This is a genomic window from Streptomyces kunmingensis (genome assembly GCF_039533535.1).
Taxonomy (GTDB): Bacteria; Actinomycetota; Actinomycetes; order Streptomycetales; family Streptomycetaceae; genus Streptomyces; species Streptomyces kunmingensis.
Window position 1 is genome coordinate 436,853 of sequence record NZ_BAAATS010000005.1, and the last position, 113,989, is coordinate 550,841.

At 71.8% G+C, this 113,989-nt stretch carries 101 protein-coding genes and 1 riboswitch (1 of these 102 only partly in view); of the genes, 51 read left to right on the forward strand and 50 right to left on the reverse strand.

Annotated features, from left to right (window positions below):
* Positions 1–290: 290 nt before the first annotated feature.
* Both ABD366_RS07225 and ABD366_RS07230 read left to right on the forward strand, forming a co-directional pair.
* On the forward strand, positions 291–1,112 hold the full coding sequence (locus ABD366_RS07225) for a DUF1206 domain-containing protein (RefSeq protein ID WP_324770578.1): 822 nt from the start codon (positions 291–293) through the stop codon (positions 1,110–1,112).
* A gap of 203 nt (positions 1,113–1,315) precedes the next feature.
* A complete protein-coding gene (locus tag ABD366_RS07230; RefSeq protein ID WP_324770577.1) occupies positions 1,316–1,684 on the forward strand; it encodes a DoxX family protein in 369 nt (122 codons plus the stop codon).
* 46 nt (positions 1,685–1,730) lie between these two features.
* On the opposite strand, the gene ABD366_RS07235 is transcribed toward ABD366_RS07230, so the two are convergent.
* A complete protein-coding gene (locus tag ABD366_RS07235; RefSeq protein WP_324770576.1) occupies positions 1,731–2,624 on the reverse strand; it encodes a LysR family transcriptional regulator in 894 nt (297 codons plus the stop codon).
* A 145-nt stretch (positions 2,625–2,769) separates the two neighbouring features.
* Here ABD366_RS07235 and ABD366_RS07240 point away from each other — a divergent pair, with 145 nt between their 5' ends.
* A complete protein-coding gene (locus tag ABD366_RS07240) occupies positions 2,770–4,008 on the forward strand; it encodes an MFS transporter (protein ID WP_324770575.1) in 1,239 nt (412 codons plus the stop codon).
* Positions 4,009–4,021: 13 nt separating this feature from the next.
* Here the strand turns inward: ABD366_RS07240 and ABD366_RS07245 are convergent, their stop codons facing one another.
* The 4 genes from ABD366_RS07245 to ABD366_RS07260 form a co-directional block, all read right to left on the reverse strand.
* Positions 4,022–5,062 (reverse strand): LacI family DNA-binding transcriptional regulator, encoded by a 1,041-nt coding sequence (locus ABD366_RS07245; protein WP_324770574.1) that lies wholly within the window; start codon positions 5,060–5,062, stop codon positions 4,022–4,024.
* Positions 5,063–5,071: 9 nt separating this feature from the next.
* Entirely contained in the window at positions 5,072–7,570 is a 2,499-nt protein-coding gene (locus tag ABD366_RS07250) for a glycoside hydrolase family 3 C-terminal domain-containing protein (RefSeq protein ID WP_324770572.1), read from the reverse strand.
* Between the two features lie 75 nt (positions 7,571–7,645).
* Positions 7,646–9,406, reverse strand: a complete 1,761-nt coding sequence (locus tag ABD366_RS07255; protein ID WP_324770571.1) for a discoidin domain-containing protein — start codon at positions 9,404–9,406, stop codon at positions 7,646–7,648.
* A gap of 119 nt (positions 9,407–9,525) precedes the next feature.
* The gene (locus ABD366_RS07260) at positions 9,526–10,650 is read right to left on the reverse strand and encodes a DUF1996 domain-containing protein (RefSeq protein WP_324770570.1); all 1,125 of its coding nucleotides are present in this window, start codon (positions 10,648–10,650) and stop codon (positions 9,526–9,528) included.
* A gap of 331 nt (positions 10,651–10,981) precedes the next feature.
* On the opposite strand from ABD366_RS07260, the gene ABD366_RS07265 reads away from it, so the two are divergent.
* Positions 10,982–11,563, forward strand: coding sequence for a histidine phosphatase family protein (locus ABD366_RS07265; protein WP_324770569.1), 582 nt, complete (start codon positions 10,982–10,984; stop codon positions 11,561–11,563).
* A 257-nt stretch (positions 11,564–11,820) separates the two neighbouring features.
* Here the strand turns inward: ABD366_RS07265 and ABD366_RS07270 are convergent, their stop codons facing one another.
* From ABD366_RS07270 to ABD366_RS07315, 10 genes are all read right to left on the reverse strand, one after another.
* Positions 11,821–12,588 (reverse strand): CbtA family protein, encoded by a 768-nt coding sequence (locus ABD366_RS07270; protein ID WP_324770568.1) that lies wholly within the window; start codon positions 12,586–12,588, stop codon positions 11,821–11,823.
* A 22-nt stretch (positions 12,589–12,610) separates the two neighbouring features.
* On the reverse strand, positions 12,611–12,832 hold the full coding sequence (locus ABD366_RS07275; RefSeq protein WP_324770567.1) for a CbtB domain-containing protein: 222 nt from the start codon (positions 12,830–12,832) through the stop codon (positions 12,611–12,613).
* A gap of 229 nt (positions 12,833–13,061) precedes the next feature.
* Positions 13,062–14,120, reverse strand: coding sequence for an enoyl-CoA hydratase/isomerase family protein (locus ABD366_RS07280; RefSeq protein ID WP_324770565.1), 1,059 nt, complete (start codon positions 14,118–14,120; stop codon positions 13,062–13,064).
* Between the two features lie 150 nt (positions 14,121–14,270).
* Positions 14,271–14,690 carry a TOBE domain-containing protein gene (locus ABD366_RS07285; RefSeq protein ID WP_324770564.1) on the reverse strand — a complete coding sequence of 140 codons (420 nt, stop codon included), beginning with the start codon at positions 14,688–14,690 and terminating at the stop codon, positions 14,271–14,273.
* Between the two features lie 89 nt (positions 14,691–14,779).
* Positions 14,780–15,874, reverse strand: coding sequence for an ABC transporter ATP-binding protein (locus ABD366_RS07290; protein ID WP_324770563.1), 1,095 nt, complete (start codon positions 15,872–15,874; stop codon positions 14,780–14,782).
* Positions 15,871–16,722 (reverse strand): molybdate ABC transporter permease subunit, encoded by an 852-nt coding sequence (gene modB / locus ABD366_RS07295; protein WP_324770562.1) that lies wholly within the window; start codon positions 16,720–16,722, stop codon positions 15,871–15,873. The genes ABD366_RS07290 and modB overlap by 4 nt, the downstream gene beginning before the upstream one ends.
* Positions 16,719–17,546 carry a molybdate ABC transporter substrate-binding protein gene (modA, locus tag ABD366_RS07300; protein WP_324770586.1) on the reverse strand — a complete coding sequence of 276 codons (828 nt, stop codon included), beginning with the start codon at positions 17,544–17,546 and terminating at the stop codon, positions 16,719–16,721. The genes modB and modA overlap by 4 nt, the downstream gene beginning before the upstream one ends.
* Positions 17,547–17,859: 313 nt before the next feature.
* A complete protein-coding gene (locus tag ABD366_RS07305) occupies positions 17,860–18,255 on the reverse strand; it encodes a TOBE domain-containing protein (protein WP_324770560.1) in 396 nt (131 codons plus the stop codon).
* A gap of 58 nt (positions 18,256–18,313) precedes the next feature.
* On the reverse strand, positions 18,314–18,910 hold the full coding sequence (locus ABD366_RS07310) for a hypothetical protein (protein ID WP_324770559.1): 597 nt from the start codon (positions 18,908–18,910) through the stop codon (positions 18,314–18,316).
* Positions 18,911–18,987: 77 nt separating this feature from the next.
* The gene (locus ABD366_RS07315) at positions 18,988–20,082 is read right to left on the reverse strand and encodes a baeRF3 domain-containing protein (protein ID WP_324770557.1); all 1,095 of its coding nucleotides are present in this window, start codon (positions 20,080–20,082) and stop codon (positions 18,988–18,990) included.
* A gap of 154 nt (positions 20,083–20,236) precedes the next feature.
* Here ABD366_RS07315 and ABD366_RS07320 point away from each other — a divergent pair, with 154 nt between their 5' ends.
* The 5 genes from ABD366_RS07320 to ABD366_RS07340 all read left to right on the forward strand — a co-directional run bounded on the left by ABD366_RS07320 (position 20,237) and on the right by ABD366_RS07340 (position 26,198).
* Positions 20,237–21,679 carry a basic amino acid/polyamine antiporter gene (locus tag ABD366_RS07320; RefSeq protein ID WP_324770556.1) on the forward strand — a complete coding sequence of 481 codons (1,443 nt, stop codon included), beginning with the start codon at positions 20,237–20,239 and terminating at the stop codon, positions 21,677–21,679.
* A gap of 34 nt (positions 21,680–21,713) precedes the next feature.
* Positions 21,714–22,976 (forward strand): arginine deiminase, encoded by a 1,263-nt coding sequence (locus ABD366_RS07325; protein ID WP_324770554.1) that lies wholly within the window; start codon positions 21,714–21,716, stop codon positions 22,974–22,976.
* Positions 22,977–23,100: 124 nt separating this feature from the next.
* Positions 23,101–23,303, forward strand: a riboswitch (cobalamin riboswitch).
* Positions 23,304–23,338: 35 nt separating this feature from the next.
* Positions 23,339–24,403: an ABC transporter substrate-binding protein gene (locus ABD366_RS07330; protein ID WP_324770553.1), complete on the forward strand. Its 1,065-nt coding sequence runs from the start codon at positions 23,339–23,341 to the stop codon at positions 24,401–24,403.
* On the forward strand, positions 24,400–25,416 hold the full coding sequence (locus ABD366_RS07335; protein ID WP_324770551.1) for a FecCD family ABC transporter permease: 1,017 nt from the start codon (positions 24,400–24,402) through the stop codon (positions 25,414–25,416). Before ABD366_RS07330 ends, ABD366_RS07335 begins: the two co-directional genes overlap by 4 nt.
* Positions 25,413–26,198, forward strand: a complete 786-nt coding sequence (locus ABD366_RS07340; RefSeq protein ID WP_324770549.1) for an ABC transporter ATP-binding protein — start codon at positions 25,413–25,415, stop codon at positions 26,196–26,198. Before ABD366_RS07335 ends, ABD366_RS07340 begins: the two co-directional genes overlap by 4 nt.
* A 3-nt stretch (positions 26,199–26,201) precedes the next feature.
* On the opposite strand, the gene ABD366_RS07345 is transcribed toward ABD366_RS07340, so the two are convergent.
* On the reverse strand, positions 26,202–26,822 hold the full coding sequence (locus ABD366_RS07345) for an L-threonylcarbamoyladenylate synthase (protein ID WP_324770548.1): 621 nt from the start codon (positions 26,820–26,822) through the stop codon (positions 26,202–26,204).
* Positions 26,823–26,981: 159 nt separating this feature from the next.
* Here ABD366_RS07345 and ABD366_RS07350 point away from each other — a divergent pair, with 159 nt between their 5' ends.
* A complete protein-coding gene (locus ABD366_RS07350) occupies positions 26,982–28,133 on the forward strand; it encodes a hypothetical protein (protein ID WP_324770547.1) in 1,152 nt (383 codons plus the stop codon).
* Between the two features lie 24 nt (positions 28,134–28,157).
* On the opposite strand, the gene ABD366_RS07355 is transcribed toward ABD366_RS07350, so the two are convergent.
* The gene (locus tag ABD366_RS07355; RefSeq protein WP_324770546.1) at positions 28,158–28,520 is read right to left on the reverse strand and encodes a hypothetical protein; all 363 of its coding nucleotides are present in this window, start codon (positions 28,518–28,520) and stop codon (positions 28,158–28,160) included.
* A gap of 74 nt (positions 28,521–28,594) precedes the next feature.
* On the opposite strand from ABD366_RS07355, the gene ABD366_RS07360 reads away from it, so the two are divergent.
* Positions 28,595–28,951 carry a DUF779 domain-containing protein gene (locus tag ABD366_RS07360; protein ID WP_324770544.1) on the forward strand — a complete coding sequence of 119 codons (357 nt, stop codon included), beginning with the start codon at positions 28,595–28,597 and terminating at the stop codon, positions 28,949–28,951.
* A 44-nt stretch (positions 28,952–28,995) separates the two neighbouring features.
* A complete protein-coding gene (locus ABD366_RS07365; RefSeq protein WP_324770543.1) occupies positions 28,996–30,222 on the forward strand; it encodes a phosphodiester glycosidase family protein in 1,227 nt (408 codons plus the stop codon).
* A 220-nt stretch (positions 30,223–30,442) separates the two neighbouring features.
* Here ABD366_RS07365 and ABD366_RS07370 read toward each other — a convergent pair whose 3' ends face one another.
* The 7 genes from ABD366_RS07370 to ABD366_RS07400 form a co-directional block, all read right to left on the reverse strand.
* Positions 30,443–30,637 carry a hypothetical protein gene (locus ABD366_RS07370; RefSeq protein ID WP_324770542.1) on the reverse strand — a complete coding sequence of 65 codons (195 nt, stop codon included), beginning with the start codon at positions 30,635–30,637 and terminating at the stop codon, positions 30,443–30,445.
* A gap of 111 nt (positions 30,638–30,748) precedes the next feature.
* Positions 30,749–31,606: a phosphatidylinositol-specific phospholipase C/glycerophosphodiester phosphodiesterase family protein gene (locus tag ABD366_RS07375; RefSeq protein ID WP_324770541.1), complete on the reverse strand. Its 858-nt coding sequence runs from the start codon at positions 31,604–31,606 to the stop codon at positions 30,749–30,751.
* 165 nt (positions 31,607–31,771) lie between these two features.
* Complete coding sequence (locus ABD366_RS07380; RefSeq protein WP_324770539.1) at positions 31,772–32,146, reverse strand: VOC family protein; 375 nt, start codon at positions 32,144–32,146, stop codon at positions 31,772–31,774.
* A gap of 110 nt (positions 32,147–32,256) precedes the next feature.
* Positions 32,257–33,357, reverse strand: coding sequence for an acyl-CoA dehydrogenase family protein (locus tag ABD366_RS07385; protein ID WP_324770538.1), 1,101 nt, complete (start codon positions 33,355–33,357; stop codon positions 32,257–32,259).
* Positions 33,354–34,538: an acyl-CoA dehydrogenase family protein gene (locus ABD366_RS07390; protein WP_324770537.1), complete on the reverse strand. Its 1,185-nt coding sequence runs from the start codon at positions 34,536–34,538 to the stop codon at positions 33,354–33,356. Before ABD366_RS07390 ends, ABD366_RS07385 begins: the two co-directional genes overlap by 4 nt.
* Positions 34,535–35,521, reverse strand: coding sequence for an NADPH:quinone oxidoreductase family protein (locus ABD366_RS07395; protein ID WP_324770536.1), 987 nt, complete (start codon positions 35,519–35,521; stop codon positions 34,535–34,537). The genes ABD366_RS07390 and ABD366_RS07395 overlap by 4 nt, the downstream gene beginning before the upstream one ends.
* A 99-nt stretch (positions 35,522–35,620) precedes the next feature.
* The gene (locus tag ABD366_RS07400; protein WP_411293749.1) at positions 35,621–36,241 is read right to left on the reverse strand and encodes a helix-turn-helix domain-containing protein; all 621 of its coding nucleotides are present in this window, start codon (positions 36,239–36,241) and stop codon (positions 35,621–35,623) included.
* 106 nt (positions 36,242–36,347) lie between these two features.
* Between ABD366_RS07400 and ABD366_RS07405 the strand changes: the two genes are divergently transcribed.
* Positions 36,348–37,382, forward strand: coding sequence for an NAD(P)/FAD-dependent oxidoreductase (locus ABD366_RS07405; RefSeq protein WP_324770535.1), 1,035 nt, complete (start codon positions 36,348–36,350; stop codon positions 37,380–37,382).
* A 113-nt stretch (positions 37,383–37,495) separates the two neighbouring features.
* Positions 37,496–38,407, forward strand: a complete 912-nt coding sequence (locus ABD366_RS07410) for an SDR family oxidoreductase (RefSeq protein ID WP_324770534.1) — start codon at positions 37,496–37,498, stop codon at positions 38,405–38,407.
* Positions 38,408–38,481: 74 nt separating this feature from the next.
* Here the strand turns inward: ABD366_RS07410 and ABD366_RS07415 are convergent, their stop codons facing one another.
* Together ABD366_RS07415 and ABD366_RS07420 are read right to left on the reverse strand one after the other, a co-directional pair.
* Positions 38,482–38,913, reverse strand: a complete 432-nt coding sequence (locus tag ABD366_RS07415) for a PPOX class F420-dependent oxidoreductase (protein ID WP_324770533.1) — start codon at positions 38,911–38,913, stop codon at positions 38,482–38,484.
* Positions 38,914–39,053: 140 nt separating this feature from the next.
* Positions 39,054–39,893 carry an enoyl-CoA hydratase/isomerase family protein gene (locus ABD366_RS07420; RefSeq protein WP_324770532.1) on the reverse strand — a complete coding sequence of 280 codons (840 nt, stop codon included), beginning with the start codon at positions 39,891–39,893 and terminating at the stop codon, positions 39,054–39,056.
* 156 nt (positions 39,894–40,049) lie between these two features.
* On the opposite strand from ABD366_RS07420, the gene ABD366_RS07425 reads away from it, so the two are divergent.
* The gene (locus ABD366_RS07425; protein WP_324770531.1) at positions 40,050–40,643 is read left to right on the forward strand and encodes a TetR/AcrR family transcriptional regulator; all 594 of its coding nucleotides are present in this window, start codon (positions 40,050–40,052) and stop codon (positions 40,641–40,643) included.
* Entirely contained in the window at positions 40,640–42,034 is a 1,395-nt protein-coding gene (locus ABD366_RS07430) for an MFS transporter (protein ID WP_324770530.1), read from the forward strand. The genes ABD366_RS07425 and ABD366_RS07430 overlap by 4 nt, the downstream gene beginning before the upstream one ends.
* A gap of 89 nt (positions 42,035–42,123) precedes the next feature.
* On the opposite strand, the gene hemC is transcribed toward ABD366_RS07430, so the two are convergent.
* Positions 42,124–43,056 (reverse strand): hydroxymethylbilane synthase, encoded by a 933-nt coding sequence (gene hemC, locus ABD366_RS07435; protein ID WP_411293748.1) that lies wholly within the window; start codon positions 43,054–43,056, stop codon positions 42,124–42,126.
* A gap of 92 nt (positions 43,057–43,148) precedes the next feature.
* Here hemC and ABD366_RS07440 point away from each other — a divergent pair, with 92 nt between their 5' ends.
* Positions 43,149–43,691, forward strand: coding sequence for a hypothetical protein (locus ABD366_RS07440; RefSeq protein WP_324770529.1), 543 nt, complete (start codon positions 43,149–43,151; stop codon positions 43,689–43,691).
* 41 nt (positions 43,692–43,732) lie between these two features.
* Here the strand turns inward: ABD366_RS07440 and ABD366_RS07445 are convergent, their stop codons facing one another.
* The 8 genes from ABD366_RS07445 to ABD366_RS07480 form a co-directional block, all read right to left on the reverse strand.
* The gene (locus tag ABD366_RS07445) at positions 43,733–43,990 is read right to left on the reverse strand and encodes a hypothetical protein (RefSeq protein WP_324770528.1); all 258 of its coding nucleotides are present in this window, start codon (positions 43,988–43,990) and stop codon (positions 43,733–43,735) included.
* Positions 43,987–44,214 (reverse strand): hypothetical protein, encoded by a 228-nt coding sequence (locus tag ABD366_RS07450; RefSeq protein ID WP_324770526.1) that lies wholly within the window; start codon positions 44,212–44,214, stop codon positions 43,987–43,989. Before ABD366_RS07450 ends, ABD366_RS07445 begins: the two co-directional genes overlap by 4 nt.
* Positions 44,215–44,317: 103 nt before the next feature.
* The gene (locus ABD366_RS07455; RefSeq protein ID WP_324770525.1) at positions 44,318–45,073 is read right to left on the reverse strand and encodes a PIG-L deacetylase family protein; all 756 of its coding nucleotides are present in this window, start codon (positions 45,071–45,073) and stop codon (positions 44,318–44,320) included.
* Between the two features lie 251 nt (positions 45,074–45,324).
* Complete coding sequence (locus tag ABD366_RS07460) at positions 45,325–46,656, reverse strand: alpha/beta fold hydrolase (protein WP_324770524.1); 1,332 nt, start codon at positions 46,654–46,656, stop codon at positions 45,325–45,327.
* 69 nt (positions 46,657–46,725) lie between these two features.
* Positions 46,726–47,754: a LacI family DNA-binding transcriptional regulator gene (locus ABD366_RS07465; protein WP_324770523.1), complete on the reverse strand. Its 1,029-nt coding sequence runs from the start codon at positions 47,752–47,754 to the stop codon at positions 46,726–46,728.
* A gap of 70 nt (positions 47,755–47,824) precedes the next feature.
* Positions 47,825–51,028, reverse strand: coding sequence for a family 78 glycoside hydrolase catalytic domain (locus ABD366_RS07470; RefSeq protein WP_324770522.1), 3,204 nt, complete (start codon positions 51,026–51,028; stop codon positions 47,825–47,827).
* 31 nt (positions 51,029–51,059) lie between these two features.
* Positions 51,060–54,458 carry a glycosylhydrolase-like jelly roll fold domain-containing protein gene (locus ABD366_RS07475; RefSeq protein ID WP_324770520.1) on the reverse strand — a complete coding sequence of 1,133 codons (3,399 nt, stop codon included), beginning with the start codon at positions 54,456–54,458 and terminating at the stop codon, positions 51,060–51,062.
* 154 nt (positions 54,459–54,612) lie between these two features.
* Positions 54,613–57,198 carry a beta-L-arabinofuranosidase domain-containing protein gene (locus ABD366_RS07480; RefSeq protein WP_324770519.1) on the reverse strand — a complete coding sequence of 862 codons (2,586 nt, stop codon included), beginning with the start codon at positions 57,196–57,198 and terminating at the stop codon, positions 54,613–54,615.
* Positions 57,199–57,482: 284 nt separating this feature from the next.
* Here ABD366_RS07480 and ABD366_RS07485 point away from each other — a divergent pair, with 284 nt between their 5' ends.
* Positions 57,483–60,455, forward strand: coding sequence for a glycosyl hydrolase (locus ABD366_RS07485; protein ID WP_324770518.1), 2,973 nt, complete (start codon positions 57,483–57,485; stop codon positions 60,453–60,455).
* A 96-nt stretch (positions 60,456–60,551) separates the two neighbouring features.
* Positions 60,552–63,653, forward strand: coding sequence for a family 78 glycoside hydrolase catalytic domain (locus ABD366_RS07490; protein ID WP_324770517.1), 3,102 nt, complete (start codon positions 60,552–60,554; stop codon positions 63,651–63,653).
* 142 nt (positions 63,654–63,795) lie between these two features.
* On the opposite strand, the gene ABD366_RS07495 is transcribed toward ABD366_RS07490, so the two are convergent.
* From ABD366_RS07495 to ABD366_RS07520, 6 genes are all read right to left on the reverse strand, one after another.
* Positions 63,796–64,821 (reverse strand): LacI family DNA-binding transcriptional regulator, encoded by a 1,026-nt coding sequence (locus ABD366_RS07495; protein ID WP_324770515.1) that lies wholly within the window; start codon positions 64,819–64,821, stop codon positions 63,796–63,798.
* Complete coding sequence (locus ABD366_RS07500; protein WP_324770513.1) at positions 64,814–65,134, reverse strand: L-rhamnose mutarotase; 321 nt, start codon at positions 65,132–65,134, stop codon at positions 64,814–64,816. The genes ABD366_RS07495 and ABD366_RS07500 overlap by 8 nt, the downstream gene beginning before the upstream one ends.
* A gap of 31 nt (positions 65,135–65,165) precedes the next feature.
* Positions 65,166–66,257 carry a rhamnose ABC transporter substrate-binding protein gene (rhaS, locus tag ABD366_RS07505; protein ID WP_324770512.1) on the reverse strand — a complete coding sequence of 364 codons (1,092 nt, stop codon included), beginning with the start codon at positions 66,255–66,257 and terminating at the stop codon, positions 65,166–65,168.
* 51 nt (positions 66,258–66,308) lie between these two features.
* Positions 66,309–67,319, reverse strand: coding sequence for an ABC transporter permease (locus ABD366_RS07510; RefSeq protein WP_324770582.1), 1,011 nt, complete (start codon positions 67,317–67,319; stop codon positions 66,309–66,311).
* 16 nt (positions 67,320–67,335) lie between these two features.
* A complete protein-coding gene (locus ABD366_RS07515) occupies positions 67,336–68,391 on the reverse strand; it encodes an ABC transporter permease (RefSeq protein WP_324770511.1) in 1,056 nt (351 codons plus the stop codon).
* 109 nt (positions 68,392–68,500) lie between these two features.
* Positions 68,501–70,012, reverse strand: a complete 1,512-nt coding sequence (locus ABD366_RS07520; protein ID WP_324770510.1) for a sugar ABC transporter ATP-binding protein — start codon at positions 70,010–70,012, stop codon at positions 68,501–68,503.
* 388 nt (positions 70,013–70,400) lie between these two features.
* Here ABD366_RS07520 and rhaI point away from each other — a divergent pair, with 388 nt between their 5' ends.
* From rhaI to ABD366_RS07555, 7 genes are all read left to right on the forward strand, one after another.
* Complete coding sequence (gene rhaI / locus ABD366_RS07525; RefSeq protein WP_324770509.1) at positions 70,401–71,567, forward strand: L-rhamnose isomerase; 1,167 nt, start codon at positions 70,401–70,403, stop codon at positions 71,565–71,567.
* Positions 71,568–71,744: 177 nt separating this feature from the next.
* Complete coding sequence (locus ABD366_RS07530) at positions 71,745–73,784, forward strand: bifunctional aldolase/short-chain dehydrogenase (RefSeq protein WP_324770508.1); 2,040 nt, start codon at positions 71,745–71,747, stop codon at positions 73,782–73,784.
* Between the two features lie 305 nt (positions 73,785–74,089).
* Entirely contained in the window at positions 74,090–75,535 is a 1,446-nt protein-coding gene (locus ABD366_RS07535) for a rhamnulokinase (protein ID WP_344441313.1), read from the forward strand.
* 72 nt (positions 75,536–75,607) lie between these two features.
* Positions 75,608–76,381 carry a (Fe-S)-binding protein gene (locus ABD366_RS07540; protein ID WP_324770806.1) on the forward strand — a complete coding sequence of 258 codons (774 nt, stop codon included), beginning with the start codon at positions 75,608–75,610 and terminating at the stop codon, positions 76,379–76,381.
* Positions 76,378–77,865: a lactate utilization protein B gene (locus ABD366_RS07545; protein WP_344441315.1), complete on the forward strand. Its 1,488-nt coding sequence runs from the start codon at positions 76,378–76,380 to the stop codon at positions 77,863–77,865. Before ABD366_RS07540 ends, ABD366_RS07545 begins: the two co-directional genes overlap by 4 nt.
* Positions 77,862–78,509, forward strand: a complete 648-nt coding sequence (locus tag ABD366_RS07550) for a LutC/YkgG family protein (protein ID WP_324770797.1) — start codon at positions 77,862–77,864, stop codon at positions 78,507–78,509. The genes ABD366_RS07545 and ABD366_RS07550 overlap by 4 nt, the downstream gene beginning before the upstream one ends.
* A gap of 22 nt (positions 78,510–78,531) precedes the next feature.
* Complete coding sequence (locus tag ABD366_RS07555) at positions 78,532–79,695, forward strand: ABC transporter ATP-binding protein (RefSeq protein WP_324770798.1); 1,164 nt, start codon at positions 78,532–78,534, stop codon at positions 79,693–79,695.
* A gap of 43 nt (positions 79,696–79,738) precedes the next feature.
* Here the strand turns inward: ABD366_RS07555 and ABD366_RS07560 are convergent, their stop codons facing one another.
* The 4 genes from ABD366_RS07560 to ABD366_RS07575 all read right to left on the reverse strand — a co-directional run bounded on the left by ABD366_RS07560 (position 79,739) and on the right by ABD366_RS07575 (position 83,351).
* Positions 79,739–80,938, reverse strand: coding sequence for an NAD(P)/FAD-dependent oxidoreductase (locus ABD366_RS07560; RefSeq protein WP_344441318.1), 1,200 nt, complete (start codon positions 80,936–80,938; stop codon positions 79,739–79,741).
* A gap of 99 nt (positions 80,939–81,037) precedes the next feature.
* Positions 81,038–81,988: an ABC transporter substrate-binding protein gene (locus ABD366_RS07565; RefSeq protein WP_324776649.1), complete on the reverse strand. Its 951-nt coding sequence runs from the start codon at positions 81,986–81,988 to the stop codon at positions 81,038–81,040.
* Complete coding sequence (locus tag ABD366_RS07570; RefSeq protein ID WP_324776647.1) at positions 81,985–82,659, reverse strand: ABC transporter permease; 675 nt, start codon at positions 82,657–82,659, stop codon at positions 81,985–81,987. Before ABD366_RS07570 ends, ABD366_RS07565 begins: the two co-directional genes overlap by 4 nt.
* Positions 82,656–83,351 (reverse strand): ABC transporter permease, encoded by a 696-nt coding sequence (locus ABD366_RS07575; protein WP_411293899.1) that lies wholly within the window; start codon positions 83,349–83,351, stop codon positions 82,656–82,658. Before ABD366_RS07575 ends, ABD366_RS07570 begins: the two co-directional genes overlap by 4 nt.
* Before the next feature lie 153 nt (positions 83,352–83,504).
* Between ABD366_RS07575 and ABD366_RS07580 the strand changes: the two genes are divergently transcribed.
* A complete protein-coding gene (locus ABD366_RS07580) occupies positions 83,505–84,470 on the forward strand; it encodes a pirin family protein (RefSeq protein ID WP_324776645.1) in 966 nt (321 codons plus the stop codon).
* A 122-nt stretch (positions 84,471–84,592) separates the two neighbouring features.
* On the opposite strand, the gene ABD366_RS07585 is transcribed toward ABD366_RS07580, so the two are convergent.
* Positions 84,593–85,501, reverse strand: coding sequence for a LysR family transcriptional regulator (locus ABD366_RS07585; RefSeq protein WP_324776643.1), 909 nt, complete (start codon positions 85,499–85,501; stop codon positions 84,593–84,595).
* A 137-nt stretch (positions 85,502–85,638) separates the two neighbouring features.
* On the opposite strand from ABD366_RS07585, the gene ABD366_RS43445 reads away from it, so the two are divergent.
* The 6 genes from ABD366_RS43445 (at position 85,639) to ABD366_RS07610 (ending at position 91,254) form a co-directional block, all read left to right on the forward strand.
* On the forward strand, positions 85,639–85,722 hold the full coding sequence (locus ABD366_RS43445) for a putative leader peptide (RefSeq protein WP_361066375.1): 84 nt from the start codon (positions 85,639–85,641) through the stop codon (positions 85,720–85,722).
* Positions 85,723–85,878: 156 nt separating this feature from the next.
* Complete coding sequence (gene sfnG / locus ABD366_RS07590; RefSeq protein ID WP_324776641.1) at positions 85,879–86,994, forward strand: dimethylsulfone monooxygenase SfnG; 1,116 nt, start codon at positions 85,879–85,881, stop codon at positions 86,992–86,994.
* A 68-nt stretch (positions 86,995–87,062) separates the two neighbouring features.
* Positions 87,063–88,280 (forward strand): acyl-CoA dehydrogenase family protein, encoded by a 1,218-nt coding sequence (locus ABD366_RS07595; protein WP_324776638.1) that lies wholly within the window; start codon positions 87,063–87,065, stop codon positions 88,278–88,280.
* A 61-nt stretch (positions 88,281–88,341) separates the two neighbouring features.
* A complete protein-coding gene (ssuE, locus tag ABD366_RS07600) occupies positions 88,342–88,896 on the forward strand; it encodes an NADPH-dependent FMN reductase (protein ID WP_324776636.1) in 555 nt (184 codons plus the stop codon).
* 5 nt (positions 88,897–88,901) lie between these two features.
* Positions 88,902–90,086, forward strand: coding sequence for an SfnB family sulfur acquisition oxidoreductase (locus tag ABD366_RS07605; RefSeq protein WP_324776634.1), 1,185 nt, complete (start codon positions 88,902–88,904; stop codon positions 90,084–90,086).
* A 25-nt stretch (positions 90,087–90,111) separates the two neighbouring features.
* The gene (locus ABD366_RS07610; RefSeq protein WP_324776632.1) at positions 90,112–91,254 is read left to right on the forward strand and encodes an LLM class flavin-dependent oxidoreductase; all 1,143 of its coding nucleotides are present in this window, start codon (positions 90,112–90,114) and stop codon (positions 91,252–91,254) included.
* A 93-nt stretch (positions 91,255–91,347) separates the two neighbouring features.
* On the opposite strand, the gene ABD366_RS07615 is transcribed toward ABD366_RS07610, so the two are convergent.
* On the reverse strand, positions 91,348–93,309 hold the full coding sequence (locus ABD366_RS07615) for a P-loop ATPase, Sll1717 family (RefSeq protein WP_324776630.1): 1,962 nt from the start codon (positions 93,307–93,309) through the stop codon (positions 91,348–91,350).
* Positions 93,310–93,517: 208 nt separating this feature from the next.
* Here ABD366_RS07615 and ABD366_RS07620 point away from each other — a divergent pair, with 208 nt between their 5' ends.
* The 6 genes from ABD366_RS07620 (at position 93,518) to ABD366_RS07645 (ending at position 99,489) form a co-directional block, all read left to right on the forward strand.
* On the forward strand, positions 93,518–93,772 hold the full coding sequence (locus ABD366_RS07620) for a hypothetical protein (protein ID WP_411293896.1): 255 nt from the start codon (positions 93,518–93,520) through the stop codon (positions 93,770–93,772).
* Positions 93,772–96,066 (forward strand): heavy metal translocating P-type ATPase, encoded by a 2,295-nt coding sequence (locus ABD366_RS07625; protein WP_324776628.1) that lies wholly within the window; start codon positions 93,772–93,774, stop codon positions 96,064–96,066. The genes ABD366_RS07620 and ABD366_RS07625 overlap by 1 nt, the downstream gene beginning before the upstream one ends.
* A gap of 29 nt (positions 96,067–96,095) precedes the next feature.
* Positions 96,096–96,587 carry a copper chaperone PCu(A)C gene (locus ABD366_RS07630; protein WP_324776626.1) on the forward strand — a complete coding sequence of 164 codons (492 nt, stop codon included), beginning with the start codon at positions 96,096–96,098 and terminating at the stop codon, positions 96,585–96,587.
* A gap of 33 nt (positions 96,588–96,620) precedes the next feature.
* Positions 96,621–97,658: an ABC transporter substrate-binding protein gene (locus tag ABD366_RS07635; RefSeq protein WP_324776624.1), complete on the forward strand. Its 1,038-nt coding sequence runs from the start codon at positions 96,621–96,623 to the stop codon at positions 97,656–97,658.
* Between the two features lie 65 nt (positions 97,659–97,723).
* Positions 97,724–98,689: a FecCD family ABC transporter permease gene (locus ABD366_RS07640; protein WP_324776704.1), complete on the forward strand. Its 966-nt coding sequence runs from the start codon at positions 97,724–97,726 to the stop codon at positions 98,687–98,689.
* A 5-nt stretch (positions 98,690–98,694) separates the two neighbouring features.
* Positions 98,695–99,489 (forward strand): ABC transporter ATP-binding protein, encoded by a 795-nt coding sequence (locus tag ABD366_RS07645; protein ID WP_324776622.1) that lies wholly within the window; start codon positions 98,695–98,697, stop codon positions 99,487–99,489.
* Between the two features lie 17 nt (positions 99,490–99,506).
* On the opposite strand, the gene ABD366_RS07650 is transcribed toward ABD366_RS07645, so the two are convergent.
* The gene (locus tag ABD366_RS07650) at positions 99,507–99,914 is read right to left on the reverse strand and encodes a four-helix bundle copper-binding protein (RefSeq protein ID WP_324776620.1); all 408 of its coding nucleotides are present in this window, start codon (positions 99,912–99,914) and stop codon (positions 99,507–99,509) included.
* A gap of 165 nt (positions 99,915–100,079) precedes the next feature.
* Between ABD366_RS07650 and ABD366_RS07655 the strand changes: the two genes are divergently transcribed.
* Entirely contained in the window at positions 100,080–100,853 is a 774-nt protein-coding gene (locus ABD366_RS07655) for a hypothetical protein (RefSeq protein WP_324776617.1), read from the forward strand.
* 177 nt (positions 100,854–101,030) lie between these two features.
* A complete protein-coding gene (locus tag ABD366_RS07660) occupies positions 101,031–101,630 on the forward strand; it encodes a sigma-70 family RNA polymerase sigma factor (protein ID WP_324776615.1) in 600 nt (199 codons plus the stop codon).
* Positions 101,631–101,786: 156 nt separating this feature from the next.
* Here ABD366_RS07660 and tsaD read toward each other — a convergent pair whose 3' ends face one another.
* The gene (tsaD, locus tag ABD366_RS07665) at positions 101,787–102,857 is read right to left on the reverse strand and encodes a tRNA (adenosine(37)-N6)-threonylcarbamoyltransferase complex transferase subunit TsaD (protein WP_324776613.1); all 1,071 of its coding nucleotides are present in this window, start codon (positions 102,855–102,857) and stop codon (positions 101,787–101,789) included.
* A gap of 227 nt (positions 102,858–103,084) precedes the next feature.
* Here tsaD and ABD366_RS07670 point away from each other — a divergent pair, with 227 nt between their 5' ends.
* The 10 genes from ABD366_RS07670 to ABD366_RS07715 all read left to right on the forward strand — a co-directional run bounded on the left by ABD366_RS07670 (position 103,085) and on the right by ABD366_RS07715 (position 113,892).
* A complete protein-coding gene (locus ABD366_RS07670; RefSeq protein ID WP_324776611.1) occupies positions 103,085–103,849 on the forward strand; it encodes an SDR family NAD(P)-dependent oxidoreductase in 765 nt (254 codons plus the stop codon).
* An 846-nt stretch (positions 103,850–104,695) separates the two neighbouring features.
* On the forward strand, positions 104,696–105,592 hold the full coding sequence (locus ABD366_RS07675; RefSeq protein ID WP_324776610.1) for an RNA polymerase sigma-70 factor: 897 nt from the start codon (positions 104,696–104,698) through the stop codon (positions 105,590–105,592).
* Positions 105,593–105,776: 184 nt separating this feature from the next.
* Positions 105,777–106,274 (forward strand): organic hydroperoxide resistance protein, encoded by a 498-nt coding sequence (locus tag ABD366_RS07680; protein WP_411293895.1) that lies wholly within the window; start codon positions 105,777–105,779, stop codon positions 106,272–106,274.
* A gap of 287 nt (positions 106,275–106,561) precedes the next feature.
* Entirely contained in the window at positions 106,562–108,319 is a 1,758-nt protein-coding gene (locus tag ABD366_RS07685) for an L-aspartate oxidase (RefSeq protein ID WP_344441327.1), read from the forward strand.
* A 96-nt stretch (positions 108,320–108,415) separates the two neighbouring features.
* Positions 108,416–109,162 (forward strand): SDR family oxidoreductase, encoded by a 747-nt coding sequence (locus ABD366_RS07690; protein WP_324776606.1) that lies wholly within the window; start codon positions 108,416–108,418, stop codon positions 109,160–109,162.
* A gap of 129 nt (positions 109,163–109,291) precedes the next feature.
* Positions 109,292–109,504: a hypothetical protein gene (locus ABD366_RS07695; protein ID WP_324776604.1), complete on the forward strand. Its 213-nt coding sequence runs from the start codon at positions 109,292–109,294 to the stop codon at positions 109,502–109,504.
* Positions 109,505–109,645: 141 nt separating this feature from the next.
* On the forward strand, positions 109,646–110,551 hold the full coding sequence (locus ABD366_RS07700; RefSeq protein WP_324776602.1) for a sigma factor: 906 nt from the start codon (positions 109,646–109,648) through the stop codon (positions 110,549–110,551).
* A gap of 224 nt (positions 110,552–110,775) precedes the next feature.
* Entirely contained in the window at positions 110,776–111,693 is a 918-nt protein-coding gene (locus ABD366_RS07705; protein WP_324776600.1) for a sigma-70 family RNA polymerase sigma factor, read from the forward strand.
* A gap of 258 nt (positions 111,694–111,951) precedes the next feature.
* Entirely contained in the window at positions 111,952–112,485 is a 534-nt protein-coding gene (locus ABD366_RS07710) for a hypothetical protein (protein ID WP_324776598.1), read from the forward strand.
* 162 nt (positions 112,486–112,647) lie between these two features.
* The gene (locus ABD366_RS07715) at positions 112,648–113,892 is read left to right on the forward strand and encodes a globin domain-containing protein (protein WP_324776596.1); all 1,245 of its coding nucleotides are present in this window, start codon (positions 112,648–112,650) and stop codon (positions 113,890–113,892) included.
* 78 nt (positions 113,893–113,970) lie between these two features.
* On the opposite strand, the gene ABD366_RS07720 is transcribed toward ABD366_RS07715, so the two are convergent.
* Positions 113,971–113,989 carry the final stretch of a glycoside hydrolase family 2 TIM barrel-domain containing protein gene (locus ABD366_RS07720; protein WP_324776594.1) on the reverse strand. Its footprint extends 3,872 nt past the window's final position, so only the last 19 of its 3,891 coding nucleotides appear in the window; the start codon falls outside the window, past its right edge; its stop codon occupies positions 113,971–113,973.

Sequence of the window (113,989 nt, forward strand, 5' to 3'; positions counted from 1 at the left end):
ACGGGACCGGAGGCCGCCGGATCGCACTCCGGTCGAGCTATACGGATCCGCGGGTGCGCGGAAGGCAGGGCTCCTACGGTTGCGCCGCTACCGTAGGGGACTTCTGCTCAGCACGTCCATACTTTGTCATCAGTGAGTTCAAAGTCCCGCCGTGCGTCACTTCTCGCTCTCCGCGAACACTCCCTCCTCCCACCGCTCTGTTCCGCACGTCACCGCATGTAGCGGGCGAGCGGGGGAAGTTGTCGTCCCTGCGGCGGACCACGGGGGCGCCGACAGCACGAGGAGGGCATGTGAAAGCGATCAAGGGCAGGGCCAAGGCCCGTCAGGCAGCGAACAGTTCTGTCGTCGACACCGGCGCGCGCTGGGGCCTGGCCGCGCGCGGAGTGCTCTACCTGCTGATCGGGCTGCTCGCCCTGCGCGTCGCGTTCGGCGGCGAGAACCAGGAGGCGGACAGCAGCGGGGCGATCCGCGAACTGGCCCAGCAGCCGTTCGGCAAGGTCCTGGTGTGGGCCGTCGGCATCGGCCTGGTCGGCATGGCGCTGTGGCGGCTCAGCGAGGCGCTGTTCGGTTCGGCGGGCCCCGACGGCGACAAGCCGGGCAAGCGCGTGCTGTCGGCCGGGCGGTGTGTCTTCTACGGGTTCATGGCGTACTCCGTGCTGTCGTTCGCGGCCTCCGCCCGCAAGAACAAGGGCAGCGACGCGAAGTCGCAGGACTTCACGGCCCGGGCGCTCGACCTCCCGGCGGGGCGCTGGCTGGTCGGGATCGCCGGTCTGGTCGTCATAGGCATCGGCATCGGTGTCGGGGTGCGGGCCGCGCTGCGCAAGTACCACAAGCACCTCAAGAAGGCACAGATGTCGCGGCACGTACGCCGTGCGATCGACGTGCTGGGCGTCAGCGGCGGTGTGGCGCGCGGGCTGATCTACGCGGGCGCGGGTGTCTTCGTACTGCTCGCCGCCGCGCAGTACGACCCGGACGAGGCCAAGGGGGTGGACGGCACCCTGCGCGCCTTCGCCGGCACTCCGGCCGGGCCGTGGCTGCTGGCCCTGATCGCGTTCGGCCTGCTGCTGTTCGGCCTGTTCTCGTTCGCGCTCGCCCGCTATCGCCGGGTCTGAACAGCGGGGCGGGCGGCGCGGTCGGGCTGCCGCGCCGGGCGACACGACAGGTCGGCAGTCTGAACAGCGGGGCGGGCGGCGCGGTCGGGCTGCCGCGCCGGGCGGCACGACAGGTCGGCGCGGCAGGGCAGCCTCGACACCCTACTTACCAGTAAGTAAGATCGCGCGGCAGCTGTTCTCGTACCGCCCTTCGGGAGGCCCCCTTGCGCCGCGTCCGTTCGCCCCACGTCCTCGCCGGACTGCTGGCCGGTGCCGGGGTCACTCATTTCCTGGCGCCGAAGCCGTTCGACGCGATGGTGCCGCGGACGCTGCCGGGCTCACCGCGCGCCTGGACGTACGCGAGTGGCGCGGTGGAGCTGGCACTGGCGGCCGGAGTCGCCCTGCCCCGCACACGGGAGCGGGCGGCGACGGCCGCCGCCGCGTTCTTCGTCGCCGTCGCCCCGGCCAACGTGAAGATGGCGCTGGACTGGCGCGACCACCCGGCTCCGCTGCGGCGCGCCGCGCTGGCCCGGGTGCCGCTCCAGGTGCCGCTGGTGCTGTGGGCACGGAAGGTCGCGCGCGACGCGGGGTGAGCGGCGTTCGGGCCCGGTCGCGCGGTGTGTGACGCGCGGGCCCGGTTCAGCCCGGCGGCGGCACGAACTCCCGCAGCAGGTCGGTCAGCGCGCGGGCCGCGGCACTCTTCGTACGGTCGGCCACAGCCGCCAGGGAGAGCGGCCAGTGCAGGTCGGCGCCGGTCACCGGGATCACCGCGAGGCCGTGCGTGGTGTCGGCTAGGAAGCGCGGCAGCAGCGCGATGCCGAGCCCCGCGCGCACATAGTCGGCGCTGGTGGCGATGTCGGTGATCTCGATGGTGACGTGGCGCGGCACCCCGGCTGCCGCGAAGGCCCGGTCGGCGACCGCCCGGTTGCCGTAGCCGACCGGGCAGTCGATGAAGCGCAGCCCGGACAGCTCTCCGATCCCCACATCCGAACGCCCGGCGAACGGGTGAGCGGGCGGCACGACCAGATACAGCGTCGAGCCGGTCAGCGGCAGCAGCTCGATCCCCGGCGGGCGCGGCCCCGGATGGGAGACGAAGGCCAGGTCGAGGCGGCGTTCGGTGAGCGCCTCCAAGTGCCCTTGCGAACCGGTGGGCGAGACGCTGATCTGCAACTGCACCTCGGGGTGGCGGCGGTGGAACTCCCCGAGCAGGGCGGGCAGGTCGATCAGCCGGATCGAGGTCAGCGTGCCCAGGCGCAGGGTGCCGCGCAGCCCGCCGCGCACCTCGGCGACGGCGTCCGCCGCGTCCCGGGCCGCGTCCAGCGCGATGCGGGCCCTGGGCAGCAGGGCTCGGCCCGCGTCGGTGAGCAGCACCCGCTTGGAGTTGCGGTCGAGGAGCCGGGCGTCGAGCTCGCGCTCCAGAGCCTTCACCGCGGCGGAGACCGCGGACTGGACGATGTGCAGCCGGGCCGCGGCGCGCGTGAAGTTCTGCTCCTCGGCCACGGCCACGAAGTACTCGAGATGTCGGAGCTCCACGCCTTGACTATCGCACAGACAGATCGTTGCCAGCTGGAAGATTCGTTGGACGCGATCGCCGAGGAAGCGCACATTGGGATCTGTCCGGCAGACCCGTCCAGTTGATCTGTCCGGCAGACGGATCCCTTTCGATCGGAGCAGTGCCATGACCACGTCGACCATCCCGCGCACCCGGTTCTCACCGGCGCCCACCGGTTCCGCGCGCCACGGCGTCGGATTCTGGGCGGTCGCCATGGCGTTCCTGGTCGCCATGGCGTTCTCGACCGTGCCCACCCCGCTGTATCCGCTGTACGAGGTCCGGGACGGGTTCTCCACGTTCATGGTCACGGTGGTCTTCGCCGTCTACTCGGTGGGCGTCATGGTCAGTCTCGTACTGGCCGGGCACGTCTCGGACTGGGTGGGCCGCCGCAGGATCCTGGTGGCCGCGCTCGCCCTGGAACTCGTCGCTGCCGTGCTCTTCCTGTCGACCGCTGCCCTGCCCATGCTGCTCGTGGCCCGCTTCGTCACCGGTCTCGGCGTCGGCATGCTGACCGCCACGGCCACGGCGCATCTGCACGAACTGCACGCCGCGCACCGGCCCGGTGCCTCCGCGCAGCGGTTCGAGATGGTCTCCACGGCGGCCAACATCGGCGGTCTGGGCCTCGGCCCGCTCGTCGCCGGCTTCCTCGCCCAGTACGTGGGGGCGCCGCTGCGGGTGCCCTACGCCGTCTTCGTGGTGCTGCTCGTGCTCGTCATGGCTGCCCTCGCACTCGCTCCCGAGACGGTCACGGAGCCGGCGGACCGGCCGCGCTACCGGCCGCAGCGGGTGAGCGCCGACCACGGGGACCGCGCCGGGTACATCGCCGCCGCCGCGGCCGCCTTCGCCTCCTTCTCGGTGTTCGGTTTGTTCACGTCCATCGCCGCCGGTTTCGTCGGGCACACGCTCGGCCACCCGTCGCGGGCCCTGGCCGGCGGCATCGTCTTCGCGGTGTTCGGCGGCGCGGCGCTCGCCCAGACGCTGACCCACCGGCTCACGCCCCGCGCGAAGATGACCGCGGGTCTGCTCGCCGAGGGCGCCGGATTCCTGACGCTCGTCGTCGGCATGCACACCGTGAACCTCGCCGCGTTCCTGACCGGCGGCGTCGTCGCGGGCGTCGGGGCGGGCCTGCTCTTCAAGGCCGCGGTGGGCCGGGTCGTCGCGATGGCCGCGCCCGCGCGCCGCAGCGAGGCCCTCGCCAGCCTGTTCCTCATCGCCTACGTGGGCCTGAGCGTCCCGGCGGTCGCCATCGGGGTGGCCACCCTGTCGCTCACCGCCACCGCCGCGATGACCTGGTTCGCCGGGCTGCTCCTGGTGCTGCTCTCCCTCGTGGCGCTCCTCGACCGCCGCTCCCCCGGCGGCCGTTGAGCCGGCCGCGTCCTCACGTGGACGCGCGGACCACCAGCTCGGGCTCGAAGATCAGCGACGTCGGTTCCGTGCGCTCGCCCTCGATGTGCTCCTGGAGGATGCGGGCCATGGCCCTGGCCATCTCCTCGACCGGCTGCCGGACCGTCGTCAGCGGCGGGGTGCAGGTGATCGCGACGCTGGAGTCGTCGAAGCCGACCACCGCGACGTCCTGCGGAACGCGCCGGCCCCGCTCCCGCAGCACCTGGCAGACGCCCTGCGCCATCGGGTCGTTGGCGGCGAACACGCCGTCCAGGTGGGGGTGGTCCTCCAGCAGCCTGACCATCGCGGCGGCGCCGCTGTCGAGCGTGAACCCGCCTTCCGCGATGGGGACATACGGCATTCCGGCTCGCTCCAGCGCGTCCCGGAACCCGGCGAGCCGCTGCTGTCCGGCCGGCAGGTCCAGGGGCCCGGTCACCGTCGCCAGGCGGCGCCGGCCGCGGTCCAGCAGATGCTGCGCGGCCATCCTGCCGCCCTCGCCGTGCGCCAGGTCCACGTAACTGACGGGGGCGGGCAGCGCGGGCCGCGCGAAGCACACGGCGGGCACCTGTTCCCGGGCGAGCAGCGGTGGCAGCGGGTCCTCGGCGTGGGTGGAGACGACGAGCGCGCCGTCGGCCCTGCCCTCGCGCAGATACGCCAGCACGTCGTCCCGGGCGGGCCCGGACTCGGCGAACATCAGGACCGGGTGCATGGAGCGAGTCCGCAGGAAGGCGACGACGCCGCTGACGATGCGGCCGAAGAAGGGGTCGGCGAACACCCGCGCCGCGAAGGCGTTCTGGGCGCTCTCGTCCTCCTCGCCCGCACCGGACACCACGAGGGCGATGGTCTCCGCACGCCGGGTGACCAGGGAACGGGCCGCCCTGTTGGGGGTGTAGCCGGTGCGCCTGATCGCCGCGCGCACCGTCTCGCGGATGGCGGGGTCCACGCTGGGGACCTCGTTGATCACCCGGGACACGGTCGCGCGTGAGACCCCCGCCTCACGCGCGACATCCTCCAGCGTCAGGGACTGTCGTTGCATGCGCGCAGCTTAATCGTGCCGGGTCACCGCGCATAGAGCGCTCTCTTGACCATGGCCGCCGCTCCTGCCGGCTTCGCGCACCTGTACCTCCACGGGTGCGGTGAGCGGGAGATCCCCGGCCGAGCGCCCCACGTGCACGGTGAACCGGCCTGGCTCAGCAGCCCAGTTGCCCTCCTCGACGCTCCAGTGCCGCAGCGAGCGGCCGTCCACCGTCACATCGGCGACTACTGTCTCGCCAGGTACCGCGCGTACGGCCGCGTAGCCGGCGAGCCAGCGCACCGGCCGTTCCACCTCCGAGTCCGGCCGGGACAGATACACCTGGACGATCTCGCGCCCGGCCCTCTCCCCCGTGTTGCGCATCCGCACCGTGACGGTGAACTCCCGTGCCGTGGAGACGATTTCGGGAACGTCGACACTCTCGTAGCGCCATGTCGTGTAGCCGAGGCCGTGGCCGAACCAGTAGGCGGGGGTGCGTCCGGCGCGCAGCCAGGCCCGGTGTCCGACGTGCAACCCTTCGTCGTACGCGAGCACGCCGTCGACGGGCCGGGTGGCGGTCACGGGGGCGTCGTCGAGGCGCCCGGCCCAGGTCGTCGGGAGCCTGCCGCCGGGTTCGACGAAGCCGAACAGGATGTCGGCGAGGGCCCCGCCCGCTTCCTGGCCCGGCAGCCAGGTGAGCAGGACCGCGCCGACCGAGGAGCGCCACGGCAGCTCGACCGGCCCCCCGGAGTTCACGACCACGACGGTACGGGGAGCGGCCGCGGCGACGGCCCGCACGAGGTCGTCCTGGTGCCCGGGCAGGGCGAGGGAGGTGCGGTCGTGGCCCTCCGCCTCGCTCCCGTCGGTGGTGCCCACGACGACGATCGCCACGTCGGCGGAGCGGGCCGCCGCGACGGCCTCGGCGAGTGCCGTGTCGACGGGCGGGGCGGGCGGGGCCGCTGTCAGGACGGTGGCGCGGCCGGTGTCGGGCGCGAGTTCGCGCCGCGCCACGACGAGTACGGGGGTCCCTGCGGTGAGGGTGTGGTGTGCCGTGGGGCCGGGCGGCTGTACGTGGACCACGGCCGGGTCGTCGGTGGCGCGGGGGAACGTGCCGTCGATCAGCCGGTGGCCGTCCACGAACAGGGACATCCGGCCGAACCCGCCGAGGCCGAACGACCATCGGCCACCGGTATCCGGCGTCAGCAGGGCACTGATCTCCACGGTGTGGGCGCCGTCGCGCAGCGCCGGTTCGAGCAGGCGGCCCGAGCGCCGGTGCTCGCCGTAGAGCTCGTCGCCGTCGGCGTCCAGCAGCCGCAGCAGGACGCCTGGCTCACCGGATCGCGGGTCCGTGCAGTTGCGGGGGTCCAGCGGGACGGGCGGGGCTCCGAGATCCGGGCCCGCGGCATGGACGACGCGGGCCCGGCCGCGCAGCCACTCCCGGATCCCGTCCAGCGGGGAGACGACGCGCTCGGGGAAGACCCCCGCGCTGCCGCCGCCCTGGACACGCGGCGCCACGGCGTGCGCGCCGATGACCGCGACCGTGCTCAACTCGGCGGCGCGCAAGGGGAGTACGCCGTCATTGTCCAGCAGCACCGTGCCGGCCGCGGCGGCGCGACGCAGCAACCGCCGGCCGAGCGAGGGGTCAGGGGCCGTACGCCGCAGCGAAGCGGGGCCCCCGTCCAGGGCGCCGACCCGCTGGGCCAGGAGCAGCAGTCGGCGTACCTTGTCGTCGATCGCGGCCTGTGGCACCTGCCCGGCGGCCAGCGCCTCGGCGAGCGCCTCGTCCCAGGGGCCGCCCGGTCCCGGCATCGCGAGGTCGAGGGCGGCGTTGGCCGTGTCCACCGCGGTGCGCAGGGCGCCCCAGTCGGAGAGGACGACGCCGTCGAAGCCCCACTCCTCCTTCAGGGGGCGGGCGAGCAGCGGGCTGGCGGTCAGGGTGGTGCCGTTGACGCGGTTGTACCCGGCCATCACCGCCCAGACGCCGGCGTCGACGGCCGCCTCGAAGGGGGCCAGGCAGACCTCGCGCAGGGTCCGCTCGTCGACCCGTACGTCCATGGTCAGCCGGCCCGTCTCCGAGTCGTTGGCCACGAAGTGTTTGGCGGTCGCCGCGACGCCCTGGCTCTGGAGGCCGCGGACGAGCGCGGCGCCGACGCGGCCCACGAGCCAGGGGTCCTCGGAGAAACACTCGAAGTGCCGCCCGGCGAGCGGCGAGCGGTGCAGGTTGAGGTTGGGGGCGAGGACGACCTGCACCCCTTTGCGGCGCGCTTCCTGGGCAAGCAACTCACCTACTTCTGCGACGAGTTGTTCGTCCCAGGACGCGGCGAGGGCCGAGGCGGACGGCAGCAGGACCGAGGTGATCCGCTCGTCCCAGGCCTCTCCCCGTACCCCCGCGGGCCCGTCCGAGGTCACCACCTCGGTCAGGCCCACGGCGGGTTCGGCGCGGGTGCGCCAGGTGGTCCCGCCCGTGAGCAGCCGTACCTTCTGCCGCGGACTCAGCTTCTCGGTCAGCCGGTCCGGCTCCTCGTCGGCCATGGCCCCCACCCTTTCCGTCCCCGCCCCAGAGCGCCGTAGAGCGCTCTCTCACAGTGTCGTTCTATCGGATACCGGTCAGTTGTAGATGCCGAACTCGTAGAGGGAGTAGCCGTATCCGGTTCCTCGGGCGGTGCCGTTGACGCGGACGTAACGGCCGGTGCCGTTCACGTCGAAGTCGTCGACGCCGCCGTTGCCGTCGGTGACCTGGCGGACGGTCGTCCAGTTCTGTCCGTCGTCCGAGGTCTGGATCGTGTACGCCTTCGCGTACGAGGTCTCCCAGTTGAGCTGGACGTGGTTGAACGAGCGGCGGGAGCCGAGGTCGACCTGGACCCACTGCGGGTCGCTCCAGTCACTGGCCCAGCGGGTGTCGTTCTTGCCGTCGACGGCCAGCGGCGCGGTGCACGGGCAGTCGCCGTAGTCGGTGGTCTGCTGCGAGGAGGCGGTGGCGGGCCTGTTCAGCGCGATGTTCGTCCCGGTGACGGGCGGCGGCACGACGCGCACCGAGCGGGTCTCGACGCCGACGTTGCCGTGGCCGTCGGTGGCCTTGACGTAGATCTTCCAGACACCGGGCTTGTCCGGCGCGGTCACCTTCAGGCGGCCCGAGCCCAGGTCGGTGGCCTGCATGGGGACGAGTTGCTTGCTCTGGTCGATGTAGTTGCTGTTGCTCAGGACCTGGTAGGAGAGCTGGTCACCGTTGGGGTCGGTGGCCTTGGTGGAGAGGATGAGGTCGCGTCCGGCGGGCACGTTCGTGGCGCCGCCCTCGATGTCCAGCTGCGAGATGACCGGCGGGGTGTTGTCCCGCGAGGTGTCGGCCCCGTAGGCCTTCTTCACGGCATAGTACGACAGCCGCTTCTCGCCGGCGGGCAGCAGGTTGAACCAGATGCCGCCGAAGTCGTACTCGGTGCCGTAGTGGAACATGGTGGCGCCCAGGGCGACTCCCTGATGCCCGGTGATGCAGTTCCACGCCTTGCCGTAGCCCTCGGCCTTGGCCTGGTCGGTGGGCTCCTGCGGTACGCCGTTCGCGTCGTCCGGCACCTCCCACTCCCCCGCGGGACCGGTCTCGGTGACGATGTACGGCTTGGTGTAACCACCCTGCTGCCAGGCGGACTTGATGTCGCAGACCGCGTTGTAGGAGTTGACGGCGTACAGGTCGAGGTCGGGCGCGTTCTTCTTGTAGTAGGGCCAGGCGCCGACCCACGCGTCGGTCGAGGTGACCGGGTGGTTCGGGTCGACGGCGTGGATCTTCTTGGTGATGTCGTTGACGAAGGTCGTGTAGGCGTTGCGCTGCTTCTCCAACTCGTCGCCGCTGTAGCAGTTCTGCAGCCCGAGAACGGATTCGTTGCCGACGTTCCACATCAGGACGCCCGGGTTGTCCTTGTACGTCTGCGCCCACTTGGGGAACTCGGCGAGCATCTGGTTCTTGTACGTGGTGTCCGTCAGGTAGTTCACACAGCCACCGCTGCCGGGGCCGCCGCCGGGCTGGAGCCAGAAGCCCGCGATGACCTTGATGCCGTGTGCGGCGGCCGAGTCGAGGAGGGGCTTGCTGCTCGCGTCGGTGCCCCAGGTGCGGATGGTGTTGACGCCCATGGACTTCAGATCGGGCAGGTACCGGTCGGCGTCGGCGACGGAGGGCCCCCAGGTCAGGCCCTTGACCTGATACGGCGCACCGTTGACCTGCAACTGCCAGTTGCCCTGCGAACCGGTCACCTTGACCACGTCGGCCGCGGCATGCGCGGCTTGGCCGGGCAGAGCGAGGAAACCGGCCGCCAGCACACCCGCGGTGAGGGGCGTGGCCAGTCGGTGCGTTCTCCGGTTGATGGTGCGGGTCCTGCGCATGGGGGTGCCTCCGGCGGGGGTCGGTGGGAGAAGCGGGGGGAGGGAAAGGAACGGTGGGGCCGAGGGAAGGGGCGACGGCCGGTCAGGGCGGCCGCCGCCCCGGGTGCCTGCCCGGTGGGTCAGGGCAGTTCGTAGCGGTCGTTGAGGACCGCGCCCTTCTCGGGGTGGTTCTGGTCGTAGCCGCGCGGGTCGCACTGGAGACCGCCGACGACGCAGTGGTCCACCATCGCCTTCAGCGTCCGGTCGTCCCAGGCGTTGAAGAAGTCGTAGTGGAAGGAGTAACTCGGGCCGCTGGACAGCCGCAGTTTCGACAGATCGCCGTTGACGGGGAACGCCATCTTGAACTCGATCATCGGCAGCGCGACGGGGTGGTCGGCCGGGCAGATGTTGTCGTTCGTGCCGTTCTTCACCACGGGATAGGCCATGTGGCCCTTGTGGTCAGGGGTGTCCAGATACTTCCCGTCCCAGCAACTCGGCGCCTGGAAGCGGATATTGACCTGGGTGGACGGGGTGGTGGGGCAGTCCTTGGGGAAGTCGACGTTGAAGAAGCTGTCGCCGCACTCCCAGCCCTCCACGAAGCCGGGGTGGTTGCGGAACTCCTGCGCGCTCTGCATCGGGCTGCCGACGACGAACCGCAGCCCCTTGGGGAAGGGACGCACGCTGGTGTAGTCGGTGACTCCGGCCTTGTAGTAGATGGTCTGCTCGCCGACGGGCAGCACCGGCTTGTCGCCGTTGAGCATCGTCGGCATCCAGTAGCCGGACCTGTCACCGGGGGCGAGGCACTTGGTGGAGCCCCGGTCGAGCGACTCGGTGGTGCTGTTCGCGTCGGTCGTGGTGTTGCCCATGAACGTGTGGTCGTGGGACTTGCCGGCCTGGCCCGGGTAGACGATGGGGTCGTCGGGCTTGGTGTGGGTGACGTAACAGTGCGCCTGGAACTCGTGGAAGTAGGCCTGCGGCGGCTGCTTCGTGGACGGTTCGACGCCCGTGACCGGCGGGTTCGCGGGAATGTAGCCGTCCGCGTCCGCGTCCTCCGCGGCGGGCACGGTGGACGCGGCCATCGTGTGGCCCTGGTGCGTGGAGGCGGCTGCGGACGACTGCTGAGGAGTCGACTGCTGTACGGGTGCCTCGGCGGCGCCTGCGGTGAGGGCCGCCCCGCCCACACCCAGCGTGGTCAGCACGAGTGCGCCGGATATCAGCAGCCCTGAGACGAGTTTCGATCTCCCTGCATGGAGACCTCCTGCCATGTCGGTACGACGTGTGGTGGGGGGTGGGCGGCGGCACAAGAGGGGCCGCCGCCCGTGGGACAGGTCGTGCGCGGTACCTGAGAGAGCGCTCTCTCGCCGGGGAGTGTTCTCGCTCTGACGGGACAGTGTCAAGAGAAAGTGAACGGCCTGTTTCACCAGGATTCACTGGGAGAGGGCGGACGCGGGCGCTTCAGGGGCGTCTTCCGGGTCGGTCAAGTGCCGTTACTGATAGAAGAGTTGACTGGTGAGAGAGCGCTCCCGCCCATCTCCGCGCCCGAACGGCGGCGCCTCGCGCACACGCCGAGGAGCCCGATCGCTAATCTCGGTTCTCATGAACCAGACCAGCCGCGTCCTCCTCGTGACGCCCGCCCTGAGCGTGGCGCAGCGCCGGGCCGCTTTCGACGACGGCAGCCCGCTCGGCCCCGTGGGCGTCTCGCAGGCCCGCGCGGCAGCCGGGTCGCTGCCCGCGGATGTCCGGGCGATGGTTTCGCCCAGCGTGCGGTGCGCGGAGACCGCCGGGGAGCTGGGACTCAAGGACGCCGGAACCCGCGCCGAACTGGCGGGGCTTGACGCGGGGAATTGGCGCGGCAGGACGCTTGAGGAGGTGGGCAAGGCGGAACCCGAGGCGCTGAGGCGTTGGCTCACCGAACCGGAGGCGGAAGCGCCCGGCGGGGAGTCGGTGGCGCAGGTGTGCGCGCGGGTCGCGCGGTGGCTGGAGGACCTGGAGCCCGGCGCGGGACGCCTCATCGCCGTGGTGGAACCGGACGTGGTGCGGGCCGCGGTCGTGCATGCGGTGGGGGCGCCGCCGGCCGCGTTCTGGCGGCTGGACGTGGCGCCGCTGACGGTCACGGAACTCAGCGGGCGCCTCGGCCGGTGGAACGCCGGGATCGGCCGTCCGCTGAGCGCGTCCTGAGTCCCACTTCTACGCCCTAACTCAGTTGCGCACAGCGCCAGTTGTGTCCTCGTAGGCGCGAGGGTCCGGCGTCGCCGACCGCACTCCCGCTGCGGTCGGCGACGCGTCCAGTGGCGTCCCGGCGGCGGCCGAACCGGGTCGACGCCCGGCCGCGTACCCCGCCTCGCCCGCGCCCGGAGCACGCCGCCCCGCCCGTGCTCCAACGACGCGAGAGGACCCTCGGACGGTTCCGCGGGCCCTCTCGTGCGACGGGTCGGTCACTGCCCGGCCGGTACCGCCCGACCGGATGCCACGACGGTCCGCGGTCGCAGCACCCGCTCGGCCAACTCGCCGAAGATCAGGCCGAATCCGCCCCACATGACGATCTGCATGGCGAGGGCGGAGAGCCTGAAGCGCCACAGCAGAGCGGCCGGGAAATGCTCCGGCACATCGTTGATCACCGGCAGGAACGCGAACGCGAGTCCGGTCGCGACGGCGAAGGCGAGCACCGCCACGACCGTGGCGTACCAGGTGCCGAGTCCGGGGGCGAGACGCTTGCCGAGGATCGTCGCGCCGACGGCGAGGAGCACGCTCAGCACCATCATCAGGAAGTACAGGATCGTCCGCTTGCCGATGGTGTCGGGGTTGCCGACGGCGGGCGGGTTGGCCGGATACTTCAGGAACGGGACGACGTACACGGCGAGCAGCGCGCAGACCGACAGCAGCAGCGCCGTGGCGCGCGGGCCGAAGCGGCCCACCCGGCCCAGGGCGAAGCAGTAGGCGAGTGCGGCGATGCCGCCGAAGGCGACCCCGTAGACGAGGACGCCGGTGGCGAGCCCGGCCGTGGACTGCAGGCTCCGCGTGACGAGTTCGACCTCCTCCCCGTCGCCGTGCGAGTGGCCGGCGTGGGCCGACTCCTCGAGACCGATCGCCTTGTCCACGTTCGGCTCACCGAGCCAGTAGGCGATGACCAGGGCAAGCACACCGGCGGCCAGACCGGCGAGCATGCCCCGGACGAGCAATCTACGTACAGTTGTTGAGTTCATGAGCTGTGCGGCGTCCCTCACGTCAGTGGCAGGGGAAGCCGAGCAGGTGGCGGGCGTCGTGCACCCACTCATGGACTCCCGCGCCGCTGAACACGGACGTGGCGCCCTGTTCCGCGCCGACGAAGTACAACAGGACCAGCATCAGGACGCCGAAGAAGGCCGCCCAGGGGGCGATCGCCTTCAACGGCAGAGTGGCGGGTACGGCAGGGGTCGTGGCTGACGGCTGGGCGACATGCTGCGCCATGGCAGGGCCTCCTCGGGAGTTCGCGTCCCATCTCGGTGGTGCACAGGACGACAGCCACGGGTCTGACTCACGAGCGGTCCTGGGACCGCCCGCACACAGTGGCGCGACCGTGCCGGATTTCCACCGGCTTCCGTCGTGCCGTCGTCGATACGCACTGAAGGTACCGCGTGTCGCGTGCATGGCCAAGGCAGTCGCGGGCGCGGTGACCTCGCACACGCCGCACGCGCGCTCACAACACGCTGGTGCCGAGCCCCAGTTCACGCTCCCCCAGCGATGCGAAGTGCCGCTCCACCTCGGCGTCGGTGACCTCGGCGAGGGTCCGCGGCGACCAGCGGGGCCTGCGGTCCTTGTCGATGACCTGGGCGCGCACCCCTTCGACGAAGTCCGGATTGTGCATCGCCGCGCAGGAGACGCGGTACTCCTGGTCGAGGACGCTCTCCAGGGAACCGAGTGCGCGGGCCCGGCGCACCGCGGCCAAGGTGACCTTCACGGCGGTGGGTGACTTGCCGAGCAGCGTCTCGGCCGTTTCCTTGGCCGCCGGGTCCCCGTGGTCGAAGAGCCGGCCGACGATCTCCTCGACCGTGTCGGCCGCGAAGCACGTGTCGGTCCAGGGGCGCTGGGCCGCCAGCTCTCCTTGTGGTGCGGGGTGCGCGTGGCGCGCGAGGGCGTCCTGGGCCGGCTCGGCCGCCAGGTCGGCGAGGAGGGCGGGCAGCGCCGCCGACGGTACGTAGTGGTCGGCGAGCCCGCACAGCAGCGCGTCACCGGCCCCGATGTGCTCGCCCGTGAGCGCGAGCCGGGTCCCGAGTTCGCCGGGGGCGCGCGCGAGCAGGAGGGTGCCGCCGACGTCGGGCACGAAGCCGATGCCGGTCTCCGGCATGGCGACCCGCGAACGTTCGGTGACGACGCGGACGCTGCCGTGCGCGGAGACGCCCACGCCGCCGCCCATCACGATGCCGTCCATCACGGCGACGTAGGGCTTGGGGTAGCGGGCGATACGGGCGTTGAGGTGGTACTCGGCGCGCCAGAAGTCGGCGGAGGCGGCGCCGTCGCCGTCCCGCGCGTCGTCGTGGACGGCGCGGATGTCGCCGCCCGCGCACAGGCCGCGCTCCCCCGCCCCGCTGAGGACGACGGTCCGCACGGTGTCGTCGTGCTCCCACTCGGTCAGCGCCCGGTCGATGCGGCGCACCATGTCGTGGTTGAGGGCGTTGAGTGCGCGCGGCCGGTTGAGGACGAGGTGGGCGGCCCGCCCTTCCCTGCGGACGAGGACGGGGGGTTCGGCGCCGGTCATCCGGGGGCCTCCGTCGGGGCAGGGGTCGCGAGGACGCGCATGATCTCGTCGTTTCCTTCCGGGCGAGGGCCCGCGGGGCCCGGACGATCTTCTCGGGATCATCCTCTCCGATCGCCCCGCGGGTCATGCGGCGGCCTGCCGGAGCCGGTGTCAGGCGGTGACGAGGGACACCTGGGTCGACTTCATGAGAGCGACGACGGAGGACCCCGCGCCCAGACCGAGGTCGGTGACCGCGTCCTTGGTGACGGCGGCGGTCAGTTCGCCGCCGTCGACGGCGATCCTGACGGTGGCCATGGCGCCGCCCGCGGTCACGTCGGTGACGGTGCCGGGCAGTTGGTTACGGATGGACAGGCCCTCCACCGGGGCGGTGGCCAGCGCCACCCCGGTGGACTTGACCAGGGCGCGGACCAGGGAGCCGTCGGCGAGGCCGAGGTCCTTGACGGACTCCCGGGTGACGGCGGCCGTGAGGTGCCGGCCGCTGTCGAGACGGACCTGGACCGTTGCCATCACCTCGCCGGACGTGATGGCGGTGACGGTTCCGGGCAGCTGGTTGCGGATGCTCAGGGTCATGACGGCGCACCCATCGAACAGAGTGTTTTGCCCGTTACGGGCCTGTTGCGGCTCACCGTAGCGCGAAGGGGGCGGCCTGCGGATCCGGTTCAGGCCGGGTAGGCGTGGGTCTGGGCCGCTTTGACGGTCGCCCATACCGTGGCGCCGGGGTGCAGGTCGAGTTCGGCCGCGGCGACCGTGGTGAGGTCGGCGGCGAGCGGGAGTTCGCCGGTGAGGGCGGCGCGGATCTGGTCGCCGTGGGTTTCCATGCCGCTCACTTCGCAGCGCCACAGGTTGCGGGCGCTGGAACCGGTGGGGCGTTCGCCGTGCAGGGTCACCGCTCCCGGCGGGAAGGCGACGAAGACGGGGCCCGTGAGGTCCTCGGTGGTGGTGATCGCGGGGCCCTGGTCGTCGAGGTGGACGGTGTGGCCGTCGGCGCGTCCCCGGTAGAGGTTGAGGCCGACGAGCTGGGCGATGTAGTCGGTACGGGGGCGCCGGGCGATGTCGGCGGGGGCGCCCTGCTGGACGACGTACCCGTTCTCCACGACGACCAGCCGGTCGGCAAGGACCATGGCGTCCAGCGGGTCGTGCGTGACCAGGACGGCAACGGCCTCGAACTCGGCCAGGTGGCGGCGGAGTTGGGCCCGGACGTCGAGACGGGTGCGGGCGTCCAGGGCGGCCAGGGGTTCGTCGAGGAGGAGCAGGCGGGGGCGTGTGGCCAGGGCGCGGGCGAGAGCGACGCGCTGGGCCTGGCCGCCGGACAGACGGCGCGGCTTGGCTCCGGCGTGGGCGGCCAGGCCCATGCGGTCGAGCCAGACGGCCGCCTCGGCGCGGGCCTCCGCCTTGGTCCTGCCCTGGCAGCGCGGGCCGAAGGCGACGTTGTCCAGGGCGCTCAGGTGCGGGAAGAGCAGATAGTCCTGGAAGACGACGCCGACGGGGCGGGATTCGGGCGGGGTGCCGTCCAGTTCGGCGCCGTCGAGCCGCAGATGCCCGTCGTCGAGCGGGGCGAGGCCGGCGAGGGCGCGCAGGGCGGTGGTCTTGCCCGCGCCGTTCGGGCCGAGCAGGGCGACGACGTCGCCGGGGGCCGCGGTCAGGGCCACGTCGAGACGGAAGGTGCCGCGGTCGACGACGAGGCGTGCGTCGAGGCCCGCCCCGTCCGTGCCGGAGCCGCTCGGGGTCGACGTCGAGGCCGGGGTCGGAGTCATGAGGCGGTCATCCAGCGGTCACGCAGGCCCGCGAGGACCGTGATGGACACGGCGAGCAGGACCAGGCTGAGGGCGATGGCCGCGGCCGGGTCGCTCTGCAGGGCGAGGTAGACGGCGAGCGGCATGGTCTGGGTGCGGCCGGGGAAGTTGCCGGCGAAGGTGATGGTCGCGCCGAACTCGCCGAGCGCGCGTGCCCAGGCGAGGACCGAGCCGGCGGCGACGCCGGGCGCGATCAGCGGCAGCGTCACCCGGCGGAACGCGGTGAAGCGGGAGGCGCCGAGGGTCATGGCGGCCTCCTCGTAGCGCGGGTCGGCGGCGCGCAGGGTGCCTTCGACGCTGATGACGAGGAACGGCATGGCGACGAACGCCTCCGCGATGACGACGCCGGTCGTGGTGAACGGCAGCGTGAGGCCGAACCACTGGTCCAGGTACTGGCCGACGATGCCGTTGCGGCCGAGCGCCGTCAGCAGCGCCACACCGCCGACCACCGGCGGCAGGACGAGCGGCAGCGTGACCAGGGCGCGTACGAGACCGCGGCCGCGGAACTCGGTGCGGGCCAGCAGCCAGGCCAGCGGCACGCCGAGCACCAGGCTGACCAGCGTCGCCAAGGTGGCGCACACGAGGGACAGTTGCAGCGCCTGCCACACCTCGGTGCTGGTGAGCTGGGACGGCAGGTCCCGCCACGGGGCGCGGACGAGCAGGGCGAGCAGCGGCACCACGAGGAACGCCAGGCCCACGAGGGCGGGCAGCAGCAGGGGCAGGGGCGCGGCGCGGCGGCGGGTGCGACGGCGCCGCGGACCGCCCCGGAGGGCGTCGGCCGCGGCGTCGCGCTTGTCGAGCTGGGTCACGGCTTGAGGAATCCGGCCCCGGTCAGGACCTTCTGGCCGTTGGCGGATTGCACGAGCGCGATGAACGCCTTGGCCGCGGCGGTGTTGGGGGCGTCCTTGAGCAGGGCGATCGGGTAGTCGTTGACGGCGTCGGCCGATTCGGGGAAGTCCACGCCCTCCACCTTGTCACCTGCCGCCTTCACATCGGTCTTGTAGACGACGGCGGCGTCGGCCTCCTTCAGCTCGACCTTGGTCAGGGCGCTCTTGACGTCCTGCTCGTAACTGACCGGGGTGAGCTTCAACTGGCTGGCGTCCAGCGCCTTCTGGGCGGCGGCGCCGCACGGCACCGTCTTGTCGCACAGCACGACCTTCAGGTCGGACTTGGTGAGGTCCCCCAGCGAGGCCACCTTGTCGGGGTTGCCCGGCAGGGTGGCGATCTCCAGCTGGTTGCGGACGAAGGTGCTCGGGTCACCGGCCGCGGTGCCCTTGTCCGTGACGGTCTTCATCGTCTTGGGGCTCGCGGCGGCGAACACGTCGGCCGGGGCGCCGCCCGTGATGCCGGCCGCGAGGCTGTCGCTGCCGCCGAAGTTGAAGGTGACCTTGGTGCCGGGGTGCGCCTTCTCGAACTGCTCGCCCAGCGTCGTGAAGCTCTCCTTGAGCGAGGCGGCGGCGAACACGGTCACCGTGCCGGACAGCTTCTTGTCCGCCGAGGCGCCGGAGGACGAGCCGGAGTCGGAACCGGAGTCCGAGTCGGACGAGCCGCAGGCGCTCAGGGTCAGCAGCGCGGCGGTGCCGAGACCGGCCACGGACATCATCCGGCGGGTCCGGCGCACGGAACGGGTCATCACGGGGTCCACTCCCTTAAATCCTGAGCTTGCGGTTCCAGGGCCTGCGGTTCAGGAGCAGCATGCGATTTCGGGGCATGCGGTTCCGGAGCGTTCGACCGGTGCGGCAGCCGACGGGTTACGTTGATCATACTGCCGCATCTGCGAGGCGTAAGTCTCCCGTCACATCGCATGAGCTGGTGCCTTGCGCCTTGGAGGTACGCATGTGCGTCCACTCCCGGCGGCCGGACCCGGGTTCGGCCTGACGCGGGGCACGCCACAGCACCCGGATCGGCGCGATCCGGGTGGACGGGACGGTGGCTGCCGGCCGCGGTCAGACGCGGTCGATGTGGACGTTGGTGGACTTGACGCGGGCGGTGGCCTCCATGCCGACCTCGAGGCCCAGCTCCTCCACGGCCTCCCGGGTCAGCAGGGAGACCAGCCGGTGGGGTCCGGCCTGGATCTCCACCTGCGCGGCCACGTCACCGAGTTTGACGGCGGTGACGATCCCGGGGAACGCGTTGCGGACGGAGGTGTACGAGACGTCGTCCTCGCCGCCCGTGCCCTTGGCCAGTTCCACGGAGAACGCGGCGAGGTCCTTGCCGTCGATGAGCCGGCGCCCGCCCTCGTCCCGGAGCGTGACGATGCGGCCCGCGTCGGCCCAGCGCCGCGCGGTGTCCGGGCTCACTCCGAGCAGCCGTGCCGCCTGGCCGATTGTGTAGGACTGCATGGATCACAAGATAGCGACCTGGTCAGAGCCCTGGTCAGGCGGCACCCGTCCGGGACCGTCAGTACCGCTGCGCCTTGACGATCTTGGCGGTCAGGTGCGGCTGCGGCGGCTTCGAGCTGATGGCCAGCGGCTGGGCGCGGTCGCCCGCCTTCAGGTCCTTCGCACCGACGACCTTGGTCTCGACGACCTTGCCCTCGGACGTGCTGAAGTCGACCTGGACCGCGAAGGAGGCCGTCTTGTCGGTCTTGTTGGTGATGGTGACGACGAGGGCGCGCACGTTGTTCGTCTCGGAGAGGGGTTTCCCTGTCATCGAGACGTCCTTCATGGCGTTGCCCTGACCGTCGACGGCGGCCAGCTGCTTCGTGAACTCCTGCCGGTTGCGCTCCACGTCGGCGGCGACCGACGCCTCGAAGTCGTGCGCCCGCTCCGACGCCGACTCGGCCGCCGCGGAGGCCGACCGCTTGGCCTCCGCCTTCTTCGACGCGGCGTCGGAGGCCATCGAGGACGGCGGCTCGCCGGAGAAGTTCGACGACTTCGGGGCCGTGGGCCGCGGGCTGGCACTGGCGCCGCTGTCGTTGCCGCTGTCACTGCTGCACGCCGTGAGCGCAAGGGCCCCGGTGACCGCGCACGCGGCGAGGAGGGAAGCTGCACGCATGTGAGAGTTCCTTTCCTACGGCTTATAAGGCCTCTACGACTCGTACGGCTTGGACGACTTGCACGGCTTGCACAACTTCAAAAGCGCAGTACGGCTGCGACGTGCCCGGCGTCCGCCAGCGTCTCGTCGGGGACGAAGACGACCTGCGCACCGGTCTCCAGAGCGGACTCGACGATCTCGTCCACGATGTCGTGGACCGCGTCCAGGTCGTCGTCCGCCGCCGGTTCGAGGTGCCCCTCGCCGGCCCGTACGGTGATGCGGTAGTTCTCCTCGACGACGAGCCGGTGGATACGGCCGTCCGAGGCCTTCTGCCAGACCTCGTCCACCCCGGCGGCATAGGTGTTGCCGCCGCGCGCCCGGTCGAGCTCGGCGAGCGCCTCGGCGACCACCCGTTCGGCGCCCTCCGCGCGGGCCGGGGCCACGGCTCGGGCGACGGCTTCCGGGGCGGCCTGGGCGAGTCCGCCGAACGGGATCTGGGTCGCACCGTGCGCGGCGCTCCCGGCCTCGGTGAACAGGGCCAGCGCGGCCGGGTCCCCGGTGACGTAGAGCGATCGGGGTTCGCTGCCGAGGACGTCGGCCAGCGCGAGGTCGGCGTCGCGGAAGAACTGCCGGGTCTCCTCGCTGTGGAAGGTGCTGGGCAGATCCCCGACCCGCTCCTTCCGCTCGGAGTCCGGGCGTTCCAGGCTGCGACTGTGCGGGAACCCGTGGGCGGTGTCCTGCGTGACGCGCTCGCCCCTGCCGTTCCAGAGGGTGATCCGGTCGGCGGCCACGGCCAGGACCCAGTACGGGCGCCGCGCGGCGTCGGCGGCGACGAGGTTGCGGGTGAGGAAGGTGTCCGCGAGCACGACACGCTCGGGCACGGGCCGGTCGACGACCCAGGCCTGATGCTCCCCGGGCGCGGCGAAGACGATGAGGCCGTCCCTGGCGTGGGCGAGGTCGAGGTCCGCCACCGCCGCCTTGAGCTGCGCGACCACGTCCTCGCGGCGCTCCTTGGTCACGGCCGGGTCCGCCTCGAGCTGGCGAACGGCCTCGTGGACGAGGTTGTTGAGGCGGACGGGGTCCTGCGCGTTGTCCGGCTGCCGTCGGTGGGTCGGCATCGCCAGGGACACGGCGGGATAGGGCCGCGGTGTGCGGAGGTGTCGCAGGATCTCCGGGTTCAACGAGGAGTGCATGCCTGAGCGCCCTTCTGTCGCAACCCTTTTGTCGCAACTCCTCCATGCTGTGCACAAGTGGGCATATCCGGCCAATTGAACATAAGTAAAAGGTGCGATACCTGAGCAGACAGGACAAGACTGTTCCTCCGGCATCAACAAAGAGGGGGAGGACGTGGAGCAGACCGTCGTCGAGAAGAGCGCGCCCGCCGCCAAACTGTCGCTGTTCACCCTGACCACGATGGTCATCGGCTCCATGGTCGGCGCCGGCGTGTTCTCGCTCCCCCGCCGCTTCGCCGAGCAGACCGGGGTGGCGGGCGCGCTCATCGCCTGGGCGATCGCCGGCACCGGCATGCTGATGCTCGCCTTCGTCTTCCAGTCGCTTGCCGTGCGCCGCCCGGACCTGGACGCGGGGGTGTACGCGTACGCCAAGGCCGGGTTCGGCGAGTACCTGGGCTTCTTCTCGGCGTTCGGCTACTGGGCCAGCGCCTGCGTCGGCAATGTGACGTACTGGGTTCTGATCATGTCCACCGTGGGCGCGATCTGGCCGGCGCTCGGTGAGGGTGACACGGCGATCGCGGTGGTGCTCTCGTCGGCCGGTCTGTGGGCGTTCTTCCTGATGATCAGGCGCGGTGTGAAGGAGGCCGCGGCGATCAACAGGATCGTGACCGTGGCGAAGATCGTGCCGATCCTGGTCTTCGTCGTCCTGGCCCTGGTGTTCTTCAAGCCGTCGGTGTTCGCGGAGAACTGGGGCGGCGCGGACTACGCCGGGTCCCTGTTCGGCCAGGTCCGCGGCACGATGCTGGCCACCGTCTTCGTCTTCCTCGGCGTCGAGGGCGCGAGCGTCTACTCGCGGCACGCCAAGAAGCGCTCCGACGTCGGCCGGGCCACGATCCTCGGCTTCCTCAGCGTCTTCGCCGTCTTCGCCTCCGTCGTCATCGTGTCGTACGGGATCCTGCCGATGGGCGAGATCGCCGAGCTGCGCCAGCCGTCCATGGCGGGCGTGCTCGAGGACGCCGTCGGCACCTGGGGCAAGGTGTTCATCAGCGTCGGCCTGATCGTCTCCGTCCTCGGCGCCTATCTGGCGTGGACGCTGATGGCCGCCGAAGTGCTGTTCGTGGCGGCCAAGGACGACGACATGCCGCGGTTCCTGCGGCGCGCCACCGCCGCGGACGTCCCCGTGCCCGCGCTGCTCATGACGACCGTGCTCACGCAGGTGGTGCTGGTCGTCACCGCGTTCTCGGACGACGCCTTCAACTTCGCGCTCGACCTCACCAGCTCGCTCTCCCTGATCCCGTACCTGCTGGCCGCCGCCTTCGCCGTGAAGCTCGGGACGCGCACCGACCGCCGTACGGAGGGCGGGCGCACCACGTCGCGCGAGCTGACGATCGCGGCGATCGCCACGCTCTACACGGCGTTCATGCTGTACGCCGCCGGGCTGAAGTTCGTCCTGGTCTCGTTCGTCTTCTACGCGCCGGCCACGATCCTGTTCGTCATGGCCCGCAGGGAGCAGGGCAGACGCCTGTTCTCCCCGCGCGAGCTGGCCATCCTGGCCGTGTCCGTCGTGGGCGCCGTGCTCGGCGTCGTCGCGCTGGCCGCCGGCTGGATCAGCCTGTGAGTCCCGTCCGCCCCTCAAGCCCCGGAGGCACACCGTGACCGACCACGACACCCCCGCTTCGGCCGCGTACGGCGTCCACTCCGAGGTGGGCCGGCTGCGCAAGGTGCTCGTCTGCTCGCCGGGGCTCGCCCACCGCCGGCTGACCCCGACCAACGCCGACGATCTTCTCTTCGACGACGTCATGTGGGTGGAGAACGCCCAGCGGGACCACGCCGACTTCGTGAACAAGCTGCGGCAGCGCGGTATCGAGGTGGTCGAGCTGCACGAGCTGCTCGCGCAGACCATGGCGCTGCCCCGAGCGCGGTCCTGGCTTCTGGACCGCAAGATCATCGCCAATCAGGTGGGTACGGGGCTGATCGACGACACCCGCGCCTTCCTGGAGACACTGGAGCCGCGACAGCTCGCCGAGTTCCTCATCGGCGGTCTCGCCACCACCGACCTGCCGGACGAGTACCGCTCCGCGTACGTGTCGATGGCCCGGGAATCGACCGGTGTACGCGAGTACCTGATGCCGCCGCTGCCCAACACGCTCTACACCCGCGACACCACCTGCTGGCTGTACGGCGGCCTCACCCTCAACCCGCTGTACTGGCCCGCGCGGCACGACGAGACCCTGCTGATGAAGGCGATCTACTGCTTCCACCCGGACTTCGTCGACTCGACCGTGTGGTGGGGCGACCCCGAACTCGCCTGGGGGCAGGCCACGTTCGAGGGCGGCGACATCATGCCCGTCGGCAACGGCGTGGTCCTGATGGGCATGAGCGAGCGCACCTCGCGGCAGGCCATCACGCAGGTCGCCGCCGCCCTGTTCAAGAGCGGCGCGGCCGAGCACGTCATCGTCGCCGGGATGCCGAAGCTGCGCTCGGCGATGCATCTGGACACCGTCTTCACGTTCGCCGACCGGGACATCGTGACGCTCTACCCGCGGATCATGGACTCGGTGCACACGTTCTCGCTGCGGCCCAGCGACCGGGCGCCGGGGCTCTCCATCGTCGACGAGGGCTCCGCGTCCTTCGTCGACGTCGTCGCCAAGGGGCTCGGACTGCCGGACCTGCGGGTGATCGAGACCGGCGGCGACGTCTACGCGTCCGAGCGCCAGCAGTGGGACAGCGGCAACAACGCGGTCGCCCTCGAACCCGGCGTCGTCGTCACCTACGACCGCAACACCCAGACCAACACACTGCTGCGCAAGGCCGGCGTCGAGGTCATCACCATCGTCGGCGCCGAACTCGGCCGCGGCCGCGGCGGCGGCCACTGCATGACGTGCCCCATCATCCGCGAGCCCGTGACCTTCTGACCGCGCTCGCCCGCCACGGTGCCGGTGACGAAGACGTCGCCGGGGTACAGGAACGGCCGATCCTGACCCGGGTAGTGAGGCTGCGCACGAGCGGCGAACGATTTCCGGGAGCTGGTCAGGCGCGTGATACGTTCCGGAGGCCAGTCGTACCTTTGTGCGTTCTCGAACGCGTACGGGTCAGGGAATCCGGTGGAAATCCGGAGCTGACGCGCAGCGGTGAGGGTGACGGGCGGAGCCACAGCCACTGAGCCGATCGCCGGTTCGGGAAGGCGCCCCGTCCGGACGATCCCAAGTCCGAAGACCTGCTGGCACCCTCCGGAGCCGAACTGCGGCCGGGGGTGAACCGTAGGCCGGCTCCGCGCATGAGCCCTGGACGCAGAGGAACTCCCGTGCTGTTCGCACGTCACATCCGCCGTAGCGCACCGCTGTTGGCGGGCGCCCTTCTCCTCACGGCGTGCGGCGGCTCGGGCTCCGCCGGCACCGCGGACCGCGCGGGCGCTTCGGACTCCGCCGTCACCCTGGACAACTGCGGCAAGAAGGTCCGCGTCGCGCACGCCCCGCGCCGTGCCGTCGCCCTCGACCAGGGATCCGCGGAGATCATGCTCTCGCTCGGTCTCGCGGACCGGATGGTGGGGACCGCGACGTGGACCGATCCCGTCCTGAAGGGGCTGGAGAAGGCGAACGCGAAGGTGCCGCGGCTCGCCGACCGCTACCCGTCCTTCGAGAAGGTCCTGGACACCGAACCGGACTTCGTCTCCGCGTCGCTCACGAACACCATCGGCAAGGGCGGGGTGGCGCCGCGTGAGCAGTTCGACAAGCTCGGCGTGCCCACCTACCTCTCCCCCACCGACTGCGCCGGCAAGGACAACAGCGGGGACGGCGACGGCGAGCGCACCAGCGCGCTGGCCCTCGACACCGTCTACGGCGAGATACGTGACCTGGCACGGATCTTCGACGTGAAGGAGCGCGGCGACAAACTCGTCGCGCGGCTCCAGTCCCGCGTCGCCAAAGCGACTTCGGGCGTGGACGCCGAGGGTGTGAGCGTCCTGTACTGGTTCGCGAACTCCGACTCGCCGTACATGGCGGGCTGTTGCGGCGCGCCCGGCATCGTCACCAAGGAACTCGGGATGCGCAACGTCTTCGACGACACGCACGAGGAGTGGCCGCAGATCAACTGGGAGACCGTCGCGGACCGCGATCCGGACGTCCTCGTCATCGGCGATCTGACCCGCCGCTCGCAGTCCGCGGAGTCCGCCGCACAGAAGATCAAGTTCCTGGAGAGCGACCCGGTCACCAAGAACATGACCGCGGTCCGCGAGAAGCGCTACGTCCTGCTCAGCGGGCAGGCACTGAACCCGACGATCCGCACCGTCGACGGGGTGGAGAAGGTGGCCGCCGCGCTGCGCGACTTCGGCCTGGACAAGTGAGCGCCCTCCGGCCCGCCCTGTACTGGGCCGCGGCCCTCGCGGCACTCTGCGCCTCGGTCGCCGTGGCCATCACCATCGGCCCGGCGCACATCAGCGTCGCCGATGTGTGGTCGGCGGTCGGCGCCCGGCTCGGCTGGGGCGGTTCGGACCTCTCCCCGATCCGCGACGGCATCGTCTGGAACCTCCGGCTGCCGCGCACCCTGCTCGCCGCGGTCTGCGGGGCCGGGCTCGCGGTGTGCGGCACGGTGCTGCAAGCACTGCTGCGCAACCCCCTCGCCGACCCGTTCGTGCTCGGCGTCTCCTCGGGCGCGTCGACCGGCGCCGTCCTCGTCGTGGTGCTCGGCCTCGGCGGCGGCGCCCTCTCCGTGTCCGGCGGGGCGTTCATCGGCGCGCTCTGCTCGTTCGCCCTCGTCCTGGTCCTCAGCCATGTGCTGGGCGGCACGACGGACCGGGTGGTGCTGTGCGGGGTCGCGGCGATGCAGCTGTTCTCCTCACTGACCTCGTTCGTGGTCCTGACCGCGGCCGATGCCGAGACGACCCGCGGCGTCCTGTTCTGGCTGCTCGGCTCGCTCGGCGGAGTCGGCTGGACCGAGGTGTGGCTGTGTCTCGCGGTGCTCGTGGTGACGCTGACGGTCTGCCTCGGGTACGGCCGGACTCTGGACGCCTTCTCCTTCGGGCCGGAGGCGGCGGCCGCGCTCGGCGTGCACGTGGCGCGCACCCGGCTCGTCCTGCTGTGCGTGACGGCGCTGCTGACGGCGGCGCTGGTGAGCGCGGCCGGGGCGATCGGTTTCGTCGGACTCGTCCTGCCGCACGCGGCGCGCGCCCTGGTCGGCCCCGGGCACACCCGGCTGCTGCCGGTCACGGCGGTGGCCGGCGCGGTGTTCCTGGTGTGGGTCGACACGCTGGCCCGTACGGTCCTCGAACCCCAGGAGGTTCCGGTGGGAGTGGTGACGTCGCTGATCGGCGTGCCCGCGTTCGTGCTCGTCCTGTTCCGCGGCCGGAGCGCCCGGTGAGCGCGGGCCTGGCCGCGGACCGGGTCGCCTGGTCGGCCGGGGGCGCCCTCGTCCTCGACGGAGTGAGCCTGACGCCCCTGGCCGGCACCGTCACCGGAGTGCTCGGCCCGAACGGCTCGGGCAAGTCGACACTGCTGCGCCTGCTGGCCGGAGTGCTCGCCCCGGCATCCGGCGTCGTCACGCTGGACGGCGACCCGCTCGCCGCCGTTCCTCGCAGGACGGCCGCCCGGCGCATCGCGCTGGTCCACCAACAGGCCGACACACAGGCCGAGTTGACGGTCGCCGATGTCGTACGTCTGGGCCGGATCCCGCACCGCAGGGCCTGGACACCCGCCTCTGCCGCGGACGAGGCGGCGGTCCGAGACGCCCTGGAACGCAGCGGCCTCACGAGCCGGGCGCACCGCCTGTGGCACACCCTGTCCGGCGGCGAGCGCCAGCGGGCGCAGATCGCCCGCGCCCTGGCGCAGGAGCCGCGCGAGCTGCTGCTCGACGAGCCCACGAACCATCTGGACATCCAGCACCAGCTGGAACTCCTCGACCTGATCTCGGGTCTGGAGCTGACCAGCGTCGTCGCCCTGCACGATCTGAACCTGGCCGCCACCTACTGCGACCAGGTGCTCGTCCTGCGCCAGGGCCGGGTCGTGGCGGCTGGCGAGCCGGGCGCCGTCCTCACCGAGGAGCTCATCGCCGATGTCTACGGCGTCCGTGCCCACATCACCCGGCCGGGACCGGGCGAGCGCCCGCACATCCGCTTCCTGGGCACCCTCACCGGCAGCGCCTGACCGTCACTCGAAGCGGTCGGGGTCCCCCGCGCCGCGTCGCACGATCGTGGCCTCGCCTTCGGAGAAGTCGATGACGGTGGTGGGCTCGGTGCCGCAGTCGCCGGAGTCGAGCACGGCGTCCACCACGTGGTCGAGCCGCTCCTTGATCTCCCAGCCCTGGGTGAGCGGCTCGTCCTCGCCGGGCAGCAGCAGCGTGCTGGAGAGCAGCGGCTCACCCAGTTCGGCGAGGAGCGCCTGGGTGACGACGTGGTCCGGGATGCGGACACCGACCGTCTTCTTCTTCGGGTGCTGCAACTGGCGCGGCACCTCACGGGTCGCGGGCAGGATGAACGTATAACTGCCGGGCGTGGCCGCCTTGATCGCGCGGAACACGTCGTTGTCGATGTGCACGAACCTGCCGAGCTGGGAGAAGTCCTGGCACACCAGCGTGAAGTGATGTTTGTCGTCGAGGTGGCGGATCGTCCGGATCCGCTCGACGCCCTCGCGGTTGCCGAGGCGGCAGCCCAGCGCGTAGCAGGAGTCCGTGGGGTAGGCGATCAGCGCGCTGTCGCGGATGGAGTCGGCGACCGCGCCGATGGTGCGCGTCTGCGGGTTCTCGGGATGCACGTCGAAGTACCTGGCCATCCGCCGAGCCTACGGGATCAGTGGGCCGGGTCACGGCGTTGCGGGTCCCGGGTCACCGGGGATCCGCGCGACAATCCCGACACCCGCCCACCCTGCCCTCTTCCACCGGGCGAATCACGGCCCATACTGGTCGTGCCCCGACCACTCACAGAAGACTCCATGGCCAAGAACAGCACCTCTTCGATCACCGTCCCCGACACCGCCTGGCTGGGGCGCGGGAGCCACCTCGGCCCCGAGCCCGAGCAGGACGTCCGGCGCAACCTGATCGCCCTCAAGGCGGCCGGGGTGCTCGACGACTTCCTGGATCTCGACCCCGCCGAAGCGGCCCGCTCCAGCGTCCTGCACCCGCGGGACGAGTCCGCCGACCCCGGCCTCTCGGCCCGGCGCCTGTTCGAGGCGCGCTGGCGCGTGGCCGACGACGTCACGGTGCGTGCGCAGCTGACGACGTACGACCCCGAGGGGCGCCGCAAGGACGGCGACGGAGTCTCCTGGGTCCTCGCCGCGGAGGCGGAGCGGGTCTGGGACCCGCACTGGCCGTCTCCCGCGACGATGTTCTGGCCGGACAGCGACCGGGTCCCCTGGGACCACGACACGGTGTCGGGCGTGCGGCTGCGGGCGGCGAACCATCTGCCCAAGGACGACGACGAACTGCGCCACCGGCTGCGGGACTGGACCCGGGAGAGCTGGTACGTCCATGTGGTGGTGCACGAGGCGATGACGCCGGACGCGCGCGGGCAGGAACCGGTCACGTCGTTCCTGCCGCCGAGTCTGCGGCACCGGGTGATCGAGCACCGGGGTACGCCGGAGCAGGCGCAGATCGTGGACTTCGCGATGAAGCGGGAGCTGAAGCTGCGGATGCCGCGGGGCGGCGCCGTCATCCTGCCGACCGCCCCGCAGGACCCGGGGTACGACGCGGACCGCTTCACCGTCCGCAGCGTGTTCCTGGACGGCTCCGAGCCGGTGGAGCTCCTCGACCGGGTGAAGGAGTTCATGGCGCTGCCGCGGCCGCTGACCGCGGACGCCGAGCGGGCCCTGACGCGGCTGCGTCAGGGCTGGCACCTGCTGACCCCGGACGAGGAGCTGGAGCACGCCCGGTCGATGGTCGGCAGGTACGCCGAGGCGCTCGAGGCCATGACGACCTCGCGTGATCTGTACCGGGAGGCGGCCGAGGCGGCGCAGGCCGCGCTGGCGGAGAGCGGCACCGGTGACCTCGTGTCCCGGCTGCCCCTGCCCGGCCTGGCCAAGCCGGACGGATCGCCGCTGACCGCCCTCACGAAGGCGTTCGGCCGCTTCCGGGACCCGAACAAATAGGGCCGACGACGGGGCGCGCCCGCGTCACTCCTCCTCCGCCTCCAGGCCGCCGGGGTCGGACATCCGCAGCGCGATCTCGCGCAGCAGTTCGGTGGAGTTGACGTCGGTGCGGCCCTCGTCGTGCACCTTCGCGAGCTGTGTGAAGAGAAACGCGAACGCCTCGACGAGCGACACACTGGCCGGCATGAGCGCGGCGATGGCCAGTTCGGCGGCCTCCTCGGGATCGGACCCGGCCGGGATCTCGATGGTCGGGAACACCTCCGAGACGAGCCGCCCCAGCTGCGTCAGGTCGTTGTCGAGTTCGTCCCCGTCGTTGAGTCTGCGCACCATCTCCTGCGTCTCGGTCAGCACACCGATGGCCCGCAGAACGATCTCCCTCTGTTCCATGTGCGGAGCCTATGCGGGCGAGCCCCCGCGCGTGCAACGTGGTCGCAACCTCGTACCGCCTTCACTGTTCTGTCATGAGCGATACACCCCGCGTGGAGCTGACCCCCGCGGCCGCCGAACTGGTGCGGCGGCTGCGCGAGATCCACGGTCCGCTGATGTTCCACCAGTCCGGCGGCTGCTGCGACGGCAGCGCGCCGATGTGCTATCTGGCGGGCGAGTTCCGTACCGGGGCCGCGGACGTGCTCCTGGAGGAGCTGGTCGTGGCCGGGGTGGCGGAGCCGGTGTCGTTCTGGATGTCCAGGAGCCAGTACGAGGTGTGGAGTCATACGCGGCTCATCGTCGACGTCGTCGAGGGGCGCGGCAGCGGGTTCTCGCTGGAGGCGCCCGAAGGAGTACGTTTCCTGATCCGTTCCCGGCTGGTCGACGCGTAGCCATCGACGGGGCCGGTGTCCTCTGCTGAACTCGCTTGATGCAGATGAGAGTTGGCAAGAGACGCAGAAGAGTCCTGGCGGCCGTGGCGGTCGTGTGCGCACTGGCCGGCACCGGTCTGACGGGGGCGGCCCCGGCCGTCGCCGTCCCGGCGGCGGGCCGGGTGGCGCCCGGGGTTTCGTACTCCGAGTTCGATCTGCCCGCCGCCAAGGGCACCGCCCATGCCCATGTCCTCAGCGTCGATCTGCGCGATCCGCGCGTGCGGGTCGATCTGCTGCACCCGGGCGCCGTCGGAGCCCGGGCCACCGTCTCCTCGATGGCCGACGCGACGGGCGCCGTCGGCGGTGTGAACGGGGACTTCTTCAACATCACCGAGACCCAGCATCCCGGGGTCGAGGCGACCGGGGCCGCGGTCGGCCCGGCCGTGGCGAGCGGCCGCACGCTCAAGGCGGCGGTCCCGGACGGACAGCGCTTCGGTCCGGCCCTGCCGGCGGGCACCTCCACCCGCGACGTGCTCGGGGTGGGGCTCGACCGGCGGGCCCGGCTCGACAGCATGGCCCTGGACGGTTCGGTGCGTACGCGCGCGGACCGGGTGGCGCTCGGCGGGCTCAACCAGTACGCGCTGCCGGTCGGTTCGGTCGGCGCGTTCACACCGGAGTGGGGCAGCGTCTCCCGGGTCCGTGCCACGTGCGGGACGGACACCCAGCGGGCGGCGCCGTGCAGCACGGACACGTACGAGGTGACGGTGGAGCGCGGCCACGTCGTGGCGACGGCGGACACACCCGGCGCCGGTCCGATCGCGGACGGCAGCACGGTCCTTGTGGGCCGGGAGGCCGGCGCGCAGTGGCTGCGGAAGCTGTCCGCGGGCGATCCGGTCCAGGTACGGCACCGGCTGGTCGCCGCGCACTCACGCGTGCCGTACCGGTTCGCGGTCGGCGGCTACCCGGTGCTGCGCGACGGCGCTCCGCTGCCCGGTCTCGACGCGAAGACGTCCGCGGTCCGCACGGCCGCCGGCATCGCCGACCGTGGGCGCACCCTGCTCCTGCTGGCCCTGGACGGCGCGCCCGCGTACCGGACGGGCCTGTCCATCGCCGAAGTGGCCGACACCATGCGGTCGTTGGGGGCAACTGACGCGTTCAGCCTGGACGGCGGCGGTTCGTCGACGCTCGTGGCCCGGGAGCCGGGTGCCTCCTCGGTGACGCTGCGCAACCACCCCACGGACGCCCCCGAGCGGGCGGTCGCGAACGGGATCGGGGTCTACTCGCGCCGCTAGGGCCTGTCTTCACATTCCCTTCGTCCGCCCGAAGGGCGGGCCTCGCGGGGTCTGGTGCGTGCAGCTGCAAGGCGGAGGAGGGCGTCGACGCGATGGGGGCACCCCCTGCTCGAGCGGAGCCGAGAGCTCGGGGGAGTCGGCAACCGACGACAACGCCGCAGATGTGCGTGCCAGACCCCGCGAGGCAGAAGGGAATGTGAAGACAGGCCCCTAGGCCGTGTCACGGTTGGAGGCTGCTCACCAGCCCCGCGGTGGCGTTGATGCCGTCGTGGATGGTCGGGGCCACCGTGGTGCCCGCGAGCAGGAATCCGAGCAGGACGCACACGAGGGCGTGCGAGAGTTTCATGGCTCCGTTGCGCAGGAAGATCACCGCGACGACCAGGAGCAGCAGCACGATGGAAATGGACAGAGACACCGTCGAACCTCCTCCGCCACGTCGGCACCGTGGCTTTCGGCCGCAAGTGTGACGTAGTGGAGGGCGTCCGACGGTGTCTGACCTGTCCCCCGAACGGGTGCTAAAAGTCGATCACCCGTTATGGGCGTCGAGGAAGGCCTCCAGACCGGCGAGGTCGTCGGTGTTGAGGTGGTCGACGCCGGCGGCGAGCAGTTCGGCCCAGACGGCGTCCCGTTCGGGTCCCGCCACGTCGGGTGTGGCCCAGAAGCGCACCCGCTGCCCGCGCTCGTGCGCGGCCGAGACGATGCCGCGCAGCTTGGCGCGTTCGGCCGCGGGGATCGGTCCTGTGCCCTGCCAGGTGAAGTTCGCGGACCAGTTGTCGCTGATGAGGGGGGTGAAGGAGGCCGGGGCGGCGGTGCCCAGGTCGCTGAGGCGTCCGTCGTAGAAGGCGCTGCGGGTGCGCTGTGCCTCCATCGGGGCGCGGGCGGCGCGGTCCCCGGAGACGACGGCGGTGACGGGTCCGGTGCGCACGCGTCCGTGGGCGTAGGTGGTGAACAGGCCGTGGTGGCGGCGGAGTTGACGGTCGAGTTCGAGGTAGGTCGCCGCGCCCTCGGTCTTGATGTCGATGAGCAGCTGGAGCGGGGTGTGCCAACCGCGGTACACCGAGCCGTGCTGGGCGCGTACGCGGGCGGCCAGTGGGGCGAGGTAGAGGGACTCGAGGGTGCGGTTGGGGTCGAGGTCGACGGGGTCGTGGGCGACGAGCAGATCGCCGTCGACGAGGTAGATGTCGGCCTCGACGCTGTTGAACCGGTGGTCGAGGGCGTCGAAGAGGGGCCGCGGGTGGTCGTAGTCGTTGTGGGCGTGGGCCCGCAGGAGCGGGCGGGGGCCGCGCTTGCCGCCGCCGGCGTGGGCGAGTTGCGGGGTGGCGACGCCTACGGCGAGTGCGGCGGCAAGGGTGCCGAGGGCTCTGCGGCGGGTGGTCGGGGCCATGTGTGCCTCCCGTGAGGGCGGGTCGGGGACATGGCGAGTATGCGGGGCGACCGACGCCACGGGGCAGTGCCGGAGCGGGAGTTGGCCGGACTGCCGCCCCCGGTTCACCGACGGGACACGCGTGCGGGGCGTCAGCCGGAGCACTCGGCACACGCGTGCGGGGCGTCAGCCGGCGCGCTCGGCGGCGCTGCGCTCGACGCAGAACTCGTTGCCCTCCGGGTCGAGGAGGGTGGCCCAGCCCTGCCCGTCCGGGCGCCGGTGGTCCTCGTGGAGCGTGGCGCCGAGGGCGAGCAGGCGCTCGACCTCCTCGTCCCGGGTGACGTCCTGGGGCTGGAGGTCCACGTGCACCCGGTTCTTGACCGTCCTGGGGTCGTCGACACGGATGAAGAGCAGGTGGGCGGCCGGGCTGTGCACCTGCGCCTCCGGGTCGCCGGGGTGGTCGTCCTCCGCGAGGGTGCCGCCGAGCACCGAAGCCCAGAACTCGGCGAGGGTGTAAGGGTCGGTGCAGTCGATGGTCATATGTCTGATCAGGGACGTCATGTGGATCAATGGAGCACGGGAGAGGGCCCGTTGTCCAGGGCGTGAGCGGGACGGGCCGCGGTCGGTGCCGGAGCGCCGACCGCGGCCTCTGCGGGTGCCGGGGTGCCGGCTCACGGCGCCCGGAGGTCGACCAGTTCGGCCAGCTCCTCCCGGTGGCGGCCCGCGGTGCCGAGGGCGATCGAGTCGGCCTTGGCGCGCTTGAGGTAGAGGTGGATCGGATGTTCCCAGGTCATGCCGATGCCGCCGTGCAGCTGGAGCGCCTCCTCGGCGGCCCGTACGGCGACGGGCGCGGCGAACGCCTGCGCGACGGCCACGGCCACGTCGGTGTCGTCGCTGCCGGTGGCGAGCGCGTCGGCCGCGTTCCGTGCGACGGCCCGGGTGTTGACCACGTCCAGCCACAGCCGGGCGAGCCGGTGCTTGAGCGCCTGGAAGGACCCGACGGGCCGGTTGAACTGGTTGCGCTCGCGCGTGTAGCGCACGGTCTCCGTCAACAGCCAGTCGGCGAGGCCCAGTTGCTCGGACACCAGCAGGCCCGCTCCGGCGCGTACGGCCCGGCGCACGGCGGTCGCGGCGTCGTCGGTGAGCAGGCGTCCGGCGGCGTCGCCGAAGGTCACCGTGGCGAGCGGGCGCGTACGGTCGAAGGAGATCTGCGCTTCGACGGTGACGCCGTTCGCCGTGGCGTCCACGGCGAACAGGCCGCTCTGCGTGGGCACGAGGAACACGTCGGCGGCTGCCGCGTCGGCGACCGCGGTGACGCGTCCGGTCAGCGTCCCGTCCGCCGCTTCTACGCCCTCGGGGTCCTGTCCGGGGCCGGCCGACAGCGGCACCGCGAGCGCGCCGACGGTGCGTCCCGAGGCCAGGGCCGCGAGCAGCGTCCGCGCCTCGTCGCCGGAGCAGGCGAGCAGCGCCTCCGTCGCGATGACGGCGCTGGTCAGGTACGGGACCGGGGCGACGGCCCGGCCCAGCTCCTCCAGGACGACGGCGGCCTCGCGGTGCGAGGCGCCCTGGCCGCCGTGCTCCTCGGGGATCAGGAGCCCGGCGAGGCCCATGGACTCGGCGAGGTTCTTCCACAGAGCGCGGTCGTGCGGCTCGTCGGTCTCGGCGCGGGCGAGCACGGCGGCGGCGTCGCAGTGGTCGGCGAGCAGGGCGCGGACCGCCGAACGCAGCGCCTCCTCTTCCCCGGAGTACAGGAGATCGGGCTGTGTGCTCATCGGGAGAGGTCCTTCCAGGCGACGTCCTTGTCGGTGCGCGGCTCGGGCGGCAGGCCGAGGACCCGCTCGGCGACGATGTTCAGCAGGACCTCGCTCGTCCCGCCCTCGATGCTGTTGCCCTTGGCCCGCAGATAGCGGTAGCCGGCCTCGCGGCCCGCGAAGTCGACGAGTTCGGGGCGGCGCAGCGTCCAGTCGTCGTACAACAGGCCCTCCTCGCCGAGGAGTTCGACCTCCAGGCCGCTGATCTCCTGGTTGAGGCGGGCGAAGCCGAGCTTCATGCCGGCGCCCTCGGGCCCGGGGTGACCGGCGACGAGCTGCTGGCGGAGGCGTTCGCCGGTGAGGCGGGCTACCTCGGCGTCGACCCAGAGCTTGACGAGGCGCTGGTGGAGGTCGGGGGTGCGCAGCTCGGGGCGTTCGCGCCAGGTCTTGGCGACGATGCCGATGAGGCCGCCCTCGCGCGGGATGCGCATGCCGCCGATGGCGACGCGCTCGTTGTTGAGGGTGGTCTGGGCGACCTTCCAGCCGTTGCCGACCGCGCCGAGGCGGTGGGTGTCGGGGATCCGGACGTCGGTGAGGAACACCTCGTTGAACTCGGCCTCGCCGGTGATCTGGCGCAGCGGCCGTACGTCGACGCCCGGGTCGCTCATGTCGCAGACGAAGTACGTGATGCCGCGGTGCTTGGGCACGTCGGGGTCGGTGCGGGCGATGAGGATGGCGAACCGGGAGTTGTGCGCGCCGGACGTCCACACCTTCTGCCCGTTGACGATCCAGTCGTCGCCGTCGCGGACGGCGCGGGTGCCGAGCGCGGCGAGGTCGGAGCCGGCGCCGGGCTCGCTGAACAGCTGGCACCAGATCTCCTCGCCCACCCAGAGCGGCTTGAGGAAGCGCTGCTTCTGCTCCTCGGTGCCGTGGTGGAGGATGGTCGGGGCGGCCATGCCGAGGCCGATGCCGTTGCGCCGGGGCGCGTTGTCCGGGGCACCCGCCGCTTCCAGTTCGGCGTCCACGACGGCCTGGAGGGAGCGCGGCACGTCGAGGCCGCCGAGCCCCTTCGGGTAGTGCACCCAGGCGAGGCCGGCGTCGAAGCGGGCGCTGAGGAAGTCGGCGCGCGGCGTGGTGGCCGGCGGGTGCGCGGCCAGGAACTCCTGGGTGAGGGTGCGCAGTTGCGCGGCGTCGACGCTCATGCGGCGGCTCCTTCCGTACGCGCGTGCAGGCCCGGGACGACGACGACGCGGCCCGTGGTGACGCCGTCGGCGACGCGCTGCACGGCGGCCGCGGCCTCGGTCAGGTCGACACGCTCGCTGACCAGGGGCTTGATGGCGCCACGCGTGGCGAGCTCGGTGAGCTCCTGGTGGCAGTGCGGGATCAGCGCGGGGTTCTTGGTGGCGTACAGGCCCCAGTGCAGGCCCATGATCGAGTAGTTCTTGACCAGGGCGTGGTTGAGCGCGGGGCTCGGAATGGTGCCGCTGGCGAAGCCGACCACGATGATCCGGCCCTCGAAGGCGACCGTCTTGGCGGACTGCGTGTACGCGTCGCCGCCCACGGGGTCGTAGATCACGTCGGCGCCGCGGCCGCCGGTGGCTTCCTTCACGGCGGCGATGACGTCCTCGCTCCGCCGGTCCACGACCACGTCACAGCCGAGCTCGCGGGCGACCTTGGCCTTGTCCGGGCCGCCGACGACGCCGATGACCCGGGCGCCCGCGGCCTTGCCCAGCTGGACGGCGGCGCTGCCGACACCGCCCGCCGCGGCGTGCACGAGGAGCGTCTCGCCCGCCTGGAGGCGGGCGCGCTGGTGCAGGCCGAACCAGCCGGTCTGGTAGCCGATGTGCAGCGCGGCGCTTTCGGCGTCGTCCAGGGCGTCCGGCGCGGGCAGCAGGGCCCGCGCGTCGGCGACGACGTACTCGGCGAGGCCGCCGTGCGGCAGCGCGGGGGTGGCGATGACCCGGCGCCCGTCCTCGGTCTCGCCGCAGATCTCCACGCCGGGCGTGAACGGAAGCGGCGGCCTGACCTGGTACTGGCCCTTGCAGAGCAGCGCGTCGGGGAAGTTGATGTCGGCGGCACGCACCTTGAGCAGCACCTGCCCCTCGCCGGGCACGGGGCGCTCGACCTCTTCGAGGCGCATCACCTCGCTCGGCTCGCCGTTCTCGTGCACTTGCCATGCCTGCATGCGGGGCCTCCACGGACTGGCTACCAGGTTCACGTTCTGCCGCATACTAAGCGGTCGCTTGTCATCTGTGAATGCCCCGGCCCCGGTCGGTCGGCCAGGTCACTCGGCGCCCCGCGTGGGCCGCGCCCGGACGTGCATGCGCTCGCCCTGCGGCCCGAAGAGGCTGAGGAACTCGGCGGGCCCCTCCCCCGTCGACCCGAACCAGTGCGGCACACGCGTGTCGAACTCGGCCGCCTCGCCGGGACCGAGGACCACATCGTGATCGCCGAGGACCAGCCGCAGCTTGCCGGAGAGCATGTACAGCCACTCGTAGCCCTCGTGCGTCCTCGGATCCGGCTCGATCTTCCGCTCCGGCTCGATCACCTTGTACGCCTGGAGCCCGCCGGGCTGGCGGGTGAGCGGGATCATCGTCCGGCCGAAGTGCCGGATCGGCTTCAGGCGCACGCGCGGGTCACCGACCGGCGGGGCGCCGACCAGCTCGTCCAGCGGCACCTGGTGGGCGCGGGCGATCGGCAGGAGCAGCTCCAGGCTGGGCTTGCGCAGGCCCGACTCCAGGCGGGAGAGCGTGCTGACGGAGATGCCGGTGGTCTCGGAGAGGCCGGAGAGCGTGGCGCCGCGCTCCTTGCGCAGGGCGCGCAGGCGCGGCCCGACACCGCCGAGCACGGCGTCCATGCTCGCCTCGGACTCCCCGTCTTCTCGGTCATGGGTGTGCTGTTTCATCTTTCCATTGCAGTTTCGGCAAGTCTGTTTGTCAATACCGCAGAGCCGGGTGCATGTTCGGGAGCAAGGGAGCCGCAGCGCTCACCGTACGAACGAGGTGGTCACCATGCGCACGCAGCAGCACAGCAAGGACTCGTACGACGTCGTGGTCGTCGGCGGCGGGGCGGCCGGCCTGTCGGCGGCACTGATCCTGGGCCGCTCACGCCGCTCGGTGCTCGTCGTCGACGCGGGCGAGCCGCGCAACGCTCCGGCCGCGCACATGCACGGCTACCCGTCGCGGGACGGCATGGCACCCGGCGCGTTCCTGGCCGAGGTGCGGCGCGAGATCGCCGCCTACGGCGTGGAGCTGGTCCGGGGCCGGGTGACGGCGGCCGAGCCGGACGGGGCCGACGCGTTCGACGTCACGCTGGCGGACGGCGGCCTGGTGCACGCGCGCCGGCTCGTCGTCGCCACCGGCCTGGTGGACGAGCTGCCCGACCTCCCCGGCGTCGCCGAGCGCTGGGGCAACGACGTGATCCACTGCCCGTACTGCCACGGCTGGGAGGTGCGGGACCAGGCGATCGGCGTCCTGTACTCGCAGGCGTCCGGCAGCCACCAGGCCCTTCTGTTCAGCCAGCTGTCGCACGACGTGACCCTGTTCCTGGACGGCGCCGACGAGGACGACCTCCCGGACGCCGACTGGCAGTTGCTGGCGGCGGCAGGGGTGAGCGTGGTGAGCGGCAAGCTCGACGGGCTGGTCGTGACCGACGACGCGCTGAGCGGGGTGCGGCTCGCCGACGGACGGGAGTTCGCACGCTCCGTGTTCGTGGTGCCGCCGCGGATGACGCCGCGCGACTCGCTGCTCACCGCGCTCGGCGCCCGCACCAAGGACACCCCGGCCGGCCCGTTCACCGACGTGGACCCGACGGGGCTGACCAGCGTGCCGGGCGTCTGGGCGGTGGGCAACGCGACGGGCCCCGCGGAGCAGGTGGTGAACGCGGCGAGCGCCGGCTACCGGGCCGGGGCGACCCTCAACGCCGAGCTGCTCCACGCCGATCTGGCGCGGGCGGCCGAGCGGCGCAAGGAAGGGGTGTTCTCGCCGGAGGGCGAGCGCGCCGTGGCCCGCGCCCGCACGGCACGGGCCGGGTCGGTCGGTGCATGACGTGCCGCGCTCGCCATCGGCCGGAAGGTGAAGCGCCGCGCTCGCGGCCGGCCGGATCGTGAAGTGCCGCGCGAGCATGGAGGGTTGAGGGCCTACGCGGTATGCATGCCCGCATGACTCGCATGCCGTCCTCCGGCGCACCGCAGGGGCTGCCCGCCCCTCCCCCGCTCGGCGCCGCCGCACTGCCCCCGGGCACCTACGACGGCCGGCTCGTCCTGGTGACCGGCGGCGGCACCGGGCTCGGCCGGGCCATCGCAGCGGAGTTCGCGCGACTCGGCGCCGCCGTGCTGATCGTCGGCCGCCGGAAGGAGCATCTGGCCTCTGCCCGCGAGGAGTTGGCGGCCGTCGAGGGTGCGGGGCCGGTCACGGCGGCGACCTGTGACATCCGGGATCCGGAGCGTATCGCCGAGGTCTTCGACGCGGCCGGGGCGGCGCACGGCGGGCTCCCGGACGTGCTGGTGAACAACGCGGCCGCCAACTTTCCGTCACCGGCCGAGGAGTTGACGCCGAACGGCTGGCGCGCCGTCGTCGACATCACGCTCAACGGTACGTTCTTCATGACCCGCGAGTTCGGCCGCCGGCACCTGGCCGCCGGCACCCCGGGTTCGGTGCTCGCCGTCGACGCGTCGTACGCGTGGACGGGCGGCCCGGGTTTCGCGCACAGCGCGGCGGCGAAGGCGGGCGTGCGGAACCTGGTGGAGACGCTGGCCGTGGAGTGGGGCCCGTACGGCATCCAGGTCAACGGGCTGGTGCCGGGCCTCATGCCGCACGACGACATGACGCCCGACATCCGCTCCCAGCTGGACCGCGCCGAGGATCCCGGTGCGCGCCAGCCCGCCCTGCGGGTGGGCGCGCCACGGGAGCTGGGCTGGGCCGCGACCTTCCTCGCCTCGCCCTACGCGCGGTTCGTCAGCGGGCACACGCTGGTGGTGGACGGCGCGAACTGGCAGCGACGCGACCTGGTGAACGCCCCCGTGGCGACGGTGCGGGAGCAGCTGGGGCGCGGGCCGTTCGAGGCCGGGTGACCTTGACGGCCGGGTGACTTTCGAGCCCGGGTGGCCTTCAAGGCCGGGTCACCTTGGAGCCCGGGTGGCCGGGGTCAGCCGATGCGCTCCCCGTACACGTGAGCCACGCTCATGGCCATCAGCACCCGGCGGTCGGACACCATGACCGACCGGTACTCGTCCCAGTCCGGGTGCTCGCCCGATGCCTCGCGGTAGTACGCGACCAGCGCCTCGACTTCAGGGCCGTGCGGGTCGGTGCCGGGGCCCGTGAGTTTCACGACGCCCTCGGCGGTGGCCCAGGAGCGGCCGTCGGCGCTGGTCACCTCCAGCGCGGCGCGCGGGTCGCGGCGCAGGTTCGCCGTCTTGGCGCGGCCCTCGGTCATCGACACGTACAGGGTCTCGCTCGACCGGTCGTAGAAGGGCATGACGGGTGACAGTTGGGGGCGGCCGTCGGACTTGAGCGTGGCGAGGACGCCGAGGCGGCTGTCCGCGAGCAGGGAGCGCGGGTCGAAGGGCGCGGTGGTCATGGTGACCTCTCCGTCGGGCGGGGCGCCGGGCCCCGCGGGAAGCGTCCGGTCATCGTGACGCATCCGGCGCGCCCGCGGCAGTCCGCCACGGGCGGGCCGCGGGCGGTCCCGGCCGGGGAGGGATCAGGCCGGGGACGGGATCATGCGCCGCGGAACTCCGGGGGTCTGCGGGTCGCTTTCGCCGTGAAGCCTTCCATCGCGTCGTCGGAGGTGAGGGTGAGGGCCGCACTCATGGCCACCCGGTCCAGAGCCGCGCCGAGCCCGTGGTCGGCGTAGGCGTCGATGTCGCGTTTGACGGACTGCACGGCGAGGGGTGCGTTCGCGGCGATCTCGGCGGTCAGGTCATGAGCGGACCGTGCCAACTCCGCGCCGGGGACGACCTGTTGGACCAGGTGGAGCCGGTGCGCGGTGTCCGCGTCGATGCGGCGTCCGGTGAGTGCCAGGAACTTCGCCCAGCCCGCGCCCGCCTCCCGCGCGATCCGCAGGTCGCCGCCCGCGTCGACGGCGACGCCCAACTGCGCCTCGGGCAGGGCGAACACGGCGTCGTCGGCCGCGACGCGCAGGTCCGCCATCAGCGCGAGCTCGAACCCGAAGCCGAGGCAGTACCCCCGCACGGCCGCGACCACGGGCTGCGGCAGCCGGGCGAACGCGGCGAACCGCTCGTGCGCCCAGCGGATGCCCTCGTAGTAGGCGCGGCTGCGCGCGGAGCCGCTCTCCCCCTCGATACCGCCGCCGGGGGCGCCGACGTCGATGCCCGCGCAGAAGGCCCGCCCTTCGGCCCGCAGCAGGACGACGCGGATGCGGTCGTCGAAGCGGATCCGGTCGGCCATGACACCGAGCTGCCGGGTCGACTCCCAGCTCCAGGCGTTCAGTGCGGCCGGGCGGCAGAGCGTGAGGACGCCGATCCCGTCCTTCTCCACGTCCAGGCGCAGCCGCCGCGCCTCGCCGTCGGGGATGCGGGTGTCGGTCGTATCGATCATGCGGCCCCCTGCCGGTCGTGAACGGTCACGCCGGTCGCGAACGGTGCGGCGGCGCCGGCGGCGCGCAGCGTAGCGGTGTTGCCCTGCACCTAGAAGGGACGGGTAGCCGCACGAAGGGAGTAGACACCGTCTACTCCTCTCCGGTAGACAGTGTCTATGCAGACGGACAGTTCTGGCGGCGGCCTGCGGGACCGCCTCATCGACACCGGCGTCGCACTGGTCGACGCCCGGGGCGCGGCGGCGCTGACCTTGCGGGAGATCGCCCGTTCGGCGGGCGTCTCGCACGGCGCGCCCCGCCGCTACTTCCCTACGCACCTGGAGCTGCTGTCGGCGATCGCACGGCGTGGTTTCACGGACCTGGGCGCACGCGCGGCGCAGGCGGTGCAGAGCGGCGGGGCGGGCGCGGACGACCCCCGCGCGCAACTCGCCGTACTGGCCCGGGTCTACCTCGACTTCGCGGCACGCCATCGCGGCATGTACGAGCTGATGTTCCGTCACGACGTGTTGGAGAGCGGTACGTTGGGCCTGCGTGAGACGAGCCTTCCGCTCTTCGGGATGCTGACGGAGCTGGTCGCCTCCGTCCGGCCGAAATCCGAACCGGCGGTGGTGGCAGGTGCCTTGTGGGCGAACCTGCACGGAGTCGCCCAACTGTGGGGCTGGGGCAGCCTTCAGCTCGCTGTCGGCGGCGACGACGTCGAGCCACTGATCACCGCGGTGCTCGACGCCCATCTGGGGCAGGTGTCGCGATGAGCGTGCTGTCGTACCGCCGCGTCACGCTCGCCGGCAGCGTCGTCGGGGCCGTCCTCGTCGCTCTCGACGGCACGGTCCTGACCGTCGCCCGGCCCGCGCTCCAGCACGACCTGGACGCCTCGCTGGCCCAGGCGCAGTGGACCAGTACCGGCTACTTGATCGCCGTGGCGAGCCTGCTGGTGTTCGCGGGGAGGCTCGGCGACCGGTACGGGCACCGGCGGCTCTTCGCTCTCGGCATGCTCGGCTTCGCCGCCACGTCGGCGGGGATCGGATGCGCGCCGGACATCGGCTGGGTGATCGCGCTGCGCGTCGTGCAGGGCGTCAGCGGCGCGCTGCTGCAACCCGCGACGCTCGGCATGCTGCGGGCGGCGTACCCGCCGGACCGGCTGGGCATGCCGATCGCGCTGCGCACGAGCGCGATCGGCGTCTCGGCGGCCGCCGGGCCCCTGATCGGCGGCGTCCTGACCGCGCACTTCGGCTGGCGTTCCGTGTTCTTCCTCGGGGTACTGCCCGCGGTGGTGATCGCCCTGCTGGTCCTGCGCGCACGGGAGCCGGAGCCGTCGGCGGCGCCGGGAGCGGCGGTGGGCCTGGACCCGGGCGGTGTGCTGCTGCTCGGTACCTCGCTGGCCTGCCTGGTCACGGCGCTCGTCACGCTGCCCGACGCGGGCTGGTCGGCGGGCACGGTCCTCGCGCTGGGCGGTGCGATCGTGGCGGGCGCGGCGCTGGTCCGCCACGAACGCCGCACGCCGAGTCCGCTGCTGCCGCCGCCCGTCGTGGCCTCGCCGGTGGTCGTGGCGGCGCTCGGCATCCTGCTGGCCGCCTCGGCCGCCCTGTTCGGCACGCTGTTCGTGGCGTCGTACTTCCTTCAGGACGTGCTCGGGCTCGACGCTCTCGACACGGCGTTGTGCATGCTGCCCGCCGCGCTGTGCATGGTCCTCGCCGCGCCGCTGAGCGCCGTGCTGCTGCGGCGCCTGGGGGCGCGGACGACGACCGGGGCGGGCATGGTCCTCATGGCGCTCGGCGCCTTCGCCTTCGGCCGCCTCGACGCCGCGGCCACGGTCCTGGCCGTCGGGGCCTGCGCGTTCGCCATGGGCACGGGCTTCGGGACCGTCATGGTCACCGCTACGGAGGTGCTCGTCCGCCGGGCCGCGGCGGCCGACGCCGGGGTGACGGGCGGGCTCCAGCAGACGGCGATGAACGTGGGACCGGCGCTCGGCGTGGCTCTCTCCACGACACTGCTCGCGTCGGACCGGGATTTCACCGGCGCCTTGGGGCCGACGCTGACCGTCCTGGCGCTGGTGGCCTGCGCCGGTGCCGTGGCGGCACGCGGGCTTCCCCGTGCGCCGCGGAAGACTGTCGGCCACCCGCCGCTGGAACGCGCGGAGCGATGAGCTTGACGGTCGCGGTCCCGGGTCCGGGTCCGGGTCCGGGTCCGGGTCCGGGTCCGGGTCCGGCTGTCAATGGCGCTCAGTGCGGGCGCTCAGTGCGCGATGCCGTCGATCAGCTCCCGTGCCCCCTGCCGCAGCAGCGCCACCGCCACGGACATGCCCAGCGTCGCGGGGTCCAGCGGTCCGGCCCACTCCTGCGCGTTCAGCACGCGCTTCCCGTCGGGCGTGAACACACAGGCCCGCAGCGACAGATCACCGCTGCGCTCGGCCCGTGCGTAGCCGGCGACCGGCGAGTTGCAGTGTCCCTGCAGCACATGCAGGAACATGCGCTCGGCGGTCGCCTCCCGCCAGGTGTCCCGGTGCCCGAGCCCCCGCACCGTGTCGAGGGTCGCCTCGTCGTCGGCACGGCACTGCAGGGCCAGGATGCCGGCCCCGATCGGCGGGCACATCAGCTCCGGCGGCAGCACGTCCGTCATGAGGTCGGGGCGCCCGATCCGCTCGAGCCCCGACACGGCGAGGAGCAGCGCGTCCGCGTCGCCCGCCGCGAGCTTCTCCAGGCGGCGGTTGGCGTTGCCCCGCATCGGTACGCACGCCAAGTGCGGGTGCGTGGCTGCCAGTTGAGCCACCCGGCGCACGGACGACGTCCCGATGCGGGTGCCCTCGGGCAGCTCGTCCAGGGTCCGTCCCTGCGGATCGATCAGCGCGTCGCGGACGTCGTCACGCTTCAGGTAGGCGCCGAACGTGCACCCTTCGGGCAGCGGCCGGTCGGCCGGGATGTCCTTGAGGCAGTGCACGGCGAGATCGGCGCGCCCGTCGAGCAGCGCCTGGTCGACCTCCTTGGTGAAGGCCCCCTTGCCGCCGAGCTTCGAGAGATCGCCCATCCACCTGTCGCCGCTGGTGGTGACGGGGACGACCTCGGTGCGGATCCCCGGATGGAGTGCGGCGAGTTCGGCGCGGACGCGCTCCACCTGGGCCAGCGCCATCGGGGAGGAACGGGAGACGATACGGATCAGCTCGGCAACCATCAGGCCACGATAGTGCTCCGCGCGCCCACCCGTTGACCGGGCGGAGCGAAATGGCCTCGCGTACGGGTGACGCCTCCTGGCACGCTCGCCCCATGGATGACGACGCGGAAGTACTCCTCATCGGCGGCCGGGCCGGTGTCGGCAAAACGACGGTGGCCTGGGAGGTCTCGGTGTTCCTGCGCGCCGCGGCGGTCCCGCACGCGGTCATCGAGGGCGACTTCATGGGCCAGATACATCCGGCCCCCGAGGGCGATCCGCACCGGTCGGACATCACCGAGCGGAACTTGACGGCGGTCTGGGCCAACTTCGCCGGGACCGGCTGCCGCCGCCTGATCTACACGAACACGGCGAGCGTGCTCCCCGAGACGACCGGCATGTTCGAGCGCGCCATGGGCCCGAAGGTACGGATCACCAGAGTGCTGCTCACCGCCACCGACGCCACCGCCCGCGAGCGCCTTACGGGCCGCGAACTCGGCTCCGAACTGGAGCACGAACTGGCGGGCAGCGCACGCAAGGCGCGGCTCCTGGATCAGCGGTGCCCTCCGGAGACGGCGCGAGTGGTGACGGACGGGCGGAGCGTCGTCGACATCGCGCGCGAGGTGACGTCGGCGACCGGCTGGACGGACCGGGACTGACCGCCGCGGCGACCGCCCGTCGCGACTGAGCGACTGAGCGGCTACGCGGAGCCCAGCGGGCAGGACCGGGAGTGGTACCAGTACCGGCGGGTCTGCTCGCTGTCCTCGTCGCCGCCCTCGGGGGCACCGCAGGTGCACTGGCCCGCTCGGGGGTCGATGAGGCCCGCGGCGTCGCGCTGACCGACTTCCCTCAGCTCTACGGCGAGTTGATGGGCGTAGTCCTCGACGAGGAGCGCGGCCGACGCCGCGGTGTGGCCGCCGCGGCGCAGCTCCTGGATCAGCTTGGAGCGTGCCATCATCGGCGCGGTCCTTCGGGGGCTTCGGGTGCGCCCTTCAGGAGGCGGCGCAGGTACTCGCGGCTCCAGCCGGTGATCCGGGCCACCTCCGCCTGTTCGCCCCGCTGTACGTCGTCCTGGCCGAGGATCGCGATGGCTTCGGCCTGGAGGTCGAGGCGGGCGCCTTCGAGAGCCTCTTCGGCGTCCCGGTAGCGCTGGGCGGCGAGTTCGAGCTTGGCTGTGTCCACGCCTCCGAGTCTCCCACAATCTTGGCCAACCGAGTTGGCCGAAACCCGGCGCGCCCCTCCGCTGACCGGCGCGTTCCTCCACGGACGCCTACCGGCCGGACACCTACCGGCCGAACACCTCGAAGGCCACCGCGGGCTTCCCGCCGAACCGGTCGGCCGCCGCCTGCGCGTTCTGCGTCAGGAACGTACGGCAGTACGTCTCCGGGTCCTCGTCCGTCAACGCCTCGATGTACGTGCGGTGGGCGAGCAGGGAGCGGACCGAGCGCTCCAGTCCTGCGGTGGCGTCGACGGCGTGCGTGGGCTGTGCGGAACCGGCGACTGCCACCCACCGCACGCCGTCCCACGGCTCCAGGCCCCGCTCGGTCAGCTCGGGGAAGATCCAGCGGTTGCCCGCGTCGCCCGCGGCGTCGAGCGTGGCCCGGCCGACCGCGACGTGGTCGGGGGTGTTCCAGGCGACGCCGCCCCAGGTGTCGCGGTGGTTGAGGGTGATGACGAGTTCCGGGCGGTGGCGGCGGATCGCGGCGGCGATGTCGCGGCGCAGCGCCGTGCCGTACTCGACGACCCCGTCCTTGTGGTCGAGGAACTCGACGGTGTCGACGCCCACGACCGCGGCACCGGCCCGCTGCTCCCGCTCGCGCAGCGGGCCGCACGTGTCCGGTGCGAGGGTGTCGATGCCGGCCTCACCGCGGGTCGCGAGGACGTACGTGACCTCCCGCCCGGCGTCGGTCCACGCGGCGATCGCCGCCGCGCAGCCGTATTCCAGGTCGTCGGGGTGGGCCACCACGGCGAGGGCGCGCGTCCAGTCGTCGGGCATGGGCTCCAGCGGGGTCTGCGCGGGCTTCGGCGCGTGCGGGCTCATGCCCCGCAGCGTAGGCGCTCCGCTCGGGGTGCGGGTCGTTTCCGGCTGCCGTTCGGCGGGGTGTGCTCGTCGGCCGACCGCCGCGCCGTCGTGGCTCAGCGCGCAGTTCCCCGCGCCCCTGGAGCATGCGGCTTCGCCGCAGCCCCATGCCCCGGAGATGGCGCACGCAGTGCGCATCTCAGGGGCGCGGGGAACTGCGCGGGAAGCCCCACCGGGCCGCAGCCGGGCACGCCGACCGAACCCCCGCGGCGTCACACCTCCCCGCGCACCATCCCGAGCAGCCGATCCAGGACACGGGGCCCACCCGCTCGTACGCCGTCGTGCTCGAACTCGTTCGTGACCCAGGGGCGCAGGCCGCGGATGGTGGCGGCCGTCCGCAGGGAGTGGCCGGTGTCGACGTACATGTCGTCGTGGTACACGGCGGCCGCCACCGGCACCTCGTTGGCCGCGAGCCGGGTCGCGTCGTACAGCGGCGCCCAGTCCGTACGCGTGGCCAGGTCCTGCGCGACGTCGCGCAGGGGCCGCAGCGCCGGGTCGCAGTCGAACTGCCAGGGGTGGATCGACTCCCCGGTGAACATCAGGGCCGCGCCGGACGCGAGCGCCTTCTCGCCGTCGAACTGCGGGAACTCCCCGCGCACGCGCTCCGCCGCCCAGTTCGTGGCGCGGCCTCCCTGCGCGTAGATCACCTCGTGCAGCAGCGCGTAGATCGGGTGGCCCGCGAACGAGAGGGCCGACGCCACCTGCTCCTGGAACGCGTCCGAGAGCGCGCGCCCGTCCGGGGTGCGTACGAACGCGTCCTCCAGCAGGTAGTGCAGCCGGTCGCTGCCGTCGCCGCCGCCGAGCCAGATGCCGAGGGACTGGAACGCTTCCAACGTGAGGCGGTAGCCGTTCGGGAGGACCGGCTCGTGCTCCAGGACGTACGCGGCGATCTCCCGCGCGCGCTCGACGTCCATCGGGTAGCGGGCGTAGTGCGCCCGGACCTTGCGCTCGATGCGCGGGTACGCGGCCCTGTACACGTCGTCGGCGTCGCCGTCCAGGGTCGGCAGGCCGCCCGTGATGAGCGCTGCCGTGAGGCCCTCGGGCGCGGTCGACAGATAGTGGGTGGCGCAGAAGCCGCCGAAGCTCTGGCCGAGGATCGTCCAGGGCGCGCCGCCCGTGACCTCGCGGCGGATCAGTTCGCTGTCGCGGACGATCGCGTCGGCGCGGAAGTGGGCGAGGTAGTCGGCCTGGGCGGCGGCGTCGCCGCGCAGCGGGAGCGTCTGCCGGTTGACGGGCGTGGAGGCGCCGGTGCCGCGCTGGTCGAGGAGGAGGACGCGGTGATCCTGGAGGGCGCGGCCGAGCCATGCCTGCTTGCCGGAGAACCGGTTGGCGCCGAAACCGGGGCCGCCCTGGAGGTAGAGCAGCCAGGGCAGTTCCTCGCCCTCGCGGCCCGCGGCGACGGCCTCGCGCGCGTAGACCTCGATGTGTTCGCCGTCCGGGACAGCGTGGTCCAGGGGGACGGAGAAACGGCGGTCGGTGAGGACGACCCCGGGCTGGCGGTAGCTGACGGCGCTCAAAGCGGCTCCTGTGCGGGAGTTCTGCATACGGTGCGGGCTGCCCGGATTCCGGACGTCCGGGTCCGCGCCCAGTTCAGCACACGACCGTCGCAGGTGTCAGCGCGGGCCCAGACTGGAGCCGCGGACGACGAGTTCGGGCTGGAGCACGACACGGCGGTGCTCATGCGCGGTGCCCGGGTGGTCGGCGGCGGCGATCTCCTCCAGAAGGAGGCCGGCGGCGAGCGCGCCCATGGTGACGGCGGGCTGGCGCACGGAGGTCAGCGGGACGGCAGCGGCGGCGGCGAACTCGATGTCGTCGTAGCCGACGATCGCCACGTCCTCGGGGACCCGCACGCCGGCCGCGTACATGGACTGCAGGACGCCGAGGGCGAGCAGGTCGTTGGCGCAGAAGACGGCGGTGGGGCGGTCGGCGAGGCCGAGGAGACGGGCGCCCGCGTCGCGCCCGGCGGCGACGTCGAGCCGCTCGGTGGGCAGTTCGTGCAGGGCGGAGCCGGGCAGCCCGGCCTCCGCGAGTGCGCGCAGGGCGCCCTGGCGGCGGTCCTTGACCTGGTTGAGCGCGGGCGGGCCGCTGACGTAGGCGATGCGGCGGTGTCCCGCGTCGACGAGGTGGCGCACGGCGAGCGCGCCCCCGTTCACGTCGTCGACGGAGACCGAGCATTCGGTGGCGCCCTCGGCGACGCGGTCGACGAGGACGAAGGGGATGTCGTGGCGCCGGAACCCCTCGACGGTGCGGCCGGTCGCCTCGGCGGGGGTGAGCAGCACGCCGCGCACCCGCTGTTCGGCGAAGAGGGAGAGGTACTCGGCCTCCTCCGACGGGCTCTGCGCGCTGTTGCACACCATGACGCCGAGCCCGGCGTCGCGCGCGGCACGCTCGGCGCCGCGCGCGACGTCCACGAAGAACGGGTTGCCCATGTCCAGGACGAGCAGGCCCATGATGCGGCTGCGGCCCGCCCGCAGCTGGCGGGCTGACTCGCTGCGGACGTAGCCGAGGCGGTCGATGGCCGCGAGGACGCGGGCCCGGGTCTCCTCGGCGACGGTCGCGGGCCGGTTGATGACGTTCGAGACCGTGCCCACGGACACCCCGGCGACACGGGCGACGTCCTTGATCCCCACGGACTGTGCCATCGGGCGTGGACCTCCAGGTGAGCGGGTGCGGCAGGGGGAGTCTACGGGGGACGACCCGTTCGGCGTTCGGTCAGTCGGACAGTGCGGGGCCCTCCTCCGGGACCGGCGTGTACGCCGACCGGAACGTCCAGGTCCCCGAGCCGACCTCGTACGTGGCCACGCCGTCCGCCCGGCCGACGAGCCGCGCGCCCTCGGGCGCCGTGACGCGGCCGGTGGAGACGGGCATCTCGACGCGGGCCGTGCTGCCCGCGGGCACGCGCGCGGTCAGGGTCAGCCGGTCGCCGTCGCGGCGCCACTGGGTCGCGGCCTCGCCGTAGGGGGTGGTGTACGTGGCCCGCGCCGACGTCAGGTCGCCGACGACGGCCGGGGCGATGCGCAGCTTCCGGTAGCCGATCGAGTCCGGTGTCTGGTCGAGTCCGGCGAGGCCGCGGGTGAACCAGGCGTCGATCGCGCCGAGCATGAAGTGGTTCTGCGACTGGCCCGATCCGCCGTCCCAGCTCTCGCCGAGCGTGGTGTTGCCGGCGAGGACCTGGTAGCCGTAGCTGGGTGAGGTGGTCTGAGTGGCAACCTTGTAGACGACGTCGTCGCGGCCTTCCTGCGACAGCACCCGGAACGCGGCGGGCAGGGAGATCTCGCCGAGCAGCAGGTGGTGCCGTGCGGCCTCGATCGAGTCCACCAAGTGGGCGAGCAGGCGCGGGCGTTCGCCGTCGGGGTAGGCGCCCATGTCGAGCGCGAGCGCCTCGGCGCCCTGCCCGCCGCCGCCGAACGTACCGGTCTCCTCGTCGAAGTATTTGTCGGAGAGCGCCTTCGCGCTCGCGTCCGCCTTCGCCCGGTAGGCCGCCGCCTCCTCGTCCTGGCCGAGGACGCCCGCGATGTCACTGAGCGCGTCGAGGATGCGCCAGTAGCCGTATGTGCCGGAGACGGTTTTGGGGAAGGTCTTGTCCGGGGTGAACCAGTCGCCGAGCGAGTAGTCGAGGAGGCCGCCGGAGACCTTCTGCTCCAGGAAGGTCACGTACTTCTTCATCTGCGGGTAGTAGGCGCGCAGTGTGTCCTGGTCGCCGTACGTCGTGTAGAGCTGCCAGGGGACGAGGACGAACGCGCCGCCCCAGTTGGCGTCGTTGCGGTAGGTGCCGGCGAGTTCGACGTAGTCGGGGACGGTGGAGGGGATCAGTCCTTCGGTGGTCTGCGCGTCGGACATGTCGCGGACGATCTTGCGGAGGTAGGACCGCATGTCGTAGTTGGCGGCGAGGGTCGGGAAGACGAGCTGGTCCTGTTCGAGCCAGCCGAGCTTCTCGCGGCTGGGGCAGTCGGTGAGGACGCTCATCATGTTGCCCTCGACGGCCCGGCGGGTGATCGAGTGGATGCCGTTGATGAGGTCGTCGGAGCTGGTGAAGGAGCCCGCCGAGTTGTTGTCGGCGCGCAGGACCTTGCCGCGCACCGACACGGTCGCGCCCTTCGGCAGGCCGCGGATCTCCACGTAACGGAAGCCGTGGTAGCTGAACTTGGGGTGCCAGGTCTCGCGCCGGGAGCTGCCGGTGGTGTAGCTGTCCCACAGGGGCGCGCCGACGTTGCTGATGGACTGGTTGGCGTGGCCGTCCTTGAGCCCCTCTGCGGGGTAGGCGCGGATCGTGGTGCCCTTGGGGGCGGTGACGGTCAGCTCGGGCCAGCCCGCGATGTTGCGGCCGAGGTCGAAGACGCGGCTGCCGTCGGCCGCGCCGGACACCTCGGTGCCCTTGAGGGTTTCGACGACGCGGACGGGTTCGGTCTCGCGGGCGCTGAGAGTGGCGGGCGTGTCGGCGGCGTCGACCTGCCGCGCGGCGGCCCAGGACGTAGGGGTGCGGCGGGCGTCGTAGTCCTCGCCGCCGTACCAGTTCGAGGACGTGGTCGCGCCGAGCGCCGTGCGCCAGTCGGTGCCGGAGGCGATCCGGCGTACCGTGCCGTCGGCGAGGGTGACCTCCAGCTGGGCGATGAGCTTGGGGTCGGCCTTGTTGCCGTACAGCTTGCGGTAGCGGTCGGCGGTGGAGAGCTGGTTGGAGATGCCGTTGCCGAGTTCGATGCTCAACGCGTTGGCGCCGCGCTTCAGTTGGCCGGTCACGTCGTACGTGGCGTACTGGACGCGGTCGGCGAAGTCGGTGTTGGCGGGTTCGAGGACGGCGTCGCCGACGGGTTCCCCGTTGACGTTCGCGTCGTACACGCCGAGCCCGGCCATGTAGAGGCGGGCCTTGCGCACGCCCTTGGGGAGGGTGAAGTCCTTGGCGAACACCGGGAGTCCGGACGGAAGATAGGGCTCCGGCGGCTGCTGCCCGGTGACCTGGGCGACTGTCGTGTACGGACCATCGGCCGCGTCCGCCGCCGCGAGACTGTAGTCGACGGGGAAGTTCGGGACGCGACCGTCGGCGGTGAGGACGTCCGCGCGCGGATAGAGGACGACCTGGTCGAAGGTCCTGGCTTCTTTCAGGTCGAGGGTGAGGGTGACGGGCGCGTCGGGACTGTCGCTGTCATGGGTTCGGCTCTGGTAGCCAGCCCCCTGATTCCAGGCGCTGTTGGGCAGCCCGTCGGTCGCCAGCTTCGGTTCCCACACCTTGCGCTCGGTGTCGGTCTCGGAGGCGGTGACGGTGGCGCCGAGGGCCGCGTTCGTCCCGGGGGCCGTCGAGTCCTTCACCTCGATCTCGGCGAGCTGAAGACGATGGGCGAGGGCCGGGAAGTCGTCGGCGTACGGCAGGCCGAGCCTGGTGACATCGAGGCGTACGTAGCGTGCGGTGGTGCGGGGCAGGGCGACGGTGACCGGCTGGACGGTGCGCTTGCTCAGCTGCCAGTCCTTGTTGGTGATCCAGTCGGCGGACCAGTCCTTCGCGGTGGTCAGGCCGGTCTCGAACACGGACGGCGCGCTCCAGGCGGCGGCCCGTCCCGTGCCCGGCGACCACAGTTGGACGCGCCAGTACACACGGGCGCGGGAGCCGAGGCCGCGCCCCGCGTAGGTGGCCTGCGGCACCTTGGAGGTGACCCTGCCGGAGTCCCACAGGTCCGGGCGGCCCGTGGTGAGTGCGGCGCGGCTGGTGGCGGCCTGGATCCGGTAGGCGCTCTGGGCGGCGCCGCGCAGCTGCCAGGTCAGTTCGGGGGTGGTGTCGTCGATGCCGAGGGCGCTGTCGAGGGCCTGGGTGCGCAGTGCGGTGGCCGTGCTGCTCGCGCCGGGCGTGGCCACGGCGGACGGGGCCACGGTGACGAGGGCGGTGAGCGCGGTCGCGAGCAGCAGGGAGTGTCTGCGTCGGGTCATGGCGGAGGTCTCCGGGTTCGGGATCGGGCGCTCAGGCGCGGGTCGGCGCGAGGTCGACGGTGAGGGGTCGGCGGGGGTGGAGGACGACGGGGCCGAGGAGGCCGGACGGCAGGGGTTTGTTGCGTTCGTTGGAGAGGGTGTTGGAGACGCGCACCGAGATCCGGTTGACGCCCGCCTTGAGTCCGTCCGTCACGTCCACGATGTACGGGGACCAGAGCGCGGGCGCGAACTCCCGCCCGTTCACCGTCACTTGGGCGACTTCGCGGACCGTGCCGAGGTCGAGCAGGAGGCGGCGTCCGCGGAGCGCGGAGGCGGTCAGGGTGACGTCCTTGGTGTAGGTGCCGCTGCCGGAGTGGAGCGGGGCGATGTCGCTCCAGGAGCCGAGCGGGCGGGTGACCGGCTCCACGCCGTCCTCGTCGACCGTGAGCGTCCAGTCGCCGTCGACGGGGATCGGGGTGAGCGGGTCGGTGATCTTCGCGGTGCCCGTGTACGTGCGGTCGCCGTCGCGGCCGGTGAGGCGGTGGGTGCCGGGTGCGTCGGCGAGGGCGGTCACCCGCAGGGTCTTCCTGTGTCGGGTCACCGCGCTCACGGAGAGCCCGTCGGTGTGGGTGAGGTACGGAGTCGCCGTGCCCCGGCGCCGGACGACGACGGCGAGGGTCTCGTACGGGTCGAGGACCAGCGGGAGGCGGACCCCGTGCCGGGTGGGCAGGCCGCGTACAGGCGCGGGCCGGGCCGTGCCGGTGGCCGGGTCCCACAGCTCGGGTTCGCCCTGTGCGGGCAGCAGGGCCGTGGTGGTCACCCGGACGCCGCTCTCGTTGTTGAACAGGAACGCGGTGTCGGCGCCGCGCGTGGTGCGCAGGACACGGACGGCGTCGGCGGCCGGTTCGAGGACGGCGGCCCGGACGCCGGCCTCGTGCGCCACGGCGGCGAGACCGTCCACGTCGCCGACGCGCGTGGCGCGCTCGCCGCGGAACAGCCTGCCCAGTTCGCCCATGAGTGCCGCGTCGTCGCCGTCGGCCGCGAGTGCGGGCGGCTCACCGACCGCGACGACCGTGCCTCCGGAGCGTACGAAAGCGGTCAGCGACCGGGCGGTCGCCGTGTCCAGTACGGGAGTTGCGGGCAGGACGACGAGTTCGTACGCGGCCTTGCCGACCCGGAGCAGCCCCTTGTCGGTCTCCGCGTGGGCGAGCAGCGCCTTGTCGCCGCTCAGCGCGCCCTCGTGGACGAGGTCGAAGTCGACCTGGGCCCGCTCCAGGGCGTAGGCGGCCTCCGCGAAGGCGTCGTCGACCTCGCCTTGCCGTGGGGTGCCGGTGAACTGCTCGGCGGCGCGCTGGGGCTGGAGCAGCGCGGTGCGGGCGCCGGAGGTGCCGCGGGCCAGTTCCATGACGCGGCCGATCCATGCGGAGACCGGCGGCATCGCCCACCACCACGGGTTGCGGGGGCCGAACGGCGGCGCGAAGAACACATGGGTCTCGTCGGTCCACAGGGCGTGCAGGACGGCGAGGTTGACGCCGCGGGTGGCGTACGCGCCGACGAGGGCCCGCATGAAGTCGGGGGCGATCTGCCAGCCCATGTTGCCGAACATCTCCATGAGGACGCGCGGCCGGCCGGTCTGGTGGGCGACGGAGGCCGGGTTGCGCGGGTCCGTCGTCGGGGTGTCCAGCTCGTACTCGGCGGTGATGCAGTCGCCGCCCGGCACCTGCGCCCACTGGTTGATCTTGTGGAGGTCGCCGGTGGAGGCGATCCGCTTGGAGGGCGCCGTCTCGTCGTACAGCGGGTTGGTGATGAGGCGCACCCCGCGCTCGGCGTACCACTCGGACTGCTTCTCGAAGTAGCGCGAGAACCGGTCGGAGACGGCCTGCCAGTAGCGTCCGCGCAGTACGCGGCCCTGCTCGCCGAGGTCGTCGAAGGCGCTCGCGTACGCGCGTCCCGGCTCGGCGCCGATCCCGTCGAGGGCGGCGGCGAGCGTGGGCGACCAGGGGCGGCGCTTGAAGGAGTGCGGCTGGGCGGAGGCGATGAACGGTTCGTCGTCCCAGAAGCCCTTGACGACGGTGCCGAAGTAGCGGCGGAAGCGGCGGTGGTACTCGCCGGGCACGATGGAGAGGAACAGCTCGACCGGTTCGTCGTCGAGGAGGTCGAGGTAGCCGCGGGCGTACCCGGTCGAGTCGTCGACGAGGTCGAGGCCGCCGAACAGGTCGATCTGCCACTCCCCCGCCGGTACGCGCCAACTCCCCTTCTTTATCTGGCCGGTGAGTTCCACGAGGTCGGCGGCGTCGGTCGAGCCGGCCGGTCGGGCGGTCGCCGCGGCGGGCACGGGGACGCCCTTCGGCGCGGTCCTGGCGGCGAAGTCCCCTGCGGCCGACGAGGCGTCGAAGGTCTGCGTGTAGAGGGCGGCGCCGTCGGCGCCGGTCACCTTCAGCTCCTCCCACAGGGATCGCTGCCCGTCACGGGCGTGCACGCCCACGCTGTGGTGGGTCAGCGTGGCGTCGGTGACGGTGCCCTTGTCCTTGCCGTCCAATGTGACGGCGACACCGGCCCCGCTCACGGTGACGGCGAGGGTGTGGAACTTCGTCTTGTTGAAGCCGTCGGTACGCGTGGACTTCGCGACCTGGGTCACCGTGCCGTCGGCGACCCGCGACAGGGTCACGACACCCGTCTGGTCGAACTCGACGAGGAGCCCGTCGCGGCCGTCGGCCGAGGCGCGGACCAGCAGCCCGGCGGCCAGGACGTCCGGCTTGGCGCTCGCGGTGACGGTGCAGTCTCCCCAGCCGGCGCCGGCCCGCAGCACGGCGGGACCGGCGAGGACGGCGGCGTCGGCGATCAGCTGCCCGGTGTCGACCCCGACGCCCGTCGTCTCGGACAGGCTGACGGTGCGCGGCCCCTGGACGACGACGGTGGACCGCCACAGACCTTTGAGCCGCAGGTCGGGGCGCGGCTCGTAGGTGCGCGAGCCGACCGTGCCGCCCTTGGTGACGAAGTATCCGGCGCGGCCGCTCGGGAAGTGGTTGTCGTTGAACAGCCACACCTTCATGCCGGTCTTCTCGGCGGTCTCCAGGACGTGCCCGACGATGTCGAACCACTCCTCGGTGAAGAAGGCCGGCTGCATCTCCGCGTTGTCGTACGGGAAGACGACGACCTCGTACAGCCCCTTGGACCGCAGGTCGGCCATCTGAGTGGAGACGAGTTCGCGGGTGACCGGCCCGTTCCAGTACCAGTACACGGCGGGCCGGCTGTCGCGGCGCGGGTCGGCGAATCCGTCCGCGTCGTAGGTGACGGCGCCGCGGTCGGCGAAGGCGAGGCCGGGCAGGCCACCGGTGACGGCGGCGGCCGTGAGCGCGGAGACGGCGACGAAGCCGCGTCTGGACAGGGCGGGCAACGGCTGGGCGGACAGCGGCAGATCGGTGTGCTGTTCCGGGTGCTGTTCGGGCATGGCGAGGCTTTCTGCTCAGGTCAGGCGTACGGGCGGGGCGGGTCAGACCCGGAGCGGGACAGACGCAGGACGGGTCAGACGCAGGACGGGTCAGACGCAGGACGGGTCAGACGCAGGACGGGTCACGCCCAGAACGGGTCACGCCCAAGACGGGTCACGCGCGGGCGAGCGCCGCGATGTCGGCGGCGGGCAGGGCCCGGTTGTGGATGCGGAATCCGGCGACGGCGCCGTGCAGATACGGGTGGGTGGAGTTCTGCGAGCGGCCCAGGTAGTTGCGGGAGGTCGCGCCCAGCAGCAGCGGCGAGGAGACGAAGGCGTCGTTGCGGCCGGCTTCGGCTCCGTCGACGTAGAGGACTCCCGAGGCGTCGCCCACGGTGAGTGCCACATGGGTCCACGTACCGGTCGGCAACGGCGCGTCCGCGTCGACGAAGTCCTCGCCCTCCATCCCGGCGATCTTCAGTGCGGCGCGCGGGCGCCCGGTGCCGGTGCGGGCGGCGAGGAAGAGATAGGTCGACTTGTGGTAGCCGAGGTCGAAGATCCGGGCCGAGTTGACCTGGGTGTCGACGCGGACCCAGGCGCTGACGGTCAGCTCGGCCAGGCCGGTGATGAGGCCCGGGGGCAGCGCGACATGGCCGTTGATCCCGTCCAGGGCGACCGCCGCGGTGTGCCCGTCGCGGCCGGTGGTCCAGGCGGCGCCACCCGTGAGCCGGCCGGCGGGGTGGCTGCCGGTGGCGTCGGCGACCGCGTCGCCCGATCCTTCGGTGAGGAGGTAGCGGGCGCTCTCGCGGGGGCGGCCGGGGCGCGGCACCGTCGCGAAGTAGACGTTGTAGTGCTCGTGGTGGATCTGGTGGAAGGGCCGCAGGGAGATGACCTTGCCGCCCACCTCGGTGGCCGTGAACTCGGTTCCGCCCGGCCTGACTTGGCGCACGGAGGCCCGGTCGAGTGACGGGATCGTGGGCGAGGCGGCGGTGCCGTACGCCCCGGCGAGGACCAGCGGCCCGTACGAGAGGGCCCCTACGTGCGGGTTGCCGGGGGCGGGGCGCCAGGTGAGAGCGCGGGGGAAGGTCAGCTCGACCGTGTCGCCCGTCTTCCAGTGCCGGTCGATGGTCAGGTACGAGCCGGGTGCGGCGGAGGACGTGTCGACGGCGCGTCCGTTGACGGTGGCGCGGGCGGTGAGGCGCCGGTCCGCGTCGGCGAGCCAGCCGGGGATGCGGACCTTGAGCCGGAAGCGGGCCGCGCCACGGGTGACCGCGATCCGCACCGGCCCACGGCCGTCCGGGCCACCGCCTGTCTGACGTAGCGTCACCCCTTGTGCACGCCAGCGGACTTCGGACGGGATGTACAGGTTCACGTACAAGGCGGCCCGCCCCGCCCCCCGCGTCCTGAAGTAGATGGTGTCCGCGAACTTGGTGTGGGCCTCCAGGCCGGTCCCGTGGTCGCAGGAGAAGTTGTCGTAGTCGCCGCTGTAACTGCCGGGCGCCGAGCCGAGGCCGCCCTTGGGCTGCCGCTGCGAACCGGCCCACAGACCGGTGTAGTACGTGACGAAGCCGTGCGCGGAGTCCGGGTCCTGCTCGCCGAGCAGCTGGTTGTTCAGCGCCCACTCGTGGTGGTCCATGTAGGCGGCGTTGCCGGGGTCGTGGAGGAAGAGGCGGCGGCCCAGCTTGAGCATGTTGTAGGTGTTGCAGTTCTCGCAGGTGTCCTCGGAGAGGCGGCTGACGATCTCGCCGGGCGGTCCGAAAAGCTCCTGGTTGGAGTTGCCGCCGATGACGTACGAATGGTCGTTGACAACGATGTCCCAGAAGTGGGCCGCGATCGCCCGGTAGCGCTCCTCGCCCGTGGCGTCGTAGAGCCGTGCCGCGCCCACGATCTTGGCGATCTCGGTGTTGGCGTGGTGTCCGTCGAGTTCGTCGCGCCCGGCGGCCAGCGGCGCGAACAGGTCCTCCTGGTCGAAGCGGCGTGCGGTGCGCAGCGCGGCCGCGTCACCGGTGGCCAGATGGAGGGCGGCGAGGACCTCGTTCATCCCGCCCCATTCGACGCGCAGGACATTGCGCACCTGGGTGTCGTCCAGCGGAGCCATGCGCCTCTCGACCCAGCCGGCCATCGCCCTCACGACGTCCAGGGCCTGCCGGTTGCCGGAGAGCCGGTACTGGTCGAGGAGCCCGGCCATGATCTTGTGGATCGTGTAGTACGGCGCCCAGGGCTTGCCGCCAGCCTCCAGGTCGGCGAAAACCTGCTCGGGGAAGGCCGAGAGATAACCCTCGGTGAACCCGGCCGCGGGCGCGGCCCGTTGGCACTCGGCGAGCGCGTTCACGAGGTGGCGGGCCTTGTCGGCGTACTCCTCGTCGCCCGTGTTGGCGTGGGCGAAGGCGAGGCCCGACAGGAGGTGCCCGGTGGTGTGGCCGCGCAGCTGGACGTCGGGGGCCTCCCAGCCGCCGCAGGGCTCGGCGTCCGAGGGCAGGCCGGCGTTCGTGCGGAAGGTGTGCAGCAGCCGGTCGGGGTCGACCGCCTTCAGGTAGGCGCAGGTGCGGCGCATGTTGGCCCGGAAGGGGCTGTCGAGCAGCGTCACGTCGGAGAGCGGGAGTTCGGCGAGCGGGGCAGCGGACGACCCGTGCTCCCGGCCGGTCGTGGGGGCGCCGGCCGCCGCCCGCGCGGTGCCGGACCCCACGCTCAGCACGGCGGCCCCCGCCGCCACACCTGATCCTGCGACGAAGTGGCGTCTCGTCAGCTGTGGTCCGGGCATGCGGCGGCTCCTTTGCGCGTCTGTTTCGACGTCCGGGCGAGGGGAGAGTGCGGTGCGACGGGCGCGCCACCGGGGCGGCGGTCAGGGCGACTTGAATCGTTTCGCCTTACACCGTCGGCAACTCTGCGCGAGGCGGCATCGCCTGTCAATCCGCTTGCACAGGTGCGTTTCCTGCACGCCTCTTGCCACGCGTCACGGCTGCACGTAGGTTCCTCCACCCCACATTGAATCGTTTGAAACTGTTCAACGGGGCTGTTCAACGAGTCTGTTCAACGAGGAGAACCATGAGCCTGCGCCGCCGGACCCTGCTGAGAATGGGCGCCCTGGCCGGGGCCGCGACGGCGCTGCCGTCAGCCGGTGTGCCGGAAGCGTTCGCGCAGGGTTCCACGGCGCGGCTGCCGGGGGCGGACCTGCGTGATCCGGCGGCGGCCGTGCGTCCCAAGTTCCGCTGGTGGTGGCCGGACGCGCTGGTCGACACCGGTGAGATCGCCCGGGAGATCCGGGAGATCGCGGCGGCCGGGTTCGGTGGGGTGGAGATCGCCGCGGTCACGCACAGCATGGACGAGCAGCTGGACACGGTGCGCCACGGCTGGGGCACCGTGGCCTGGCGGGCGGCGATCGAGGCGGCGCTGCGCGAGGCGAAGAAGCGCGACGTCGTGGTGGACCTGACGATCGGCCCGGCGTGGCCCGCCGCGGTGCCGTCGATCACGCCGGACAGCAGGGCCGCCGCCCACGAACTGGCGCACGGGATCGCCGTGGTCGCACCGGGTACGGCCTACGAGGGCCCGGTCCCCGCCGCCGTGAGCGAGGCCGAGGAAGGCGTCACCGACCAGCGGCTGCTGCTCGTACAGGCGGTGCGGGTGACGGCGGGCAGTTCACCGACGGCCGTACCCGTCCGCCTCGACCGGGACACGGTCACCGACGTCACCGCGCAGGTCAGCGGCGATCGCGTCTTCTGGACCGCGCCCGACGACGGTGCCACCTGGCTGCTGGTCGCCTACTGGGAGCGCGGCTCGGGCCAGCGCCCGGAGGGCCGCGACCACACCACGCCGCTCGCCTACGTCGTCGACCATTTCAGCGACGCGGGCACGCGCGCGGTCACCGACTTCTGGGAGGAGCACATCCTCACCCCCTCGATCCGGGGGCTGCTCAGGTCCACGGGCGGCACCCTCTTCGAGGACTCCATCGAGATCGAGACCGACGCGACCCTGTGGACGCCCGCACTGCCCGCCGAGTTCGAGCGGCGCATGGGTTATTCGCTCCTCCCCCACCTCGCGACGTTCGTCGAGAAGAAGGAGAAGTACGTCTTCAGCTTCGAGTCCTCGCTCGACAAGGCGGTCCGGCGCGACGTGATGGAGGTCGTCACCGAGCTGTACGTGGAGCACCACCTGCTGCCGCTGCAGAAGTGGGCGCACTCGCTGGGCATGAAGCTGCGTATCCAGCCGTACGGTCTGGAGACCGACGCGATCTACAAGTCGGCGCTCCTGGACGTCACCGAGGGCGAGTCGCTCGGCTTCAAGAACCTCGACGACTTCCGCTGCCTGGCCGGCGGCCGGGACATGGGCGGCAAGCCGCTCGTGTCGAACGAGGCGGGCGGCACCGCCGGCGGCGCCTACTCCACCACCTGGTCCGACACGCTGAAGAAGCTGGTCACGCAGTACGCGGCCGGAGTCAACCAGGCCGTCTTCCACGGCTTCGCGTACGCGGACGCGCCGGGCGCCCAGTGGCCCGGGTTCGCCGCGTTCTCGCCGTACAAGGGAGCCGCCGGATACGGCGAGGCGTGGGGCCCGCGCCAGCCGCTGTGGCGGCACACCCCGCAGGTCGCGGACTTCCTGGCCCGCGTCCAGAGCGTTCTGCAGACCGGCGTGAACAAGGTCGACATCGGGGTGCTCCGGCAGAAGGGCTACGCGGGTTCGGGGCTCGGCGCGCCCTGGTTCACCAGTGACGGCGTACCGGTCGGCTGGACGCACACGTTCCTCAGCCCGCGCCTGCTCGACCTGAAGTCGGCGGTGGTCCGGGGCGGCCGGTTCGCGCCGGACGGGCCCGCGCCCAAGGCGCTCCTCGTCGACGGCGACATCATGATCAACCGGGAGCACACGCTCCAGCTCGACGTAGCCGAGAAGCTCCTCGGCTACGCCCGCGCGGGGCTGCCCATCATCCTCATCGGCGACTGGGCCGACGCCCACGTCCCGGGCCTCGCCCGCCCCGGCGAGAACGAGCGGCTGCGCCAACTCCTGACCACACTGCAGCAGTTGAAGACAGTTCACACCGTCGCGGACCGGCCCGACGTGCCGGAGGCCATCGCCGCGCTCGGCCTGACCCGCGACGTCGAGTACGCCGAAGCGTCGATGCTGGTGCACGCGCACCGCGCCGACAAGAACGCCGACTACTTCTTCTTCGCCAACGACGCGGTCAGCAAGAAGGGGTCGACCGGCACCCGCATCACGCACGACGTCACCCTGACCTCGCACGTGAAGGGCGCGATCCCCCACCTCCTCGACCCGTGGACGGGCACGCTCACCCCGGTCGCCCTGTACACGCGCACCGACGACGGCCGGGTCCGCCTCACCGTCGACCTCCAGCCGGGCGCCGTCACCGTCCTCGTCCTGGCCCGCCCGTCCGGCGCCGCGCCGAAGCGGCACGCCACGGCGACGCAGGCCGACGACATCCGCGTACGAGAAGGCGGCCGGCTCGAGCTGCGGGCGTCGGCCGCGGGCACGTACACGACCACGCTCGACAACGGGCGCACCGTCACCACGAAGGTCGGCACGGTCCCGCCCCCCACCGTCCTCACCTCCTGGAAGCTGACGGTCGACGACTGGCGGCCGGGCGCGAGCGCGACCGAAACCGCCCATGAGCGCCATGAGTTGACGCTGGAAGCGCTCGCGCCCTGGTCGCGGCTGCCGGGCCTTGAGGACGTGTCCGGCATCGGCACCTACCGCACCACCGTGCGTCTGGGCCGGGAGTGGACCGCGGCGCACGGCGCGCTGCTCGAACTCGGCGGCGTCTTCGACACGTTCACCGTCCGCGTCAACGGACACGCTCTGCCGCCCGTCGACCAGCTCACCCGCGTCGCCGACCTCGGCACACGGCTGCGGCCCGGCGCCAACACGATCGAGATCGAGGTGGCGACGACCCTGCTGAACCGGCTCCGCGTGTCCCGCCCCGCCGTGTTCGGCGGAAACAAGCGGCAGGACTACGGCCTCACCGGCCCCGTCCGCCTCGTCCCGTACGCCCGCGCGGCCGTACGCACCTGACCTCCACCCGCACACGTACACACGCACACGCACACGCACACCGCAGCACCCCCCACCATCACAGAGCACCTTCACCGTCGAAGGGAAACCTGACAGATGAGCAGCGACATCCGCCGCAGGACCGTGCTGGCCGCGACCGCGGGCGCCGTGCCCGTCGTGGCCGCAGCCGGTACGTTCGCGAGCGCCGCACCCGCCAGGGCCGCCACCCCCACCGCGCCGGCCGACGGCGGCGGAGGCGCCGTCACCGGACTGACCGTCGAGCACCGCGTGCGGCCGCTCGGGACGGACGCCGCCGAGCCGCGCTTCGGCTGGCGCCTGAACTCGCAGCGGCGCGGGCTGACGCAGGGCGCGTACCGGATCCGGGTCGCGTCCTCGCCCGCCCGGCTCGCCGCCTCGCGCGCCGACGTGTGGGACAGCGGCCGGGTGACCTCGTCCGACTCCGTCGCCGTCCGGTACGACGGTCCGCGACTGAAGCCGTCCAGCCCGTACTTCTGGACGGTGACGGCGTGGGACGCGAAGGGCCGGCCGCTCGGCACCTCCTCCCCCTCGTCGTTCGAGACGGGCCTGCTCGGCTCCGACGGAGTGAGCGGCTGGGACGGCGCGCAGTGGATCGGCATGAAGGGCAAGGCGGCGAACTCGGCGGGCGCGCCACTGCTCCGCTGCGAGACGCCGCTGCGCAAGGGCAGAGTCAGCGAGGCCCGCCTGTACGTGACCGCGCTCGGCGTCTACGAGGCGTACGTGAACGGTGAGCGCGTCACCGTCCCGCAGGACGGGGGCCGGACCGTCGAGCTGCTGGCCCCGGGCTGGACCAACTACGACATGACCGTGAACTACCTGACGTACGACGTCACGGACAGCGTCACGGGCGGGCGGCCGGTGACGCTCGCCGCGGTCCTCGGCAACGGCTGGTACAACTCCCGTGTCTCCGAGGGCAGTACGTACTACTCCAAGGACGGCAACCCCCTCGCGTTCAAGGCCAAACTGCTGATCCGCTACGCCGACGGCAGCACGCAGAGCGTCGTCACGAAGCCGGGCGGCGGCTGGAAGGCCACCGACACCGGGCCCTACCGCGCCGACGACATCTACGACGGCCAGACGTACGACGCCCGCAAGGAACTCGACGGGTGGACGGCGAACGGCTTCGACACCGAGGACTGGGCCGACGTCGAACAGGTCGGCTACGCGGCGAAGTTCCCCGACGTGAAGCTGACCGCGTACCCGGGCGAGTCGGCCCGCCTGATGGACGCGTGGGACCGGCGTCCGCAGTCCGTCACGGTCTACAGCGAGGTCACGGGCGCCTCGTCGAGCGCCAACGGCAAGGGCCGCGTCGTGCCGGACCCGGCCCGCTCGACCGACAAGGAGCCGGGCCCGGTCGCACTGCGCCCCGGCGACACCGCCGTCTTCGACCTCGCCCAGAACATGGTCGGAGTCCCCCGCTACACCCTGCGCGGTCCCGCGGGCGCCGAAGTCGTCGTGAGGTTCGCCGAGATGCTCAACGACGACAGTGCGGGCGCGGACGGCCCGGTGGGTTCGCTGTACCGGGCCAATCTCCGCAGCGCCAAGGCCACGAGCACGTACATCCTCAGGGGCGCGAAGGACGGCGAGACCCATCAGGACTCGCTCACCTTCTACGGCTTCCGCTATGTGTCGGTGGAGGTGACGACGCCCGGCGCCGAGGTCACCGTCACCGGTCTCACCGGCAAGGTCGGCACATCGGCGATCCGTGACATCGGCAGCCTCACCACGGACGACGAAGCCATCAACCAGCTGATCAGCAACGTGCGTTGGGGCCAGCGCGGCAACTACCTGTGGGTGCCCACCGACTGCCCGCAGCGCGACGAGCGCCTCGGCTGGACCGGTGACACCCAGGTCTTCTCGAACACGGGCCTCTACAACACGGACTCCGTCGCGTTCCTCAGCCAGTTCGAGTCCATCCTCATCGAGTCGCAGAAGATCTACGGTGTGGACGGCGCCCAGTTCACGGCGGTGGCGCCCGGCAACCGGTACAACGCGGCGGCGCCGTGCAGCGGCTGGGCCGACTGCGGGGTGATCGTGCCGTGGACGGTGTGGCAGATGAGCGGCGACCGCACGATCGTCGACCGCAGCTGGGACGCGATGGTCCGCTACATCGACTGGATCCGGCAGAAGGGCGGGGACACGTACGCGGGGCAGGGCGCGATCTTCGCCGACTGGCTCGCGTTCCAGAACACCGGCACCCAGCTGATGAGCGACGTGTACTACGCCTACAGCGTCCAGCTGATGGCGCAGATGGCGCGGGCCACCGGACGCGCCGCCGAGGCCAAGACGTACGACGGCCTCTTCGGCAACATCCGGCGCGCGTTCCTGGCCAAGTACGTAGCGGTCGACGGCGACACGATCACGGTGAAGTCCAGCCTCGGCGGGAAGCCGCAGATGGGCGGCGATCCGGAGGACAACAGCCAGTCCGCGCTGCTGTGGGTCCTCAAGCTCGGCTTCTACGACACGCAGGCCCAACGCCGGTCACTGGTGGGCCTGTTGGCGGACAACATCGGCAACGACGCCGCGTACAAGGCGGCCCATCCGGACAGCGCCCGTGTGCAGTACGCGGAGAACACCCTGTCCGTCGGCTTCCTCGGCGTGAACGTCCTCGCGCCCGTCCTGACCGACGAAGGCCGCCCCGACCTCGCGTACAAGCTGCTCCACCAGAACGCCATGCCGTCCTGGCTGTACTCCGTGGAGAACGGTGCGACGACGGTGTGGGAGCGCTGGAACTCGTACTCGAAGGAGGACGGTTTCGGTCCCGTCGAGATGAACTCCTTCAACCACTACTCCTACGGCGCGATCGCCGAGTGGATGTACGCGTACATGGCGGGCATCGCCCGCGACCCGGAGCACCCCGGCTTCCGGCGGTTCCGCCTCCGGCCGCACCTGGACCCGACCGGCGCCATCACGCGGGTGACGGGCCGTCACCTCTCGCCGTACGGCGAGATCACGAGCGCGTGGTCGCTGGCCAAGGACGGGAAGCTGACGTACGAGGCGGTCGTCCCGGCGAACAGCGAGGCGACCCTGAGCCTGCCGGCGGTGTCGGCGTCCGCGGTGCGTGAGGGGCGGACGCCGCTGACCGCGGTGGACGGGGTGCGGTTCGTCGGCTTCGAGGACGGAACGGCCACGTATCGCCTGCCGGCCGGGCGGTATGAGGTGACCAGCACGGTGCGCTGACCCGCACACATGAGGGGCCGGACGGTTCCGTCCGGCCCCTTCTGCACGCTCCCGAACCACGAGGCGAACCCGCTCGATCCGTCGGTCCTCGTGGCCCTCCCGGGCCGTGCCTGAGGTGATCCGCGAGGCGGGCGGCGAGCACTCAGCTCAGCCCCCTGCTCGACCCTCGCACCACCAACTCCGGTCGCAGCACGACGTGTTGATGCCGGTGGTCGCCGGCCCGCTCGCCCGTCTCCTGGAGCAGCAGCTGCGCCGCGATGGTACCCAGGGTGAGGGCGGGCTGGCGTACCGAGGTGAGCGGGACCGTGGCGGCCGCCGCGAACTCGATGTCGTCGTAGCCGACGATGGACATGTCGTCGGGGACCTTGACCCCGGCCGCGTACAGGGCTTGCAGGACGCCGAGGGCGAGCAGGTCGTTGGCGCAGAAGACCGCGGTGGGGCGCTGCGCCAGGCCGAGGAGACGGGCGCCGGCGTCGCGTCCCGCGGCCACGTCGAGGCGCTCCGTGGGCAGTTCGCGCAGGAGTTCCTCGGACAGGCCCGCCTCGGCGAGTGCCTTGAGGGCGCCCTCCCGGCGGTCCTGCACCTGTTTGAGGTGGGCCGGGCCGCTGACGAAGGCGAGGGAGCGGTGTCCCCCGGCGACGAGGTGGCGGATGGCGAGCGCGCCGCCCGACACGTCGTCGACGGAGACCGAGCACCCCTCCTCGTCACCGGCGACCCGGTCCACCACCACGTACGGGATGCCGTGGCGGCGGAAGTCGCGCAGGGTCGCGCCGCTCGGGTCGGCCGGGGTGATCAGCGCGCCGCGTACCCGCTGTTCGGCGAAGAGGGAGAGATACTCGGCCTCCTCGGCGGCGCTCTGCGCGCTGTTGCACACCATGACGCCGAGCCCGGCGTCGCGGGCGGCCCGCTCGGCGCCGCGCGCGACGTCCACGAAGAACGGGTTGCCCATGTCCAGGACGAGCAGCGCCATGATGCGGCTGTGCCCGGCCCGCAGCTGGCGGGCGTACTCGCTGCGGACGTAGCCGAGGCGGGCGATGACCTGCTGGACGTGGCGCCGGGTCGGTTCGGAGACCCGGTGGGGCTGGTTGAGGACGTTGGAGACGGTGCCCACGGAGACTCCCGCTTCGTGGGCCACGTCCTTGATGCCGACCGATCCGCGCTCAGGCAAGGTGGAAGACCTCGGTGAGCGGCCGCATCGCGGCGTCCGGGGCCTGTCCGTCCAACTCCTCGAAGAACTGGCCCATTTCGGCCTGCCAGCGGGCGTTCACGTCGGTGGCGTCCATGGCGGCGCGGGCCGCGTCGAAGTCCGCCGTCTCCAGGTAGCCGACGAGCAGTCCGTCGTCCCGCAGGAAGAGGGAGTAGTTGTGCCACCCGGTGGCGGTCAGGGCCTCCCGCATCTCCTGCCACACGTCCTCGTGGCGGGCGCGGTACTCGTCGGTCCGGTCGGCCTTGACCTTGAGCAGAAAGCAGACGCGCTGCATCGACACTCCTCAGAACTCGATCAGGAAGTGATCAGAACTTGAACTGGTCGATGTTCTTCTTGTCGAAGACCGTCGGCTTGCCGAGGGAGACGACACCGTCCTTGCCGATGGTGAACTCGCCCAGGTCGCCGGCCTTGTAGGTCTCGCCCTCCTTGCCGGTGATCTGGCCGGACTCCAGAGCGACGGCGGTGTGCGCGGCGAGCGCGCCCAGCTTGGCCGGGTCCCACAGCTCGAACGCGTCGACGGTGCCGTTCTTGACGTAGGCGCGCATGTCGTTCGGGGTGCCGAGGCCGGTCAGCTTGACCTTGCCCTTGTACTTCGATCCGGACAGGTACTGGGCGGCGGCCTTGATGCCGACGGTGGTCGGGGAGATGATCCCCTTCAGCTTCGGGTGCTCCTGGAGGAGGCCCTGTGTCTGCTGGAACGACTTCTGGGCGTCGTCGTCACCGTAGGCGGTCGTGACGAGCTTGATGTCCTTGTACTCGGGCTTCTTCAGCTCGTCCTTCATGTAGTCGATCCACGTGTTCTGGTTGGTGGCCGTCTGGGCCGCCGAGAGGATCGCGATCTCGCCCTTGTTGCCGATCTGCTTCGCCATCTGCTGCACCTGCGTGCGGCCGAGGTCCTCGGCGCTGGCCTGCGAGACGAACACGTTGCGGCAGTCGACCTTGGTGTCGGAGTCGTACGTGACGACGCTGACGCCGTTCTTCATGGCCTGCTTGAGTGCGGTGCACAGGGCGCCCGGGTCCTGCGCGGACACGGCGATGGCGTCGGCCTGCTGCTGGGTGAGGGTGTTGACGTAGGAGACCTGCCCGGAGGTGTCGGTGCCGCTGCTGGTGCCGACCTCCTTGTATGTCGAACCCAGCTCCTCGACCGCCTTCTTGCCGCCGTTGTCGGAGGTGGTGAAGTACGGGTTGTTGACCTGCTTGGGCAGGAAGGCGACCGTGAGGCCCTTCTTGGTGGCGGCGTTCGGGTCGGCCTTGCCGGCCGCGTTGGACTTCGCCGCCTCCTTATTGGCGTCGTCCTTGGTGGTGCCGCCACAGGCGGTGGCGCCGAGGACGAGCGCGGTGGTGACGGCGAGGGCCGCGGTGAGCCGACGGGTTCTGGCGGTGACGGTCCGGGACATGGCGGTTCCTTACGAGTGGTGGGCGGTACGGGGATGAGGGGCGGGCGCGTCTTACGAGGGGGCCGGCACCGGAGGTGGCGGGGCGGCGTCGGCGGTCTTGCGGCGGGCCCTGGCCTGGGCGATCTGGCGGCCGACGCGTGGGGCGAGTACGGAGATCACCAGGAGGACGCCGGTGACGACGATCTGGGACTGCGCGGAGACGTTCAGCAGGCTCATCACGTTCTGCAGCGAGCCGAGCAGGAAGACGCCCGCGATGGCCCCGCCGAGGGTGCCCTTGCCGCCGTCGAAGTCGATGCCGCCGAGCAGGACGGCCGCGATGACGGAGAGTTCGAGCCCGGTGGCGTTGTCGTAGCGGGCGCTGGCGTAGTGCAGGGCCCAGAAGACGCCGGTGAGCGCGGAGAGCACGCCCGTCGTCACGAACATGGACAGCTTGAGGCGCTTGACGCGGACGCCGGAGAAGCGGGCCGCTTCCTCGCTGGCGCCGATCGCGAAGAGCGAGCGTCCGACGCGGGTGGCGTGCAGGACGACTACGGCGATGGCGAGGAGGACGACGAACGGCAGAGCGGCGTACGGCAGGAAGGTGTCGCCGAAGCGGCCCGCGCCGAAGTCCAGGTACTGCGTCGGGAAGTCGGTGACCGAGTCGGAGCCGAGGACGATCTGGGCGATGCCGCGGTAGGCGGCCATGGTGCCGATGGTGACGGCGAGCGAGGGCAGGCCGAGTCGGGTCACGAGCAGGCCGTTGATCAGTCCGCAGACGACGCCGAGGAGCAGGCAGAGCGGGATGATCGTCTCGATGGCCATGCCCTGGTTCCACAGGGCGCCCATGACGGCCCCGGAGAGTCCGGCCGTCGAACCGACCGACAGGTCGACCTCGCCGGAGATGACCAGCATCGTCATCGGCAGCGCGATCAGGGCGATCGGCAGCGTGTTGCCGATCAGGAACGAGATGTTGAGCGCGTTGCCGAAGTTGTCGACGAACGAGAACGAGCAGAGCAGCAGCACGATCAGCAGGGCGCCGACCGCGGTGTCCCAGCGCACGGCGTTCTTGAGGCGGTCGGGCATGGCCTTCTGGAGGGTCTCAGGCATGGCGGGCGCTCCTCATCTGTGCGGCCTGCTTGCGCAGCACTGCGGCGACCCGCAGGGCCAGGATCCGGTCGACGGCGATGGCGAGCAGCAGCAGGATGCCGTTGATGGCGGTGACCCAGACGGAGCTGACACCGATGGCGGGCAGGACGCTGTTGATGGAGGTCAGCAGGAGTGCGCCGAGGGCCGCGCCGTAGACGGTGCCGGAGCCGCCGGTGAAGGCGACGCCGCCGACCACGACGGCGCTGACGACGGTGAGTTCGTAGCCGTTGCCGGTGGCGGAGTCGACGTTGCCGAAGCGCGCCAGGTAGAGGGCTCCGGCGAGTCCGGCGAGGGCGCCGCACAGCACGTAGGCCGTCATGATGCGCTTGCGGACGGGGACGCCGGCGAGGGTGGCGGCCTCGGGGCTGGAGCCGAGGGCGTACATGTCGCGGCCGCTGCGGTAGCTGCGCAGGTAGTAGCCGACGCAGAGCAGGACGGCGACGGCGAGGAGGGCCAGGTAGGGCACGATCCACAGGCCGTCGTGGCCGAAGTCGACGAAGGAGTCGGGCAGGTCGGCGGCGACGATCTGCTGCGAGCCGACCCAGATGGAGTCGATGCCGCGCACCACGTACAGGGTGCCGAGGGTGACGACGAGGGCGGGGACCTTGCCGAGGCTGACGAGGGCACCGTTCAGCACGCCGAAGAGAGCACCGATGGCGACCGCGTAGACGACGGCGATCAGTGAGCTGCCGCCGCCCTGGAGGTAATCGCCGGCGGTGAAGGCGGAGATGCCGAGGACGGAGCCGACGGACAGGTCGACGTTGCGGGTGATGACGACGACGGCCTGGCCGGTGGCGACGAGGACGAGGATGGTGGCGTTGAGGAGAAGGTCCTTGACGCCCTGCTCGGACAGGAACTCGCTGTTGGAGACCTGGGTGGCGAGCAGCATCAGGACGAGGACGCCGGCCACGGCGAGTTCGCGGGCCTTGAAGACCTTGTCGATGAGACGGCGCCCGGCGGTGGGTTCCGGTGCGGTGTCCTCCCGCACGGGTGGGGCGGTAACAGTCATGATGCAGCCACCAATACGTCCCTCAGGGGCGCGGGGAACGGCGCGAGCAACCACGAAGCACGCGCACCCGCACACGAACGATCAACAACCAACGGCGCATGGGCGGACATCAGGCAGCCCTCCCCGTAGCCGCGGCCATCACGGTCTCCTCATTCGCAGCGGAGCGACTCAGCTCAGCTGTGAGGCGTCCCTCGTGCATGACGAGCACCCGGTCGGCCATGCCGAGGATCTCCGGCAGGTCGGAGGAGATCATCAGGACGGCGACGCCCTCCGCGGCGAGCGAGGAGAGCAGCCGGTGCACCTCGGCCTTGGTGCCGACGTCGATGCCGCGGGTCGGCTCGTCGACGATGAGGACCTGCGGCCCGGTGGCGAGCCACTTGGCGAGGACGACCTTCTGCTGGTTGCCGCCGGACAGGGTGCCGACGACGTCGGCGAGGCGCGCGTACTTGACCTGGAGCTTGACGGACCAGTCGAGGGAGCGGCTGCGCTCGGCCCTGCGGTTCATGAGTCCGGCGCGGCTGGTGTCGGCGAAGCCGGTGAGGCCGATGTTTCGCTCGATGGACATGTCCATCACCAGGCCCTGGGCGCGGCGGTCCTCGGGGACGAGGGCGAGGCCCGCGTGCATCGCGAGGCTCGGGGCGCCGGGCTTGAGTTTCTGGCCGAGCACCTCGACGTCGCCGCCGTCGAACCGGTCGACGCCGAACACGGCGCGGGCCACCTCGCTGCGGCCGGCCCCGACGAGGCCCGCGAGGCCGACGATCTCGCCGCGCCGCACCTCGAAGGAGACGTCGGTGAAGACACCCTCGCGGGTCAGCCGGCGCACGCTGAGCGCCACCTCGCCGATCTCGGTGTCCTGCTTGGGGTAGAGCTCGTCGAGGTCGCGGCCGACCATGCGGCGTACGAGGTCGTCCTCGGTCAGTCCGTCGAGGGGCTCGCTGGCCACGAAGCCGCCGTCGCGCAGTGTCGTGACGCGCTGGCAGAGGCCGAAGATCTCCTCGAGGCGGTGCGAGATGAACAGCACGGCGGCGCCCTGCTCGCGCAGGGTCCGTACGACACCGAAGAGGCGGGCGACCTCGCTGCCGGTGAGCGCGGCGGTCGGCTCGTCCATGATCAGGACGCGGGCGTCGAAGGAGAGGGCCTTGGCGATCTCGACGAGCTGCTGGTCGGCGATGGACAGGCCGCGCGCGGGCTGGTCCGGGTCGAGCGCTACACCGAGCCGCTTGAACAGGCCGGCCGTGGCTTCCTTGACCGCGCGGTGGTCGACGCGGCCGAGCGAGCGGCGCGGCTGGCGGCCCATGAAGATGTTCTCGGCGATCGACAGGTCGGGGAAGAGCGTGGGCTCCTGGTAGATGACGGCGACGCCGGCGTCCCGGGCGTCGGCGGGGCCGTGGAACTCCACCGGCGCGCCGTCGAGCAGGACCGTGCCGCTGTCGGGCCGGTGCACCCCGGCGAGGGCCTTGATCAGGGTCGACTTGCCTGCGCCGTTCTCGCCGGCGAGGGCGTGCGCCTCTCCGGCGTACAGGCGCAGGCTGACGCCGCGCAGGGCGCGCACGGCGCCGAAGGACTTGCTCACCCCCTCCAGCGCGAGCACCGGAGTGGTCTCCGGTTCAGGATGCGTCATTGCATGTCTCCGTGAGTGTGCATGGGTGGGCCGTGCCGAGCGCACGAGAGTGGCTGAGGGCGCCGGGTGGATCACCGGCGGTGAAATGTTTCAGTGAAGTTGCCCGGAAGCTAGCTCCGTCGCTCCGGGGAGGTCAAGAGGCCGGAGTGGAACCCGATCCACCGAGCTGCGGCGAATTGCCCTCTTCGCCTCCCTCTCTCCCCCGTGAACTGCAAGGAAAAAGCAGGGAGGACCAGGGACGGGCCCGCAACAGCACGATTGCGTAACGCACTTGGCCTCGTGCCGGACCCCTTGACGCCCCGTTCCCCCGCGGTTAACTTCGCCAGCGAAGTGAATCGATTCACGCACCGCACCGCACCACACCCAGAGGTACACATCAGAGGTGGACATGCCTGACATCGCTGCCGTCAAGGCCGCACTCGCCAGCCAGCGGATCGAGACGCCGTCCTGGGGCTATGGCAACTCCGGCACCCGGTTCAAGGTGTTCGCCCAGGCCGGCGTGCCGCGTACCGCGCAGGAGAAGCTCGACGACGCGGCGAAGGTGCACGAGTTCACCGGTATCGCGCCCAAGGTGGCGCTGCACATCCCGTGGGACACCGTCGACGACTACGCGGCGCTCGCCGCCTACGCGAAGGAGCGCGGCGTCGAACTCGGCACCGTCAACTCCAACACCTTCCAGGACGACGACTACAAGTTCGGCAGCGTCTGTCACCCGGACCCGAAGGTGCGCCGGAAGGCTGTCGGCCATCTGCTGGACTGCGTCGACATCATGGACGCCACCGGGTCCAGGGACCTGAAGCTGTGGCTCGCCGACGGCACCAACTACCCCGGCCAGGACGACATCGTGGCCCGCCAGGACCGCCTCGCGGAGTCCCTTGCGGCCGTCTACGAGCGGCTCGGCGACGACCAGCGCCTGCTCCTGGAGTACAAGCTGTTCGAGCCCGCCTTCTACACGACGGACGTGCCCGACTGGGGCACCTCCTACATGCAGTGCATGAAGCTGGGTGAGCGCGCCCAGGTCGTCGTGGACACCGGGCACCACGCGCCGGGCACCAACATCGAGTTCATCGTGGCGCTGCTGCTGCGCGAGGGGAAGCTCGGCGGTTTCGACTTCAACTCCCGCTTCTACGCGGACGACGACCTGATGGTGGGCTCCGCCGACCCCTTCCAGCTCTTCCGCATCCTGCACGAGGTCGCGGGGAACGGCGGCTTCGACGCGGAGACGAACGTGGCGTTCATGCTCGACCAGTGCCACAACATCGAGGCGAAGATCCCCGCGGTCATCCGCTCCGTGATGAACGTGCAGGAGGCCACCGCCAAGGCGCTCCTCGTCGACCGCGACGCCCTGGCCGCGGCCCAGCGCGAGGGTGATGTCCTCACGGCCAACGCGGTCCTGATGGACGCGTACAACACCGACGTGCGCCCGCTGCTGCGCGAACTGCGCGAGGAGCAGGGCCTGAACCCGGACCCCGTCGCCGCGTACCACGCCAGTGGCTGGCAGGAGCGGATCGTGGCCGAGCGCGTGGGGGGCGAGCAGGCGGGGTGGGGGGCCTGACCCAAGCGTCTGCCGGGTGCTGACGGCGGACGGCCGCGCGTCGTCCGTGGTTGCCCGCGCAGTTCTCCCGCGTGTTGCCCGCGCGGTTCCCCCGCCTGTTGCCCGCGCAGTTCCCCCGTGCCCCTTCCGGGGTGCCCTCGCACCGCCCGACTCACATCGCAAGGGACAGATCACCGCATGCCTACGCACTCCGAAGTCAGCGCGCTTCTCGCGCGTTCGAACCGGCTCGGCGCCGACCCCCGCAACACCAACTACGCCGGCGGCAACACCTCCGCCAAGGGCACCGCCACCGACCCGGTGACCGGCACCGACGTCGAGCTGATGTGGGTCAAGGGCTCCGGCGGCGACCTGGGCACCCTCACCGAGGCCGGGCTCGCCGCGCTGCGCCTGGACCGTCTGCGGGCGCTCACCGAGGTGTACCCGGGGGTGGAGCGCGAGGACGAGATGGTCGCCGCGTTCGACTACTGCCTGCACGGCAAGGGCGGCGCCGCGCCGTCCATCGACACGGCCATGCACGGCCTGGTGGACGCCGTCCACGTCGACCACCTGCACCCCGACTCCGGGATCGCCCTCGCCTGCGCCGCCGACGGCGAGAAGCTGACCGCCGAGTGCTTCGGCGAGAAGGTGGCGTGGGTGCCGTGGCGGCGCCCCGGCTTCCAGCTCGGCCTGGACATCGCCGCCCTGAAGGCCGCCCACCCCGAGGCGATCGGCTGCGTCCTCGGCGGGCACGGCATCACCGCGTGGGGCGACACCGCCGAGGAGTGCGAGGCGAACTCGCTGTACATCATCCGCACCGCGGAGACGTTCCTCGCCGAGCGCGGCAAGGACGAGCCGTTCGGTCCCGTCATCGAGGGCTACGCGGCCCTCGGCGCGGCCGAGCGTCGCGCGCGGGCCGCCGAACTCGGTCCGTACGTACGCGGGTTGGCGTCTTACGACCGCCCCCAGGTCGGGCACTTCGACGACTCGGAGACCGTCCTGGACTTCCTGGCGAGCGCCGAGCACCCGCGCCTCGCCGCCCTCGGCACGTCCTGCCCGGACCACTTCCTTCGGACGAAGGTGCGCCCGCTCGTCCTGGACCTGCCGCCGACCGCTTCGCTGGACGAGGCGGTCGCGCGACTGAAAGAGCTGCACACCGAGTACCGCGAGGAGTACGCCGCCTACTACGCCCGGCACGCGGTCGAGGGCTCCCCCGCGATGCGCGGCGCGGACCCGGCGATCGTGCTCGTCCCCGGTGTCGGCATGTTCAGCTTCGGCAAGGACAAGCAGACGGCGCGGGTCGCGGGCGAGTTCTATCTCAACGCGATCAACGTGATGCGGGGCGCCGAGGCGGTCTCCACGTACGCGCCCATCGAGGAGTCCGAGAAGTTCCGGATCGAGTACTGGTCCCTGGAGGAGGCCAAGCTCCAGCGGATGCCGAAGCCGAAGGCGCTCGCCACGCGCGTGGCCCTGGTGACGGGCGCGGGCAGCGGTATCGGCAAGGCCATCGCGCACCGCCTGTCCGCCGAGGGCGCGTGTGTCGTCGTCGCGGACCTCAACGCCGAGGGCGCTGCCGCGGTCGCGGAGGAGCTGGGCGGCCCGGACAAGGCCGTCGCGGTCACCGTGGACGTGACGTCGGAGGAGCAGATCGCCGACGCGTTCCGCGCCGCGGCCCTCGCCTTCGGCGGCGTCGACCTGGTCGTCAACAACGCCGGCATCTCCATCTCCAAGCCGCTTCTGGAGACGACGGCCAAGGACTGGGACCTCCAGCACGCCATCATGGCCCGCGGCTCCTTCCTCGTCTCCCGCGAGGCGGCCCGCATCATGCGGCAGCAGGGCATGGGCGGCGACATCGTCTACATCGCCTCCAAGAACGCGGTGTTCGCCGGCCCGAACAACGTCGCCTACTCGGCCACCAAGGCCGACCAGGCCCACCAAGTACGCCTACTCGCAGCCGAGTTGGGCGGCGACGGCATCCGCGTCAACGGCGTCAATCCGGACGGGGTCGTGCGCGGCTCCGGCATCTTCGCGGGCGGCTGGGGCGCGCAGCGCGCGGCGACGTACGGCATCGAGGAGGAGAAGCTCGGCGAGTTCTACGCCCAGCGCACGCTCCTGAAGCGCGAGGTGCTCCCCGAACACGTGGCGAACGCGGTGTTCGCCCTGACGGGCGGCGACCTGACCCACACGACGGGCCTGCACGTCCCGGTGGACGCGGGGGTTGCGGCGGCGTTCCTGCGGTGAGAGGGGCCGGGGCGGAGCAGTGCAAACACGCGGCTCCGCCCCGCCAGAGGCGCGGGGAACTGCGCGAGCAACCACGACGCACCCCACTCCGCCAAGGGGCGCGGGGAACTGCGCGAACAGCCACAACGCACCCGCACCCGACCACCACACACCCCAACCCCGCCAAGGGGCGCGGGGAACTGCGCGCCCAGCCACGACACACCCCGCACCCATCGCCACGCACCCCACCCCCCTCAGGGGCGCGGGGAACTGCGCGACCAGCCGTCCACGACGCGCACACGACCGACTCACCGCACGGAGCCCTGATGTCCACCACCCCCTACGCCGCGATAGACCTGGGCGCATCGAGCGGCCGAGTCATCACGGCCCGGGTCACCGGAACAACCCTGAATCTCAGCGAAGCGCACCGCTTCCCGAACCGACCGGCCCGCACGGGCCCCGCCCTCCACTGGGACATCCTCAACCTCTACGCGGGCATCCTGGACGGGCTGCGCAAAGCGGGCCAGGTCCGTTCTCTCGGCATAGACAGCTGGGCCGTCGACTACGGCCTGCTCGACGCGGACGGTGCCCTCCTGGGCAACCCGTTCCACTACCGGGACACCCGCACGGAACACATCGCGGAGAAGGTCTGGGCAACCGTCCCCCCGGCCGAGCTGTACGCCGCGACCGGCCTCCAGTACGCCCCGTTCAACACCCTGTACCAACTCACGGCGGCCCGCGAAACAGCCCAACTCCGCGCAGCACAAAGCGCTTTGCTCATCCCGGACCTCCTCACCTACTGGCTCACGGGACAACAGGGCACCGAGCTGACGAACGCCTCCACCACCCAGCTCATCGACCCCCGCACGGGCGACTGGGCACACGACATCGCGGCCCGCACCGGCATCGACCTGGCCCTCTTCCCGCCGCTGCGCCGCCCGGGCGACCACGCCGGCGAGCTGCTCCCCCACGTCCTCGACGAGACCGGCCTCACCGGCCCCGTCCCGGTGACGACGGTGGCCTCGCACGACACCGCGTCGGCCGTCGCCGCCGTCCCCGCCACCGACGGCGAGAACTTCGCGTACATCTGCACCGGCACCTGGTCCCTCGCCGGCCTCGAACTCGACGCGCCCGTCCTGACCGAGGAGAGCCGCGCCGCGAACTTCACGAACGAGCTCGGCGTCGACGGCACGGTCCGCTACCTCCGCAACATCATGGGCCTATGGCTGCTCCAGGAGTGCCAACGAGCCTGGGGAGAACCGGACTTGACGGAACTCCTCCATGCGGCGGGGCAGGCGACGGGACTGCGCTCGGTCATCGACGCGGGCGACGCCGCGTTCCTCGCCCCCGGCGGTATGCCGGAGCGGATCGCCGCCGCCTGCCGCGCGAGCGGCCAGCCCGAACCCCGCACCCGCGCGGAGACGACCCGCTGCATCCTCGACTCGCTGGCGCTGGCCCACCGCAAGGCCGTCACGGAGGCGGCGCGGCTCGCCGACCGGCCGGTCGACGTCGTGCACATCGTCGGCGGCGGCGCCCGCAACGCCCTGCTGTGCCAGCTGACCGCCGACGCCTGCGGGCTGCCCGTGGTGGCGGGCCCCGCCGAGGCCGCCGCGCTCGGCAACGTCCTCGTCCAGGCGCGCGCCGACGGCGTCCTCGGTGACCGGGCGGCGGCCCGCCGGCTCGTCGCCGGCACCCAGGAGCTGACGCGGTACACGCCGCGCGCCGGCAGCGCCGAGTGGGTGGCGGCCGGGGCCCGTGTCGCCACCCCGTGACCCGGCCCCGCCGACGACGTACCCTGCACCCGTCCGATGTCCGACCCGAACCTCCTGACCGAAGGGGCCACGATGCGTGTCGCGCTCTTCCTCACCTGTGTCAACGACACGCTCTACCCGGACACCGGCAGGGCCGTGGTGAAACTCCTGACCAGACTGGGCGTGGAGGTGGACTTCCCGGCCGCCCAGACCTGCTGCGGGCAGGCCCACTACAACACCGGCTACCGGCACGAGGCCGAGCCGCTGGCCCGCCATTTCTCCGATGTCTTCGGGCCGGGTATCGGCTCCGGCGAGTACGACGCGATCATCACGCCGTCCGGTTCGTGCGCGGCGATGGTGCGGGAGCTGTATCCGCGGATGGGTGAGCGGGCCCGCGCGGAGGGCCGCGGCGACGGACTGGCGACCACGCTCGCGCCGGTGGTCCCGAAGACGTACGAGCTGACCGAGTTCCTCGTCGACGTGCTGAAGGTGACCGACGTCGGCGCGTACTACCCGCACAAGGTGACCTACCACCCCACCTGCCACGGCCTGCGTTCCCTCGGCCTCGGCGACCGCCCTACCCGACTCCTGCGGACGGTCAAGGGACTTGAGCTGGTGGAACTGCCGGGAGCACAGGAGTGCTGCGGCTTCGGCGGCACGTTCGCCGTGAAGAACTCCGACGTCTCGGCGGCGATGGGCGCCGACAAGGTCCGCAACGCCGAGTCGACGGGCGCGGACGTGCTGTGCGCCGCCGACAACTCGTGCCTCATGCACATCGGCGGCACGATGAGCCGGCTGCACACCGCACTGCGGCCGGTCCACATCGCGGAGATCCTGGCGAGCACCGAAGAGGAGCCCCTGGCATGAGCGGCACGTTCGTAGGTATGCCCGCCTTCCCGAAGGCCGCGCACGACGCCGTACGGAACACCACCCTGCGCGCCAACCTCAAGCACGCCACCCACACCATCCGCGACAAGCGCGCCCGCGCCGTCGCCGAGCTCGACGACTGGGCAGACCTGCGCGAGGCCGGCAAGCAGATCAAGGACCACACGCTCCGCCACCTCGAGCACTACTTGGTCCAGTTGGAGGAGTCGGTGACGGCCGCGGGCGGCACCGTCCACTGGGCCGCCGACGCCGACGAGGCCAACCGCATCGTGACCGGGCTCGTGCGGGAGACGGGCGAGTCGGAGGTCGTCAAGGTCAAGTCGATGGCCACGCAGGAGATCGGCCTCAACGAAGCGCTCGAAGAGGCCGGGATCGCCGCGTACGAGACCGACCTCGCCGAACTCATCGTGCAGCTCGGCAGGGACCGCCCCTCACACATCCTCGTCCCGGCGATCCACCGCAACCGCGGCGAGATCCGCGCCATCTTCGAGAAGGAGATGGGCAGTTGGGGCCGCCCGGCGCCCGAAGGGCTCACCGACACGCCCGCCGAACTGGCGGAGGCCGCCCGACTCCACCTGCGCGAGAAGTTCCTGCGCGCCAAGGTCGGCATCTCGGGCGCGAACTTCATGGTCGCCGAGAGCGGCACCCTCGTCGTCGTCGAGTCCGAGGGCAACGGCCGCATGTGCCTGACCCTGCCCGAGACCCTGATCTCGGTCGTCGGCATCGAGAAGATCGTGCCGACCTGGCGCGACCTGGAGGTCTTCCTCCAGACGCTGCCGCGCTCCTCGACGGCGGAGCGCATGAACCCGTACACGTCGACCTGGACCGGCACGACCGACTCCGACGGCCCCCAGAACTTCCACCTGGTCCTGATCGACAACGGCCGCACCGACACCCTCGCCGACGAGGTCGGCCGCCAGGCGCTGCGCTGCATCCGCTGCTCGGCGTGCCTGAACGTCTGCCCGGTGTACGAGCGGGCGGGCGGCCACGCCTACGGTTCGGTCTATCCCGGCCCGATCGGCGCCATCCTCAGCCCTCAACTCCGCGGCACGGCAAGCGAGATCGACGCCTCCCTCCCGTACGCGTCCTCGCTCTGCGGCGCCTGTTACGAGGTGTGTCCCGTCGCCATCGACATCCCCGAGGTGCTCGTACACCTGCGGGAGCGCGTCGTCCAGGGCGGCGAGGCGGTCCGCGGCGGCGCCAAGGTGACGCTGAAGCCGGCGAAGGGCCACGCGGCGGAGCGGGCGGCGATGCGCGCGGCCCGCTGGGCGTTCACCCGCCCGGGCGTGCTCGGCACCGGCCAGCGCCTTGCCTCGCGCACCCGCCGCTTCCATCCGCGGACGGTGCCCGGCCCCGGCCGCGCGTGGTCGGCGACCCGGGATCTGCCGAAGGTACCGGCGGAACCGTTCCGCGACTGGTGGCAGCGGACGAACGGCGGAAAGAACGGAAAGGACGGCAGCAAGTGAGCAGCAGGGATGTGATCCTGGGCCGCGTGCGCCGGGCGCTCGACGGACAGGGCGGGGCCCCGACGACGTACGCCACGGACATCGACCGGAGCTATCTGCGCGAGCACGGCGACCGGACCGTCGAAGAGACGGTCGAGCTGCTCGCCGAGAACCTGGCCGACTACCGGGCGCTCGTGCACCGCACCACGCACCCGGAACTGGGCCGGACGATCGCGCGTCTGCTGGCCGAGCGCGGCTCGCGGACGGTGGTCGTGCCACCGGGGCTGCCGCCGGAGTGGCTGGCCGAGGCGGACGCGACGCCCCTCCATGACCGGGCCGCGAACACGCCCGCCGAACTCGACGGAGTGGACAGCGTCGTCACCGCCTGCGCCGTCGCGGTCGCCGAGACCGGCACGATCGTCCTCGACGGCTCGCCCGACCAGGGCCGCCGCCGCATCACCCTCGTCCCCGACCACCACATCTGCGTGGTCCGCGTCCCGGAGCAGGTCGTCTCCGCCGTCCCCCAGGCCCTCGAACGGCTCGATCCGGCCCGGCCGCTCACCTGGATCTCGGGCCCGTCCGCGACCAGCGACATCGAGCTCGACCGGGTCGAGGGGGTGCACGGTCCGCGCACCCTGGAGGTGATCCTGGTGAGCGGGGAGTGACGGCCGCGGTTAGCGTGAGCCCATGATCCGGTTCGATCAGGTCACCAAGCGGTACGCGGACGGCACGACGGCGGTGGACGGCCTCTCCTTCGAGGTCGCCGAGGGCGAACTGGTCACGCTCGTCGGCCCGTCCGGCTGCGGCAAGACCACGACGATAATGATGGTCAACCGGCTCATCGAGCCGACGTCGGGCCGGATCTACGTCGACGGCGAGGACATCGCCACGCTCGACCCGGTCAGGCTGCGCCGCCGTATCGGCTACGTCATCCAGCAGGTCGGCCTCTTCCCGCACCGCACGATCCTCGACAACACGGCGACCGTGCCCGCCCTGATCGGCTGGAAGAAGGCGAAGGCACGGGCCCGCGCCGCCGAGCTCCTCGATCTGGTCGGCCTGGACCCCAAGACGTTCGGCAGCCGCTATCCGGAGCAGCTCTCGGGCGGTCAGCGCCAGCGCGTGGGCGTGGCGCGGGCGCTGGCCGCGGACCCGCCCGTGCTCCTGATGGACGAGCCGTTCGGCGCCGTCGACCCGGTGGTGCGCGAGCAGTTGCAGGACGAGTTCCTGCGGATGCAGGCGGCGGTGCGCAAGACGGTCCTGCTGGTCACGCACGACATCGAGGAGGCGGTCCGGCTGGGCGACCGGATCGCGGTGTACGGACAGGGCCGCATCGAGCAGTACGACACACCGGGCGCCGTCCTCGGTACGCCCGCGACGCCGTACGTCGCCGAGTTCGTCGGCGCGGACCGCGGCCTCAAGCGCCTGTCGGTCACCGAGATCGAGCCGGACGACCTGGAGCAGCCGTCGGTGGCCCGCCTCGACGAGTCCGCCGCGCAGGCCGCGGCCCGGATGCGGGACGAGGGCGCGCGGTGGGCCGTGGTCCTGGACGGCAGCGGTGATCTGCACGGCTGGATCGGCGTCCACGAGGCCACCCTGGCCGGCCCCGAAGGGCGGGTCGGCGACCTCGCGCACCGGATGAACGCGTGGGTCCCGGTCGGCGCCCCGCTCAAGCAGGCGTTCGGCGTGATGCTCCAGCACGACGCGGGCTGGGTGGCGGTCCTCGACGGCTCACGCTTCCTCGGCGTCCTCACCCCCGCCAAGCTCCACGAGGCGCTGCGCCGCTCGGTCGACGCGGACGCGCAGGGGGTCGCGCGCGACGAGGTGGAGTTCGACTCGGTCGCCGACGCCTGACCCGGCTCTCCTCGCCGCAGGGCGCTCGCACCGGCCTTCCTCGCTACGGGGCGGTCTCACCCTGAGGTTCACGTCGAGGTTGCGGTCTCCGGCGGTTCATCGCGCGCAGATTCTCGTCCTGTACGTCGCCGGGGACGGCCCGGTCCGGACGGTACGGGGCGAGTTCCGCGGCGGACCGTCCGGTGGTGAGTTCGCGTGCGGCGAGCCGGCCGAGGACCGGGGCCAGGGTGACCGCGCTGTGCGAGACGAGATGGTAGAGGCCGGGCGCCCCGGGCACCTCGCCGACCAGCGGCAGCCCGTCGGACGGTATGGGCCGGACGCCGATCCGGGCGTCCTCGATCCGGGCCCGCGCCAGGCCCGGCAGGACGGCTCCGGCACGCCGGTGCAGTTCCTGCGGGAGCCCGTCGACGCGCGGCCCGTCGGCGCCGTCGAGCCGCGCGTCGACGTCCCAGGACAGGGCCAGCACCCCGCCGCCGGGCGTGGGCCGCAGGTCGATGTCCGGGGCGGCGAGGATCGCGGTGAGGGGGCCGCCCGGCAGCGGATCGCTCTCGGTGACGAGCCCCGGTACCTGCCGCAGGGGCAGCCGTACCCCGGCGAAGGCGGCCACCCGGGCCGCTCCGGGACCCGCGCAGTTCACGACGGCATCGGCGCTCCGTGTACGGTCGCCCGCCTGCACGCCGACGATCCGGCCGTTCTTCCGCGTCAGGCCGGTGACGGCGACCCCGTAGTGCGTCTCGGCACCGTGCCGCACGGCCGCGGCCAGCAGGGTGTGGACAAAGCGCGGCGCGTCGAACCAGGACGTGCTCTCGTGCACCACGACCTCGTCCGCGCCGCAGGCCGCGGGGTCCACGGCGGGCGCCAGTTCGCGCAGTACGGACGGTGGGGCGAGGCGGCAGTCGTGGCCCCAGCCCTTGGCTCGCAGGGCCCGCTCGCGCAGCGCCTGGTGCGCCGCGTCGCCGTCGGCCCACTGAAGGAGCGGCGCGGGATGCCGCCAGGCCGGCCCGTCGAGCGCCTCGGACAGCTGCCGGTGCTCCTCGGAGCCCTGCCGGTTCAGGCGGTAGTACGCGTACGGGGTCTTCAGGTGGGTCACGTCGGCGGAGAACGTGGCGCCGGAGGTGCCGGCCGCGGGCCGCGCCTCTTCCACGACGACGACCCGGACCCCTTGTCGGGCGAGGTGGTAGCTGACGCAGGCGCCGAGCACGCCCGCGCCGACGACGACGGCTGAGCCGACGGCTGAGTCCATGGGCGATCCTCTTCGGCGGGTCCACCTGGGGGCCGGGCCCGGAGGCCGGGGCGTTCCAGGTTCCCGTGTTCCGGTCCCCGTACACCCTCCTGTACCGGCCTACTTCAGGAGCCCCTTGTCCTCCAGATAGTCCCGTGCGACGTCCTCGGGCAGCCGCCGCCAGCTGTCGACCCGCTGGTTCATGGCGGCCAGGTCCTCGGTCGTGAGGACGGAGTTGAGGGCGCCGAGCGCCTCGGCTACCTGATCGCTGCCGGCCCGCGACCGGTTCACGACGGGCACGATGTAGTCGGCGTTCTGGAGCTTCTTGTCGTCGGTGAGCAGGACGAGTCCGAAGTCGGAGAGCGTGGCGTCGGTGCTCGTGGTCAGCACCATCTGGTCCTGCCCGTTCTGCACGGCCTTCTTGGACTGGGTGGTGCCGACGCCCTTCGGGTCGACGCCGGTGATGTCGATCCCGTAGACCTTCTTCAGTCCTGGTTCGCAGTACGGACGCTGCACGCACTCGTCGCCCGCGGCGAGCCGTACCTTCAGTCCGGCGGCGCCGAGATCGCTGAGGGTCTTCAGCCGGTGTGCGGTGGCATAGGACCGGGCGACGGCGAAGGCGTTCTGGTCGACGGCCCTGCCGGGGTCGAAGACCACGAGGCCGCGCGGCCGGGCGAGTGAGCGCAGTGCCTTCATCGTGGCGTCGAGGTCGGGCGAGCCGACGGGGGCGGCGTCGGCCCCGTTCGTCTTGGCGTTGAGCCAGTCGGCGAAGGTGGCCGCGTACTCCGGGACGACGTCGATCTGGCCGGATTCCATGGCGGGTTCGTACAGTTCGCGGTTGGCGACGGAGAGGATCTCGGTCTCGTAGCCGGCGTTCTTCAGGAGCAGCGCGTACATGGTGGCGAGCAGGTCGCTCTCGGTGAATCCGGCGGAGCCGATGACGAGGTGCTGGCTGTCGCCGGGCGGCGCGGTCACCTCGCCCCGGGTTTCGAGCGAGGGCCCGGTGGTGCACCCGGCGACGAGCAGGACGAGGCCCAGCAGCGGCACGCGTCGGCGTGTCATCGCGCTCATCCCGCCCTCCCCCGCGCCCAGGACGGCGCGAGCCGCTCGGCGATCTCGAAGAGCCCCTCGACGAGGAGCGCGAACACGGCGACGAGTACGGCGCCCGCGACGACCTGGGGCGTGCTGGCGAGGTTGAATCCGGCGGTGATGATGCGCCCCAGCCCGCCGCCGCCCGCGAGTGCGGCGATCGTGGCGGTGGCGACGAGTTGCACGGCGGCGATCCGCACCCCGTTGAAGATCAGCGGCAGCGCGAGCGGAGCCTCCACCCGCAGCAGCATCTGCCGTCCGGTCATGCCCATCCCGCGCGCGGCCCGGACGATCTCCCGGTCGACGCCGCGCATGCCCACGTACGCGTTGGTGAGCAGCGGCGGCACGGCGAACAGGACGAGGGCGACGATCGTGGGCCCCTCGCCGTACTGCCCGAGCGGGGTGAGGAGCAGCAGCACGAGGACCGCGAAGGTGGGCACGGCGCGGCCCACGTTGGAGATGTTGACGGCGAGCGCCCCGCCCTTGCCGAGGTGTCCGAGGACGAGGGCGATGGGCAGGGCGATCAGGCAGCTGATGACGAGACAGACGAGCGTGAGCACCAGGTGCTGGGTGAGGCGGTGCCAGATGCCGTCGTCGCCGGACCAGTGCGTGGAGTCGGCGAGCCAGTTCCAGGCGTCGGTGAGGGTCTTCACGCGTGGCTCGCTCTCGTCCAGGGGGTGAGGAGCCGGCCCACGCCGAGCAGCACCAGATCGGCGGCGATGGCGATGACGACGCAGAGCACGGAGGCGGTCAGTACCTGCGCCTTGAAGTACGTGTTCATGCCCGCGTAGATCAGGTTCCCGAGTCCGCCGTGGCCGACGATGGCACCGACCGTCACCAGGGACACGGCGGACACGGTCGCGATGCGCAGTCCGGCCAGGGCGGCGGGCAGGGCGAGGGGCAGTTCGACGGTGAGGAGCAGCCGGATCGGCCCGTAGCCCATGCCGCGGGCGGCCTGCCGGGTCTCCTCGGGCACGGCGCGCAGCCCGGCGAGGATGTTCCGTACGAGCAGGGTCAGCGAGTACAGGACGAGACCTGCGACGACGAGCGTGGCGGAGAGCCCGTAGGCGGGCAGCAGCAGCGAGAACATGGCCAGGGACGGGATCGTGTACAGCACGGTGGTCAGGGCGAGCACCGGACCGGCTGCCCACCCCCACCGGCGGGCGACGACGGCCAGCGGTACGGCGATGACGAGGGCGATCGCCACGGCGATGAGCGTGATCTGCAGATGCTGCACGACGGCGTCGAGCAGGATGTGGCGGCGCGTGCTCAGATACGCGCCGCAGATCCAGTCGTTGCGGGCGAGGCAGTCGTCCGGTGGCGAGATGTCGGGCACCGCGGTCACGAGGGGCACGCGTCCATTCCAGTGGCCCGGGTGGCGCCCGGCGCGCTGGGTGACCCGTACGGGCGGCGGACGCGCGGACCCACACGCCGTCCGACGGAGCTACTTCCCCGCGCGGGCCTGACGGGCCGCCGTGGCAGGGCTAGTTTGTCCGGCATGAGCAATCTTGACCGCGAGCCGGTCCCCTCCGTGTGCGGCGGCCGTGGCTTCGTCGTCGGTGAACCGGTCCGCGAACTCCTGAGCCCCCGCCATGTCCGCCTCGGCGCGTCCACGCAGGTGCGCCGCCTGCTGCCGAACCTGGGCCGGCGCATGGTCGGGGCCTGGGCGTTCGTCGACCACTACGGCCCCGACGACATCGCGGACGAGCCGGGTATGCAGGTCCCGCCGCATCCGCACATGGGCCTGCAGACGGTGAGCTGGCTGCACGAGGGCGAGGTCCTGCACCGGGACTCGACGGGCAGCCTGCAGACGATCCGCCCCCGCGAGCTGGGCCTGATGACGTCGGGCCGCGCGATCTCCCACTCCGAGGAGAGCCCCAGGTCCCACGCCCGCTTCCTGCACGGCGCCCAGCTCTGGGTCGCCCTCCCCGACACCCACCGCCACACGGACCCGCACTTCGAGCACCATGGCGCGCTGCCCCAGGTGACGGCCCCCGGTCTGACCGCCACGGTCGTCCTGGGCACGCTCGACGGGGCGACGTCCCCCGGCACCACGTACACCCCGATCGTCGGCGCGGACCTGACCCTGACGCACGGCGCCGACGTCCGCGTCCCCCTGGACCCCGACTTCGAGTACGCGGTCCTGTCGATGTCGGGCGAGTCCCACGTCGACGACGTACCGGTGCTCCCCGGCTCGATGCTCTACCTCGGCTGCGGCCGCACCGAACTCCCGGTCCGCGCGGAGTCGGACGCGACCCTGATGCTGCTGGGCGGCGAGCCGTTCGAGGAGGAGCTGGTGATGTGGTGGAACTTCATCGGCCGCAACCAGGACGAGATCACGCAGGCGCGCGAGGACTGGGTGAGCGGGGGACGATTCGGGGACGTGAAGGGGTACGACGGGGGTCGGCTGGATGCGCCCGAGCTGCCGCCTGTGCCGCTCAAACCCCGGGGGCGCGTACGTTGATCCTGCCGCCGCACGACCCGGAGGCGGGCAGGAGCGAGGGGGGTGGAAGTCGGAGCGGAGGCTGAGTGACGAGTCGAAAGTGACGAGTCGAAAAGGCACGGCCGGCTGAAGCGGATCGACTCTCAAGGCGCTTCCATGAGCTCCCGAGCTCCGCGCACGAACGTCTCGTGCAGTTCGCCGGCCGCCTGCGACACGGACTCCGCCCGTCGGCGTTGCAGCATGAGCAGGACCCGGGCGGAGTCGTCGGTCAAGGGGCGGCACACGATCTGGCCACTGCGTTCGAGTGGGTCGCCGAGCACGCTGAAGTCGGGCAGCACCGTCACCCCGAGCCCTTCCGCGACCATCAGCTTGCCCATCTCCGCACCGTCCGTCGAGTACGAGAACGCCGGAGTACGGCCCGCCAAGAGGCGATGCACGTAGCGGTGCATCACATAGCCGGTGCGCATCGCGATCAGCGGTTCGGTGAGGAGGTCGTCCACGGAGACCTCGCGGCGAGCCGCCAGCGGACTGTCCGGCCGTACGCACACCACCGGCCGCCCGCGCAGGAGTTCGGTGGCCTGGAAGCCGGCGGGCAGGTCGTCGCCGTCGAGATGATTGACCAGGCCCAGATCGAAACCGCCCTCGGCGAGGCCGCGTTGGATCTCCGTCTGCCGGGCCCCGACCACTTCGACCTGAGTGAGCGGGTGCGTGGCCCGGAACTCCCGCAGCACAGGGATGAGCAGCGGGACCGTCGCGGCGTTCACCGTGCCGACGCGCACCATCCGGCTCAGGCGGTGCTGCTCCCCTGCCGCCACTCGCAACCGGTCCACGGCCTCGAGCACGCTGACGATGTGCGGCATCAGCTCCTGCCCCACCGTGCTCATCGTCGCCCCGGTGCGCTTGCGCTCCAGCAGATCGACGCCCAGTTCCCGCTCCAGGTTCCGCACCGTCTCGCTCAGCCCGGGTTGCGACAGGCGTAGTTCGTCGGCCGCCCGGCGCAGCGAGCCGAGCCGGGTGACGGCTGTGATGTATTCCAGCTGTTCGGTTCGCATCCCGGAAGAATGCGTGGGGATTCGAGGGGTGTTCAAGGTTTTCCCTGTCACACCTTCGTGAAATTCAATGGTCCGCGATACGAGAACGGTCGGGTTTTCCTTGACGGTGCTCGACGGCTGCTGCAACCATCAACGGCATGAAGAAGCGACTGGACCTCACGCGGCGACGCCATGTCGACCTCGCACGTGTCTCCAGCGCCTCCTGTTGCGCCGCGGCCTGACCACTCCGCCGCAGATCACGCCCTTCACCGCCTGAACCCGGCTTGCCCGCTCGTCCCTTGCGGCGCGGCCGCGCCCGTTCATGGCTCATTCGTTTTCAGGTGCACGACCGTCGATTTCGGTGTGCCCGAAAACAATTCCGTACCAGGAGTTCCGCGATGTCCGCAGCGCCCGTGAAATTCGCCTACTGGGTCCCCAACGTCAGTGGTGGACTCGTCACCAGCACGATCGAACAACGCACCGACTGGGGGTACGAATACAACCGCGAGCTCGCCGTCCTCGCCGAGAACAACGGCTTCGAATACGCGCTCAGCCAGGTCCGCTACATGGCCAGTTACGGCGCCGAGTTCCAGCACGAGTCGACCAGTTTCAGCCTCGCTCTGCTGCTCGCCACCCAGCGTCTCAAGGTCATCGCCGCCGTCCACCCCGGCCTGTGGCACCCCGGGGTCCTCGCCAAGCTCGGTGCCACCGCCGACCACCTGTCGAACGGCCGCTTCGCCGTGAACGTGGTCTCCGGCTGGTTCAAGGGCGAGTTCACCGCGCTCGGCGAACCCTGGCTGGAGCACGACGAACGCTACCGCCGCTCCGAGGAGTTCATCCGCGCCCTGCGTCAGATCTGGACCGAGGACCACACCGAACTCGCCGGTGACTTCTACCGGTTGCGGGACTTCTCCCTCAAGCCCAAGCCGCTCAACAGCCCCGAGCGCCCGCACCCGGAGATCTTCCAGGGCGGCAACTCCACGGCTGCCCGCGCCATGGCCGGCCGGGTCTCCGACTGGTACTTCTCCAACGGCAAGGACTACGACGGGGTGATCGAGCAGATCAACGACGTCCGCGGGTCCGCCATCGAGATCGGCCGTACGCCACCGAAGTTCGGACTGAACGGCTTCCTCATCGCCCGCGACACCGAGGCCGAGGCCCGCGACACCCTCCGCGAGATCGTCGCCAAGGCCGACACGGCGGCCGTCGAGGGCTTCGGCGCCGCCGTGAAACAGGCCGGCCGGTCCACCTCCGACGGCAAGGGGATGTGGCAGGACTCCAGCTTCGAGGATCTCGTGCAGTACAACGACGGCTTCCGCACCGGGCTGATCGGCACCCCCGAGCAGATCGCGGAACGCATCGTCGCCTACAAGCAACTCGGCGTCGACCTCCTCCTGCTCGGGTTCCTGCACTACCACGAAGAGGTCGAGTACTTCGGCAAGCGTGTACTCCCCCTCGTGCGAGAGCTGGAAGCCCAACTCCCCCAGCAGCGAGCCGAGTCCGCCCTCGCCTGACGCACCGCACCGCACCGCACCGCACCGCACCGCACCGCACCGCACCGCACCGCGAAAGAGGTAACCCAATGAGCACCGCCACACCCACCGACTGGCACACCCGGCCCGCCCCCGCGACCGCCGAGGAGTGGATCGCCCGCGCCGCCGAGGTCTCCGCCGTCCTCGCCACCGACGCCGCCGCCCGCGACCGGGCCGGCGTCACTCCCCACGCGGAGATCCAGCTCCTCAAGGACTCCGGCCTGGTCACCCTGCTCGGACCCGTCGAGCACGGCGGCGCCGGACAGGACTGGACCACCGCCTACCGGGTGGTGCGCGAGGTCGCCAAGGCCGACGGCTCCATCGGCCAGCTCCTCGGCTACCACTACCTGTGGAACTGGGCCGCCCGTCTCGTCGGCACCCGTGAGCAGTGGGAACACGTCGAGGCCGAGGCCGCCCGCAACCAGTGGTTCTTCGGCGGCGCCGTCAACCCGCGCGACCAGGACGTGGTCGTCACCGAGGACGGCGACGACCTGGTATTCACCGGCCGAAAGACGTTCTCCACCGGTAGCAAGGTCTCCGACGTCACCGTCCTCGAAGGCGTCTTCGAGGGCACCGACCAGCACGTCTTCGCGATCGTCCCGTCCGACAGCGCCGGCCTGACCTTCCACGACGACTGGGACAACATCGGCCAGCGGCTCACCGAGAGCGGCGGCGTCACCCTCGACGGCGTCCGCACCCCCTGGTCCTCGGCGGCCGGATTCGTCGACAAGACATTCCAGCCGCGCGTCTACAACACCCTCAACGTTCCCACCATCCAGCTCGTGTTCGTGAACTTCTACCTCGGTGTCGCGGCCGGCGCCCTGGAGACCGCCGCCACCTACACGCGCACCAAGTCCCGCTCCTGGCTGCACGGCGGGTACGACCGCGCGACCGACGAGCCGTACGTCATCGACATCTACGGCGACCTCACCGCCAAGCTCTGGGCGGCACAGGCCCTCGCGGACGCGGTCGCCGCCGAAGGACAGCGGCTGCACGACGACCCGGACGCCGTCACCCCCGAGGCCCGCGGCGCCTTCGAGGTCCGGGTCGCCGCGGTCAAGGCCCGCGCCACCGACGTCGCCCTGGAGATCGGCAACAAGATCTTCGAGGTCACCGGCGCCCGTGCCACCGCCACCGCTGAGGGCCTGGACCGCTTCTGGCGCAACGTGCGCACCCACACCCTGCACGATCCCGTCGCCTACAAGCGCCGCGAGGTCGGTCGCTGGGTCCTGGACGGCGAGCTGCCCGAACCCACCTGGTACTCCTGACCCTTCCCCGCCGGGCGCCCGTCCCGCACGGGCGCCCGGGCTCCCAGAAAGAGGCAGCCTCATGGCCACCGTCCTTTCCGTCTCCGGCAGCCCCTCCGCCACCTCCCGCACCGGCCGCCTCCTGCGCCATCTGGACCGGCAGCTGACCGCCCAGGGGCACGAGGTCATCCCCCTCGATGTCCGCACCGTCCCCGCCGAGGCACTGCTGGGCGCGGACCCGCGCCACCCCGCGATCGTCGAGGCCGCCGAACTGTTCGCCCGCGCCGACGGCCTCGTCGTCGCCACCCCGGTCTACAAGGCCTCGTACTCCGGTGTCCTCAAGGCGCTGCTCGACCTGCTCCCGCAGTACGCGCTCGTCGGCAAGACCGTCCTGCCGCTGGCCACCGGCGGTTCCGTCGCCCATGTTCTCGCCATCGACTACGCGCTCCGCCCGGTCCTGTCCTCCATGGGCGCCGCCCACATCGTGCAGGGCTGGTTCACCCTCGACAAGGACATCTCGGTGCGCGAGGACGGCACGCTCGTCCTCGCACCGGCCGTCGCCGAGGCCCTGCATCCGATCGTCGACCAGTTCTCGGCCGCGCTCGGACACCGGCCCGTCCTGGCCGCGGCGGGCTGACACCGATGAGCGCCCACGTCATCGCCGACGACGCCGAAGCCCTCGCCCTTGCCACATCCCTCGCCGACGAGTTCCGTGCCGGGGCCGCCGAACGCGACAAGGAGCGCAGGCTCCCGACCCGCGAGCTGGACCGGCTGTCGGCATCCGGTCTGCTCGGCGTGACCGTGCCCGCGCGACACGGCGGCGCCGACGTCAGTTCGCTGACGCTCGCCGAGATCTTCCGGCTGCTCGGTTCGGCCGACAGCAGCCTCGCGCAGATCCCGCAGAGCCACTTCGTGTACGCCAACGTCATCCGCCGACAGGGCGATGAGGAGCAGCAGAAGTTCTTCTTCGCCGAGCTGCTCGCCGGGCGCCGCTTCGGCAACGCCCAGTCCGAGGCGGGCACCCGGCACGTACAGGACATCCGCACCCGCCTCACGCCCCGGCCCGACGGCTCGTATCTGCTCAACGGTGTCAAGCAGTACTCCACCGGCGCACTGTTCGCCCACTGGATCCCCGTCCTCGCCCTGGCCGAGGACGACCGCCCGCATGTCGCCTACGTCCCCCGGGACGCCGCCGGTCTCACGGTGATCGACGACTGGGACGGCATGGGCCAGCGGACGACCGCGAGCGGCACCGTGCGCCTGGACGGCGTTGTCGTGCCGGCCGACCGGGTCCTGCCTCACCACCTGACGTTCCAAGGGCCCCAACTGCACGGCGCCCTGGCACAGTTGCTGCACGCGGCCATCGACGTGGGCCTCGCCCAGGGGGCACTGGCCGAGGCGGCGGAGTTCGTGCGGACCAAGAGCCGGCCCTGGTTCGAGAGCGGATTCGACACCGCCGCCGAGGACCCGCTGCTGATCCAGCGATTCGGTGAACTCGCCCTCCAGGAAAGGTCGGCGCAGGCACTCTTGCGCGAAGCGGCCCGCGCGGTCGACGCGGCCCGCGCCGACCTCTCGGACGAGTCGGCCGCCGAGGCGTCCATCGCGGTGGCCGCGGCGAAGGTGCGGGCGGCCGAGGCCGCCGTGTCCGTCGCGGGCGCACTGTTCGAGGTCTCCGGCACACGGTCAGCGCTCAAATCCCTGAACCTGCACCGGCATTGGCGGGACGCCCGCACCCACACCCTGCACGATCCGTCCCGCTGGAAGATCCAGCACATCGGCCGGTACGTGCTGGGCGGCACCCTGCCGCCCCGCCACGGCCTGCTCTGACGGCCCTCGCGATCGGAGAACCCCTGTGTCCCTCACCTTCCACTGGTTTCTGCCCACCAACGGCGACAGCCGCCATGTCGTCGGCGGCGGCCACGGCACCCCGGCGACGGCCCTGGGCCGGGACCGGCCGCCCACGGTCGCCTACCTGAGCCAGATCGCCAGGGCGGCCGAGGACCTCGGTTTCGTGGGGGCGCTCACCCCCACCGGCGCCTGGTGCGAGGACGCCTGGCTGACGACCGCGATGGTCAGCCAGAACACCGAGCGGCTGAAGTTCCTGGTGGCGTTCAGGCCCGGCTTCGTCTCGCCCACGCTCGCCGCGCAGATGGCGTCCACGTTCCAGCGGCAGAGCGGCGGACGGCTGCTGCTCAACGTGGTGACGGGTGGCGAGAGCCATGAGCAGCGCGCCTACGGAGACTTCCTCGACAAGGACGCCCGCTACCGCCGCACCGGTGAGTTCCTGGAGATCGTACGGGCGTTGTGGGAAGGGAAGAGCGTCGATCTCCGGGGGGAGCACCTTCAGGTCGAGGCCGCCAAGCTGGCCCGGGTGCCGGATCCCGTTCCCGAGGTGTACTTCGGTGGCTCCTCGCCGATCGCCGGGGAGGTCGCGGCCCAGCACGTCGACGTCTATCTCACCTGGGGTGAACCGCCGGCCCAGGTCGCGGAGAAGATCGCGTGGATCAGGGGTCTGGCGGCCGAGTCCGGGCGGAAGCTGCGCTTCGGGATCCGGCTGCACGTCATCACCCGGGACACCTCCGAGGAAGCGTGGGCCGAGGCTCGGCGGCTTCTCGCCGGGTTCGATCCGCAGACGGTCAAGGCCGTCCAGGAGGGGCTTGCCCGCAGCGAGTCCGAGGGACAGCGGCGCATGCTGGCACTGCACGCGGGCCAACGGGACGCACTGGAGATCCACCCCAACCTGTGGGCGGGGATCGGGCTCGTCCGTGGCGGCGCGGGCACGGCCCTGGTCGGCTCCCACGAAGAGGTCGCCGAGCGGATCAAGGAGTACGCGGCCCTGGGGATCGAGGAGTTCGTCCTGTCCGGCTACCCGCATCTGGAGGAGGCGTACTGGTTCGGAGAGGGGGTGTTGCCACGGCTCGCCGAGGACGGACTGTGGCGGCACCCGGCCGGGGCGGCGACTGCCCCGGAGGGCCTGGTGCCGTTCGCGTCGTAGACACGGGACCTACCGCCGGAGCGCCGTAGCAACCCCGGTGCGGGGACGACTTCGCCGCGTTGGCCGGCTGCCTGAGCGGACAGGGACGCGCCGTCAGCCGGAGGAGTCCGAGCCGCCTCCGCCGCCGACGGCTCCGCCGAGGGCCCGTCTCAGCGCCCGTGCCTCGTCGGCGAGGCGCCGGGCGACGGGCTCGTCGCCCAGCCCGAGATCGTTCAGCCGGACGTGGGAGAGGATCAGCCGCTCGGTGACCTCGCCGATCAGGTCCTCCACCATGCCGGAGGTCAGACCGGAGCCCGGAAGGGGCAGGACGGCGATCTGCTCGTTCAGGAGATCGATGTCTTCCTGTACTTCACTGCGGGGCGCGGCGGGCAGGCCCGACCGTACGAGCTGGCGCTGGAGGCGTGACAGGGAGGACGCGGTCTCCTCCAGCAGCCGCACATGACGGTCCGCCCGGAACCCGGCGTCGGTCGGGGAGACTTTCCGCAGGAACGCGGCGTGATCGTGCGCCCCTACCGCCGCCCCCACCACCGGCTCCGGGTACCCGCGACCCGCCTGTACCGCGCCGTCGCCGGCCATGGTCGGGGCCCGGCAGCCGAGGGCCGGCCGGAAGCAGGGGTGGATGCGCAGGTCGTCCTCGTACGGCTGGACAGGCCACTGCGAGTCGCCCGCGTACACGATGCCCCCGCCACGGCGCACGCCCAGGAAGCCGATGCCGTAGAGGGCGTCGACGACGGACGCGGCCGTCAACTGCTCGGTGTACGCGGGGTACCTCTCGTGGAGGGCGTCGCGGATCGCGTCGAACCGGGCGGTGAAGTCGCCTCGGTCCACGGCGTACCCGGCGTTCTCGAACTGGGCGAACACCGGCCGCAGGAACGGGAATCCGACGTTGTACTCCTTGGCGAGATCGTCGAGCTTCCACCGGGAGAACTGCTCGGTGGCCTCCACGACGTCGTCCTCGTGGATCGTCGGGTGCCCCGAGCGGTCGGCCGCGTCCCGGCACAGCGTGAGGAACTGGATGATGTCGCGAGGCCGGGCGAGGGACCGCCGCACAAGGTATTTCGGCGTCCACTCGCCGGACACCCTGCGCGGGAAGACGCCGTCCCACAACTCGTCGTCCGAGATCGGCCGTTCGAGGGACAGGCCGGCCCGGGCGCGGGCCAGCGCCCGCAGGGCGTCCGGGCTCCAGGTGATCCGGACCTCGTCACTGCGGAACTTGTCCCCGTCGGCGAAGTTCAGCGCGTCGTAGATGTCGGCCCGGACGAAGAGCACGCAGCGCACGGCGTGCCCGTAGGCAGCGACCACATGCTTGGCGCCCAGCAGGAGGCCGGTGACCAGCGCATGGCTGTCCGAGTCGCCCTGCCACACCTGCTCCAACTGGTCGACGAGGATCAGGAACGGCTTCTCCCGCGCCGCGACACAGCCGAGATCCTCGAAAGCGGCCCGGACACCCGCCTCGAGCGCGTCGAGCTGCCGCGTGGCCCGCGCGCCCTCGGAGCCGCCGCCGGCGCCGGGTTCGCCCCCGCCGCTGACAATCGCCTCGAAGCCGAACATCTTGACCGACAGCGTCGCCGACTGGAGCAGGCGCGAGCCGCGCCGCAGCCGGTCGGTGAGCCGCCCGTCGTCGCTCTCGTCGTTGGCCTGGAGGAAGTCCTTCAGAGCGCGTACGGACGCGGGGGCGCGCCACTTCTTGTGGGTGTCGACGTGCTGCATGACGTACTGGGCGGCGTGCACCGCGAAGACGTAGCGCCAGATCATGGATTTGGCGGTGTCGGCGGTCAGCCCTTGCAGTTCGAAGCGCCGGATCTCGTCACCGGCCGCGTCGTCCGGCGTGATCAGGACAGTGCGCCCCGGGTACCCGCCGCCCGCGAGATGGGCGCAGATGGCGCTCTTGCCGGACCCCTTGCGCCCGACGACCAGCGATTTACGCCCGGTGAGTACGGCCTCCGAGGCGTACGTGGACTGGAAGCCGTCGCGCAGCAGGCCGTCGGCGAAATCCGACTCCGCGTCGTCCCGCCCGAAGAAGAGCTTCCTCACCGGCTGGTACGGCTGCTCCACGGCTCCCCCTGCGCGGTTGCGGCTGACCGCTCAGATTAGCGGTTCGGGAGCCGCGGGGCGCCTCCTCTCGCCAACCGGCCGTGACGCGCATCACATGACGCGTCGGGAACGCGACCCCGTCCGTGTCCGACTACTCGCTTACCCCGTGCGCCTCCGAGGTGCGACGTGGCGGGGTGGACGCGGTGCGCCAGTACGACCGGGAGACGCAGTGAGCAGTAGTGAAGTGGGCCGGCAGTACGCGGGAGCGCGCTCCGGGCGCGCGATGTCCCGGTGGCTTCCGCCTCCCGCTCTCCTCGGGTTCGTGCTCCTGCTCGTGGTGATGTTCGGGCTCTCCTACGCGGTGGGCCGGGCGGTCGGCCCCGTCGCTCCTGCGATGCACGGCACGGGGGCCGGTAGCGGGTCCGGCGGTGGGGACGGCGGAGGCATGGGCGGCATGGACATGGATCACGGGAGCGGTGGCTGATGACGGGCGGGTCCGCGCCGTCCTTGACGGTCACCGACATCACGGTCGGCGGGATGACCTGCGCCGCCTGTGTGCGTCGGGTCGAGAAGAAGCTCTCCGGGCTCGAAGGAGTCGCGGCGAGCGTGAACCTCGCGACGGGTGTCGCGCGTGTCAGCCATCCCACGGACGTCGGCCCGCAGGAACTCGTCACCGCGGTCGAACAGGCGGGATATAAGGCCCGGTTGCCGGATCCCGCGCAGGCGGACGAAGATCAGGAGGATGACGAGGAGGCGGCGGCCGATCGGGCCGAGCGCTCGCGGCTGTTCGTCGTCGCGCTGCTGTCGGTACCGGTGATCGTCTTGTCGATGGTTCCCGCGCTGCAGTTCCGCAACTGGCAATGGCTGTGCTTCATGCTGGCCGCGCCGGTCGCGGCGTGGGGAGCGTGGCCGTTCCACGAGCGGGCGGCACGCGGGATGCGGCACGCGGCGGCGACGATGGACTCGCTGGTCTCGCTCGGCGTGGTGGCGTCGTTCGCCTGGTCCGTCTACGCGCTGTTCTTCGGCGGTGCGGGTCGGGCGGGGATGCGGATGCCGTTCACGCTGGTACCCTCCGGGGTCGACGGGGTCGACGGGGTCGCGCACTTGTATCTGGAAGCGGCTGTCGGTGTGCCGCTGTTCGTCCTCGCCGGCCGGTTCCTGGAGACGCGGGCGCGGCGGGGTACGGGAGCGGCGCTGCGGTCGCTGGCCCGGCTGAGCGTCAAGGATGTCGCGGTGCGCGACGGCCGTGTCGAACGGCTTGTGCCCATCGGGCAGTTGGCGGTCGGCGACACCTTTCTCGTCCGGCCGGGAGAGCGCGTCGCGACCGATGGCGTCGTGGTGGAGGGCAGCTCGGCCGTCGACCAGGCGCTGGTGACGGGTGAGAGCGAACCCGTCGAGGCGGGCCCCGGGGACGCGGTGGTCGGTGGCGCGGTGAACGCGGGCGGGCTGCTGACCGTACGGGTCACGGCGGTCGGCGCGGACACGCAACTGGCGCGTATCACAAGAATGGTGACGGATGCTCAGGCGGGCAAGGCGCGTGTGCAGCGTCTCGCGGACTCGGTGGCCGGGGTGTTCGTCCCGGTGGTCCTGGCGCTGTCGGTGACGACGCTGGGCTTCTGGCTGGGCGCGGGTGCGCAGACCCAGGCGGCGGTCACCGCGTGTGTGGCGGTCCTGGTCGTGGCCTGTCCGTGCGCCCTGGGTCTTGCCACGCCGACGGCGCTGATGGCGGCGACCGGCCGGGGCGCCCAGCTCGGCGTACTGGTGACGGGGCCGCAGGCGTTGGAGGGGCTGCGGCACCTCGACACCGTCGTCCTGGACAAGACCGGCACGCTGACCTCGGGGCACATGAGCGTCGCCCGTGTCACCACCGTCCCGGACGGCCCGGACGAACGGGAAGTGCTGCGCCTTGCCGCCGCCGTGGAGGACGCGTCCGAGCATCCCCTCGGCCGGGCGATCACCGCTCACGCCCGCCGCACCGCGGACGGGGCCGAACCGCTGCCTGTCGTCGAGGAGTTCGGGGCGACGCCCGGCAGGGGTGTGCGGGGTCGGGTCGAAGGGCGCGTCGTAGAGGTGACCGCCGTGGCGGAGGAGCTGCCCGACCCGCTCGCCGACGCACTGCGGTCCGCCGAGGACGCCGCACAGACCGCCGTGCAGGTACGAGTCGACGGGGCCGTGGTGGCGGTGATCGCCGTCGGCGATGTCGTGCGCCCCGGCAGTTATCGCGCCGTGGACCGGCTGCGACGGCTCGGCGTACGCCCGGTGCTCGCCACCGGTGACCGGGAGGCCCCGGCCCGGGCGGTCGCCGCGCAGCTCGGCATCGACACGGTCCACGCCTGCTGTTCGCCCGAGGAGAAGACGGCCCTGGTCACCGCGCTCCAGGCCGAGGGGCGCCGGGTCGCGGTCGTCGGTGACGGCGTGAACGACGCGGCGGCCCTGGCCACCGCCGATCTCGGCATCGCCATGGGTGCCGGAACGGACGTGGCCATCGGCGCCGCCGACGTGACGCTCGTACGCGGTGGGATCGAGGCGCTGGCGGACGCGGTACGCCTCTCCCGCACCACGCTGGCCACCATCCGCGCCAACCTGGTGTGGGCCTTCGGCTACAACGTCGTCACCGTGCCGCTGGCCATGGTCGGTCTGCTCTATCCGATGCTCGCCGCCGCGGCGATGTCGGTCAGCTCGGTCCTGGTCGTCGTCAACAGTCTGCGCCTGCGGACCTGGCAGCCTGCCCCCGGCCGTACGCACACGCCGCGGCAGAGGGCGAGGGCCGGCCTGTGACGACGACTCGCGATCCGGACACAGGCCGCATGAGGCTCAAGCAGGCGGCCTTGACGGCAGCGGCCCCCATATCCGCATGTCTGCTGGGGCTCGGCGGGCTGACCGTCTGGGCGTCGCTGGGCCACGCCGGGACGCCGCCCGACCTCACGGTGACCCGGGCGCGGGTGTTCCTGCCGACCGGCGGTACGCCCGACACCGCGGCGTTCTTCCGCGTCACCAACAAGGGTGGTGCTGCCGACGAGTTGACCGAGGTCACTTCCCCCTCCGTCGTGCCCGGCGGCATCGCCCTGAGCCGCCACCGCATGACGCCGGACGGTGCGGCCTACCGCGATGTGGCCGACCGGCTGGAGGTGCCGGCCCGCGGCACGTTGGAGATGACGCCGATGTCGAGCGATGTGACCGTGCCCGTGCCCGCAGGCGGCGACTGGCGGGTGGGTGACCGGATCTGGTTCGACCTGCATTTCGAGTACAGCGACACGGTCCGTGTCCGTGCGGAGATCGTCCGCCCCGAAAGCCACTGATGCTGTATCGATCTCACGTCTCAAGGAGCATTCATGCCCGTCACCAAACCGATGGTCGCCGTCGTGGCCACCCTCGCCCTCGGCCTCGGCGCCACCGCGTGCGCGGGCCCCGCGGACGACGAAGGACCCGGTGGCAGCACGGCTGCCGCCGCACGCTCCGGCTACCCCGTGAAGATCGAGAACTGTGGCACCAGCCAGGTCTTCGAGAAGGCGCCGAGCCGTGTCGTCGTCATGAACGGCGCCTCCGTCGCCGAGGTCTCGACCCTGCTCGCGCTGGGCCTCGGCGACAGAATCGTCGCGAACCAGCAGTCGTACGGCATGTCCGAGGTCCCGGGCCGCGCGGAAGCCATCAAGAAGCTACCGACCGGCGGGGTCGAGCAGAACGACGCGTTCGACATCCCCCGGGAGTCGATGATCGGGCTCCGCCCTGACCTCGTCCTGTCGACGACGTCGTACGGATTCGACGCCAAGAACGGTTTCGCCACCCGCGACGAGTTGAAGAACGCCGGCGCACGCACCTACATATCGCCGCAGGGCTGTCATGACGAGAACTCGAAACTCACCATCGAGGACAGCTACCGCCTTCTCCGCGATATGGGCCGCATCTTCCGTGTCTCCGACCGCGCGGAGAAAATCGTCGCCGCGTCGCGCAAGCACATCGCCGGTATCGCCTCGAAGGTGTCCGACAGGAAGAAGCCCAAGGTCATGATGCTGTTCACGAACATGTCGATGGGCAGCAACGACTTCAGTTCCGTGGTGGCCAAGGGAATCTACAACGACATTCTCGGCAAGGCCGGTGCCGCCAACGTGTTCGCCTCGGCGTCGAAGACGTCCTTCGCCGATCTGAGCAAGGAGAAAGTGGCGGCCACGGACGTCGACGCGCTCGTCGTCATCGCCTACAACGACCCGGATCCCGCGGCCTACGCCGAGAAACTGCTCAAGGAGTTCCCCCAGTGGCCGGCCGCGAAGAACCACACGTACGTGACGCTGTCGGACTCGATCTACCTGAGCCCCGACAACGACCTGGCCGTGGAGCGGATCGCGAGGAAGCTGCACCCGGAAGCGTTCTGACCCCGCCGGGCCGTCGCCGAGCCGCCCTCGCGCTCGGGATTCTGCCGTTCGTGCTCGTCGCCGTCATGCTCGTGGCCGTCAGCATCGGTGCGGTCAACGTGCCGTTGGGAGACGTGTGGCGGATCGTCCTGCACCACGTCACGGGCCTGGGCCAGAAACCCGACGACTTCGCGCTCGACCAGATCGTGTGGCAGTTCCGCACGCCGCGCGTCGTGCTCGCCGCTCTCGCCGGCGCGGGCCTCGCCCTGTCCGGTGCGGTGCTGCAGACCGTCGTCGCCAACCCGCTGGCCGACCCCGTCGTACTCGGCTTCTCCTACGGCGCCACGCTCGGCGCGGTCCTCGTCATCACCCTGGGCGGCGGCACGGCCCTGCTCGGCCTGGGCGTCTCGGCCGCAGCGTTCGCGGGCTCGGTGGTCGCGGGCGCGCTCGTGTTCTGGCTCGGCCGACGGCGGGGCCGGATGGCGCCCACGCGGCTCATCCTGGCCGGAGTGGCGGTCGGCTATGTGTTCCTGTCGGCCACCAGTTACGTACAACTGCAGGCCAGCCCCACCCAACTGCGCACCGTCATGTTCTGGATGCTCGGCAGCGTGGCCGGCGCGCAGTGGCATCAACTGCCTGCCGCCGCCTTGGTCGTCGTCGGCTGCACGGCGCTGCTCACCCTGTTCGGCCGCAAGCTGAACGTACTGCTCGCCGGGGACGAGACCGCCACCTCCCTCGGCACCGACGTCAACCGGCTGCGGACCGTCCTGCTGCTGCTCAGCGCCCTGCTGACCGGTGCGGTGATCGCGGTCGCGGGCAGCATCGGGTTCGTCGGCCTGATGGTCCCGCACCTGGTACGGCTCACCGTCGGCGCCGACCACCGCAGGCTGCTGCCGCTGTCGGCCCTGCTCGGGGCGGTCTACCTCGTCCTGGTCGATCTGCTGTCGCGGACGCTGAGCCGCCCCAACGAACTCCCGCTGGGCATCCTGACCGCCCTGCTGGGCGCCCCCTTCTTCCTCTGGCTGCTGCGCCGCAACAAGGGTCTGGACTGAACACGATGCGACTCTCCGTCGACCGGCTCCACATCACGCTGGACCGCCACCCTGTCCTCGACGGCGTGGACATCGAGGCCCGCCCCGGTGACCTCGTGGGTCTGGTGGGGCCGAACGGCAGCGGCAAGTCGACCTTGCTGCGTGCCGTGTACCGCTCGATCCGGCCCGCCGACGGTGGTGTCACCGTGGGCGGGGACGACATCTGGGAGCTGAGTGCCCGCGCCGCCGCGCGCCGGACCGCCGCGGTCCTCCAGGACGGGAACGACACCTCCGGAAGCCTGACCGTCACGGAGACCGTCGCTCTGGGGCGCGCGCCGCACCACGGGCTGCTCGGCCGTGACGGCGCGCGGGACGAGCGTGCGGTCAGGGACGCCGTCGACCTGTGCGGCGTACGGCACCTGGCGCACCGCGACTACGCCTCGCTGTCCGGAGGCGAACGCCAACGTGTGCTGCTCGCACGGGCGTTGGCGCAGGAGGCCCGCCTCCTCGTCCTGGACGAGCTGACCAACCACCTCGACATACGCGCCCGGTTCGAGCTGCTGCGCCTGATCCGCGCCACCGGCACCACGACGCTCGCGGTCCTGCACGACCTCGATCTCGCCGCCCGGTTCTGCGATCACCTCGTCGTGCTCGACCACGGGACCGTCGTGGCCGGCGGCCCCGTGCTCGACGTCCTCACCCCGGCCCTCCTGGCCGAGGTCTTCGGGGTGGCCGCGTCGGCGCGGCGGCACGCCGACGGCGTGGTCCGTCTCACCTACGCGGCCGACCCGTTGACGGCCGGCCCGCGGGCGATGCACTGAGCGTGGGAACGTACCGCTCAGCGGCGCAGCACCGAGAGCAGCTCCTCGCACGCCTCGGCCGCCCGGCCCGCCGTCTCGGAGCAGATACGGCAGTGCTCGCGGTGCGCGGCGTGCCGTCCGCACTGTTCGCGGGCGTCGCGGCAGGCGATGAGGCAGGCCTCGGTCTGCGCCGCGAGCAGCGGACGCTGGGCGTCGTCACCGCGCAGCAGCAGCCTCGACGTCGTACTCGAGACGTCCGCGCAGTCGAGGTTCTGCACGATGGCATCACGCAGGGAGTCGGCGTCCTTGTCGGCGAGCATGCCCGCCGCGCAGGCCGCGCTGGACTGCTCGCACGCGGACACCGCGGTCACGGCACGGGCGAGGATGGCGCTGTCGACGGAGAGGCGGCTACCGACGCTCTCGATGAGTTCTCGTATCTGCGGCATTTGCTCCCCCAACTCAAGGGAAGGGCACGTCCTGTCGACCCTGAGCGTACGCACGGGCGTGTGCCGCGTCACGGCGGTCACCGGTCCGAATGCGACGTTCCCGCGGGACGGATGTCCGCCGCCCCGGTGCCGTGTCGCCCAGGTCGGCGGTGCCAAGATGTGGCGGTGTCTGTCAGCCGGGTGTCACGTGCCGCGATGTTCGCGGCCGTGTGTGTCGTGCTCGCGGCTCTCGGCCACGTTCTGATGTCCGGGACGCCGCTGTCCTGGCCGATGCTGGCACTGGCGACCGCCGTTACGGGGCTGACCGGTTGGGCGTTCGCCGCCCGGGAACGCGGCCGTCGCGTCGTGATCGCCCTGACGCTGGCCGTGCAGGTGTGCCTGCACGTGGGCTTCACCCTGTCGCAGTCGCTCGCGCGGCCCTCGCCGATGTCCGGGATGCCCGCGGCGAGTCCGCGGCAGTGGGCCCGCGTCCTGCTGTGCGGCGACCCGTCGCCCGAAGCTGCGGCGCGCGCCTACGACGTGGCCGTGGACTCCGGCCTGATCCACCACCTGCACATGCCGTCCGCCCAGAGCGGTGCGGCCATGTCGCACGACATGGCCGGCATGTCAGGCATGACTGGGACGGCCGGGACGGCTGGGATGCATCACCTGGGCGGGATGTCGGGCACCGCCTCGTGGGGCATGCTGGCCGCGCACCTGCTGGCCGCGCTGCTGTGCGGCATCTGGCTGGCGCAGGGCGAGCGCGCCGCGTTCCGTGTGCTGCGGGCGGTCGCCGACCGGGCCTTCGTGCCGCTCCGTCTGATCCTGGCCGTCCTGCCGGTCACCGGCGGCCCCTCGCCGCTCCCCCGCGCCCTCGCCACCGTACGGCGCATGCGGTCGCGGCTGCTCGTGCGTGCCCTGAGCACCCGAGGTCCCCCTGGAGCGCTCGCTGTCGTATGACAGCCGGCGCCACACGTCCCGCGGCCGACCCCGCCGGGCGTGCTCCCCGTGCACGCGCCTTCGCGTGCACGGCTTTCCCCGTTTTCCCGTACCCGCTCTCCCGCGGTCCGCGTCGTGACGTCTGCCGACGGTCTGTCAGGGCGAGTGCGTGCGGGATCCGAGAGAGGACCTCGGGCAATGACTCCTGCCCTGCCCCAGGTGACCGACGAGACGGTCACCACCATCGCCCTCGCCGCCGCGCGAGGCGACAGTGAAGCGGTCGAACGGTTCGTGCGCGCGCTTCAGCTCGACGTACGCCGGTTCGTGACGTACCTGGCCAAGGACGCGCAGGCGGCCGACGACCTGACGCAGGACACCTTCCTGCGTGCCTTGTCGAGCCTGCACCGGTTCGAGGGCCGTTCGTCGGCCAGGACCTGGCTGCTCTCCATCGCCCGCCGGGTGGTGGCCGACAGCCTGCGGCACGCCGCGGTGCGGCCTCGCGCCGCCGACCTCACCGACTGGCAGCGGGCCGCCGAACACGGCCAGCCGAAGGGGCTGCCCGGCTTCGACGAAGGAGTCGCGCTCATGGAACTGATCGACGCACTGCCCCAGGACCGCCGCGAGGCCTTCGTTCTCACCCAGGTCCTCGGCCTGCCCTATGCGGAAGCGGCGGCGCTGAGCGGATGCCCGGTCGGCACGGTGCGTTCGCGCGTGGCGCGGGCCCGCCGCGCCCTGACGCAGGACTTGAGGGACGCGTCGACCGTGCCGGACCAGGACGGCGAGCCGCTCGCGGCCTGACCGCTCACCCGGTCCCCGTCGCCTTGCGCGCTCCTTGTGGCGTACGAGCCGACGGGGACCGGGACCCGGCCCGGGTTCGTGCGCAATGCGCTCACCGCATAGATCCCTCGAAACCGCCCGGTTCACCGCCCGGTGACGACCTGGGCGCAGGAGCCGTCAGGCGGCCCGCGCCGCAGGGGCAGTTGTCGGTGTCAGCGCGGCGTACTCGAGGGGAGCCGACGGGTCGATCGAGACGTTCAGCGGGGCGGGCCCGGCGCCGGAGCGTACGAGCAGGTCGCCCACCGCGGCGATCATCGCGCCGTTGTCGGTGCACAGGGTCATGGGTGGTACGCGCAGTTCGATACCGGCGGCCCCGCAGCGCTGCTCGGCCAGGGCGCGCACACGGGAGTTGGCGGCCACTCCCCCGACCACGATCAGCGTCCTCACATCATGATCGCGGCAGGCCCGCAGCGCCTTGCGGGTGAGGACGTCGGCGACCGCCTCCTGGAGCGCGGCGGCGCCGTCGGCGACCGGGAGCTCCGCGCCGCGCAGGCGGTGCTGCTCCGCCCAGCGGGCGGCGGCCGTCTTGAGCCCGGAGAAGGAGAACGCGTACGGGTCGTCGCCGGCCTTGGTCAGCGGGCGCGGGAACGCGACCGCGTCCGGGTCCCCGGCCTTCGCCGCCCGGTCGATCGCGGGGCCGCCCGGGTAGGGCAGGCCCAGAATGCGGGCGACCTTGTCGAAGCACTCGCCCGCCGCGTCGTCCAGGGTGTCGCCCAGATGCAGGATCGGCTCGCGCACCAGATCCCGGACGAGGAGCAGGGACGTATGGCCGCCGGAGACGATCAGGACGACGCACGGCTCGGGCAGCGGGCCGTGCTCCAGGGTGTCGGCGGCGACGTGTCCGGCCAGGTGATGCACCCCGTACAGCGGGACGCCCGTCGCGTAGGCGAGGGTCTTCGCTCCGGCCAGGCCGACCTGAAGGGCACCGGACAGGCCGGGGCCGGTGGTGACGGCGACGGCGTCGAGCTGGCCGAGGCGCAGCCCGGCCTCGGCCAGCGCCTGTCGTACGACCGGTGTGAACGCCTGGAGGTGGGCGCGCGAGGCGATCTCGGGGACGACGCCGCCGAAGCGCGCGTGCTCGTCCATGCTCGACGCCACCACGTGGGCCAGCAGCTTGCCGTCGCGCACGATGCCCGCGCCGGTCTCGTCGCACGACGACTCGATCCCCAGCACCACCGGTCCGCTCACCGGAACCCCTCCTTCTGCACAACATCAGCAGTTGCAATATATGTGCAATAGGAGACAGGCCGAGCCCCCTGCCCGGTGTGACGCACATCGCGTACCCCGGCCTGTCACGGATCGGAGGCCCGCCCGGTCAGTTGTTCATCACTGCACCCAGGCACTGATCCCAGGCACTGATCCCATGCACTGATCTCAGGCACTGATCCCATGCACTGCCCGACCAAAGGAACGTCATGACCAGCTCTGTACGACAGCACTACAAGGACCGCGTCGCCATCGTGACCGGCGCGGGATCGGGCATCGGCCGGGCCACGGCCGTCGCCCTCGCGGAGGCGGGAGCGCACGTTCTCGGCGTCGGACGGCGGGCCTCGGCCCTGGAGGCCACGGCCCGCGCGCACGGCAACATCGCCGTTCTGTCGGCCGACGTGTGCGAGGACGGCGCCGCCGACCGCATCGTGTCCACCGCCGTCGACCACTGGGGCGGGCTCGACCTGCTGGTGAACAACGCCGGTGCGGCCTCGCTGATGTCCCTGGCCGAGACGGACCGCGCGGCGATCACCGCCCTGTTCGACGTCAATGTGACGGCACCGAGCCTGCTCGCCCACGCGGCCCTGCCCCACCTGCGTAAATCCTCCGGCTCCATCATCAACGTCTCCAGCACCTACGGGCACCGCCCGCTGGCCGGGGGTGCGCACTACGCGGCCTCCAAGAGCGCCCTGGAACAGCTCACGCGCAGCTGGGCGCTGGAACTCGCCCCCGAGAGCGTGCGGGTGAACGCCATCGCGCCCGGCCCCACCGAGACCGAGGTGCTGGCCGCCGCCGGCCTCCCCGACGACGCGGTCGGCCGGATCCGGGCCGGGGAGCGCGAGCGCATCCCCACCGGCCGGATCGGTGACCCCGAGGACATCGCCGACTGGATCCTGCGCATCGCCGACCCGCAGGGGACGTACGTCACCGGCCAGATCCTCACCATCGACGGCGGCCTCGAACTCTCCTGATCCATCGGGCGGTCAACCGGCTCCCCGACCCGACGGTGTCACACCATTGGCCTCTCTTCTGTCGTGAAGGGTGTGAGCGGCCGAGGCCGCCGTCACTCACGACGCAGCGGGGTCACCCGCCCCTCGATGAGAAGAGGCCGGCATGAGAGTCGTCGTCGTGGGAGCCACCGGCCGCATCGGTTCCAGGACCGTCGCCCGGCTCCGGGACCACGGGGTGGAGGTCGTGCCCGCCTCGCGCGGCGAGGGGAGGAGCGGGCCCGGCGCTCGCCGATCCCGCACTCCCTCGTGCACGCCACGCCGTTCTACCAGTCCGTGGACGCCCTGGCCCGCTCTACGGCACGGACGGACAGCGACGGCGTACACGTCCCACCCGTGCGGACGCGTCCGGTGTCGCTCGACGACGTCGCGGCCCAACTCGCCCATGCAGCCGTGGGGTTGCCACTGTTCGGTGTGCTGGAGATCGCCGGCCCCGACGAGTACCGCCTCGACGGTCTGGTGGCGAAGGTGCAGGCCGCGCGCGCTGACATCCCGATCCGCCGCACACCCCCAGTCCTGCCCGACGGGTCGGGCAGGACTGCTCGTCGCTGGGGACCGACGGGTTCGGCCGCTCGGACACCCGGGACGTGGTGCGCCGCTACGTCCACGTCGACGCCGGGGCCATCGTCGCCGCCCCGGACCGGCCGGCCCTGGCCGGTGCGATCGACGCGGACGTGGTCACGAAGGCCCGTGACCGCTACGGCTGGGAAGGCTGGCCACGGGCACACACACTGTTGCCGCCCTCCTGGGCGCGCGTCCCTCGTCCGCCGGTTTGTAGCATGAGGCGATCAGGACGACGAAAGGGGCCCGATGGACGCCGGGGACGAAAGCAGCGCTCTCGACCGGGCGGCCGAGGACTTCCAGGCGGTGCGCCCGCAGTTGTTCGGCATCGTGTACCGCATGCTCGGCAGCGCGGTGGACGCCGAGGACATCGTCCAGGACGCGTGGCTGCGCTGGCAGGAGACCGACCGTGAGCGCGTCCTCGAACCGTCGGCGTTCCTGACGACGATCACCACCCGGCTCGCGATCAACTTCGCGCAGTCCGCCCGGGTGCGCCGCGAGTCGTACGTCGGCCCGTGGCTGCCCGAGCCCCTCAACACCACCGTGGATCCGCAGGTGGGCGCGGAGCGGGCCGAGGCCGTGGAGCTGGCGGTCCTCATGCTCCTGGAGCGGCTGAACCCGGTGGAACGGGCCGCGTACGTGCTGCGGGAGGCGTTCGAGTACCCGTACCGGCGGATCGCGCAGGTGCTGGGGACCTCGGAGGCCAACACCCGGCAGTTGGTGACCCGCGCCCGCAGGCATCTGGCCGCCGAGCGCCGGGAGCGGGTCAGCTCCACCGAACACCGCCGCCTGCTCGGGGTGTTCCTGGATGCGGCACGGACCGGGAACCTGGCGGTGCTGGAGGAGGTCCTCGCGGCGGACGTCGTCAGCTACTCGGACGGTGGCGGCGTGCGCGGCGCGTCGAGGATCCCGGTCGTGGGACGCGACCATGTGGCCCGTTACCTGGTGGCGTTCGCGCCGCGGTTCTGGCCGGCGGCGCAGGTGCGGTGGACGGAGGCCAACGGGCGGCCGGCGGTGCTCGTCACCGCCGCGGACCAGCCCGTCGCGCTGCTGTCCGTGGACGTCTCCGCGGAGGGCATCGACCGCATCATGTGGGTCATGAACCCGGCCAAACTGTCGCCCTACGTCGCGTCGTTGGAGGGATGAGCAGGACGCTGAGCAGGGCACACGTCGCCGTCGGCGGGCGGCGCGGTCGCCCGGGTGTCACACAACCCGGGGGTCCTCGGTCAATGAGACGTCCGGAATCCGGATTCCCACTGACCGAAGGACAGAGCACCGTGACGAACGCCGCAAGGCCGGGCAGGTACGACGCCGCCGCGGGGGTCCTCCTGTGACCGACCCGATCCGGCCGCCCGGGCTGTCCACGCAGAAGGATTTCGCGGGTCCGTCCTTCTCCCCCATCTACACGACCACGGTGAGCGTCAGCGGCGGCAGCGCCGCGCACGGGCGGGCGTCCGGCCGGGCACGCTCCTCCGACGGCGTGCTCGACCTCGATCTGCGGATGCCCGCCGAACTGGGCGGGGACGGGCGGGCGACCAACCCCGAGCAGTTGTTCGCCGCCGGTTTCGCGGCGTGCTTCCACGGGGCGCTGAGCCTGGTGGCACGGCAGGAGGAGCTCGACCCCGCCACGATATCCGTCGACGCGACCGTCGCCTTCGGACGGGATCCGGACGACGGCGGCTATCTGCTCCGCGTCGACCTGGTGGTGAAGTGGCCGGGCGTGGACCGGGAGATCGCGGCCGAGCTGATCGAACAGGCCGACTCGCTGTGCCCGTACTCCCGCATGGCATGGCGGGGCACCCCGACCACGATCACGCTGGCCCCCTAGGACCGGGTCAGGACCAGGTCAGGGCGGGAACCAGCGATCGGCGTCGGCCGCCTCCTCCTTGCGGATCTCGAAGATCCGCGAGGCAGGCCCGGTCCCCTTGACGTCGACGCAGGGCTGGGCGACGACGTAGGTCGTCTTCGGTCTCCTTCGCCGTCCGTGCGGACGTTCGTGTGCGCCGGGCCGGACAGTGCGGTTCGACCGGTCGGCTGTATGACCGTGTGACAGGTGCGCGTGTGACACCTGTGGGCTGCCGTGTCACACATTGCCGCCTGTCCCGGTCAGACCGGATGACTCACCCAACGATCGGAGCAATCGTGGTCGCCACCGAAAAACGTCTGTCCACCACGGTGCTGGTCATCGGCACCGGCGGATCCGGCCTGCGGGCGGCGATCGAGCTGGCCGAGGCCGGCGTCGACGTCCTCGCCGTCGGCAAGCGCCCCAAGGAGGACACCCACACCTCCCTCGCGGCCGGCGGCATCAACGCCGCCCTCGCGACGATGGACCCCGAGGACAGCTGGCAGCAGCACGCCGCCGACACCCTCAAGGAGAGCTACCTGCTGGGGGATCCCCGCACGGCCGAGATCGTCACCCAGGGCGCCGCCCGCGGCATCGACGACCTGGAGCGCTTCGGCATGGCCTTCGCCCGTGAGGAGGACGGCCGCATCTCCCAGCGCTTCTTCGGCGCGCACAAGTTCCGGCGCACCGCCTTCGCGGGTGACTACACCGGCCTGGAGATCCAGCGCACCCTCATCCGGCGCGCGAACCAGCTGGCCATCCCGGTCCTCGACAGCGTGTACATCACACGGCTGCTGACCCATGAGGGCGCGGTCTTCGGGGCCTACGGCTTCGACCCGGCGACCGGGACCCGGCACCTGATCCACGCCGACGCGGTGATCCTCGCCGCGGGCGGCCACACCCGTATCTGGCGGCGCACCTCCTCGCGGCGCGACGAGAACACCGGCGACTCCTTCCGCCTCGCCGTGGACGCGGGGGCGCGGCTGCGCGACCCGGAACTGGTCCAGTTCCACCCCTCGGGCATCATCGAGCCGGAGAACGCGGCCGGCACGCTGGTCAGCGAGGCCGCGCGCGGCGAGGGCGGCATCCTGCGCAACGCCCTGGGCGAGCGGTACATGACCCGCTACGACCCGCGGCGCATGGAGCTGTCCACCCGCGACCGCGTGGCTCTCGCCTCCTACACGGAGATCAAGGAGGGCCGCGGCACGCCCCACGGCGGCGTCTGGCTCGACGTCTCCCACCTCCCCCGCCAGACGATCATGAACCGGCTGCCGCGGGTCTACCAGACCCTGCTCGACCTCCAGATGCTGGACATCACCCGCGAGCCGATCGAGGTGGCGCCCACCGCCCACTACTCGATGGGCGGGGTCTGGGTCCGCCCCGAGGACCACAGCACCGACGTACGCGGCCTCTACGCGATCGGCGAGGCGGCCAGCGGCCTGCACGGCGCCAACCGGCTCGGCGGCAACAGCCTGATCGAGCTCCTCGTCTACGGCCGGCTCACCGGGCGGGCGGCGGCGGCCTATTCGGAGTCGCTGACCGCGCAGCCGCGCTCGGCGTACGCGGTGGCCGAGGCCCGCGCCGAGATCGACGACCTCCTCGCCGCGGACGGTCCGGAGAACGTCCGCGCGCTGCAACGCGCCGTCCGCGACACGATGACCGAGCACGCCGGTGTCGTCCGCGACGAGGCCGGGCTGCGAACCGGTCTGGCGGAGCTGGAGGAGATCGAGAAGCGGATGGAGAACGTCGGGGTCCACCCCGACATCGCCGGATTCCAGGACCTCGCGCACGCCTTCGACCTCAAGTCGGCGGCTCTGGCGGCCCGCGCCACTCTGGAGGCGGCCCTCGAACGCCGCGAGACCCGCGGCTGCCACAACCGCAGCGACTACCCGGATCTCGACCCCGGGCTGCGCGTCAACCTCGTCTGGTCGCCCTCGACCGGCATCACCCATGAGCCCGTCGCGCCGGTCCCGGACGAGATCTCCTCGCTCATGCAGGACGTGTCCACGGTCGGCAAGCTCGTCGAATAGCCGCTCCCGCACGTCGCGCGGGGTGTCACAGACCGCACCACCATCCGGTCTTTACCTGATGAAAACCAGAACAAGTCTTCCGAGAGGGCTGAACCCATGAAGGTCGTAGTCATCGGCGGTACCGGGCTCATCGGCTCGAAGCTGGTCGCCAAGCTCAACGAGCACGGTCACGAGGCCGTACCCGCCGCCCCCAACACCGGCGTCGACACCCTGACCGGTGAGGGCCTCGCCGAGGTCCTCGAAGGCGCCCGGGTCGTCGTCGACGTGTCCAACTCCCCCTCCTTCGCGGACGACGACGTGATGGACTTCTTCCGCACCTCGACGACCAACCTCCTCAAGGCCGAGGCCGACGCCGGTGTCACCCACCACGTCGCCCTGTCGGTTGTCGGCACCGAGCGCCTCCAGGGGAGCGGCTACTTCCGTGCCAAGCAGGCACAGGAGGAGCTCATCAAGGCGTCCGGCATCCCGTACTCCATCGTCCACGCCACGCAGTTCTTCGAGTTCATGAAGGGCATCGCCGCCGAGGCCACCGACGGCGACACCGTGCGTCTGGCCCCGGTCAGGATCCGGCCCATCTACTCCGACGACGTCGCTGCCGCCGTCGGCCGCACCGCGGTCGGCATTCCGGTCAAGGGCGTGGTGGAGGTGGCCGGTCCCGACACGTTCCAGCTGGACGAGCTGATCCGCAGGGGCCTCGCCGCGAAGAACGACCCGCGCACCGTGGTCGGTGATCCGCACGCCACGTACTTCGGCACCGAACTGCAGGAGACCACCCTGCTGCCCGGCCCCGACGCACACATCGCCGAGACCCGTTTCACCGACTGGCTCGCCCAGCAGGCATGAGCGTCCCCGGGGTGGCCCTGCCGCACAGAGCCACCCCGACCGCCTTCCCGGGCTCCCGCCCTCCAGGTCTGCGCGGACGACGTACGACGCGTTGACGTTCCTCACCGCTACGCCGACACAGGACGCGTGATGATCACTACCTCGGAACCCACCCCGCTCGCCGTCACGGCCGCCGCCCGGTCCCTGGCCGCGGAGGCCGTCTCCCTGCAGGCCCGTATCACCGAACTGCGCCGCAGCCTGGCCCTGCTCGACGAGCAGATCGGCACCAAGGCCGACACGCTGCGACGGCTCAGGTCCGTCGAGCGCGGCGAGGTGCCGCCGGCTGTCCTCCCGCGGCCCTGAGCGGGCTCCGTCCCCCGGCCGCACGGGATGTCACAGGATGCGCGCCTGTCCGGTCTGGTCTTTCGAGCGGACGGACACAGACCACACGTCGTGCGCAGGGACTTCGATGCCGCCTGCCGCGCCGCGCGAGGAGGTTTCGGGATGGACTACGCCGACGGGGCGGTGCCGATCGGGGAGCTGCTGGACGAGCGGCGGCATCTGATCGATGTCGCGTTCTGGATGCTGGGCAGCGGCGCCGAGGCCGACGGCGTGGTCGACGAGACCTACCGGCGCTGGTACGCGCTGCCTGAGCAGGAGCGGGCGGCGATAACCGCACCGCGGGCCTGGCTGTCCCGGGTCGCCGGCGGGATCTGTCTGGAACGGCTCGCGCGGCCCGGACGCCGGCATCCGCGCCGCTCCCCGGAAGACTCCGCGGACGAGCCGGCCGGCGAGCACCGGCGGATGCTGGAACGGGAAGTCAGCTCGGTGCTGCTGCGAGCCCTCGACTCCCTGTCCCCCGCCGAGCGGGCCGCGTTCGTGCTCAACGACGTCCTCGGGATGGCGCCGGGCGCGGTCGCCGCCATCGTGGGGCGGTCCGAGCCGGAGTGCGACGAGCTGGCGGACCGGGCGCGGCACAGCCTGCGGGCCCGGCGTGGGCAGCCCGCCACAGCGGCGCAGCAGGACGCGACGGTCCGTGCGGTGGGAGAGTCGTGCGCGGCGCAGGACACCGGCCGGCTCATGGCGCTCCTCGCACCGGACGCGACGGCGTTCTTCGACGGGGGCGGCAAGGTGCGGGCGCAGGTACGGCCCGTGCACGGCCGGGATCCGGTGGCCCGGAGTCTGCTGACGCTGCTGGCTCCGCGTGGTCGTACCGCGGTGGACACGCACTCCGTCAACGGCAGAGCCGGGCTGGTCGTGCGCTACGACCGGCGGGTCGCGGCCGTCGTCAGCCTCGATGTCGCGGCGGCGCGTCACTGCGTCCAGGTCATCCAGGTCTGGGTCGTCGTCAACCCGGACAAGCTGCGCCTGTGGAACCAGGCAGCCGCCGTGCGGCCCGGCCCGCGCTAGCCGCTCTGCCGAGGTGGGCCGGAAACACACCGTGGGAAATCGGTGCGCCGAAGGTGTCACAGAACACGGACGTACGCGGTCAGTAAGGGCAGAAGCGATCGGATCAGCCCCCGGGGTTGTTCCGTCCTGCCCGAACACCGCCCACTGCGGGGGCGTTCCCGGTCGGCCGGCGGATCGCGCCGCCCGACAGCGCAGGAAACCGGAGGATCGGAGACAGAACGATCATGTATCCCGAAACGCCCCCTGTTGACTCCCTGGACGAGGCCGTTTCTGTCTTCGTCGGTCTCCGGCCGCGCCTTTTCGGCATCGCCTACCGCGTACTGGGCAGCGCGGTCGAGGCCGAGGACGTGGTGCAGGAGGTCTGGCTGCGCTGGCAGAAGACGGACCGGTCGGTGGTCCTGAGCCCGCCGGCCTTCCTGTCGAGCACCACCACTCGGCTCGCGATCAACGTGGCCCGGTCCGCCCGGGTCCGGCGCGAGACCTACATCGGCCCCTGGCTGCCCGAGCCCGTCGACACGAGCAGCGATCCCGAGGTGGGGGCCGAGCGGGCCGAGGCACTGGAGTTCGCGCTGCTGCTCGTGCTGGAGAAGCTGACGCCGACGGAGCGGGCCGCGTACGTGCTGCGGGAGGCGTTCGACTACGCCTACGCCGAGATCGCGGAGATGCTGCACCTCACCGTCGTCAACGTCCGCAAGATTGTCAGCCGGGCCCGCAAACACCTCGCCACGGAGCGGCGTGACAACGTCGACGCGGACGAGCACCGGCGGCTGCTCGACGCGTTCGTGGCGGCGGCGCAGCGCGGTGACATCGCCTCGCTGGAAGCGATGCTCGCCCCGGGCGCGGTGAGCCTGTCCGACGGCAACGGGATGCGCGGCGCCGCGCGCAAGCCGGTACGGGGCCGGTCCCGGGTGGCGAACCTGTCGACCGCGTTCCCCCGGTTCTGGGGCGAGGTCGAGGTCCGGCCGGTGCACGCCAACGGGCGCGGCGGTGTGCTGCTCTACCGGGACGGCAGCCCCTCGACGTTCATGACCGTCGCGGCCACTCCCGGGGGCATCCACCGGGTCATGTGGGTGTTCAGTCCGGCCAAGATCGCCGCGTTCCTCGGCTCGCGTTCCCGGTACGCGGTCGTGCCCGTCGTGTGATGTGTTCGTGCCGGTCGTGTGATGCCGTCACGGCTTCGTGTGACGCCGATCCGAGCCTCCGAGGCCCCACCGACGGCCCGACCTGGGGCCCGCCCATCGGCCCGCCCCCAGGTGGAGAGTGTTTCTGCCTATGATGTCCAGTGGTATTGGTATCGAGCCGGACAACATGTCGTGGCACAGGACCCGGGTGCCGATCCGGGAACGGGTCCTTGTGCGGCTCCGGAATTGGCCACCACGGTTGGGCGAGAGGAACACACGGTGTCTGTAACCCACGCTGACCAGATCGAGGTCACCGCCGAGAGTCTCCAGGAGGACCTGGCCCGGCTCGAGGTGCAGAAGCAGTCCCTGGAGCGGGAGTTGGCCGCGGTCTCGGCGCATCTCGACTCCGTCCAGCGGGCGCTCGGCGCGCTCCAGTCGCTCCTGCCCTCCGGGAGAGCGGTGCCCTCGGCGGCGGCGCGCAAGAGCGGGGACGCGCCGCGGACAGAACCGTCCGCGCCCGCGCCGACCGCCGACCCCGCGCCCTCGACCCCCGCCGCCCGCGCGGCTTCCACGGCCTCCGGCTCCGCGGTCTCCGACGAGGCCGGCGGGCAGAAGTACGGCAGGCTGACCGAGCAGATCCTCGGCTACTTCGAGGAAGTCGGCACCGCCGACGTCCGGGCGCGCGATGTCGCGGAGGCGCTCGGACGTGCCACCGACAGCGGCAGCATCAACGCGGTCCGCAGCACCCTCGACCGCTTGGTGGGCACGGGCAGGATCCGCCGCGCCGGCCGGGGCCTGTACCGCACCCTGTAGGCCGCGCCGCTAGGGGCGTCGGGCACACCTCAGGAGGCCGCGCAACCGATCCGGCCCGCGACGCACATCACACCGTTGTTAATATGCATCTCATACTCCAATTCAATACCATGGTGTGGTGCGTAAGAGGTACGCATGTCGCATTGAGCGATAGGGGTCATCGTGCTCTCCACCCAGTCGGCACCGGTCGTCCGCGCCACGCTACCGGCGGTCGGCGCCTCTCTCGGCGCCATCACCGAGCTTTTCTACCGCCGGATGTTCGAGGAACGCCCCGAACTGCTGCGGAACCTGTTCAACCGGGCGAACCAGGCCAACGGCTCCCAGCGTGAGGCCCTCGCCGGGGCCGTGGCGGCCTTCGCCACCGCGCTCCTGGAGCGTCCCGACGAGCGGCCGGACGCCCTCCTGGGCCGCATCGCCAACAAGCACGCCTCGTTGGGGATCACCTCCGACCAGTACACCCTCGTGGGCCGTCATCTGCTGGGCGCCGTCCGGGAGGTGCTCGGCGAGGCCGTCACCCCGGCCGTGGCCGCCGCGTGGGACGAGGTGTACTGGCTGATGGCCAACGCCCTCATCGCGATGGAGGCCCGGCTGTACGCCGGAGCCGGGGTCGAGAACGGCATCGTGTGGCACGACATGGAGATCGCCGAACGCACCGAGGAGGCCCCCGACACCGCGTCCTTCGTCCTGCGGCGCGCGGACGGCCTGCCCGCCGAGTCGTTCCGGCCCGGCCAGTACATCAGCGTCCGGGTCGAACTGCCGGACGGGGCACGGCAGATACGCCAGTACAGTCTCTCCTCCGCTCCCGGCCACAAGACCTGGCGCATCACGGTGAAGCGGGAGCGCTCGACCGACGGCAGCGTCCCCGAGGGCGAGGTGTCCTCCTGGCTGCACGCGCACGCGCGCCCCGGTCAACTCCTCAAGGTCTCCCTCCCCTTCGGCGACCTGGTGCTCCCCGAGGGTGACGGCCCTCTGCTGCTCGCCTCCGCCGGCATCGGCATCACACCCATGCTGTCCATGCTCGACCACCTGCGCGACACCGCCCCCGAGCGGCCGGTCGTCGTCGTCCACGCCGACCGTTCCCCCGCCCTGCACGCGCACCGCACGGAGCTGGCGGAGCTCGTGGGCCGGCTCCCCCACGCCTCGCTGCACCTCTGGTACGAGAACGGCGCCGGAGAGTGGTACGAGACAGTGGCGGGCGAGCCGGACGCCCCCGAGGCACACGTGGCACACGTCCGCGAAGGATGGGCGGACCTCACCGGCCTGACGGTGCCGCGGGACACCACCGCCTTCCTGTGCGGTCCGCTGCCGTTCATGCGGGCGGTCCGCGGCGACCTGCTCGCCCACGGGCTCAGCCCGGCGGCGGTCCACTACGAGGTGTTCGGCCCCGACCTCTGGCGCAGCGCGTAGCGGAACACCGGACGGGGATTCCCGTCGGACGGCCCGGACTCCCGGGGGCACCGCCGCGGTGGCGGCGCCCCCTGCCCGCTACTCCACCGCCGTCGGC

Coding starts and splice junctions, on each gene's coding strand:
- ABD366_RS07395 (WP_324770536.1), bottom strand. CDS start 35,521: ATGCAGGCATGGCAAGTGCACGAGAACGGCGAGCCGAGCGAGGTGATG.
- ABD366_RS07545 (WP_344441315.1), top strand. CDS start 76,378: ATGAGCGGCACGTTCGTAGGTATGCCCGCCTTCCCGAAGGCCGCGCAC.
- ABD366_RS07685 (WP_344441327.1), top strand. CDS start 106,562: ATGACTCACCCAACGATCGGAGCAATCGTGGTCGCCACCGAAAAACGT.
- ABD366_RS07440 (WP_324770529.1), top strand. CDS start 43,149: ATGGATGACGACGCGGAAGTACTCCTCATCGGCGGCCGGGCCGGTGTC.
- ABD366_RS07330 (WP_324770553.1), top strand. CDS start 23,339: ATGAGCCCTGGACGCAGAGGAACTCCCGTGCTGTTCGCACGTCACATC.
- ABD366_RS07260 (WP_324770570.1), bottom strand. CDS start 10,650: ATGGCAGGAGGTCTCCATGCAGGGAGATCGAAACTCGTCTCAGGGCTG.
- modA (WP_324770586.1), bottom strand. CDS start 17,546: ATGACCCGTTCCGTGCGCCGGACCCGCCGGATGATGTCCGTGGCCGGT.
- ABD366_RS07690 (WP_324776606.1), top strand. CDS start 108,416: ATGAAGGTCGTAGTCATCGGCGGTACCGGGCTCATCGGCTCGAAGCTG.
- ABD366_RS07540 (WP_324770806.1), top strand. CDS start 75,608: ATGCGTGTCGCGCTCTTCCTCACCTGTGTCAACGACACGCTCTACCCG.
- ABD366_RS07595 (WP_324776638.1), top strand. CDS start 87,063: ATGAGCACCGCCACACCCACCGACTGGCACACCCGGCCCGCCCCCGCG.
- ABD366_RS07705 (WP_324776600.1), top strand. CDS start 110,776: ATGTATCCCGAAACGCCCCCTGTTGACTCCCTGGACGAGGCCGTTTCT.
- ABD366_RS07520 (WP_324770510.1), bottom strand. CDS start 70,012: ATGACGCATCCTGAACCGGAGACCACTCCGGTGCTCGCGCTGGAGGGG.
- ABD366_RS07355 (WP_324770546.1), bottom strand. CDS start 28,520: ATGGAACAGAGGGAGATCGTTCTGCGGGCCATCGGTGTGCTGACCGAG.
- ABD366_RS07265 (WP_324770569.1), top strand. CDS start 10,982: ATGAACCAGACCAGCCGCGTCCTCCTCGTGACGCCCGCCCTGAGCGTG.
- ABD366_RS07580 (WP_324776645.1), top strand. CDS start 83,505: ATGAGCAATCTTGACCGCGAGCCGGTCCCCTCCGTGTGCGGCGGCCGT.
- ABD366_RS07400 (WP_411293749.1), bottom strand. CDS start 36,241: ATGAAACAGCACACCCATGACCGAGAAGACGGGGAGTCCGAGGCGAGC.
- ABD366_RS07250 (WP_324770572.1), bottom strand. CDS start 7,570: ATGGCCGACGAGGAGCCGGACCGGCTGACCGAGAAGCTGAGTCCGCGG.
- ABD366_RS07530 (WP_324770508.1), top strand. CDS start 71,745: ATGCCTACGCACTCCGAAGTCAGCGCGCTTCTCGCGCGTTCGAACCGG.
- ABD366_RS07285 (WP_324770564.1), bottom strand. CDS start 14,690: ATGACCCTGAGCATCCGCAACCAGCTGCCCGGAACCGTCACCGCCATC.
- ABD366_RS07640 (WP_324776704.1), top strand. CDS start 97,724: ATGCTCGTGGCCGTCAGCATCGGTGCGGTCAACGTGCCGTTGGGAGAC.
- ABD366_RS07360 (WP_324770544.1), top strand. CDS start 28,595: ATGAGCGATACACCCCGCGTGGAGCTGACCCCCGCGGCCGCCGAACTG.
- ABD366_RS07675 (WP_324776610.1), top strand. CDS start 104,696: ATGGACGCCGGGGACGAAAGCAGCGCTCTCGACCGGGCGGCCGAGGAC.
- ABD366_RS07410 (WP_324770534.1), top strand. CDS start 37,496: ATGACTCGCATGCCGTCCTCCGGCGCACCGCAGGGGCTGCCCGCCCCT.
- ABD366_RS07650 (WP_324776620.1), bottom strand. CDS start 99,914: ATGCCGCAGATACGAGAACTCATCGAGAGCGTCGGTAGCCGCCTCTCC.
- ABD366_RS07670 (WP_324776611.1), top strand. CDS start 103,085: ATGACCAGCTCTGTACGACAGCACTACAAGGACCGCGTCGCCATCGTG.
- ABD366_RS07385 (WP_324770538.1), bottom strand. CDS start 33,357: ATGAGCACACAGCCCGATCTCCTGTACTCCGGGGAAGAGGAGGCGCTG.
- ABD366_RS07645 (WP_324776622.1), top strand. CDS start 98,695: ATGCGACTCTCCGTCGACCGGCTCCACATCACGCTGGACCGCCACCCT.
- ABD366_RS07700 (WP_324776602.1), top strand. CDS start 109,646: ATGGACTACGCCGACGGGGCGGTGCCGATCGGGGAGCTGCTGGACGAG.
- ABD366_RS07420 (WP_324770532.1), bottom strand. CDS start 39,893: ATGATCGATACGACCGACACCCGCATCCCCGACGGCGAGGCGCGGCGG.
- ABD366_RS07375 (WP_324770541.1), bottom strand. CDS start 31,606: ATGGCCCCGACCACCCGCCGCAGAGCCCTCGGCACCCTTGCCGCCGCA.
- rhaS (WP_324770512.1), bottom strand. CDS start 66,257: ATGTCCCGGACCGTCACCGCCAGAACCCGTCGGCTCACCGCGGCCCTC.
- ABD366_RS07510 (WP_324770582.1), bottom strand. CDS start 67,319: ATGCCCGACCGCCTCAAGAACGCCGTGCGCTGGGACACCGCGGTCGGC.
- ABD366_RS43445 (WP_361066375.1), top strand. CDS start 85,639: ATGAAGAAGCGACTGGACCTCACGCGGCGACGCCATGTCGACCTCGCA.
- ABD366_RS07515 (WP_324770511.1), bottom strand. CDS start 68,391: ATGACTGTTACCGCCCCACCCGTGCGGGAGGACACCGCACCGGAACCC.
- ABD366_RS07605 (WP_324776634.1), top strand. CDS start 88,902: ATGAGCGCCCACGTCATCGCCGACGACGCCGAAGCCCTCGCCCTTGCC.
- ABD366_RS07310 (WP_324770559.1), bottom strand. CDS start 18,910: ATGCGTGCAGCTTCCCTCCTCGCCGCGTGCGCGGTCACCGGGGCCCTT.
- ABD366_RS07635 (WP_324776624.1), top strand. CDS start 96,621: ATGCCCGTCACCAAACCGATGGTCGCCGTCGTGGCCACCCTCGCCCTC.
- ABD366_RS07625 (WP_324776628.1), top strand. CDS start 93,772: ATGACGGGCGGGTCCGCGCCGTCCTTGACGGTCACCGACATCACGGTC.
- ABD366_RS07445 (WP_324770528.1), bottom strand. CDS start 43,990: ATGATGGCACGCTCCAAGCTGATCCAGGAGCTGCGCCGCGGCGGCCAC.
- ABD366_RS07630 (WP_324776626.1), top strand. CDS start 96,096: ATGAGGCTCAAGCAGGCGGCCTTGACGGCAGCGGCCCCCATATCCGCA.
- ABD366_RS07555 (WP_324770798.1), top strand. CDS start 78,532: ATGATCCGGTTCGATCAGGTCACCAAGCGGTACGCGGACGGCACGACG.
- ABD366_RS07350 (WP_324770547.1), top strand. CDS start 26,982: ATGGCCAAGAACAGCACCTCTTCGATCACCGTCCCCGACACCGCCTGG.
- ABD366_RS07345 (WP_324770548.1), bottom strand. CDS start 26,822: ATGGCCAGGTACTTCGACGTGCATCCCGAGAACCCGCAGACGCGCACC.
- ABD366_RS07475 (WP_324770520.1), bottom strand. CDS start 54,458: ATGCCCGAACAGCACCCGGAACAGCACACCGATCTGCCGCTGTCCGCC.
- ABD366_RS07490 (WP_324770517.1), top strand. CDS start 60,552: ATGAGCAGCGACATCCGCCGCAGGACCGTGCTGGCCGCGACCGCGGGC.
- ABD366_RS07565 (WP_324776649.1), bottom strand. CDS start 81,988: ATGAGCGCGATGACACGCCGACGCGTGCCGCTGCTGGGCCTCGTCCTG.
- ABD366_RS07415 (WP_324770533.1), bottom strand. CDS start 38,913: ATGACCACCGCGCCCTTCGACCCGCGCTCCCTGCTCGCGGACAGCCGC.
- ABD366_RS07390 (WP_324770537.1), bottom strand. CDS start 34,538: ATGAGCGTCGACGCCGCGCAACTGCGCACCCTCACCCAGGAGTTCCTG.
- ABD366_RS07305 (WP_324770560.1), bottom strand. CDS start 18,255: ATGCAGTCCTACACAATCGGCCAGGCGGCACGGCTGCTCGGAGTGAGC.
- ABD366_RS07245 (WP_324770574.1), bottom strand. CDS start 5,062: ATGCAACGACAGTCCCTGACGCTGGAGGATGTCGCGCGTGAGGCGGGG.
- ABD366_RS07255 (WP_324770571.1), bottom strand. CDS start 9,406: ATGCGCAGGACCCGCACCATCAACCGGAGAACGCACCGACTGGCCACG.
- ABD366_RS07405 (WP_324770535.1), top strand. CDS start 36,348: ATGCGCACGCAGCAGCACAGCAAGGACTCGTACGACGTCGTGGTCGTC.
- ABD366_RS07485 (WP_324770518.1), top strand. CDS start 57,483: ATGAGCCTGCGCCGCCGGACCCTGCTGAGAATGGGCGCCCTGGCCGGG.
- ABD366_RS07560 (WP_344441318.1), bottom strand. CDS start 80,938: ATGGACTCAGCCGTCGGCTCAGCCGTCGTCGTCGGCGCGGGCGTGCTC.
- ssuE (WP_324776636.1), top strand. CDS start 88,342: ATGGCCACCGTCCTTTCCGTCTCCGGCAGCCCCTCCGCCACCTCCCGC.
- ABD366_RS07535 (WP_344441313.1), top strand. CDS start 74,090: ATGTCCACCACCCCCTACGCCGCGATAGACCTGGGCGCATCGAGCGGC.
- ABD366_RS07695 (WP_324776604.1), top strand. CDS start 109,292: ATGATCACTACCTCGGAACCCACCCCGCTCGCCGTCACGGCCGCCGCC.
- ABD366_RS07275 (WP_324770567.1), bottom strand. CDS start 12,832: ATGGCGCAGCATGTCGCCCAGCCGTCAGCCACGACCCCTGCCGTACCC.
- ABD366_RS07480 (WP_324770519.1), bottom strand. CDS start 57,198: ATGCCCGGACCACAGCTGACGAGACGCCACTTCGTCGCAGGATCAGGT.
- sfnG (WP_324776641.1), top strand. CDS start 85,879: ATGTCCGCAGCGCCCGTGAAATTCGCCTACTGGGTCCCCAACGTCAGT.
- ABD366_RS07585 (WP_324776643.1), bottom strand. CDS start 85,501: ATGCGAACCGAACAGCTGGAATACATCACAGCCGTCACCCGGCTCGGC.
- ABD366_RS07500 (WP_324770513.1), bottom strand. CDS start 65,134: ATGCAGCGCGTCTGCTTTCTGCTCAAGGTCAAGGCCGACCGGACCGAC.
- ABD366_RS07380 (WP_324770539.1), bottom strand. CDS start 32,146: ATGACGTCCCTGATCAGACATATGACCATCGACTGCACCGACCCTTAC.
- ABD366_RS07425 (WP_324770531.1), top strand. CDS start 40,050: ATGCAGACGGACAGTTCTGGCGGCGGCCTGCGGGACCGCCTCATCGAC.
- rhaI (WP_324770509.1), top strand. CDS start 70,401: ATGCCTGACATCGCTGCCGTCAAGGCCGCACTCGCCAGCCAGCGGATC.
- ABD366_RS07280 (WP_324770565.1), bottom strand. CDS start 14,120: ATGACCGGCGCCGAACCCCCCGTCCTCGTCCGCAGGGAAGGGCGGGCC.
- ABD366_RS07365 (WP_324770543.1), top strand. CDS start 28,996: ATGAGAGTTGGCAAGAGACGCAGAAGAGTCCTGGCGGCCGTGGCGGTC.
- ABD366_RS07315 (WP_324770557.1), bottom strand. CDS start 20,082: ATGCACTCCTCGTTGAACCCGGAGATCCTGCGACACCTCCGCACACCG.
- ABD366_RS07455 (WP_324770525.1), bottom strand. CDS start 45,073: ATGAGCCCGCACGCGCCGAAGCCCGCGCAGACCCCGCTGGAGCCCATG.
- ABD366_RS07460 (WP_324770524.1), bottom strand. CDS start 46,656: ATGCAGAACTCCCGCACAGGAGCCGCTTTGAGCGCCGTCAGCTACCGC.
- ABD366_RS07270 (WP_324770568.1), bottom strand. CDS start 12,588: ATGAACTCAACAACTGTACGTAGATTGCTCGTCCGGGGCATGCTCGCC.
- hemC (WP_411293748.1), bottom strand. CDS start 43,056: ATGGTTGCCGAGCTGATCCGTATCGTCTCCCGTTCCTCCCCGATGGCG.
- ABD366_RS07470 (WP_324770522.1), bottom strand. CDS start 51,028: ATGACCCGACGCAGACACTCCCTGCTGCTCGCGACCGCGCTCACCGCC.
- ABD366_RS07465 (WP_324770523.1), bottom strand. CDS start 47,754: ATGGCACAGTCCGTGGGGATCAAGGACGTCGCCCGTGTCGCCGGGGTG.
- ABD366_RS07660 (WP_324776615.1), top strand. CDS start 101,031: ATGACTCCTGCCCTGCCCCAGGTGACCGACGAGACGGTCACCACCATC.
- ABD366_RS07290 (WP_324770563.1), bottom strand. CDS start 15,874: ATGACTCCGACCCCGGCCTCGACGTCGACCCCGAGCGGCTCCGGCACG.
- ABD366_RS07430 (WP_324770530.1), top strand. CDS start 40,640: ATGAGCGTGCTGTCGTACCGCCGCGTCACGCTCGCCGGCAGCGTCGTC.
- ABD366_RS07240 (WP_324770575.1), top strand. CDS start 2,770: ATGACCACGTCGACCATCCCGCGCACCCGGTTCTCACCGGCGCCCACC.